109 protein-coding genes and 5 tRNA genes (2 of these 114 cut by a window edge) are annotated in these 115,343 nt (G+C 51.5%); 52 read left to right on the top strand and 62 right to left on the bottom strand.

Annotation, left to right across the window (positions count from 1 at the left end; all coding sequences use genetic code 11):
- Window positions 1-180: the final stretch of an L-alanine exporter AlaE gene (gene alaE, locus LG384_RS22815; RefSeq protein WP_045446551.1), read on the top strand. The gene continues 270 nt to the left of window position 1, outside the view; the window shows 180 of its 450 coding nt (coding positions 271-450); its start codon lies beyond the left edge, outside the window; it ends in the stop codon at window positions 178-180.
- Between the two features lie 38 nt (window positions 181-218).
- Here the strand turns inward: alaE and LG384_RS22810 are convergent, their stop codons facing one another.
- On the bottom strand, window positions 219-569 hold the full coding sequence (locus LG384_RS22810; RefSeq protein ID WP_045446554.1) for a DUF2002 family protein: 351 nt from the start codon (window positions 567-569) through the stop codon (window positions 219-221).
- Window positions 570-692: 123 nt separating this feature from the next.
- On the bottom strand, window positions 693-2,027 hold the full coding sequence (locus LG384_RS22805) for a PLP-dependent aminotransferase family protein (RefSeq protein WP_200012339.1): 1,335 nt from the start codon (window positions 2,025-2,027) through the stop codon (window positions 693-695).
- A gap of 90 nt (window positions 2,028-2,117) precedes the next feature.
- On the opposite strand from LG384_RS22805, the gene LG384_RS22800 reads away from it, so the two are divergent.
- The 14 genes from LG384_RS22800 (at window position 2,118) to emrB (ending at window position 16,352) form a co-directional block, all read left to right on the top strand.
- Window positions 2,118-2,549 (top strand): carboxymuconolactone decarboxylase family protein, encoded by a 432-nt coding sequence (locus LG384_RS22800; protein WP_048220704.1) that lies wholly within the window; start codon window positions 2,118-2,120, stop codon window positions 2,547-2,549.
- A 264-nt stretch (window positions 2,550-2,813) separates the two neighbouring features.
- A complete protein-coding gene (gene nrdH, locus LG384_RS22795; protein ID WP_048220703.1) occupies window positions 2,814-3,059 on the top strand; it encodes a glutaredoxin-like protein NrdH in 246 nt (81 codons plus the stop codon).
- Window positions 3,056-3,466, top strand: coding sequence for a class Ib ribonucleoside-diphosphate reductase assembly flavoprotein NrdI (gene nrdI, locus LG384_RS22790; protein ID WP_045446567.1), 411 nt, complete (start codon window positions 3,056-3,058; stop codon window positions 3,464-3,466). Before nrdH ends, nrdI begins: the two co-directional genes overlap by 4 nt.
- On the top strand, window positions 3,439-5,583 hold the full coding sequence (gene nrdE / locus LG384_RS22785; protein WP_225761559.1) for a class 1b ribonucleoside-diphosphate reductase subunit alpha: 2,145 nt from the start codon (window positions 3,439-3,441) through the stop codon (window positions 5,581-5,583). Before nrdI ends, nrdE begins: the two co-directional genes overlap by 28 nt.
- Window positions 5,584-5,593: 10 nt before the next feature.
- Window positions 5,594-6,553 (top strand): class 1b ribonucleoside-diphosphate reductase subunit beta, encoded by a 960-nt coding sequence (gene nrdF / locus LG384_RS22780; protein WP_225761558.1) that lies wholly within the window; start codon window positions 5,594-5,596, stop codon window positions 6,551-6,553.
- Between the two features lie 344 nt (window positions 6,554-6,897).
- Window positions 6,898-8,100: a glycine betaine/L-proline ABC transporter ATP-binding protein ProV gene (gene proV, locus LG384_RS22775; RefSeq protein WP_045446575.1), complete on the top strand. Its 1,203-nt coding sequence runs from the start codon at window positions 6,898-6,900 to the stop codon at window positions 8,098-8,100.
- Complete coding sequence (proW, locus tag LG384_RS22770; RefSeq protein ID WP_045446578.1) at window positions 8,093-9,157, top strand: glycine betaine/L-proline ABC transporter permease ProW; 1,065 nt, start codon at window positions 8,093-8,095, stop codon at window positions 9,155-9,157. The genes proV and proW overlap by 8 nt, the downstream gene beginning before the upstream one ends.
- 187 nt (window positions 9,158-9,344) lie before the next feature.
- Window positions 9,345-10,340 (top strand): glycine betaine/L-proline ABC transporter substrate-binding protein ProX, encoded by a 996-nt coding sequence (proX, locus tag LG384_RS22765; RefSeq protein ID WP_200012345.1) that lies wholly within the window; start codon window positions 9,345-9,347, stop codon window positions 10,338-10,340.
- 164 nt (window positions 10,341-10,504) lie between these two features.
- Complete coding sequence (locus LG384_RS22760) at window positions 10,505-11,689, top strand: MFS transporter (protein ID WP_045446584.1); 1,185 nt, start codon at window positions 10,505-10,507, stop codon at window positions 11,687-11,689.
- Window positions 11,690-11,811: 122 nt separating this feature from the next.
- Window positions 11,812-12,549 (top strand): AzlC family ABC transporter permease, encoded by a 738-nt coding sequence (locus tag LG384_RS22755; protein WP_225761557.1) that lies wholly within the window; start codon window positions 11,812-11,814, stop codon window positions 12,547-12,549.
- Window positions 12,539-12,874, top strand: a complete 336-nt coding sequence (ygaH, locus tag LG384_RS22750; protein WP_045446590.1) for an L-valine transporter subunit YgaH — start codon at window positions 12,539-12,541, stop codon at window positions 12,872-12,874. The genes LG384_RS22755 and ygaH overlap by 11 nt, the downstream gene beginning before the upstream one ends.
- 90 nt (window positions 12,875-12,964) lie before the next feature.
- Window positions 12,965-13,495, top strand: a complete 531-nt coding sequence (gene mprA, locus LG384_RS22745; protein WP_045446593.1) for a transcriptional repressor MprA — start codon at window positions 12,965-12,967, stop codon at window positions 13,493-13,495.
- Between the two features lie 129 nt (window positions 13,496-13,624).
- Entirely contained in the window at window positions 13,625-14,797 is a 1,173-nt protein-coding gene (gene emrA / locus LG384_RS22740) for a multidrug efflux MFS transporter periplasmic adaptor subunit EmrA (RefSeq protein WP_045446596.1), read from the top strand.
- A gap of 16 nt (window positions 14,798-14,813) precedes the next feature.
- On the top strand, window positions 14,814-16,352 hold the full coding sequence (gene emrB, locus LG384_RS22735; protein ID WP_045446599.1) for a multidrug efflux MFS transporter permease subunit EmrB: 1,539 nt from the start codon (window positions 14,814-14,816) through the stop codon (window positions 16,350-16,352).
- Between the two features lie 128 nt (window positions 16,353-16,480).
- On the opposite strand, the gene luxS is transcribed toward emrB, so the two are convergent.
- The 15 genes from luxS to mltB form a co-directional block, all read right to left on the bottom strand.
- Entirely contained in the window at window positions 16,481-16,996 is a 516-nt protein-coding gene (luxS, locus tag LG384_RS22730) for an S-ribosylhomocysteine lyase (protein WP_016154160.1), read from the bottom strand.
- A gap of 149 nt (window positions 16,997-17,145) precedes the next feature.
- On the bottom strand, window positions 17,146-18,702 hold the full coding sequence (gene gshA, locus LG384_RS22725; RefSeq protein WP_045446602.1) for a glutamate--cysteine ligase: 1,557 nt from the start codon (window positions 18,700-18,702) through the stop codon (window positions 17,146-17,148).
- 76 nt (window positions 18,703-18,778) lie between these two features.
- Window positions 18,779-19,207, bottom strand: a complete 429-nt coding sequence (locus tag LG384_RS22720; RefSeq protein ID WP_045446605.1) for a YqaA family protein — start codon at window positions 19,205-19,207, stop codon at window positions 18,779-18,781.
- The gene (gene yqaB / locus LG384_RS22715; RefSeq protein ID WP_045446607.1) at window positions 19,204-19,770 is read right to left on the bottom strand and encodes a fructose-1-phosphate/6-phosphogluconate phosphatase; all 567 of its coding nucleotides are present in this window, start codon (window positions 19,768-19,770) and stop codon (window positions 19,204-19,206) included. The genes LG384_RS22720 and yqaB overlap by 4 nt, the downstream gene beginning before the upstream one ends.
- Window positions 19,771-20,075: 305 nt before the next feature.
- Window positions 20,076-20,152, bottom strand: a tRNA-Arg gene (locus LG384_RS22710).
- 194 nt (window positions 20,153-20,346) lie between these two features.
- Window positions 20,347-20,423: transfer RNA gene (locus LG384_RS22705), tRNA-Arg, on the bottom strand.
- Between the two features lie 63 nt (window positions 20,424-20,486).
- Window positions 20,487-20,563: transfer RNA gene (locus tag LG384_RS22700), tRNA-Arg, on the bottom strand.
- 192 nt (window positions 20,564-20,755) lie between these two features.
- Window positions 20,756-20,832, bottom strand: a tRNA-Arg gene (locus LG384_RS22695).
- A gap of 3 nt (window positions 20,833-20,835) precedes the next feature.
- Window positions 20,836-20,928, bottom strand: a tRNA-Ser gene (locus tag LG384_RS22690).
- Between the two features lie 337 nt (window positions 20,929-21,265).
- Window positions 21,266-21,451: a carbon storage regulator CsrA gene (csrA, locus tag LG384_RS22685; protein WP_000906486.1), complete on the bottom strand. Its 186-nt coding sequence runs from the start codon at window positions 21,449-21,451 to the stop codon at window positions 21,266-21,268.
- Window positions 21,452-21,688: 237 nt separating this feature from the next.
- Window positions 21,689-24,316 carry an alanine--tRNA ligase gene (gene alaS / locus LG384_RS22680; protein ID WP_225761556.1) on the bottom strand — a complete coding sequence of 876 codons (2,628 nt, stop codon included), beginning with the start codon at window positions 24,314-24,316 and terminating at the stop codon, window positions 21,689-21,691.
- A gap of 128 nt (window positions 24,317-24,444) precedes the next feature.
- Window positions 24,445-24,945: a recombination regulator RecX gene (recX, locus tag LG384_RS22675; RefSeq protein WP_045446616.1), complete on the bottom strand. Its 501-nt coding sequence runs from the start codon at window positions 24,943-24,945 to the stop codon at window positions 24,445-24,447.
- 69 nt (window positions 24,946-25,014) lie between these two features.
- Window positions 25,015-26,079, bottom strand: a complete 1,065-nt coding sequence (gene recA, locus LG384_RS22670; RefSeq protein WP_016154166.1) for a recombinase RecA — start codon at window positions 26,077-26,079, stop codon at window positions 25,015-25,017.
- 92 nt (window positions 26,080-26,171) lie between these two features.
- A complete protein-coding gene (gene pncC / locus LG384_RS22665; RefSeq protein WP_045446621.1) occupies window positions 26,172-26,669 on the bottom strand; it encodes a nicotinamide-nucleotide amidase in 498 nt (165 codons plus the stop codon).
- Window positions 26,670-26,831: 162 nt separating this feature from the next.
- Entirely contained in the window at window positions 26,832-27,911 is a 1,080-nt protein-coding gene (gene mltB, locus LG384_RS22660; RefSeq protein WP_200012357.1) for a lytic murein transglycosylase B, read from the bottom strand.
- Between the two features lie 242 nt (window positions 27,912-28,153).
- Here mltB and srlA point away from each other — a divergent pair, with 242 nt between their 5' ends.
- From srlA to gutQ, 7 genes are all read left to right on the top strand, one after another.
- Window positions 28,154-28,717, top strand: coding sequence for a PTS glucitol/sorbitol transporter subunit IIC (gene srlA / locus LG384_RS22655; protein ID WP_045446627.1), 564 nt, complete (start codon window positions 28,154-28,156; stop codon window positions 28,715-28,717).
- Window positions 28,714-29,685, top strand: coding sequence for a PTS glucitol/sorbitol transporter subunit IIB (locus LG384_RS22650; protein ID WP_045446629.1), 972 nt, complete (start codon window positions 28,714-28,716; stop codon window positions 29,683-29,685). Before srlA ends, LG384_RS22650 begins: the two co-directional genes overlap by 4 nt.
- Before the next feature lie 12 nt (window positions 29,686-29,697).
- Window positions 29,698-30,060 carry a PTS glucitol/sorbitol transporter subunit IIA gene (gene srlB, locus LG384_RS22645; RefSeq protein WP_045446632.1) on the top strand — a complete coding sequence of 121 codons (363 nt, stop codon included), beginning with the start codon at window positions 29,698-29,700 and terminating at the stop codon, window positions 30,058-30,060.
- A 17-nt stretch (window positions 30,061-30,077) separates the two neighbouring features.
- Window positions 30,078-30,857 (top strand): sorbitol-6-phosphate dehydrogenase, encoded by a 780-nt coding sequence (srlD, locus tag LG384_RS22640; protein WP_045446635.1) that lies wholly within the window; start codon window positions 30,078-30,080, stop codon window positions 30,855-30,857.
- A 101-nt stretch (window positions 30,858-30,958) separates the two neighbouring features.
- A complete protein-coding gene (gene gutM / locus LG384_RS22635; RefSeq protein WP_200012363.1) occupies window positions 30,959-31,318 on the top strand; it encodes a transcriptional regulator GutM in 360 nt (119 codons plus the stop codon).
- Window positions 31,319-31,384: 66 nt separating this feature from the next.
- Complete coding sequence (srlR, locus tag LG384_RS22630; protein ID WP_045449764.1) at window positions 31,385-32,158, top strand: glucitol operon DNA-binding transcriptional repressor SrlR; 774 nt, start codon at window positions 31,385-31,387, stop codon at window positions 32,156-32,158.
- Window positions 32,151-33,116 carry an arabinose-5-phosphate isomerase GutQ gene (gene gutQ, locus LG384_RS22625; protein ID WP_045446641.1) on the top strand — a complete coding sequence of 322 codons (966 nt, stop codon included), beginning with the start codon at window positions 32,151-32,153 and terminating at the stop codon, window positions 33,114-33,116. The genes srlR and gutQ overlap by 8 nt, the downstream gene beginning before the upstream one ends.
- Here the strand turns inward: gutQ and norR are convergent.
- Window positions 33,113-34,630 (bottom strand): nitric oxide reductase transcriptional regulator NorR, encoded by a 1,518-nt coding sequence (gene norR, locus LG384_RS22620; protein ID WP_045446644.1) that lies wholly within the window; start codon window positions 34,628-34,630, stop codon window positions 33,113-33,115. The two genes, gutQ and norR, sit on opposite strands and share 4 nt — an antisense overlap.
- A gap of 186 nt (window positions 34,631-34,816) precedes the next feature.
- On the opposite strand from norR, the gene norV reads away from it, so the two are divergent.
- The 3 genes from norV (at window position 34,817) to LG384_RS22605 (ending at window position 38,824) form a co-directional block, all read left to right on the top strand.
- Window positions 34,817-36,265, top strand: coding sequence for an anaerobic nitric oxide reductase flavorubredoxin (gene norV / locus LG384_RS22615; protein WP_048222537.1), 1,449 nt, complete (start codon window positions 34,817-34,819; stop codon window positions 36,263-36,265).
- Window positions 36,262-37,395: an NADH:flavorubredoxin reductase NorW gene (gene norW / locus LG384_RS22610; RefSeq protein WP_225761555.1), complete on the top strand. Its 1,134-nt coding sequence runs from the start codon at window positions 36,262-36,264 to the stop codon at window positions 37,393-37,395. Before norV ends, norW begins: the two co-directional genes overlap by 4 nt.
- A gap of 173 nt (window positions 37,396-37,568) precedes the next feature.
- Window positions 37,569-38,824, top strand: a protein-coding gene (locus LG384_RS22605) for an IS3 family transposase (protein ID WP_225761398.1) whose coding sequence is annotated in 2 segments (ribosomal slippage) — window positions 37,569-37,920 and window positions 37,920-38,824 — 1,257 coding nt in all. Because the reading frame shifts where the segments join, the coding sequence is not laid out codon by codon here.
- Here LG384_RS22605 and hypF read toward each other — a convergent pair.
- The 3 genes from hypF to LG384_RS22590 form a co-directional block, all read right to left on the bottom strand.
- Window positions 38,825-41,062, bottom strand: a complete 2,238-nt coding sequence (gene hypF, locus LG384_RS22600) for a carbamoyltransferase HypF (RefSeq protein ID WP_225761554.1) — start codon at window positions 41,060-41,062, stop codon at window positions 38,825-38,827.
- 102 nt (window positions 41,063-41,164) lie between these two features.
- Window positions 41,165-41,710, bottom strand: coding sequence for an electron transport protein HydN (gene hydN, locus LG384_RS22595; protein WP_003037366.1), 546 nt, complete (start codon window positions 41,708-41,710; stop codon window positions 41,165-41,167).
- A 145-nt stretch (window positions 41,711-41,855) separates the two neighbouring features.
- Window positions 41,856-42,869, bottom strand: a complete 1,014-nt coding sequence (locus LG384_RS22590; protein WP_045446651.1) for a LacI family DNA-binding transcriptional regulator — start codon at window positions 42,867-42,869, stop codon at window positions 41,856-41,858.
- Between the two features lie 263 nt (window positions 42,870-43,132).
- On the opposite strand from LG384_RS22590, the gene ascF reads away from it, so the two are divergent.
- The 3 genes from ascF to LG384_RS22575 all read left to right on the top strand — a co-directional run bounded on the left by ascF (window position 43,133) and on the right by LG384_RS22575 (window position 46,446).
- Entirely contained in the window at window positions 43,133-44,587 is a 1,455-nt protein-coding gene (gene ascF, locus LG384_RS22585; protein WP_225761553.1) for a PTS cellobiose/arbutin/salicin transporter subunit IIBC, read from the top strand.
- Window positions 44,588-44,609: 22 nt separating this feature from the next.
- Window positions 44,610-46,034, top strand: coding sequence for a 6-phospho-beta-glucosidase (locus LG384_RS22580; RefSeq protein ID WP_200012380.1), 1,425 nt, complete (start codon window positions 44,610-44,612; stop codon window positions 46,032-46,034).
- A gap of 172 nt (window positions 46,035-46,206) precedes the next feature.
- The gene (locus tag LG384_RS22575; RefSeq protein ID WP_045446659.1) at window positions 46,207-46,446 is read left to right on the top strand and encodes a SymE family type I addiction module toxin; all 240 of its coding nucleotides are present in this window, start codon (window positions 46,207-46,209) and stop codon (window positions 46,444-46,446) included.
- A 59-nt stretch (window positions 46,447-46,505) separates the two neighbouring features.
- Here the strand turns inward: LG384_RS22575 and hycI are convergent, their stop codons facing one another.
- From hycI to hycA, 9 genes are all read right to left on the bottom strand, one after another.
- The gene (hycI, locus tag LG384_RS22570) at window positions 46,506-46,976 is read right to left on the bottom strand and encodes a hydrogenase maturation peptidase HycI (RefSeq protein WP_225761552.1); all 471 of its coding nucleotides are present in this window, start codon (window positions 46,974-46,976) and stop codon (window positions 46,506-46,508) included.
- Window positions 46,969-47,379, bottom strand: a complete 411-nt coding sequence (locus LG384_RS22565; protein WP_003037385.1) for a formate hydrogenlyase maturation HycH family protein — start codon at window positions 47,377-47,379, stop codon at window positions 46,969-46,971. Before LG384_RS22565 ends, hycI begins: the two co-directional genes overlap by 8 nt.
- The gene (hycG, locus tag LG384_RS22560; RefSeq protein ID WP_045446665.1) at window positions 47,376-48,143 is read right to left on the bottom strand and encodes a formate hydrogenlyase subunit HycG; all 768 of its coding nucleotides are present in this window, start codon (window positions 48,141-48,143) and stop codon (window positions 47,376-47,378) included. The genes LG384_RS22565 and hycG overlap by 4 nt, the downstream gene beginning before the upstream one ends.
- Complete coding sequence (hycF, locus tag LG384_RS22555; protein ID WP_045446668.1) at window positions 48,143-48,685, bottom strand: formate hydrogenlyase subunit HycF; 543 nt, start codon at window positions 48,683-48,685, stop codon at window positions 48,143-48,145. The genes hycG and hycF overlap by 1 nt, the downstream gene beginning before the upstream one ends.
- Before the next feature lie 9 nt (window positions 48,686-48,694).
- The gene (gene hycE / locus LG384_RS22550) at window positions 48,695-50,404 is read right to left on the bottom strand and encodes a formate hydrogenlyase subunit HycE (RefSeq protein ID WP_045446672.1); all 1,710 of its coding nucleotides are present in this window, start codon (window positions 50,402-50,404) and stop codon (window positions 48,695-48,697) included.
- Between the two features lie 17 nt (window positions 50,405-50,421).
- Window positions 50,422-51,345 carry a respiratory chain complex I subunit 1 family protein gene (locus tag LG384_RS22545; RefSeq protein ID WP_045446675.1) on the bottom strand — a complete coding sequence of 308 codons (924 nt, stop codon included), beginning with the start codon at window positions 51,343-51,345 and terminating at the stop codon, window positions 50,422-50,424.
- A 2-nt stretch (window positions 51,346-51,347) separates the two neighbouring features.
- Window positions 51,348-53,174: a formate hydrogenlyase subunit 3 gene (gene hycC, locus LG384_RS22540; protein ID WP_045446678.1), complete on the bottom strand. Its 1,827-nt coding sequence runs from the start codon at window positions 53,172-53,174 to the stop codon at window positions 51,348-51,350.
- A complete protein-coding gene (hycB, locus tag LG384_RS22535) occupies window positions 53,171-53,782 on the bottom strand; it encodes a formate hydrogenlyase subunit HycB (protein ID WP_045446680.1) in 612 nt (203 codons plus the stop codon). The genes hycC and hycB overlap by 4 nt, the downstream gene beginning before the upstream one ends.
- A gap of 145 nt (window positions 53,783-53,927) precedes the next feature.
- A complete protein-coding gene (hycA, locus tag LG384_RS22530; RefSeq protein ID WP_045446683.1) occupies window positions 53,928-54,386 on the bottom strand; it encodes a formate hydrogenlyase regulator HycA in 459 nt (152 codons plus the stop codon).
- 198 nt (window positions 54,387-54,584) lie between these two features.
- On the opposite strand from hycA, the gene hypA reads away from it, so the two are divergent.
- The 7 genes from hypA to LG384_RS22495 all read left to right on the top strand — a co-directional run bounded on the left by hypA (window position 54,585) and on the right by LG384_RS22495 (window position 61,032).
- Complete coding sequence (gene hypA / locus LG384_RS22525) at window positions 54,585-54,956, top strand: hydrogenase maturation nickel metallochaperone HypA (RefSeq protein WP_045446686.1); 372 nt, start codon at window positions 54,585-54,587, stop codon at window positions 54,954-54,956.
- Between the two features lie 103 nt (window positions 54,957-55,059).
- Complete coding sequence (gene hypB / locus LG384_RS22520) at window positions 55,060-55,932, top strand: hydrogenase nickel incorporation protein HypB (RefSeq protein WP_045446689.1); 873 nt, start codon at window positions 55,060-55,062, stop codon at window positions 55,930-55,932.
- The gene (hypC, locus tag LG384_RS22515; protein WP_045446692.1) at window positions 55,923-56,195 is read left to right on the top strand and encodes a hydrogenase 3 maturation protein HypC; all 273 of its coding nucleotides are present in this window, start codon (window positions 55,923-55,925) and stop codon (window positions 56,193-56,195) included. The genes hypB and hypC overlap by 10 nt, the downstream gene beginning before the upstream one ends.
- Window positions 56,195-57,316 (top strand): hydrogenase formation protein HypD, encoded by a 1,122-nt coding sequence (hypD, locus tag LG384_RS22510; RefSeq protein ID WP_045446696.1) that lies wholly within the window; start codon window positions 56,195-56,197, stop codon window positions 57,314-57,316. The genes hypC and hypD overlap by 1 nt, the downstream gene beginning before the upstream one ends.
- Window positions 57,313-58,323 (top strand): hydrogenase maturation carbamoyl dehydratase HypE, encoded by a 1,011-nt coding sequence (gene hypE, locus LG384_RS22505; RefSeq protein ID WP_225761551.1) that lies wholly within the window; start codon window positions 57,313-57,315, stop codon window positions 58,321-58,323. The genes hypD and hypE overlap by 4 nt, the downstream gene beginning before the upstream one ends.
- 157 nt (window positions 58,324-58,480) lie before the next feature.
- Complete coding sequence (gene flhA / locus LG384_RS22500) at window positions 58,481-60,559, top strand: formate hydrogenlyase transcriptional activator FlhA (RefSeq protein ID WP_045446702.1); 2,079 nt, start codon at window positions 58,481-58,483, stop codon at window positions 60,557-60,559.
- A gap of 44 nt (window positions 60,560-60,603) precedes the next feature.
- Window positions 60,604-61,032: a molybdopterin-binding protein gene (locus LG384_RS22495; protein WP_003037421.1), complete on the top strand. Its 429-nt coding sequence runs from the start codon at window positions 60,604-60,606 to the stop codon at window positions 61,030-61,032.
- A 62-nt stretch (window positions 61,033-61,094) separates the two neighbouring features.
- Here the strand turns inward: LG384_RS22495 and LG384_RS22490 are convergent, their stop codons facing one another.
- The gene (locus LG384_RS22490; protein WP_048220686.1) at window positions 61,095-61,439 is read right to left on the bottom strand and encodes a nitrous oxide-stimulated promoter family protein; all 345 of its coding nucleotides are present in this window, start codon (window positions 61,437-61,439) and stop codon (window positions 61,095-61,097) included.
- 187 nt (window positions 61,440-61,626) lie between these two features.
- Between LG384_RS22490 and sitA the strand changes: the two genes are divergently transcribed.
- From sitA to sitD, 4 genes are read left to right on the top strand one after another with little or no spacing between them, the layout of a single operon-like run.
- Window positions 61,627-62,544, top strand: a complete 918-nt coding sequence (gene sitA / locus LG384_RS22485; protein ID WP_200041872.1) for an iron/manganese ABC transporter substrate-binding protein SitA — start codon at window positions 61,627-61,629, stop codon at window positions 62,542-62,544.
- The gene (gene sitB / locus LG384_RS22480) at window positions 62,541-63,356 is read left to right on the top strand and encodes an iron/manganese ABC transporter ATP-binding protein SitB (RefSeq protein WP_045446710.1); all 816 of its coding nucleotides are present in this window, start codon (window positions 62,541-62,543) and stop codon (window positions 63,354-63,356) included. The genes sitA and sitB overlap by 4 nt, the downstream gene beginning before the upstream one ends.
- A 2-nt stretch (window positions 63,357-63,358) precedes the next feature.
- The gene (gene sitC / locus LG384_RS22475) at window positions 63,359-64,222 is read left to right on the top strand and encodes an iron/manganese ABC transporter permease subunit SitC (protein WP_045446713.1); all 864 of its coding nucleotides are present in this window, start codon (window positions 63,359-63,361) and stop codon (window positions 64,220-64,222) included.
- Window positions 64,213-65,064 carry an iron/manganese ABC transporter permease subunit SitD gene (gene sitD, locus LG384_RS22470; protein ID WP_225761550.1) on the top strand — a complete coding sequence of 284 codons (852 nt, stop codon included), beginning with the start codon at window positions 64,213-64,215 and terminating at the stop codon, window positions 65,062-65,064. The genes sitC and sitD overlap by 10 nt, the downstream gene beginning before the upstream one ends.
- A 49-nt stretch (window positions 65,065-65,113) precedes the next feature.
- Here the strand turns inward: sitD and LG384_RS22465 are convergent, their stop codons facing one another.
- The 12 genes from LG384_RS22465 to LG384_RS22410 form a co-directional block, all read right to left on the bottom strand.
- Window positions 65,114-66,226 (bottom strand): M20 family metallopeptidase, encoded by a 1,113-nt coding sequence (locus tag LG384_RS22465; RefSeq protein WP_200012407.1) that lies wholly within the window; start codon window positions 66,224-66,226, stop codon window positions 65,114-65,116.
- 12 nt (window positions 66,227-66,238) lie between these two features.
- A complete protein-coding gene (locus LG384_RS22460; RefSeq protein WP_045446722.1) occupies window positions 66,239-66,703 on the bottom strand; it encodes a YjiG family protein in 465 nt (154 codons plus the stop codon).
- Window positions 66,700-67,419 (bottom strand): nucleoside recognition domain-containing protein, encoded by a 720-nt coding sequence (locus tag LG384_RS22455; RefSeq protein ID WP_045446725.1) that lies wholly within the window; start codon window positions 67,417-67,419, stop codon window positions 66,700-66,702. Before LG384_RS22455 ends, LG384_RS22460 begins: the two co-directional genes overlap by 4 nt.
- A gap of 291 nt (window positions 67,420-67,710) precedes the next feature.
- The gene (locus tag LG384_RS22450) at window positions 67,711-68,070 is read right to left on the bottom strand and encodes a hypothetical protein (RefSeq protein WP_045446728.1); all 360 of its coding nucleotides are present in this window, start codon (window positions 68,068-68,070) and stop codon (window positions 67,711-67,713) included.
- Entirely contained in the window at window positions 68,054-68,578 is a 525-nt protein-coding gene (locus LG384_RS22445) for a chemotaxis protein CheW (protein ID WP_200012410.1), read from the bottom strand. The genes LG384_RS22450 and LG384_RS22445 overlap by 17 nt, the downstream gene beginning before the upstream one ends.
- On the bottom strand, window positions 68,575-70,266 hold the full coding sequence (locus tag LG384_RS22440; RefSeq protein ID WP_045446734.1) for a diguanylate cyclase: 1,692 nt from the start codon (window positions 70,264-70,266) through the stop codon (window positions 68,575-68,577). Before LG384_RS22440 ends, LG384_RS22445 begins: the two co-directional genes overlap by 4 nt.
- Before the next feature lie 14 nt (window positions 70,267-70,280).
- Window positions 70,281-70,643 (bottom strand): response regulator, encoded by a 363-nt coding sequence (locus LG384_RS22435; RefSeq protein WP_045446737.1) that lies wholly within the window; start codon window positions 70,641-70,643, stop codon window positions 70,281-70,283.
- 22 nt (window positions 70,644-70,665) lie between these two features.
- The gene (locus tag LG384_RS22430) at window positions 70,666-72,792 is read right to left on the bottom strand and encodes a response regulator (protein WP_225761549.1); all 2,127 of its coding nucleotides are present in this window, start codon (window positions 72,790-72,792) and stop codon (window positions 70,666-70,668) included.
- An 11-nt stretch (window positions 72,793-72,803) separates the two neighbouring features.
- Complete coding sequence (locus LG384_RS22425; protein WP_045446743.1) at window positions 72,804-74,216, bottom strand: protein-glutamate O-methyltransferase CheR; 1,413 nt, start codon at window positions 74,214-74,216, stop codon at window positions 72,804-72,806.
- Window positions 74,213-75,280: a chemotaxis protein CheB gene (locus tag LG384_RS22420; protein WP_045446745.1), complete on the bottom strand. Its 1,068-nt coding sequence runs from the start codon at window positions 75,278-75,280 to the stop codon at window positions 74,213-74,215. The genes LG384_RS22425 and LG384_RS22420 overlap by 4 nt, the downstream gene beginning before the upstream one ends.
- Complete coding sequence (locus LG384_RS22415; RefSeq protein ID WP_048220677.1) at window positions 75,277-77,367, bottom strand: Cache 3/Cache 2 fusion domain-containing protein; 2,091 nt, start codon at window positions 77,365-77,367, stop codon at window positions 75,277-75,279. The genes LG384_RS22420 and LG384_RS22415 overlap by 4 nt, the downstream gene beginning before the upstream one ends.
- A gap of 64 nt (window positions 77,368-77,431) precedes the next feature.
- Window positions 77,432-79,399, bottom strand: a complete 1,968-nt coding sequence (locus tag LG384_RS22410; protein ID WP_370637238.1) for an EAL domain-containing protein — start codon at window positions 79,397-79,399, stop codon at window positions 77,432-77,434.
- 1,026 nt (window positions 79,400-80,425) lie between these two features.
- Here LG384_RS22410 and LG384_RS22405 point away from each other — a divergent pair.
- Genes LG384_RS22405 through LG384_RS22385 form a run of 5 tightly spaced genes read left to right on the top strand, consistent with a single transcriptional unit; the run spans window position 80,426 to window position 87,059 of the window.
- Complete coding sequence (locus tag LG384_RS22405; protein WP_048220675.1) at window positions 80,426-82,618, top strand: bifunctional diguanylate cyclase/phosphodiesterase; 2,193 nt, start codon at window positions 80,426-80,428, stop codon at window positions 82,616-82,618.
- On the top strand, window positions 82,611-83,543 hold the full coding sequence (locus LG384_RS22400) for a transporter substrate-binding domain-containing protein (protein WP_225761547.1): 933 nt from the start codon (window positions 82,611-82,613) through the stop codon (window positions 83,541-83,543). The genes LG384_RS22405 and LG384_RS22400 overlap by 8 nt, the downstream gene beginning before the upstream one ends.
- The gene (locus tag LG384_RS22395) at window positions 83,527-84,420 is read left to right on the top strand and encodes a transporter substrate-binding domain-containing protein (RefSeq protein WP_045446760.1); all 894 of its coding nucleotides are present in this window, start codon (window positions 83,527-83,529) and stop codon (window positions 84,418-84,420) included. The genes LG384_RS22400 and LG384_RS22395 overlap by 17 nt, the downstream gene beginning before the upstream one ends.
- Window positions 84,417-85,115, top strand: a complete 699-nt coding sequence (gene lapG / locus LG384_RS22390) for a cysteine protease LapG (RefSeq protein WP_225761611.1) — start codon at window positions 84,417-84,419, stop codon at window positions 85,113-85,115. The genes LG384_RS22395 and lapG overlap by 4 nt, the downstream gene beginning before the upstream one ends.
- A gap of 9 nt (window positions 85,116-85,124) precedes the next feature.
- Window positions 85,125-87,059, top strand: coding sequence for an EAL domain-containing protein (locus LG384_RS22385; RefSeq protein ID WP_225761546.1), 1,935 nt, complete (start codon window positions 85,125-85,127; stop codon window positions 87,057-87,059).
- A 38-nt stretch (window positions 87,060-87,097) separates the two neighbouring features.
- On the opposite strand, the gene LG384_RS22380 is transcribed toward LG384_RS22385, so the two are convergent.
- Complete coding sequence (locus LG384_RS22380; RefSeq protein WP_225761545.1) at window positions 87,098-87,379, bottom strand: hypothetical protein; 282 nt, start codon at window positions 87,377-87,379, stop codon at window positions 87,098-87,100.
- A 478-nt stretch (window positions 87,380-87,857) separates the two neighbouring features.
- Between LG384_RS22380 and LG384_RS22375 the strand changes: the two genes are divergently transcribed.
- The 3 genes from LG384_RS22375 to LG384_RS22365 all read left to right on the top strand — a co-directional run bounded on the left by LG384_RS22375 (window position 87,858) and on the right by LG384_RS22365 (window position 92,840).
- The gene (locus tag LG384_RS22375; protein WP_225761544.1) at window positions 87,858-89,201 is read left to right on the top strand and encodes a TolC family outer membrane protein; all 1,344 of its coding nucleotides are present in this window, start codon (window positions 87,858-87,860) and stop codon (window positions 89,199-89,201) included.
- A gap of 86 nt (window positions 89,202-89,287) precedes the next feature.
- Window positions 89,288-91,480, top strand: coding sequence for a type I secretion system permease/ATPase (locus LG384_RS22370; protein WP_225761543.1), 2,193 nt, complete (start codon window positions 89,288-89,290; stop codon window positions 91,478-91,480).
- Entirely contained in the window at window positions 91,467-92,840 is a 1,374-nt protein-coding gene (locus tag LG384_RS22365; protein ID WP_048220669.1) for an HlyD family type I secretion periplasmic adaptor subunit, read from the top strand. The genes LG384_RS22370 and LG384_RS22365 overlap by 14 nt, the downstream gene beginning before the upstream one ends.
- Window positions 92,841-92,882: 42 nt before the next feature.
- Here LG384_RS22365 and LG384_RS22360 read toward each other — a convergent pair whose 3' ends face one another.
- Entirely contained in the window at window positions 92,883-93,488 is a 606-nt protein-coding gene (locus LG384_RS22360; RefSeq protein WP_045449769.1) for a helix-turn-helix domain-containing protein, read from the bottom strand.
- Between the two features lie 502 nt (window positions 93,489-93,990).
- Here LG384_RS22360 and LG384_RS22355 point away from each other — a divergent pair.
- The 3 genes from LG384_RS22355 to mutS all read left to right on the top strand — a co-directional run bounded on the left by LG384_RS22355 (window position 93,991) and on the right by mutS (window position 98,135).
- Window positions 93,991-94,776: a winged helix-turn-helix domain-containing protein gene (locus LG384_RS22355; protein WP_200009906.1), complete on the top strand. Its 786-nt coding sequence runs from the start codon at window positions 93,991-93,993 to the stop codon at window positions 94,774-94,776.
- Window positions 94,776-95,294, top strand: a complete 519-nt coding sequence (locus LG384_RS22350; RefSeq protein WP_045446774.1) for a hypothetical protein — start codon at window positions 94,776-94,778, stop codon at window positions 95,292-95,294. The genes LG384_RS22355 and LG384_RS22350 overlap by 1 nt, the downstream gene beginning before the upstream one ends.
- A 273-nt stretch (window positions 95,295-95,567) precedes the next feature.
- Complete coding sequence (gene mutS / locus LG384_RS22345) at window positions 95,568-98,135, top strand: DNA mismatch repair protein MutS (protein WP_045446776.1); 2,568 nt, start codon at window positions 95,568-95,570, stop codon at window positions 98,133-98,135.
- A 125-nt stretch (window positions 98,136-98,260) separates the two neighbouring features.
- Here the strand turns inward: mutS and rpoS are convergent, their stop codons facing one another.
- The 12 genes from rpoS to cysD all read right to left on the bottom strand — a co-directional run bounded on the left by rpoS (window position 98,261) and on the right by cysD (window position 108,052).
- On the bottom strand, window positions 98,261-99,253 hold the full coding sequence (gene rpoS / locus LG384_RS22340) for an RNA polymerase sigma factor RpoS (protein WP_000081498.1): 993 nt from the start codon (window positions 99,251-99,253) through the stop codon (window positions 98,261-98,263).
- A 61-nt stretch (window positions 99,254-99,314) separates the two neighbouring features.
- Complete coding sequence (gene nlpD / locus LG384_RS22335; protein WP_223307009.1) at window positions 99,315-100,397, bottom strand: murein hydrolase activator NlpD; 1,083 nt, start codon at window positions 100,395-100,397, stop codon at window positions 99,315-99,317.
- A gap of 185 nt (window positions 100,398-100,582) precedes the next feature.
- Window positions 100,583-101,209, bottom strand: a complete 627-nt coding sequence (pcm, locus tag LG384_RS22330) for a protein-L-isoaspartate O-methyltransferase (RefSeq protein ID WP_045446783.1) — start codon at window positions 101,207-101,209, stop codon at window positions 100,583-100,585.
- Window positions 101,203-101,964: a 5'/3'-nucleotidase SurE gene (gene surE / locus LG384_RS22325; RefSeq protein ID WP_045446786.1), complete on the bottom strand. Its 762-nt coding sequence runs from the start codon at window positions 101,962-101,964 to the stop codon at window positions 101,203-101,205. The genes pcm and surE overlap by 7 nt, the downstream gene beginning before the upstream one ends.
- Window positions 101,945-102,994 (bottom strand): tRNA pseudouridine(13) synthase TruD, encoded by a 1,050-nt coding sequence (truD, locus tag LG384_RS22320; RefSeq protein WP_045446790.1) that lies wholly within the window; start codon window positions 102,992-102,994, stop codon window positions 101,945-101,947. The genes surE and truD overlap by 20 nt, the downstream gene beginning before the upstream one ends.
- Window positions 102,991-103,470, bottom strand: a complete 480-nt coding sequence (gene ispF, locus LG384_RS22315; protein WP_003034167.1) for a 2-C-methyl-D-erythritol 2,4-cyclodiphosphate synthase — start codon at window positions 103,468-103,470, stop codon at window positions 102,991-102,993. The genes truD and ispF overlap by 4 nt, the downstream gene beginning before the upstream one ends.
- Entirely contained in the window at window positions 103,470-104,180 is a 711-nt protein-coding gene (ispD, locus tag LG384_RS22310; protein ID WP_200009908.1) for a 2-C-methyl-D-erythritol 4-phosphate cytidylyltransferase, read from the bottom strand. The genes ispF and ispD overlap by 1 nt, the downstream gene beginning before the upstream one ends.
- 18 nt (window positions 104,181-104,198) lie before the next feature.
- Window positions 104,199-104,510, bottom strand: a complete 312-nt coding sequence (gene ftsB, locus LG384_RS22305; RefSeq protein ID WP_003034163.1) for a cell division protein FtsB — start codon at window positions 104,508-104,510, stop codon at window positions 104,199-104,201.
- Window positions 104,511-104,728: 218 nt separating this feature from the next.
- Window positions 104,729-105,052: a DUF3561 family protein gene (locus LG384_RS22300; RefSeq protein ID WP_045446796.1), complete on the bottom strand. Its 324-nt coding sequence runs from the start codon at window positions 105,050-105,052 to the stop codon at window positions 104,729-104,731.
- Window positions 105,053-105,101: 49 nt separating this feature from the next.
- Complete coding sequence (gene cysC, locus LG384_RS22295; protein ID WP_045446799.1) at window positions 105,102-105,707, bottom strand: adenylyl-sulfate kinase; 606 nt, start codon at window positions 105,705-105,707, stop codon at window positions 105,102-105,104.
- Complete coding sequence (gene cysN / locus LG384_RS22290; protein WP_045446802.1) at window positions 105,707-107,134, bottom strand: sulfate adenylyltransferase subunit CysN; 1,428 nt, start codon at window positions 107,132-107,134, stop codon at window positions 105,707-105,709. Before cysN ends, cysC begins: the two co-directional genes overlap by 1 nt.
- A gap of 9 nt (window positions 107,135-107,143) precedes the next feature.
- Complete coding sequence (cysD, locus tag LG384_RS22285) at window positions 107,144-108,052, bottom strand: sulfate adenylyltransferase subunit CysD (protein WP_003034152.1); 909 nt, start codon at window positions 108,050-108,052, stop codon at window positions 107,144-107,146.
- Between the two features lie 254 nt (window positions 108,053-108,306).
- Between cysD and LG384_RS22280 the strand changes: the two genes are divergently transcribed.
- Window positions 108,307-109,344: an aminopeptidase gene (locus tag LG384_RS22280; RefSeq protein ID WP_045446805.1), complete on the top strand. Its 1,038-nt coding sequence runs from the start codon at window positions 108,307-108,309 to the stop codon at window positions 109,342-109,344.
- A 53-nt stretch (window positions 109,345-109,397) separates the two neighbouring features.
- Here LG384_RS22280 and cysH read toward each other — a convergent pair whose 3' ends face one another.
- The 3 genes from cysH to cysJ all read right to left on the bottom strand — a co-directional run bounded on the left by cysH (window position 109,398) and on the right by cysJ (window position 113,743).
- Window positions 109,398-110,132 (bottom strand): phosphoadenosine phosphosulfate reductase, encoded by a 735-nt coding sequence (cysH, locus tag LG384_RS22275; RefSeq protein ID WP_048220666.1) that lies wholly within the window; start codon window positions 110,130-110,132, stop codon window positions 109,398-109,400.
- A 99-nt stretch (window positions 110,133-110,231) separates the two neighbouring features.
- The gene (gene cysI, locus LG384_RS22270) at window positions 110,232-111,944 is read right to left on the bottom strand and encodes an assimilatory sulfite reductase (NADPH) hemoprotein subunit (RefSeq protein WP_048220665.1); all 1,713 of its coding nucleotides are present in this window, start codon (window positions 111,942-111,944) and stop codon (window positions 110,232-110,234) included.
- The gene (cysJ, locus tag LG384_RS22265) at window positions 111,944-113,743 is read right to left on the bottom strand and encodes an NADPH-dependent assimilatory sulfite reductase flavoprotein subunit (RefSeq protein ID WP_225761542.1); all 1,800 of its coding nucleotides are present in this window, start codon (window positions 113,741-113,743) and stop codon (window positions 111,944-111,946) included. Before cysJ ends, cysI begins: the two co-directional genes overlap by 1 nt.
- A 305-nt stretch (window positions 113,744-114,048) precedes the next feature.
- On the opposite strand from cysJ, the gene queD reads away from it, so the two are divergent.
- The gene (gene queD, locus LG384_RS22260; protein ID WP_045446818.1) at window positions 114,049-114,411 is read left to right on the top strand and encodes a 6-carboxytetrahydropterin synthase QueD; all 363 of its coding nucleotides are present in this window, start codon (window positions 114,049-114,051) and stop codon (window positions 114,409-114,411) included.
- Between the two features lie 86 nt (window positions 114,412-114,497).
- On the opposite strand, the gene queE is transcribed toward queD, so the two are convergent.
- Together queE and LG384_RS22250 are read right to left on the bottom strand one after the other, a co-directional pair.
- A complete protein-coding gene (gene queE, locus LG384_RS22255) occupies window positions 114,498-115,169 on the bottom strand; it encodes a 7-carboxy-7-deazaguanine synthase QueE (RefSeq protein ID WP_045446849.1) in 672 nt (223 codons plus the stop codon).
- Window positions 115,170-115,240: 71 nt separating this feature from the next.
- Window positions 115,241-115,343, bottom strand: the end of a protein-coding gene (locus LG384_RS22250; RefSeq protein WP_225761541.1) for an N-acetylmannosamine-6-phosphate 2-epimerase. Its footprint extends 587 nt past the window's final position; 103 of the gene's 690 nt are visible here — the last part of the coding sequence; the start codon falls outside the window, past its right edge; its stop codon occupies window positions 115,241-115,243.

Below are 115,343 nucleotides of genomic sequence, written 5' to 3'. Positions count from 1 at the left end.
TTCCAGTCTCCGGTATATGTCGTTATTCTGTTGACGGTTGGCGCTGACTGGCATCAGATTACAGCTGCAGTAAGTTCAAACATCGTGGTATCAATGCTGATGGGGGCTGTGTATGGCTACTTCCTTGATTATTGCCGCCGCCTGTTTAAAGTCAGCAGCTATCACCAGGCTAAAGCCTAAATACATCTTCTTCGCGACTGGCATCGCCAGTCGCGCCTTTAGTTCGAACTCACGTCACCAAACAACCCATTTAAATAACGCTCAAGCGCAACACGCGAGCTAAAGCCGTGCGGAATACCATAATGTTCATGGGTTTCTCCCGCTAAATAAAGCGGAAATTGCTGATAGTGATCGCAGGTTTTAATATCTGTTGCGGGATCAGCCAGCGATGAACTGCGCTCTTTTAGCGTGGGATGGATAACTAAAGCGGTACGTCCCATGCGTGCTTCCCGGTTAACGTACACATAATTTTCACCACGTCGATAACCGTAAGCTTTCTGTGTGACTACATCGACGGTAAAGCCCACTTTTTCAAGTACGCGCGCCACCTCATCTGGTCGTAAATACATATTATTTTCCTCGTTATCTTTTACTGCGGGCTTACCTTACCTGATTCAGCATTAGCAACGCTTTCAGAAAAGTCCATAAAGAAGTGAATATGACGGGATAAATATCTACAGAACGACTGACAATCAGGCCATTGCCAGCCGAAGTTGATATGCGGCCTGCTGCGCCATTTCCACAGATCTAATATTGGTAAATGACAGCAGTATTCCGCCCTTTCCTGTCGATGTTATTCGCCAATCAGTTAAAGCCTGAACTGCCAGACCCGCGAGGTTAGCTTTACGTACTAATACTGTGTCCTCTCCGCTAACCGACATCACCAGTTGGATCCCGCCGTCCTGAGGAACTACGGTAAATCCTTGCTCTGTCAGCGCAGTTTCCATCCATTGACGTCGTTGAGCGTAATGTTGTCGCATCTTCTTCAGATGCCGCCAGAAATACCCCCCGTGGATAAAATCAGCCAGCGTTTGTTGCCATAAAACCGGAACACTACAGGCCGTTAGCGCCGCTTGCTGGCGGAACCGCGACACCTGAGTCAGGGGGACCACCAGCCATGCCGTGCGCAGTGCAGGAAACAGCGATTTACTGAACGTTCCGGCATAAATAACCCGCTGTGGCGCATCCAGGCTTTTTAGCGGTGGCAACGGTTTTCCGTGGTAGCGAAATTCACTGTCGTAGTCATCTTCAATGATCCATGCCTGCGCACGGGCGGCCCACTCTAGCAACTGATGTCGACGGGCTAACGAAAGCGATACCCCCAGCGGACTTTGGTGAGCTGGCGTGAGGAGCGCAAAGCGCGCATGTGGATAGTCACGGATCCCGACGTACACATCCAGTCCCTCTTCATCGACCGGAACAGGCATCATTTCAACCCTTTCCTGCGCCACTACTGGCCTGATTAACGGAAAACCCGGATCCTCTACCCACATTCCCTCACCAGGTTTTGCCAGAGCGCGCAGGATTAATGTCATCGATGCCGCATATCCAGAAGTAATAAACACCTGCTCCGGCAGGCACTCAATGCTGCGTGAAACGCGCAGATAATCGACAATAGCCTGGCGTAACGTCAGTTCACCGCAAACATCTCCCAGCGCAAGGTCAAAACGCGTCTGTGTGCGCAAACGCCGCCCCATTACCCGCGCCCAGGTTTCCCGGGGGAAAAGATCGAGAGCGGGCAGCCCCATCTGAAACAACTGCGGCGTTGGACTTTCTCCGGCGTATACAACAGGGGCAGCAGACGTTGTATCCAGCCGCAGTTGTCCACTCACAAACGTTCCGGCCTGGCCACGTCGCACAAGCCAGCCCTGAGCCACCAGCTCAGCGTATGCATTTTCCACCGTCGAACGTGACACGCCCAGCTCCTGAGACCATGTACGGCTGGAGGGTAATCTTGCGCCAGGCTTAAGTTCACCTTTCTCAATAGCGGTTTTTAACTGGCGGGCGATTTGCTGGTAGCGTGGCATTTATGGTCTGCTTTTTTAGTGAAAATATGGCTCTCTTTTGCAGACCATTATAGTGCTACATTGCTGGTCATCCAAACGAGGAGAAATACCATGACTATGTTACGCCAGCCCTACTATGAACTCAGCCCTGAAGTCTATAACGCCCTGGTTCAGGCCAGCAAAGCGCTGGAAAACTGCGCTCTGGACACCACGCTGACGGAACTGATTTATCTGCGCATTTCACAAATTAACGGCTGTGCATTTTGTCTGGAAATGCACAGTAAAGCGCTGCGCAAATCTGGCGTTGAACAAACCAAGCTGGACGCACTGGCGGGATGGCGTGTAAGTCATCATTTCAGTGAGCAGGAACGTGCGGCACTGGCGTGGGCCGAGTCTGTCACACACATAGTCACAACTCATGCCGAAGATGATGTTTATCTGCCGCTGCTTGACCATTTTAGCGCCAAAGAGATTAGCGACCTGACATTCGCAATTAGCCTGATGAATTGCTTTAACCGCCTGGCGGTAAGCATGCGTATGTAATTGCGGGCTGCCCGATAAACCGCCTTATCGGGCCTCTCCATGCTTGTCAGTAAGCCCGAGAAGCGTAGGCATCGGGCAATTTATACGTCACTCATCCTCTTCCCCCGCTCCGCTCGTTACTCTGAACACTTTCAATCTAAAATTCCCATATCTTGTATGGTTGAATCTTTTTAAAACTACATCTAGTATCTTCTGTATCAAGACACACACAACCCGACGCCTGTTATCGCGCCGTTCTTTTATTTTTAGATGGAAATACGAATCATGCGCATTATTATTTACACTCGCAACAACTGTGTTCAGTGCCATGCCACTAAGCGGGCAATGGAAAACCGCGGATTTGATTTTGAAATGGTGAATGTCGATCTGATGCCTGACATGGCAGACACGCTGCGTGAACAAGGTTTTCGTCAGTTACCGGTGGTAGTCGCAGGTGAAACCAGCTGGTCAGGATTCCGCCCGGATATGATTAACCGCCTGCGCCCGCAACCCCATGTGGCCAGCGCATGAATACCCTCGTCTACTTCTCCAGCAGCTCCGAAAATACCCATCGCTTTATGCAGCGTCTGGAGATGCCCGCTATTCGTATCCCACTTAATGAGCGCGAACGAATCCGGGTAGACGAACCTTACATTTTAGTCGTGCCGTCTTACGGCGGCGGCGGTACGGCTGGTGCGGTCCCACGGCAGGTGATCCGCTTTTTAAACGATACGCACAACCGGGCATTAATACGCGGCGTGATCGCCTCCGGCAATCGCAATTTCGGCGAAGCCTATGGCCGCGCGGGTGAGGTTATCTCACAAAAATGCGGCGTGCCGTGGCTCTATCGCTTTGAGCTGATGGGAACGCAAAGCGATATCGACAATGTCCGAAAAGGAGTGAGTGAATTTTGGCAACGACAACCGCAGAACGCGTAATCCCGCAAACGCTGGACTACCACGCCCTTAACGCCATGCTGAATCTGTACGATAAAGCCGGGCGGATTCAATTCGATAAAGACCATCAGGCGGTGGACGCTTTTATTGCTTCCCACGTCCGGCCCAACTCGGTGGTGTTTGCCAGCCAGGATGAGCGTCTGAATACGCTGATCCGTGACGGTTATTACGACGAAAGCGTTTTAACTCGCTACGATCGCGCTTTCGTGGTGAGGCTTTTTGACCACGCCCACGCCAGAGGATTCCGCTTCCAGACCTTCCTCGGCGCATGGAAGTACTACACCAGCTATACGCTAAAAACCTTTGACGGTAAGCGCTACCTTGAAGATTTTGCGGATCGTGTGACCATGGTGGCGTTAACGCTGGCGCAGGGTGACGAAACGCTCGCCATGCAGCTTACCGATGAGATGCTCTCCGGGCGCTTTCAGCCTGCTACACCGACATTTTTGAACTGCGGTAAACAACAGCGCGGTGAACTGGTCTCCTGCTTCCTGTTGCGAATTGAAGACAACATGGAGTCAATTGGACGGGCGGTAAACTCCGCGTTGCAACTCTCCAAACGCGGCGGTGGCGTGGCGTTTTTGCTCTCTAACCTGCGGGAAGCTGGTGCACCTATTAAGCGCATTGAAAATCAGTCTTCCGGTGTGATCCCGGTAATGAAAATGCTGGAGGACGCATTTTCTTATGCTAATCAACTGGGTGCACGTCAGGGTGCGGGGGCCGTGTATTTGCATGCACATCACCCGGATATTCTGCGTTTTCTCGATACCAAACGCGAAAACGCCGATGAAAAAATTCGCATCAAAACGCTCTCTCTCGGCGTGGTGATCCCGGATGTCACCTTCCGTCTGGCCAAAGAAAATGCGCAGATGGCGCTGTTTTCCCCTTATGACGTGGAGCGCATTTACGGCAAACCGTTTGGTGATATCGCAGTCAGTGAACACTATGACGAACTGGTTGCTGATGTGCGCGTGCGCAAAAGCTACATTAATGCCCGCGATTTCTTCCAGCGGCTGGCGGAAATCCAGTTTGAGTCAGGCTACCCGTACATCATGTTTGAAGACACGGTGAATCGTGCCAATCCGATTGCCGGACGCATCAATATGAGCAACCTGTGCTCCGAGATTTTGCAGGTCAATAGTGCCTCGACGTACGACGAAAATCTTGACTATGTGCAGATCGGACACGATATCTCCTGCAACCTCGGCTCGCTCAACATCGCTCACACTATGGATTCACCGGACTTTGGTCGCACGGTTGAAACAGCGGTTCGCGGCTTAACCGCGGTCTCTGATATGAGCCATATCCGCAGCGTGCCGTCTGTTGAAGCCGGAAACAACGCCTCACATGCCATTGGCCTCGGACAGATGAACCTGCATGGTTATCTGGCGCGAGAAGGCATTGCCTACGGTTCACCTGAAGGGCTGGATTTTACTAATCTCTATTTTTACACCATCACCTGGCATGCGCTGAACACATCGATGAAACTAGCCCGCGAACGCGGTAAAACCTTTGCCGGATTCAAACAGTCCCGTTACGCCAGCGGCGAATACTTTACGCAATATCTGCAGGGCGACTGGCAACCGAAAACCGACAAAGTCCGCGCGTTATTTGCCCACAGCGGCATTACATTACCGACGCGCGAAATGTGGTCACAACTGCGTGACGATGTGATGCGCTACGGCATCTATAACCAGAATTTACAGGCCGTTCCACCGACCGGCTCTATCTCCTACATCAATCATGCGACCTCAAGTATCCACCCGATTGTGTCGAAGGTGGAGATCCGTAAAGAGGGTAAAACCGGGCGCGTTTACTACCCGGCCCCGTTTATGACCAACGACAATCTGGACATGTACCAGGATGCTTACGAAATCGGTCCGCAAAAAATCATTGATACCTACGCCGAAGCGACACGACATGTCGATCAAGGTCTTTCACTGACGCTATTTTTCCCTGATACCGCCACCACCCGCGATATCAATAAAGCGCAGATCTATGCCTGGAAAAAAGGGATCAAATCGCTGTACTACATCCGACTACGCCAGCTGGCGCTGGAAGGCACTGAAATCGAAGGCTGCGTGTCATGCGCACTGTAAGGAGAGCAGGATGAGATTAAATCGCATAAGTGCCATCAACTGGAATAAGATCCAGGATGATAAAGATCTCGAGGTATGGAACCGCCTGACCAGTAACTTCTGGCTGCCGGAAAAAGTCCCGCTGTCGAATGATATCCCTGCCTGGCAGACGCTGAATGCGGCCGAGCAGCAACTGACCATTCGCGTATTTACCGGGCTGACGCTACTCGACACCATTCAGAATATTGCGGGTGCGCCAACGTTAATGCAGGATGCACTAACCCCGCATGAAGAAGCCGTGTTGTCGAATATCAGCTTTATGGAGGCGGTACACGCCCGGTCATACAGCTCTATTTTCTCCACTTTATGCCAGACCCAGGATGTGGATGCAGCCTATGCCTGGAGTGAGGAAAACGCCCCTCTCCAGCGCAAAGCACAAATCATTCTTGAACATTACGCCAGCCATGATCCGCTGAAGAAGAAAATTGCCAGCGTATTTCTGGAATCTTTCCTGTTCTATTCCGGTTTCTGGTTACCAATGTATTTCTCCAGCCGTGGCAAGCTGACCAATACTGCTGATTTAATCCGTCTGATTATTCGTGACGAAGCGGTACATGGTTATTACATCGGTTATAAGTATCAAAAAGGTCTGGAGGCCATTACAGAATCGGCACGCGAAGAACTGAAGAATTTTGCGCTCGATCTGTTAATGGAGTTGTACGATAACGAAGCACGCTATACGGAAGAGCTCTACGCAGAAACGGGTTGGGTGGAGGACGTCAAAGCATTCCTTTGTTACAACGCCAATAAAGCGTTAATGAACCTGGGCTATGAGGCGTTATTCCCGGCTGAAATGGCGGATGTAAATCCGGCGATCCTCGCCGCACTGTCACCTAATGCCGACGAAAACCACGATTTCTTCTCCGGTTCGGGGTCGTCCTATGTAATGGGAAAAGCCGTCGAAACCGAAGACGACGACTGGAACTTTTAACACACATTATTGCGGAGAATATCCGACTGTTTTCCGCAATAATATTTTAACTGCATCACACAATTATGCATATGTGATCTACACTCAATCTTAGTCACATTATTCGTCTGCATTTCAACAATTCAGACGTCTTTTCGGTGTTCCTTACAAAAAATATCATCTTGCTGTTATCAGCGCTCAGCCCTTATATCATGGGAAATCCCGCCTCCTGGCCTTCGGCAATATTCATGCCATTAACAAATTCAGGGTTGTCTCAGATTCTCAGTATGTTAGGGTAGAAAAAGGTAACTATTTCCATCAGGTAATATATCGATATAAACAAATAACAGGAATCATTCTATTGCATGGCAATTAAATTAGAAGTTAAAAACCTCTATAAGATATTTGGCGAGCATCCACAGAGAGCGTTCAAATATATTGAAAAAGGACTTTCAAAAGAGCAAATTCTGGATAAAACAGGGCTATCGCTTGGCGTTAAAGACGCCAGTCTGGCCATTGAAGAAGGCGAGATATTTGTCATCATGGGATTATCCGGCTCGGGTAAATCCACAATGGTACGCCTTCTCAATCGCCTGATTGAACCCACCCGTGGACAGGTACTGATTGATGGCGTAGATATTGCCAAAATATCAGATGCCGAGCTTCGCGAGGTGCGCAGAAAAAAGATTGCGATGGTTTTCCAGTCCTTTGCATTGATGCCGCACATGACGGTACTGGACAATACAGCATTCGGTATGGAATTAGCCGGTATTGCCGCAGATGCTCGTCGTGAAAAAGCGCTGGATGCGCTACGCCAGGTCGGATTAGAGAATTACGCTCACGGTTATCCGGATGAGCTTTCCGGTGGTATGCGCCAGCGTGTTGGCCTTGCCCGTGCATTAGCCATTAACCCTGACATCTTATTAATGGATGAAGCTTTCTCAGCGCTCGATCCGTTAATTCGAACTGAGATGCAGGATGAACTGGTAAAACTGCAGGCGAAACATCAGCGTACCGTGGTCTTTATTTCCCATGATCTTGATGAAGCTATGCGCATTGGCGACAGAATTGCCATTATGCAAAATGGCGAGGTGGTACAGGTCGGTACACCGGATGAGATCCTGAATAATCCGGCAAATGATTATGTGCGCACTTTCTTCCGTGGTGTTGATATAAGCCAGGTATTCAGTGCGAAAGATATTTCACGCCGTAGCCCTGAGGGCTTAATTCGTAAAACACCAGGCGTAGGTCCACGATCGGCCCTGCAATTATTGCAGGATAAAGATCGTGAATATGGTTACGTAATTGAACGCGGTAATAAATTCATTGGCGTCGTCTCCATCGACTCATTAAAAGCAGCCTTAAGCCAGTCACAAGGTATTGAAGCAGCTTTAATTGACGAACCGTTAGCTGTAGATGCACAAACCCCTCTGAGCGAGTTGCTTTCTCATGTTGGTCAGGCGCCATGCGCCGTACCGGTTGTCGATGAGGAACAGCAGTATGTGGGCATTATTTCAAAACGCATGCTGTTACAGGCTTTAGATCGCGAGGGGGCAAACAATGGCTGATCAAACGAATCCGTGGGATACCACACCAGCGGCCGATAGCGCCGCACAATCCGCTGATGCCTGGAGTACGCCGTCTGGTGCGCCAGCCGACGGAGGCAGCGCAGACTGGCTGACCAGCGCACCCGCACCAGCGCCTGAACATTTCAACATTATGGATCCCTTCCATAAAACGCTGATCCCACTGGATAGCTGGGTTACCGAAGGGATTGACTGGGTAGTAACCCATTTCCGTCCTGTCTTCCAGGGCATTCGTGTTCCGGTAGATTACATCCTTAATGGCTTCCAGCAGCTGCTGCTGGGTATGCCTGCACCTGTAGCGATTGTTCTTTTTGCACTGATCGCATGGCAGATTTCCGGCGTCGGGATGGGTGTTGCCACCTTAATCTCATTGATTGCTATTGGCGCAATTGGCGCATGGTCGCAGGCGATGATAACCCTGGCACTGGTACTGACCGCGCTGCTGTTTTGCGTGGTGATCGGTCTGCCAATGGGAATATGGCTGGCGCGTAGTCCCCGAGCGGCAAAAATTGTTCGCCCCCTGCTGGATGCAATGCAAACCACGCCTGCGTTCGTCTATCTGGTGCCGATTGTTATGCTGTTCGGTATCGGCAACGTACCGGGGGTAGTCGTGACGATTATCTTCGCCCTGCCGCCAATCGTGCGTCTGACCATTCTGGGGATTAACCAGGTGCCAGCCGATCTGATTGAGGCCTCGCGCTCATTTGGCGCCAGTCCGCGTCAGATGCTGTTTAAAGTACAGCTGCCGCTGGCGATGCCGACCATCATGGCGGGGGTTAATCAGACACTGATGCTCGCCCTTTCCATGGTCGTTATCGCTTCGATGATAGCGGTCGGTGGGCTTGGTCAGATGGTCCTGCGTGGTATCGGTCGTCTGGATATGGGACTGGCTACCGTCGGTGGGGTCGGGATTGTTATCCTCGCCATTATTCTGGATCGTCTGACACAGGCTGTCGGTCGCGACTCGCGTAGCCGCGGTAACCGTCGCTGGTACACCACCGGACCTGTCGGGCTTTTCACCCGTCCTTTCATTAAGTAATTCACCCATTGCCCGGTGGCATTGCGCTCGCCGGGCCTGAAACTCATAAACTTTGCACAAAATCATTTAAGTTGCACCGCGGCAGCAAACGAATGTATCCCGGAAGCGTACAAACAGTATGTGACGAGTACATAAGTGCAGCCAACAAAGAGTCAGCTTGAAAGATGAAGTGTAATAAGGAACAACGATGCGACAGAATATAATCCTTGCCACAACGTTTGCCACCCTTGTCTCTACCAGCGCTTTCGCTGCCGACCTGCCGGGCAAAGGCATCACTGTACAACCTATCCAGAGCACCATCTCTGAAGAGTCCTTCCAGACGCAACTGGTCAGCCGCGCGCTGGAAAAACTGGGGTATACCGTCAACAAAGCGAGTGAAGTTGACTACAACGTCGGCTACACCTCCATTGCCTCTGGCGATGCGACTTTTACCGCCGTGAACTGGCAGCCGCTGCATGATGATATGTATGCCGCAGCAGGCGGAAATAAAAAGTTTTATCGCGAGGGGGTATTCGTAACAGGTGCGGCGCAAGGGTATCTGATCGACAAGAAAACCGCTGAGCAGTACAAAATCACCAATATCGCCCAACTGAAAGATCCGAAGATTGCCAAAATTTTTGATACCAATGGCGACGGTAAAGCCGACATGATGGGCTGTTCACCAGGCTGGGGCTGTGAAGCCGTTATCAACCACCAGAACAAAGCATTCGATCTGGAAAAAACGGTCGATGTCAGTCACGGTAACTACGCGGCGATGATGGCCGATACCATTACCCGCTTTAAGGAAGGCAAACCGATCCTCTACTACACCTGGACACCGTACTGGGTGAGCGACGTAATGAAGCCGGGCAAAGATGTGGTCTGGTTGCAGGTACCGTTCTCTTCCCTTCCGGGTGAGCAGAAAGATATTGATACCAAACTGCCAAACGGCGCTAACTACGGCTTCCCGGTAAACACTATGCATATCGTTGCTAACAAGGCGTGGGCCGAAAAAAACCCGGCGGCGGCAAAACTGTTCGCGCTGATGAAGCTGCCGCTGGCAGATATCAACGCGCAGAACGCGATGATGCATGACGGTAAATCTTCTGAAGCAGACGTACAGGGCCACGTTGATGGTTGGATTAAAGCCCACCAGCAGCAGTTTGACGGTTGGGTGAAAGAAGCGCTGGCCGCGCAGAAGTAATTCCCCTTTATGCCGGATGGCGGCGCGACGCCACCATCCGGCCTGGTAACCAGCGCACTTCTCTCCCTTCCCCATAACCGCACAATCTATCACCTAACAAATCTGCAACATGTAGCTGCTTCCGTTATGATTGTTTTCTGAAACCCATTATTCAGTTGAAAACAATGACTAAAACCACTCATGGACTTAGCCCGTCGCTGATCCTTTTAATGTCCATCGCAACCGGTCTGGCCGTTGCCAGTAACTACTACGCGCAACCGCTACTCGACACCATTGCGCGTAACTTTTCGTTGTCGGCCAGTACTGCGGGCTTTATCGTCACCGCCGCGCAGCTTGGTTATGCTGCAGGCCTGCTGTTTCTGGTGCCGCTTGGCGATATGTTTGAACGTCGGATGCTCATTGTCTCCATGACGCTATTAGCGGCTGGCGGCATGTTAATTACCGCCAGCAGTCAGTCATTGACAATGCTGATCCTCGGTACGGCGCTGACCGGACTCTTTTCCGTGGTGGCACAAATTTTGGTTCCGCTGGCGGCAACGCTCGCCACGCCGGACAAGCGCGGCAAAGTCGTTGGCACAATTATGAGTGGTCTGTTGCTGGGCATTCTGCTGGCGCGTACCGTCGCCGGATTACTGGCCAATCTGGGCGGCTGGCGCACTGTGTTTTGGGTGGCGTCGGTACTGATGGCGCTGATGGCTATCGCGCTGTGGCGCGGCCTGCCGAAGATGAAATCTGAAACCCATCTCAACTATCCGCAACTGTTAGGTTCCGTCTTCAGCCTGTTTATCCACGACAAGCTGCTGCGTACCCGTGCGATGTTGGGCTGCCTGACCTTTGCCAACTTCAGTATTCTCTGGACATCAATGGCCTTTTTGCTCGCCGCGCCGCCATTTAACTATTCAGAAGGCATGATCGGTCTGTTTGGTCTGGCAGGTGCTGCCGGTGCGTTAGGCGCTCGCCCGGCTGGGGGATTTGCCGATAAGGGCAAATCACATCTCACGACCACCATCGGTCTGTTATTACTGTTATTCTCCTGGCTGGCTATCTGGTTCGGGCATACATCAGTGCCAATGCTGATTATCGGAATCCTGGTGCTGGATCTCACCGTGCAGGGTGTTCATATCACCAACCAGACGGTTATTTATCGCATCCATCCGGATGCGCGTAATCGGCTGACTGCCGGATACATGACCAGCTATTTTATTGGCGGAGCGGCAGGTTCGCTGATTTCTGCTTCTGCCTGGCAGCATGCCGGCTGGGCTGGCGTTTGCCTGGCGGGTATGACCGTTGCCGTACTCAACCTGCTGGTCTGGTGGCGAGGTTTTCACCGCCAGGAAGCCGTAAATTAAGCGGATACAGCTCGTTTATCTCTGATTAAGCTCCTCAGGGTGTTAAGGAGCTCATCAGTCTGCTAAGGTTATAACTCATTGAGCCAGGTTATTTTAATTTCGGTAATGAAGCCTATAATCCTATGGAAAGCCCTGTTCCCCAGTCTGACCCCAGCCCGGCAACGTTAACGGAAGGGGTCAAAGACAGCCTGCCGATAGTCATCAGTTATATTCCGGTCGCATTTGCATTTGGTCTCAATGCAACTCGCCTGGGCTTTACTCCCGTTGAAAGCCTCTTTTTCTCCTGCATTATTTACGCGGGAGCCAGTCAGTTTGTCATCACCACCATGCTCGCCGCAGGAAGCTCACTGTGGATCGCCGCGCTTACCGTGATGGCAATGGATGTTCGCCACGTTCTGTATGGCCCTTCCCTGCGTAGCCGTATCGCCCGACGACTCAGCAAACCCAAAAGCGCGCTGTGGGCCTTTGGCCTCACCGATGAAGTGTTCGCTGCTGCAACGGCAAAGCTGGTACGGGATAACCGGCGCTGGAGTGAAAACTGGATGATCGGCATTGCGCTGTGCTCATGGATTTCCTGGGTATTCGGCACGATTATTGGCGCATTTTCTGGCAGTGGTTTACTGAAGGACTTTCCGGCGGTCGAAGCGGCTCTCGGATTTATGCTCCCGGCTCTGTTTATGAGCTTTCTGCTCGCCTCTTTCCAGCGTACACAGGCGCTATGCGTCACAGCGGCATTAGCCGGAGCGCTGACGGGGGTAATATTGTTTTCTATCCCCGTCGCGATCCTGGCAGGCATTGTCTGCGGATGCCTGACGGCGCTCATACAGTCATTCTGGCAAGGGGGTCCTGATGAGCTATGAGGTTCTGCTGCTCGGCCTGTTGGTCGGTGGCGTCAATTACTGTTTTCGCTATTTGCCACTCCGTCTGGGGATGGGAAATGTTCGCCCGACTAAACGCGGCGCGACAGGCATACTACTCGACACTATCGGCATTGCATCAATTTGCGCCCTGCTGGTGGTGTCTACCGCACCAGAAGTGATGCACGACGCCCGTCGGTTTGTGCCTACACTGGTGGGGTTTATTGTACTGGGCGCAAGTTTCTATAAAACCCGAAGCATCATCATTCCGACATTGTTGAGTGCTCTGTGCTATGGATTAGCATGGAAAATGCTGGTTGTTTTATAGATAAAAATAATCATTTTAATTAAATAATACATTTACTTTATTTGTCACTGTCGTTACTATATCGGCTGAAATTAATGAGGTTATACCCAAATGGATAGTTCGTTTACGCCCATTGAACAAATGCTAAAATTTCGCGCCAGCCGCTACGAAGAGTTCCCTTATCAGGAAGTTCTTCTCACTCGTCTTTGCATGCATATGCAGGGCAAGCTGCTGGAAAACCGCAATAAAATGCTGAAAGCTCAAGGGATTAACGAGACATTGTTTATGGCGTTGATTACGCTGGAGTCTCAGGAAAACCACAGTATTCAGCCTTCTGAACTGAGTTGCGCGCTTGGCTCGTCGCGGACTAACGCCACCCGCATCGCGGATGAGTTAGAAAAACGTGGCTGGATCGAACGTCGCGAAAGCGATAACGATCGCCGCTGTCTGCATCTGCAATTGACCGAGAAAGGCCATGCATTTTTGCAGGAAGTATTACCGCCTCAGCATAGCTGCCTGCATCAACTCTGGTCCTCTCTCAGCGCCACCGAAAAAGATCAGCTTGAGCAAATCACTCGTAAGCTTCTGACCCGTCTTGATCAGATGGAACAAGATGGCACGGTATTAGAAGCGCTGCGCTAATGCGCTGACTCGCTCAAAAATCCAGATTTATAAATGAAAAACCGACAGGCCAGCACGTCATACTGCTGGCCTTTCTGATAAACAGGTCGGCTCAGCCGATGTGAAAAAAATAAGATCGTGGAGAACAACATGAGCGCAAATGCGGAGACTCAAACCCCGCAGCAACCGGTCAATAAGAATGGCAAACGTAAAAGTGCGCTGCTCCTTCTGACCTTGCTCTTTATTATCATTGCCGTGGCATATGGGATTTATTGGTTTTTAGTACTGCGTCATATCGAAGAGACTGACGATGCCTACGTGGCAGGGAACCAGGTTCAAATCATGGCTCAGGTATCAGGCAGCGTGACGAAAGTCTGGGCTGATAACACTGACTATGTCAAACAAGGCGATGTGCTGGTCACACTCGACCAGACGGATGCTAAGCAGGCATTTGAAAAAGCCAAAACTGCGTTGGCCTCCAGCGTGCGCCAGACGCATCAGCTGATGATCAACAGCAAACAGCTACAGGCCAGCATTGAAGTGCAAAAAACGGCACTGGCCCAGGCCCAGAGCGACTTTAATCGCCGGGTTCCACTGGGTAATGCCAACCTGATTGGTCGCGAAGAGCTGCAACATGCCCGCGATGCCGTCGCCAGTGCTCAGGCTCAGCTTGATGTCGCAATCCAACAATATAATGCGAACCAGGCGATGATCCTCGGAAGCCGACTGGAAGATCAGCCTGCCGTACAACAGGCAGCCACCGAAGTGCGTAATGCCTGGTTGGCGCTTGAACGTACCAAAATCGTCAGCCCGATGACCGGTTATGTTTCCCGCCGTGCCGTGCAGCCTGGCGCGCAGATTAGCCCGACCACGCCGCTGATGGCGGTCGTACCAGCCACTAACCTGTGGGTGGATGCAAACTTTAAAGAAACGCAATTAGCCCATATGCGTATCGGCCAACCTGCTACGGTTATCAGTGATATTTACGGCGATGACGTTAAATACACTGGTAAAGTTGTCGGCCTGGATATGGGGACAGGCAGCGCCTTCTCCCTGTTACCTGCACAAAACGCGACCGGTAACTGGATCAAAGTGGTACAGCGCCTGCCGGTTCGCATCGAGCTGGATGCGCAGCAACTGGCGCAGCATCCACTGCGTATTGGTTTGTCTACGCTGGTTACGGTAGATACCTCAAATCGTGACGGACAGATTCTGGCAAGCCAGGTCCGTACGACACCGGTAGCTGAAAGTAATGCACGTGAAATCAACCTTGATCCGGTCAATAAGATGATCGAAGAGATCGTGCGGGCCAACGCGGGTTAATTCAAAGGTGCGTGTGATGCAACAGCAAAAACCGCTGGAAGGCGCGCAGCTCGTCATCATGACGATCGCGCTTTCCCTGGCGACATTCATGCAGGTGCTGGACTCCACCATTGCGAACGTGGCGATCCCCACTATCGCCGGGAACCTGGGCTCTTCGCTGAGCCAGGGGACCTGGGTGATCACCTCTTTCGGTGTGGCGAATGCTATCTCCATCCCGATCACCGGCTGGCTGGCAAAGCGCTTTGGCGAAGTCAGACTCTTCATGTGGTCTACCATTGCCTTCGTTATTGCGTCATGGGCATGTGGGATGTCCAACAGCCTGACCATGCTGATTTTCTTCCGTGTGATTCAGGGGATTGTCGCCGGCCCGTTAATTCCACTGTCACAAAGCCTGTTACTGAATAACTATCCTCCTGCCAAGCGGTCTATCGCCCTGGCACTTTGGTCGATGACGGTGATTGTCGCGCCTATTTGTGGCCCGATTCTCGGGGGCTACATCAGCGACAACTATCACTGGGGCTGGATATTCTTCATTAACGTGCCGATCGGCGTTGTGGTGGTGTTGATGACGCTGCAAACCCTGCGTGGTCGGGAAACTCGTACCGAACAACGGCGCATTGACGCGATTGGTCTGGCACTGCTGGTTATCGGTATCGGCAGTTTGCAGATCATGCTCGACCGCGGCAAAGAGCTGGACTGGTTTGCCTCGCAGGAGATTATCATCCTGACGGTAGTCGCCGTAGTGGCCATCAGCTTCCTGATTGTCTGGGAGCTCACCGACGATAACCCAATTGTCGACCTCTCCTTGTTTAAGTCGCGAAACTTTACCATCGGCTGTTTGTGTATCAGCCTGGCCTATATGCTCTACTTCGGTGCAATCGTCCTGTTGCCACAGCTGTTGCAGGAAGTCTACGGATATACTGCGACCTGGGCGGGCCTGGCATCCGCACCGGTTGGGGTGATTCCGGTGCTCCTGTCGCCGATTATTGGTCGCTTCGCGCACAAGCTGGATATGCGTCGACTGGTTACGTTCAGCTTTATTATGTACGCCGTCTGTTTTTACTGGCGTGCATGGACGTTCGAACCTGGTATGGATTTTGGCGCGTCAGCCTGGCCGCAGTTTATTCAAGGGTTCGCCGTGGCCTGCTTCTTTATGCCACTGACCACTATCACGCTGTCAGGTTTACCACCTGAGCGTCTGGCGGCGGCATCAAGCTTGTCTAACTTTACGCGAACACTGGCGGGTTCTATCGGAACGTCGATTACAACGACAATGTGGACTAACCGTGAATCGCTCCATCACGCGCAGTTGACGGAGTCAGTCAACCCATACAACCCTAACGCACAGGCTATGTATGACCAGTTGCAGGGGCTGGGGATGACCCAGCAGCAGGCTTCCGGCTGGCTGGCGCAGCAAATTACTAACCAGGGCCTGATTATTTCTGCTAACGAAATCTTCTGGATGTCGGCGGGGATTTTCCTGGTGCTGCTCGGGCTGGTCTGGTTTGCCAAACCGCCATTTGGCGCGGGCGGGGGGGGTGGCGGTGCGCACTAACAGAACGTAAAAAGGGCCCGTGTGGGCCCTTTTTTATTGCCCGGTAGTTCGTTGCTTACCGGGCCTGCACTCAGCACAATTCTGTAGGGCCAGATAAGGTGCGTAGGCACCATCCTCCGGCGCGATAACTAGATATGCAGTTCCTGCAGCTTCTCTTTCGGCAACGCCAGCTCTTCATTGCTGTTGACGCGCACATCATGCTCAAGAATATGGCGTGCAATATCCTGCGCCTCACTGAGGGAGTGCATCTGATACGTACCGCACTGGTACACGTTAAGTTCCGGGATCTGATTCTGATCCTGCACTTTCAGCACATCAGCCATCGCTGCTTTCCAGGCATCAGCCACGCGCTGCTCGTCAGGCGTACCAATCAGACTCATATAGAAACCGGTACGACATCCCATTGGAGAAATATCGATAATCTCGACACCATTACCGTTGAGGTGGTTACGCATAAAACCGGCAAACAGGTGTTCCAGAGTGTGGATACCTTTCTCAGGCATCACCTCTTTGTTTGGAATACAGAAACGCAGATCAAACACGGTGATTGCGTCGCCATGCGGGGTGTTCATCGTTTTTGCGACCCGGACTGCAGGAGCTTCCATCCGGGTATGATCGACAGTAAAACTATCTAACAACGGCATTTAGCCACCTCCGATAAATTTTTTAAAAATAATCTGAACTCTTTGTTCCGGGGCGAGTCTCAGTATATGAAAGACGCGCATTTGTTATCATCATCCCTGTTTTCAGAGATGAAATTTTGGCCACTCCCGAGTGGCCTTTTTCTTTTGTATCAGGCGTGCTTTTCCAGCCACACGTCAAACGACTCAGTATCGGCCGCTTCAATTTCCTGCTGACGACGCTTTGATGCCTCGGTTTCAGCAATAAACTCTTCTTCCTGCAACATTTCCAACGGCTCTTCACGCAGGAGATTACGGTAAGCCTCTCCCAGCGCTTTGCCAGTGCCGCCAATGCCTGTATCAATCATAGACCGCAGGATCCGGGCTGAAAATGTCAGTTCAGGATTGTCAAAGCACGCGACCAGTTCATCACAGACTTTTTGATATTCCTCTCCGCCGTGGATGCTGTCCAGCGTTTGTGCTACGCGCTTCAGATCACGGAACAGATCTTTGCCCACTTTAGGCAGAGGGAACTGGGCAGTTTCGCAGCCAATGCCTAACGTCAGGCCCGGCTTACGTCCTTCCAGAATCACACGGTTCCAGTTAGTACGAGTGCATAACAGCTCATCGCTACTCATCTCCGGCGCATCAGCCAGTACGCACCAAACCATAAACAGATCGAGGAAACGCACCTGCTGCTCATCCACGCCAATGGGTGAGAATGGGTTAATATCCAGCGAACGCACTTCAATGTACTCAATGCCGCCGCGCAGAAGCGCATCAGACGGCGATTCACCACTGCGAGTAACGCGTTTCGGGCGAATAGGTGCATACAATTCGTTTTCAATCTGCAGCACGTTGCTATTGATTTGCAGCCGCTTACCGTCTTTCTCCAGACCGATCGCCGCGTACTCCTCGGAAGGGGTTTTAATCGCGCGCTTCAATCCTGCCACATACTCATGCAGATCGTTAAACGTAATTCCGAGATTGCTTTGCGACTTATTGGTATAACCCAGGTCACTCAGGCGCAGAGACGTTGCATATGGCAGGTAATACATACCACAGTCGGTTTTTTCAAACGGCAGGGTCGTTGGTTTTCCTTGCAAGAAGGAGGAACAAATTGCCGGAGAGGCACCAAACAGATACGGGATCACCCAACCAAAACGGTAGTAATTACGGATCAGACGGAAGTAGCCTGCGGAGACTTTCTCTTTGGCGTCATCATCGCTCGTTACGCCGCACTTTGCCTGCCAGAATGCCATTGGCAGAGAAAAATTGTAATGTACGCCGGAGATCGTTTGCATCAACGCGCCGTAACGGTTCTTGAGGCCTTCACGGTAGAGCGTTTTCAGACGACCAATATTTGAAGTACCGTACTGCGCCAGTTCAATATCCTGACCTTCGGCAATATAACAAGGCATGCTCAACGGCCACATACGCTCATCGCCAAGGTTTCTGGCGGTATAGCGATGCAGATCGCGCATGAATGTGAGCATTTTCTGAATGTCGTCGCCAGGAGGAGTAATAAACTCCAGCAGCGTTTCGGCAAAATCGGTGGTTATCCATTTATGCGTAAGCGCTGAGCCTAATACATCAGGATGTCCCGTCGTTGCCAATGAGCCATCAGCATTAACGCGCAGCGTTTCACGCTCCAGCCCACGTTGAATCCCCTTTAACGCCTGGGGATTTTTTTCCAGCCAGGCCAGCGCCTGTGATACGTCCGGGATCAAATTGACCTCCCGCCTGTCAAAATCGTTTTAATTAGCATAATGGTATTGGTTACCCTACAGGCTATCCACAACACAATTAGTGCCACCACATAATGCCTTGCGTCGTAACCGCTGCCACCACAACGTAGCGCAGCGCTTTGCCAAGACATAAAAAAAACATCACCGGGCCCCACGAGATACGCATCCATCCCGCTAACAGGCACAGTAAATCACCCACAACTGGCATCCAGCTTAATAATAGTGTGACAGCGCCATAGCGCTTCAACCAGCCAGTGGCTTTCTCTTGCCAGCGTGATGTTTTACGCAACGGAAAGAAACGCCCAAGGATAACGTTAGTTAACCCTCCAAGGCTATTACCCATTGTTGCTGTTAAGACTAAGACCCAGGGATGACTTACCCCAGAGACCAGCAAAGCCACTAAAACAACTTCAGAATTACCAGGTAATAGCGTGGCGCTGAGAAAACTACTGGCAAACAGTGACAGGAGCGACAGTCCATCACTCACAATAACCGGACATCCACGGCATCCATTCCGGCAGCGTATGCCGCCTGCAGTCCAAAATCGGCATCTTCAAATACTACGCAGCGAGTTGGCTCCACCCCCATACGCTCGGCACACAGTAAGAACGTATCAGGAGCAGGCTTATGGCGTTGCACGTGGTCTGCAGCAACGACAGTATCAAAATAATGACGCAGCCCGAGATGAGCGAGCAGAGCTTCAGCAATCGCACTTTCGCTCCCGGTACCTACCGACATTGGCCGACGACCATGCCAGGCTTTCACCACATCGACTAACGGCAAAGGCTGGACACTGTCCAGCAGCATGCTTTTAACTTTATCGGTTTTTTCGCGAGCCAGTGCATGAGGATCCAGATCGGCCTGATTTAGTTCAATAACCGATTGGGCAATACGCCATGTTGGGGAGCCGTTGAGTGCAACCATGGCCTGCTCATCAAAACGTAGTCCATAGCGCCCTAATACTTCACGCCACGCTTTACGGTGCGTCGGTTCAGTATCCAGGATGGTGCCATCCATATCAAAAATCAAACCCGCATAACGTTCGTACATCGTCTTCTCACAAGCCGAATGACCAGACGTTATTTTATCGTAATTGATTGATTTTGTCGCTGACGGAGAATTGAGGATTGTTCAGATTGAAAGAAAATGACTAAGGAGGAAAATAGAAACTTGCGATTATCTTGCAGATGATGAAACAACAGAATCGCTGTTATCTCGGAGAAGATGGTGCATCCGGGAGGATGACTCACTGACGTTCGCCCTACGGGCCGTTGCTGAAGCAACGTTATCCTCCCTGGTTCTAGCGACTATCTCGCAGACCATGAAACAACAATCCAGCTGTTATTTGGAGAAGATGGTGCATCCGGGAGGATTCGAACCTCCGACCGCTCGGTTCGTAGCCGAGTACTCTATCCAGCTGAGCTACGGATGCATCAGGGAACTTATTTTACTGCTGATACTGAAATCGCTATAAAAACGGTTTCAAGTAATAGATGGTGCATCCGGGAGGATTACTCGGCTGCGCCTTGCCCTACGGGTCGTTGCTGAAGCAACGCTATCCTCCCTGGTGCTCGCGATTATTTCGCAGACCATGAAACAACAGCTTAGCTGTTATCTCGGAGAAGATGGTGCATCCGGGAGGATTCGAACCTCCGACCGCTCGGTTCGTAGCCGAGTACTCTATCCAGCTGAGCTACGGATGCATCAGGGAAACTTATTTTACTGCCGATACTGAAATCGCTATAAAAACGGTTTCAAGTAAGAGATGGTGCATCCGGGAGGATTCGAACCTCCGACCGCTCGGTTCGTAGCCGAGTACTCTATCCAGCTGAGCTACGGATGCATCAGGGAAACTTACTTTACTGCAGATTTGACATCGCTGCTAAAGCAACATCAGATAATATGGTGCATCCGGGAGGATTACTCGGCTGCGCCTTGCCCTACGGGTCGTTGCTGAAGCAACGCTATCCTCCCTGGCACTCGCGATTAACTCGCTGACCATGAAACAACAGCTTAGCTGTTATCTCGGAGAATATGGTGCATCCGGGAGGATTCGAACCTCCGACCGCTCGGTTCGTAGCCGAGTACTCTATCCAGCTGAGCTACGGATGCAAATGGCGGTGAGGCGGGGATTCGAACCCCGGATGCAGCTTTTGACCGCATACTCCCTTAGCAGGGGAGCGCCTTCAGCCTCTCGGCCACCTCACCAACAACGCCTCTTGCGAGTGCTTCGAAGAACTTGTTTCTGCTCATCGTCGCTGCGTGGCGCACATATTACTTTCTGGGACTTATAAGTCAAACAATTTTTCCAGTGCTTTTATCGTTTGCACATTTCACGCGCAATTAGTCTGCAAAAACGGCAAAAAGAGTGTTTTATCAACAGATAAATTGGCATTTTCTCCAGACGATGAACAAACAGAAAAATCGTAGAGAAAGGGAATAAGAGGATAGAAGTAGAGAAACAGGAGAGAAATGAACAACAGGAGAGAAAAAGAAACCAACTAAATCAGGTTGCGCCTCACCTGAAAGGTGAGACGCGAAAACCTTAGTAACTGGACTGCTGGGATTTTTCAGCCTGGATACGCTGGTAGATCTCTTCACGATGGACAGATACTTCTTTCGGGGCGTTGACGCCAATGCGCACCTGGTTGCCCTTCACCCCTAAAACTGTCACGGTGACCTCATCGCCTATCATGAGGGTCTCACCAACTCGACGAGTCAGAATCAGCATTCTTTGCTCCTTGAAAGATTAAAAGAGTCGGGTCTCTCTGTATCCCGGCATTATCCATCATATAACGCCAAAAAGTAAGCGATGACAAACACCTAAGTGTAAGCAGTCACGGCATCACATTCTGTTAAACCTAAGTTTAGCCGATATACACAACTTCAACCTGACTTTATCATTGTCGATAGCATTGATTCGCATGCCGTAACCCAGGGCTACAGCATGCGCTAATGCTTATAGTTATTACAGTTTCGCGCTGACCCAGCCTTTCACACTGGCTAACGCTGCAGGCAGAGCCGCGGCATCCGTACCACCGGCTTGCGCCATGTCCGGACGACCACCACCCTTGCCGCCTACCTGCTGAGCGACCATCCCAATCAGCTCCCCTGCTTTCACGCGGTCTGTCACATCCTTAGACACGCCCGCAATCAGAGAAACCTTACCTTCTACTACCGTTGCCAGAACGACAACCGTAGATCCCAGTTGATTTTTCAGATCATCAACCATAGTACGCAACATTTTAGGTTCAACGTCCGTCAGCTCACTAACCAGCAGCTTCACGCCGTTGATATCAATCGCTTTACTGGAGAGATTTGCACTTTCCTGCGCTGCGGCCTGTTCCTTCAATTGCTGCAATTCTTTCTCGAGTTGACGTGTACGTTCCAGTACCGAACGCACTTTGTCACCCAGATTCTGGCTATCACCTTTTAGCAGCTGTGCAATATCGCTTAAGCGATCGCTCTCAGCATGCACGGTATTGATAGCGCCTTCACCGGTTACGGCTTCGATACGACGAACGCCCGCAGCAGTGCCGGATTCAGACACAATACGGAACAGACCGATATCACCGGTACGACTGGCGTGAGTACCGCCACACAATTCGGTTGAGAAATCGCCCATGCTCAGAACGCGTACATGGTCATCATACTTCTCACCAAACAGCGCCATTGCTCCTTTGGCTTTTGCCGCCTCAAGATCCATGACATTCGTTTCAATCGGCAGGTTGCGACGAATTTGCGCATTCACCAGATCTTCAACAGCACGAATTTCCGCCGGTTTCATCGCTTCAGTGTGAGAGAAGTCAAAACGCAGAACTTTATCGTTAACCAGTGAGCCTTTCTGTGACACGTGCGTGCCCAGAATCTTGCGTAACGCCGCATGCATCAGGTGTGTTGCGGAGTGGTTCAGACGAATACGCGCACGACGCGCTTCATCCACATCAGCCTGTACCGCATCGCCCACTTTCAGTGAACCCGCTGACAGCTTGCCAATGTGACCAATTGCCTGGCCATACTTTTGCGTGTCGCCCACTGCGAACGTAAAGCCAGCGCCTTTCAGCTCGCCTTTATCGCCAACCTGGCCACCGGATTCCGCATAGAACGGCGTCTGGTCCAGAACAACGACGGCATCCTGACCTGCGTTAATCGCATCTACCGCTTTACCATCCACAAACAGGGCGGTCACTTTGCCGTTCAGTTCCAGATGATCGTAGCCTTTAAATTCAGATGCACCATCAACGCGAATCATCGCGTTGTAATCTGCACCAAAACCGCTGGCTTCACGTGCACGACGGCGCTGCTCTTCCATCGCGGCTTCAAAACCAGCTTCGTCAACTTTGATGTTGCGCTCACGGCAAACGTCCGCCGTCAGGTCAACCGGGAAGCCGTAGGTGTCATACAGGCGGAATGCGGTTTCACCATCCAGCGTATCACCAGACAGTTTAGCCAGTTCTTCATCCAGCAGTGCCAGACCACGCTCCAGCGTACGAGCAAACTGCTCTTCTTCCGTCTTCAGAACCTGCTCAACCAGCGCCTGCTGACGTTTCAGCTCTTCACCCGCAGAGCCCATCACCTCTACCAGCGGACCAACCAGCTTGTAGAAGAAGGTATCTTTCGCACCGAGCATGTTGCCATGGCGTACCGCGCGACGAATGATACGACGCAGCACATAACCACGGTTTTCATTCGACGGAACAACGCCATCGGCGATCAGGAATGCGCAGGAACGGATATGGTCGGCTATTACGCGCAGTGATTTGTTGCTCAGATCGGTTGCACCGGTCACTTTCGCCACGGACTCAATCAGCGAGCGGAACAGGTCAATCTCGTAGTTGGAGTTAACATGTTGCAGCACTGCCGCAATACGCTCCAGACCCATCCCCGTATCCACGGACGGTTTAGGCAGCGGTTCCATAGTACCGTCAGCCTGACGGTTGAACTGCATGAAGACGATGTTCCAGATCTCAATATAGCGATCGCCATCTTCTTCAGCACTTCCCGGAGGGCCACCCCAAATGTGGTCGCCGTGATCGTAGAAAATTTCGGTACACGGACCACACGGACCGGTGTCGCCCATCTGCCAGAAGTTATCGGAAGCATATGCCGCACCTTTGTTATCACCAATACGGATGATACGTTCGCGCGGAATCCCGACTTCTTTTTCCCAGATTTCATAGGCTTCATCGTCAGTTTCATAGACGGTTACCCACAGACGCTCTTTCGGCAGGGCAAACCAGTTTTCACCGGTCAGCAGTTCCCATGCATATTGAATAGCATCGTGTTTAAAGTAGTCGCCGAAGCTGAAGTTACCCAGCATTTCGAAGAAGGTATGGTGACGTGCAGTGTAACCGACGTTTTCCAGGTCATTGTGTTTACCGCCCGCGCGTACGCAACGCTGCGAGGTGGTTGCGCGGGAATAATTACGCTTATCGAGGCCAAGGAATACATCCTTGAACTGGTTCATCCCGGCGTTGGTAAACAACAAAGTAGGGTCATTGTTTGGTACCAGGGAGCTGCTGGCAACTACCTGATGTCCTTTACTATGGAAAAAATCGAGAAACGCCTGACGGATCTCAGCGGTGCTCTTGCTCATAATTATCCTGAAGAAATCAAGCTAACGAAATGTCATTACCAGCATCGGCACGCGATCTGCGCCTCTGGCAATCGAAAAGTGGGAATAAGATAAGTTTTCTTTACTGGGAAGTAAAATCCCGTATGCGCTCAATCGTCAAAATTTCGCCATATCGCCTGAATATCTTCCATCAGATAACCACGATAGAGCAAAAAACGCTGAACCTTTACCTTTTCTGAAAAAGCCACAGGCAAAGGCTCACCGTATTTTCTGATTGCCTGTTCTCGCGCAAGCTGCGCCCAGTCAATTTCACATTCACGCATTGCGCGCTCAATGGATTCACGTTGGATCCCTTTTTGCCCCAGCTCCTGGCGCACACGCGCGGGGCCATAGCCTTTGCGGCTGCGGCTGGCGATAAACTGCCGAACGAATCGGTCATCATCCAGGTAGCGACTTTCAATACACCAGGCAATAACCTTGTCGTAATCCTCAGGCGTAGCATCAATTTCTTCCGGTCCATTTTTCCCCATGACCGGAGCAGCCAGTTTTCGTCTTAGCTCCTGCTCACTGTGATCGCGCATGGCAAGAATACGAACAGCGCGGTCAAGTAGTCGGGACCAGGCGGAACGGCGAGGAGTTGAATCTGTCATAGTGAGCCTTCAGAAATGGAAAAGGGCTGCATGATATGCAGCCCTTCTATGTGCGATAACGTCAGATTATCAGAAATCTTCGTTCGTTTCTTTTACATCTTCACCGCTGTCATCAACAGAGAAGTCTGGTTTTGAATCCGGGTTATTGAGCAGTAACTCGCGTACTTTCTTCTCAATTTCCTTCGCAGTTGCCGGGTTTTCCTTCAGCCAGTTAGTGGCATTCGCTTTACCCTGACCAATTTTCTCACCGTTGTAGCTGTACCATGCACCGGCTTTTTCAATCAGCTTCTCTTTAACGCCCAGATCAACCAGTTCGCCGTAGAAGTTGATACCTTCACCGTACAGGATCTGGAATTCAGCTTGTTTAAATGGCGCTGCAATTTTGTTTTTCACGACCTTAACGCGGGTTTCACTACCCACCACGTTATCGCCCTCTTTTACCGCGCCAATACGACGGATATCCAGACGAACAGAGGCGTAGAATTTCAGTGCGTTACCACCGGTGGTAGTTTCCGGGTTACCGAACATGACGCCAATTTTCATACGGATCTGGTTGATAAAAATCAGCAGCGTATTGGACTGTTTCAGGTTACCTGCCAGCTTACGCATTGCCTGACTCATCATACGCGCCGCGAGGCCCATGTGAGAGTCACCGATCTCGCCTTCGATTTCAGCTTTTGGTGTCAGTGCAGCAACGGAATCGACAACGATAACATCGACTGCACCGGAACGCGCCAGCGCGTCACAGATCTCCAGCGCTTGTTCACCGGTATCCGGCTGAGAACAAAGCAGGTTATCGATATCAACGCCAAGTTTACGAGCATAGACAGGATCAAGCGCGTGCTCTGCATCGATGAACGCACAAGTTTTACCTTCACGCTGTGCGGCAGCAATAACCTGCAGTGTCAGGGTCGTTTTACCGGAGGATTCTGGCCCGTAGATTTCGACGATACGCCCCATCGGCAAACCGCCCGCACCCAATGCGATATCCAGAGAAAGCGAACCGGTGGAGATGGTTTCTACGTCCATAGAACGGTCTTCACCCAGGCGCATGATGGAGCCTTTACCGAATTGCTTTTCGATCTGGCCCAGCGCTGCCGCCAACGCTTTCTGTTTGTTTTCGTCGATAGCCATTAATTACTCCTGTCATGCCGCTTTCGGGTTAAACCGCGAAACGTGAAAGATGATGTTCTGTTGTCGCAATTATACTGTATGCTCATACAGTATCAAGTATTTTGTAGAAATTGTTGCCACAAGGTCTGTAACGCATAGGCGGTCGCCTGCCGACGTACTGCATCGCGGTTACCACTGAAGCATTCCCGACGGGTAACCCCCTCGCCGCTTGCGCTGGCAAAAGCAAACCACACGGTGCCGACGGGCTTATCTTCACTCCCGCCATCTGGCCCTGCAATACCGCTGATCGAGACAGCGAAATGCGCACGAGCAGCTTTCAGCGCACCAATCGCCATTTCGACGACTACCGGTTCACTCACCGCGCCATGCTGTACCAGCGTTTCTTCTCGCACACCGATCATCTGTGATTTAGCTTCATTACTGTAAGTCACAAACCCGCGTTCAAACCAGGCGGAGCTTCCGGCAATATCGGTAATGGCTTTCGCTACCCAACCGCCGGTACAGGATTCTGCGGTAGTCACCGTCGCACCGCGCGCTTTCAACGCCAGCCCAACCCGCTCACTTAACTGCATCAGTTCACTGTCAGTCATTTCAGCCTCTGTCAGTAAAAAAAATATGCCGGACAAGATAGCACTTTCATAACAAAGATGGGGATGAAGAGAGTAATTTACGAGGGGGATTCAGAAAATAGATAAGCTGACTTAAAAATAGAGCCGGATACGATGCCTGCACATCGTATCCGGCAAGAATGATTATTGCACCCGTGCCAGCGCCACCGCCTGACCTAGCTGCCAGACAGCCATCGCGTAATGCGTGCTGTGGTTATAGCGGGTAATGGTGTAGAAGTTCGGCAGTCCATACCAGTACTGATAACCGGTGCCGATATCCAGACGCAGCAAACTAGCCTGCTGGTGATTCCCTAACGGCTGCTGTGGCGTCAGACCTGCAGCAGCAAGCTGAGAAATGCTGTACTGGGTTTTAAAACCGTTCGCCAGCCCCGGTGCCTGGCCGTTTGCCGGGACAGCCACCATATCTCCTTTCACCCAGCCGTGGCCTTTGAAGTAATTCGCCACGCTACCGATGGCATCAACCGGATCCCACAGATTGATATGCCCATCGCCATTAAAATCGACAGCATATTCTTTGTAAGAGGACGGCATGAACTGCCCGTACCCCATTGCACCAGCGAAGGAACCTTTCAGATCCAGCGGGTCATCGCTTTCATCCCGTGCCATCAGCAGGAAAGTTTCCAGTTCACCGGAAAAGTATTCTGCCCGGCGCGGATAGTTAAATGACAGGGTCGCCAGCGCATCCAGAATACGCGTTTTACCCATCACGCGGCCCCAGCGAGTTTCCACCCCAATAATACCTACGATAATTTCCGGCGGCACGCCGTAAACCTGCCATGCACGCTTCAGAGCATCTTCATGCTGATTCCAGAATGCCACGCCGTTTTGCACGTTATCCGGGGTAATGAACTGCTTGCGATAGCGCAGCCAGGCTCCGTTAGGTCCGGCTGGCGGCTGGGTAGTCGGTGCCTGGCGGTCCATCAGACGCAGAACATAATCCAGACGCTTGGCCTGCGACAGGATCTCCTGCAACTGTTGACGGTCAAAACCGTGCTTGCTCACCATCTTCTCGATGAACTGCTGTGCGTTCGGATTATTGGCAAAGTCACCACCCGACAGCATGACATTGTGTTGCGGCTCAAGCAGGAAGCCGCCGGATGGCGTTCCCGTGGTCGTTTGAGTCTCTGAAGGTTTCGGTTTGCTGCTACAGGCAGCAAGCAACACACAAAGGGGAAGTAATGCTACATAACGACGCTTGAACATGGGACATCCATTAAACAGATTCAGCCTGGGAGAAGTATGGTAAAGCATCCCCCGCCAAACAAGGAAGCAGTCCTCACAGAATAAATACCATTCCCACTCATCTCATCAATCCCCTTCCCACAAACTTTCAAAATAAAATATTTATCTTTCATTTTGCGATCAAAATAACACTTTAAATTCTTTCATTGTGATTAAAATAAATCACCTTTTGGAAAGGTAACTAACCCCTACAGGAGAGAATAATGATCGAAACCATCACCCTGGGCGCAGAGTGGTTCATTGGGCTGTTCCAGAAAGGCGGAGAAGTATTCACCAGTATGGTGACCGGTATTCTTCCGCTCTTGATTAGTCTGCTGGTCATCATGAACGCGCTGATTAACTTCATTGGCCAGCAGCGCATTGAGCGATTTGCTCAGCGCTGTGCCGGAAATCCGTTATCCCGCTATCTGCTGCTACCTTGCATCGGTACTTTTGTATTTTGTAACCCTATGACCCTGAGCCTGGGTCGTTTTATGCCTGAAAGATACAAACCCAGCTACTACGCTGCAGCTTCTTATAGCTGCCACTCAATGAACGGATTATTCCCTCATATCAACCCCGGTGAGCTGTTTGTCTATCTGGGCATTGCCAGCGGCCTGACGACGCTTGGTCTCCCCCTCGGCCCGCTCGCGGTGAGCTATTTGCTGGTCGGTCTGGTCACGAACTTTTTCCGCGGCTGGGTAACCGACCTCACCACCTCCATCTTTGAGAAAAAAATGGGCATCCAACTTGAACAGAAAGTCCGTCTGTCTGGAGCGACATCATGATGCGTATTCGTATTGAAAAAGGCACTGGCGGTTGGGGTGGCCCGCTCGAACTGGAGGCGACGCCTGGGAAGAAAATTGTCTATATCACTGCCGGAACACGCCCCGCGATTGTCGACAAATTGGCACAGTTAACCGGCTGGCAGGCGGTAGATGGGTTTAAAGAAGGCGAGCCACCTGAAGAGGAAATTGGTGCCGCGATCATTGACTGCGGCGGCACACTGCGCTGCGGGATCTATCCGAAGCGGCGCATACCAACGCTGAACATTCATGCCACGGGTAAATCCGGTCCGCTGGCCCAGTACATTGTCGAAGATATCTATGTCTCTGGCGTAAAAGAAGAAAACATTACCGTTGTCGGTGAAACATCTGCCGCACCTCAGTCCACAAACACCACTGCGGGCCGCGATTACGACACCAGCAAAAAGATTACCGAGCAGAGCGATGGCCTGCTGGCGAAAGTGGGTATGGGGATGGGATCCGCCGTAGCAGTGCTGTTCCAGTCCGGACGAGACACGATTGATACCGTGTTGAAAACCATTCTGCCCTTTATGGCATTCGTCTCGGCGCTGATCGGCATCATCATGGCTTCCGGTCTGGGCGACTGGATAGCTCACGGCCTCGCACCGCTGGCCAGCCATCCGTTAGGGCTGGTAACGCTGGCGCTGATCTGTTCTTTCCCACTGTTGTCCCCTTTCCTCGGCCCTGGCGCCGTAATCGCCCAGGTTATCGGAGTACTGATAGGTGTACAGATTGGTCTGGGGAACATCCCGCCGCATCTGGCACTGCCTGCCTTATTCGCAATTAACGCCCAGGCGGCCTGCGACTTTATCCCGGTGGGTTTATCGCTGGCGGAAGCCCGTCAGGATACCGTGCGCGTTGGCGTGCCATCGGTGCTGGTGAGCCGCTTCCTGACCGGCGCACCAACCGTTCTCATTGCCTGGTTTGTTTCCGGCTTTATTTACCAATAAGAGGTTCCGAAGATGACCGTGATTTATCAGACCACCATCACCCGTATTGGCCAGAGCGCACCGGATGCACTTTGCGATCAAATGCTGATTACCTTTCGTGAAGGCGCACCTGCGGATATCGAAGAATTTTGCTTCATTCATTGCCATGGAGAGCTGAACGGCTCTCTGCAAGCCGGCGTCCAGTTCGAGCTGGGACAGCATCACTATCCGGTCACGGCCGTTGGCAGCGTTGCGGAACAAAACTTACGTGAGCTGGGGCATATCACCCTGCGTTTTGACGGACTGAGTGAAGCGGAATTCCCCGGCACTGTACACGTTGCGGGACCAGTACCAGACGGTATCGCACCGGGCTGTATTTTGAAGTTTGTTGCTTAAGATTGAAGGAGATAAAAATGAATCAAGTTGCCGTTGTCATTGGTGGAGGCCAGACTCTGGGTGCATTCCTTTGCCGTGGGCTTGCTACAGAAGGATACCGCGTTGCGGTGGTGGATATTCAAAGCGATAAAGCAGCGAATGTGGCACAAGAGATTAATGCGGAGTTTGGTGAGGGTACCGCTTACGGCTTTGGTGCCGACGCCACCAGCGAACAGAGCGTACTGGCGTTATCACGCGGAGTGGATGAAATATTCGGCCGCGCTGATCTGCTGGTTTACAGCGCGGGCATCGCCAAAGCAGCGTTCATCAGTGACTTTGAGCTTGGAGATTTTGATCGCTCTTTACAGGTGAACCTGGTCGGTTACTTCCTTTGTGCACGTGAATTCTCACGTCTGATGATCCGTGACGGCATTCAGGGCCGCATTATCCAGATCAACTCAAAATCAGGCAAAGTAGGCAGTAAACACAACTCCGGTTACAGCGCCGCTAAATTTGGCGGCGTGGGTTTAACCCAGTCGCTGGCGCTGGATCTGGCGGAATATGGTATTACCGTACATTCACTGATGCTTGGTAACTTGTTGAAATCACCGATGTTCCAGTCTTTATTACCGCAATATGCGACCAAACTCGGCCTCAAGCCGGATGAAGTGGAGCAGTATTACATTGATAAGGTTCCCCTCAAGCGCGGCTGCGATTATCAGGATGTGCTGAATATGCTGCTGTTTTATGCCAGCCCGAAAGCGTCTTACTGCACCGGGCAGTCCATTAATGTGACCGGTGGCCAGGTGATGTTTTAATGTTGAATTGCCGGATGGCGGTTCCACCTTATCCGGCCTACGCCCTCCCTGTAGGCCGGGTAAGCCCAGCGCCTCCCGGCACATAAGCAAGGAGCAATAACATGGTTTCTGCACTGATAACCGTAGCCGCCATCGCCTGGTGCCTGCAGCTGGTGCTAGGGGGTTGGCAAATATCCCGCTTTAATCGCGCGTTCGATAAGCTCTGTCAGCAGGGACGAGTCGGCGTAGGTCGTTCCGGCGGGCGCTTTAAACCGCGTGTAGTTGTCGCCATTGCGCTGGATGAGCAACAACGGGTAACCGATACTTTATTTATGAAAGGACTTACCGTATTCGCTAAGCCAATAAAAATTGCCACGATAATGGGTAAACATCTTGATGAATTACAGCCTGATGTGATCTTTCCCCATGATCCGCTCTCGCAGAATGCACTATCATTGGCGCTTAAACTGAAACATGGATAATTTCGTTGTGAATGCTAATAGCTTGCGAAATTATCATTTCGCAACCTATACAGGGTGATCATGCCTATGAAACCTCGTCAGCGTCAGGCTGCAATACTGGAGCATCTGCAAAAACAGGGGAAATGCTCGGTTGAAGAACTGGCACAATACTTTGACACTACCGGCACGACCATTCGCAAAGACCTGGTCATTCTGGAAAATGCCGGAACCGTCATTCGTACCTATGGCGGTGTAGTATTAAACAAAGACGAATCCGACCCGCCTATCGATCACAAAACGCTAATCAACACGCATAAGAAAGAGCAAATTGCCGAAGCCGCCGTACGATATATTCACGATGGCGACTCTATCATTCTTGATGCAGGCAGCACCGTTTTACAGATGGTGCCAATGCTCACCCGCTTTAGCAATATCACCGTCATGACCAACAGTCTGCACATTGTTAACGCCCTTTCGGAGCTGGACAATGAGCAAACCATCCTGATGCCAGGCGGTACGTTTCGCAAAAAATCTGCGTCATTTCACGGTCAGTTGGCAGAAAACGCCTTTGAGCAGTTCAGCTTTGATAAACTCTTCATGGGTACCGATGGCATTGACCTTAATGCCGGAGTGACCACCTTTAATGAGGTCTACACCGTCAGTAAAGCGATGTGCAATGCCGCTCGCGAAGTGATTCTGATGGCGGACTCATCAAAATTCGGGCGTAAAAGCCCCAATGTTGTGTGCAGTCTGGAAAGCGTCGACAAGCTGATTACCGATGCAGGCATCGATCCTGTATTTCGTCAGGCGCTGGAAGCAAAAGGGATTGAAGTGATCATAACCGGAGAAACCAATGAGTGATGCACTACTGAACGCGGGCCGTCAGACGTTAATGCTGGAACTACAGGAAGCCAGCCGACTGCCAGAACGTCTGGGCGATGATTTTGTCCGCGCCGCCAATACCATTATCCACTGCGAAGGCAAAGTCATTGTTTCCGGTATTGGCAAGTCTGGTCATATTGGCAAAAAAATCGCGGCGACTCTCGCCAGCACCGGCACCCCGGCCTTTTTTGTGCATCCTGCGGAAGCGCTGCACGGCGACTTAGGGATGATTGAAAGTCGCGATGTGATGCTGTTCATCTCTTACTCCGGTGGTGCAAAAGAGTTGGATCTCATTATTCCGCGCCTGGAGGACAAATCCGTCGCCCTGCTGGCGATGACAGGAAAACCGACCTCACCGTTGGGCCTGGCGGCAAAAGCCGTACTGGATATTTCGGTGGAGCGCGAAGCCTGCCCGATGCGCCTGGCGCCGACATCCAGCACCGTCAACACCCTGATGATGGGCGATGCGCTGGCAATTGCCGTGATGCAGGCGCGTGGTTTTAACGAAGAAGATTTTGCCCGTTCCCATCCGGCCGGTGCGTTGGGTGCACGTTTGTTAAATAAGGTGCACCACCTGATGCGTCGCGACGATGCCGTACCACAGGTCACGCTCACCACCAGCGTCATGGATGCCATGCTGGAACTGAGCCGTACCGGTCTGGGCCTGGTGGCGGTCTGCGACGAACAAGCGTTAGTGAAAGGCGTATTTACCGACGGTGACCTGCGCCGCTGGCTGGTCGGTGGCGGCGCGCTCACTACTCAGGTTAGCGAAGCGATGACCCCCAATGGCATTACGCTGCAGGCGCAAAGCCGCGCAATTGATGCCAAAGAGATCCTGATGAAGCGCAAAATTACCGCCGCACCGGTGGTGGACGAAAACGGCAAACTCACCGGCGCTATCAACCTGCAGGATTTCTACCAGGCAGGAATTATCTAATCCTTCAGTCCCAGACGTTTCGCCAACCGGTGCAGGTTGGCGACGTCGGTTTCCAGCGCTCGCGCGCTTGCCGCCCAGCTGTGGTTATTCTGCGCCAGTGCCCGGCGGATCATCTCCCGCTGAAATGATTCTGTTGCCTCACGCAGGTTATGAGCCTGCGGCATCTCTGCGATGACTTCGGCCTGCGGCGAAGGAACATCTTCCTGTAAAGCAAAATGCTGTGCTTCCAGTACCACTTCATCCCCTGCCCTTGTCGCCCTTGCCAGCACCACTGCACGATGAATAGCATGCTCGAGTTCACGGACGTTTCCGGGCCAGCCGTAGTTCAGCAGATGAGTTCGTGCCCCAGGGCTGAGCACCACACGAGAAAGCCCCAGTCTTAGCCGACACTGTTCGCAAAAATACCCTGCCAGCAACACGACATCGTCACCGCGCTCACGCAGCGGCGGTACGGAAAGCGGGAAGACGCTCAGGCGATGGAACAAATCGGCACGGAAATTTCCGGCCAGTACTTCTTCACGTAAATCACGGTTAGTGGCCGCCAGCACACGGACATCCACACGCAGACTGCGATCGTCCCCGACGCGTTGAATATCCCCATACTGCAACACGCGTAGCAGCTTGGCCTGTAGCGCCAGTGACAGCTCGCCAATCTCATCCAGAAACAGCGTGCCGTTGTCTGCCATTTCAAACTTGCCGCTACGATTGCTGATGGCTCCGGTAAATGCCCCCTTCACGTGACCAAACAGCTCGCTTTCCGCCACACTTTCCGGCAACGCGGCACAGTTCAGATACACCAGCGGATTCACCGCTCGCGGTGAGCCTTCATGGATGGCTTTCGCCACCAGCTCTTTGCCTGTCCCTGTTTCACCGCTGATAAGCACGTTGAGATCAGAGCCTGCCACAATCTCAATTTCTTTTTTCAACTGCATCATATTGGGTGACAGGCCAATCATCTGCGTTTCAGTGACCTGCTCAAAGGCAGTTGACGAACCCGGCAGCATATTCTGGCTTTCCAGTTGTTCAATCAACAATGCATTGCTCAGCGCGCCCGCCGCCAGAGCGGCAATCAGGCGTAGTTCTTCATCGCTGAACACATCGAACTGGTCAGGTTCCATACCATCAAGCGTCAGCGCGCCTATCAGATTTTGTCCGGCAAACAGCGGCAACCCGATGCAGGCATGAACCTTCAGGCTTTCCTGACCCGGAATCAGCCCGTCGTATGGGTCGGGTAAATCGCTGTCGGCAGGAAAGCGCACGACATCGCCTGCACGGGCGATCGCTTCCAGGCGCGGATGGCCCTCCAGCGTAAAACGCCTGCCGAGGACATCCTGTGCCAGCCCGTCAATTGCCAGGGGAATGAACTGTCGGGACTCGTAGCGCAGCAGCGCCGAAGCATCACACTCCAACACCTGGCGCAGGGTGGTAATCAGACGTTGAAAACGATCCTGATGCCCAATACCGCTTTGTAATTCAATGGCAATGCCCGCCAGGACATCAACTGAAAAGCTCATGACTACCTCATTGTCATTTTGACAATTCATATTGTCATATTGACAATAAATTAAATAGTCATTTTGACTACCATTTTTGGGGTATAAAAATTAAAACTTTATAAATCAAATAAATAAAAAACTGGCACGCAATCTGCAATAAGCAAAACATCTTTTTTGAAAAACGCTGAAATAATTGAGGTTGCTATGTCTATTCTGGTTAAAAATAACATTCATTGGGTTGGCCAACGTGACTGGGAAGTTCGTGATTTCCACGGAACCGAATACAAAACGCTGCGCGGCAGCAGCTACAACAGCTATCTCATCCGTGAAGAAAAAAATGTCCTGATTGATACAGTAGACCACAAGTTTAGCCGTGAATTCGTGCAAAATCTGCGCAGTGAAATTGACCTGGCGGATATTGACTACATCATCATTAACCATGCAGAAGAAGATCATGCCGGTGCGCTGACCGAACTGATGTCCTGCATTCCGGATACCCCGATTTACTGCACCAATAACGCCATTGATTCCATTACCGGACATCATCATCACCCGGAATGGAACTTCAACGTGGTTAAAACCGGTGACTCACTGGATATTGGTAACGGTAAGCAGTTGATCTTCGTAGAAACCCCGATGCTGCACTGGCCTGACAGCATGATGACCTACATGACCGGCGACGCCGTCCTGTTCAGTAACGACGCCTTCGGTCAGCATTACTGTGACGAACGTCTGTTTAACGACGAAGTGGACCAGACTGAACTGTTCGAACAGTGCCAACGCTACTATGCCAACATCCTGACGCCATTCAGCCGTCTGGTGACACCGAAAATCACCGAGATCCTCGGCTTTAATTTGCCGGTCGATATGATTGCCACCTCTCACGGTGTGGTATGGCGTGACAACCCAACACAGATCGTTGAACTGTATCTGAAATGGGCGGCAGATTATCAGGAAGATCGCATCACGATTTTCTACGACACCATGTCCAACAACACTCGCATGATGGCAGATGCTATTGCGCAAGGGATCAACGAAGTTGACCCAAATGTGGCGGTCAAAATCTTTAACGTCGCCCGTAGCGATAAGAACGAAATCCTGACCAACGTCTTCCGCTCCAAAGGCGTACTGGTCGGTACATCTACCATGAACAACGTGATGATGCCGAAAATCGCGGGTCTGGTTGAAGAGATGACAGGTCTGCGTTTTCGTAACAAACGCGCCAGCGCCTTTGGTTCACACGGCTGGAGCGGCGGCGCAGTAGACCGTCTGTCTACCCGTCTGCAGGACGCTGGTTTCGAAATGTCTCTGAGCCTGAAAGCGAAATGGCGTCCGGACCTGGATGCGCTGGAACTGTGCCGTCAGCACGGTCGTGAAATTGCACGTCAGTGGGCGCTTGCTCCGCTGCCGGAAGCCAATGTGAAAGCAACAACTAAAGAAGAAGAGTGCGCCTGTGCCGCCGCCGCTGCCGCCGATCTCGGACCTTGCATGCAGTGCAGCGTCTGCCAGTGGATCTACGATCCCGCTAAAGGCGAACCTTTACAAGATGTCGCACCGGGTACTCCGTGGAGCGACGTGCCGGATAACTTCCTGTGCCCGGAATGTTCATTAGGTAAAGATGTCTTCGACGTACTGGCAACGGAGGCAAAATGAGCCACGGAATTGTCATCATTGGTTCGGGCTTCGCCGCCCGCCAGTTAGTCAAAAATATCCGTAAACAGGATGCTACAGTCCCGCTGACGCTGATTGCCGCTGACAGCATGGACGAGTACAACAAACCCGATCTCAGCCACGTTATCAGCCAGGCACAACGTGCCGATGACCTCACCCGCCAGTCGGCGGGGGAGTTCGCCGAACAGTTTACATTACGCTTATTCCCGCACACCTGGGTTACCGATATTGATGCCGACGCCCACGTAGTGAAAAGCCAGGACAAACAGTGGCAGTATGACAAACTGGTGCTGGCAACCGGGGCGTCAGCCTTTGTACCTCCGGTTACCGGACGTGAGTTAATGCTTACTCTTAACAGCCAACAGGAGTATCGCGCCTGTGAAACACAACTTCGTGACGCCCGGCGTGTTCTGATTGTCGGCGGTGGCTTAATTGGCAGCGAACTGGCAATGGATTTCTGTCGCGCCGGTAAAGCGGTGACGCTTATCGATAACGCCGCCAGTATTCTGGCTTCGTTAATGCCGCCGGAAGTGAGCAGCCGCTTGCAGCATCGCCTGACCGACATGGGTGTGCATTTGCTGCTGAAATCGCAATTACTGGAGCTGGAGAAAACCAGCACCGGTATTCGCGCCACGCTCGATCGTCACCGTAGCGTAGAAGTTGATGCGGTGATTGCGGCAACAGGTTTACGTCCTGAAACGGCGCTGGCGCGACGTGCTGGATTAACCATCAACCGTGGTGTTTGCGTCGACAGCTACCTGCAAACCAGTCATCCGGATATTTACGCCCTTGGCGACTGTGCGGAAATCAATGGTCAGGTGTTGCCGTTCCTGCAACCCATTCAGCTTAGCGCGATGTATCTGGCGAAAAATCTGCTCGGCGGCAACTCCCCGCTGAAACTGCCAGCCATGTTGGTAAAAATCAAAACGCCGGAGCTGCCATTACATCTGGCAGGGGAAACCCAGCGCCGGGATCTGAACTGGCACATTGCAGCGGAAGCACAAGGTATGGTCGCCAGAGGAACGAACAGCGAAGGCCAGTTATGCGCCTTCGTGGTCAGTGAGGACAGAATGAAGGAGGCTTTCGCTCTGTTGAAAACGCTGCCCGTGTAAACAATGTAGTGCCATCGCTTGATTTATTAACCTCACGCACACGGATGTGCGCTGCCACTTGTCGGTATGCCCCGACCTGTTTTTCTTGCCCCGCCAGTCCCGGGGCTTTTTTTATTTTTGTGACCCATCCTGAATAGCGTTGACACGTTCCTGACTTAAATACGGAGAACGTGATGATGACTGAGTTCAAACGCACCCAACGCGATTACCCTCTATCCTTTAAAATAGCTGTTGTTGAGCAGGTTGAAAAAGGCGAGATGACCTATAAACAGGCCCAGCAGCGGTATGGTATTCAGGGGCGCTCCACCGTTCTTGTCTGGTTGCGTAAGTATGGCCGACTTGACTGGAGTCCCGGACTTCCTGACCTGGTGAAGAGGAAACTGCCTGTGGCTCAGACGATTATCCCGCTTACACCCGAGCAAAGAATCAGGGAACTTGAAGAACAGCTTGAGCTGGCGAACCAGAAAGCTGAGTTTTTTGAGTCGGTTATCAACGTCCTGAAAAATGATTACGGGGTGAGCGTTGTAAAAAAGCGGCCCGGCAAGTCCTCGCGCAAAGTCCGGCCACAAAAATAACTGTTACGCGTGCATGCCAGTTCCTGGGGCACAGCAGACAGGCGTGGTATCAGGACAACACAAGACGCATAAAAAGACAGGAACATCATGCTCAGGTTATTGAGTTTGTTGCCCGAGTCAGGTGTCGTCAGCCGCGAATCGGTACGCGTAAACTGCACTATCTGCTGAACACTCAGTCCGATAAAATGCTGAATATCGGACGAGACCATCTGTTTAACCTGCTGGATGAATACCGGCTCCTGGTGCCAGTGAAACGGGCATATCACAAAACCACTAACAGCCATCATCGCTTTTACCGGCATCCTAATCTGCTGAAACCCGGCCCTGAGCAGGTTACCCCCCTTGAGCCAGAGCAGGTCTGGGTCGCTGATATAACTTACCTTCCGCTGCGCAGCGGCACGGCTTATCTGAGTCTGGTCACCGATGCCTGCTCCAGAAAAATCGTGGGTTACCATGTCGGGGAAAACCTGCAGACAGAAAACGTGGTAAAGGCGTTCAGACAGGCTCTGAGGCGGAGAAAAACGACAGGTCCGCTGGTACATCACTCTGACAGAGGACTGCAATACTGTTCGGTACTTTATCAGTCAGTTCATGAGCGAAACGGAATAACCTGTTCAATGACCGATGGTTACGATTGCTACCAGAATGCGCTGGCTGAGAGAATAAACGGGATACTGAAAAATGAGTTTTTACTCTCGCGCCCGGAGGATCTTGCACAAGCCCGGATGATGGTAAAAGAGTCCGTGGCAATTTATAACCATGAACGGCCACATCTGGCCCTGAAATACAAAACGCCCGATGATGTTCATCAGGCGTTTTACAGACAAAAAACTGTCAACCTATATCAGGACTAGTCATTGTGTAAGCACCCGCGCCGCAGCAATTACGCCTTGTCCCAGCGATAATCCCCCATCTCCTGCCGGTAAACGCTGCGGAAACAGTAACGTAAAATCGGCCAGATAAAATGCCAGCCGCGACGACAGTAACCGGTTATGCATCACACCACCGCTGAATGCCAGCGTATTAATACCGCGAGAGACCGCCTGCTCGCGCATCAGCGTGGCAAACCCACGCGCCAGTGCATCATGGAAGGCCCAGGCGCGTTCCGGCGCTGTCGCCTGCCAGTTCAGCCACTGCTGCCAAAAAACAGCCAAATCGAGTTGATTAGCACTTACTGGAATCTTCACCGGATGCTCAACGCCCGCGCATTGTGAGGCCAGCGCCTCCAGCGTACAGGCGGCCTCACCTTCATAACTCAGCGATTCCGGCGCGCAATGGAGCGCTGCCGCAACGGCATCAAACAACCGCCCGCATGATGACGCCAGCGGAGCATTAATTCCCCGCTCAATGGCACGTGCCAGCACGCTCCAGTTTTGTTGTTGCAGTAACGCCGTTTCCGGGTAACGTTGCCAGTCAGGAACAAAACGCAGACACTGCGCCAACAGATTACGCCACGGCTGTTTAGCCGCGAGATCGCCACCAACCAGCGCTACGGGAGGCAAACCGCCGAGGTGTTCGCACTCACGATAATTAACCCGCAGACACTCGCCTCCCCACAACGCACCGTTTTCGCCCATACCGATACCATCCAGCGTCAGGGCAATAACATCCCCTCCATCCAGCGGCCAGCCGTGCTCGGCAAGACTTGCAGCGGCGTGAGCATGATGATGCAGTACCGTTTCGGTTGGCAGGTTCATCTCACTGGCCCACTGGCTGGAAACGTAGCCAGGGTGCGCATCGCAGACGATACGCTGTGGCGTGAAATCATAAATGTTCTGGATCAGGTGCAGCGCATCACGCCACTGGTTTTGAATGCCATCGTCGCTGAGATCTCCCAGATGCTGGCTGATAACCGCCTGTTCGCCTCGCACCAGGCAGAAGGTATTTTTCAGATCAGCGCCTAAGCACAGTATGGGTGGCACATCGCGAAAACCTGGCGGTAGCGCCACAGCATCCGGTACGTAACCCCTGGAACGGCGCAGCATTTCCCCGCTATCACGCACGACGGAATCATCCATACGCTGGACGATTTCACGGTTATGCAGCAGAAAACCATCGGCAATCTCGCGCAAATCTTCCAGCGCTTGCGCATTGGTAATCGCAGGTGGTCTGCCGCTGAGGTTGCCGGAGGTCATCACCAGCGGGCCATTCATTTCCTGTAAAAGCAAATGCTGTAGCGGGTTGGCTGGCAGCATAACGCCGACTTCCATCAGCCCTGGCGCAATCCCCTCGCACAGCGAAACCACATATTGCTTATTCACCAGCACTATTGGCGCTGCGGGGGTGGCCAGTAAACGACGCGCAGACTCTGGTAGTCCATCATCACCAGGCAGCATTACCGCCAGCGGTTTGGCCGGGCGGTGTTTGCGCGTCCTGAGCATCGCCACCGCCTTGTCGTTGCGCGCGTCGCAAACCAGATGGAATCCACCAATCCCTTTGACGGCCACAATGCCACCTGCTTTCAGCAGTGTCACTGCCGACTGCAACGCGTCTTCTTTTTCCGCCCGAAAGCCTGCGCTCAACCACTCAAGATGTGGACCGCACGCCGGACAGGCAACCGGCTGTGCATGGAAGCGGCGGTCATAGGGATCGCGGTATTCTTTATCGCACTGGAGACAAAGCGGAAATGACGCCATCACGGTAAATGGACGATCATATGGCATTGCACGAATAATCGTAAAACGCGGGCCGCAGTGGGTACAGTTGATAAAGGGGTAGCGATAGCGGCGTTCGCCGGGCGTATTCATTTCAACAAGACAGGCCGGACAAGTTGCGGCATCGGGCACGATTTGCGTATTCATCGTCCCGCCTGCGCTTTGACGTATCGAGAAATCAGCAGGCTGCTGCGGCCAGGCAAACGGCTCGCTCTCAACGCTGTCAATGCGAGCCAGCGGCGGGCAGTGTTGGTGCAGTTGGGCAATAAATACCGCCGGATCTTCCAGCATTCGCACCACCACACCATCACCGTCGTTACAGACGTCGCCATGCAATTCTAGCCGCTGCGCCAGTTGCCAGACAAAGGGACGAAATCCAACGCCCTGTACCTTACCGCGAATACGTAGCTGTACGCCGGAGTGGTGGTTTATTGTCATGATGAATTCCCGCGGTCATGTTTCCCTGAAATGCCCGTTTGCCGGATAAGCGAAACGCTATCCGGCAAAAATATCGCCTTATTTTACGCGGATTTTCGGGGATCAGAACAGCAAAGATGCGGTGGAATCCAGCGCCGCACGACGGCGTTTTTCTGCACTCAGTTGCTCAAGCTTATTGCGATCCACATAAATCAGGGCGTGAGTCGGGCAAACTTCCATACAGGCGGGGCCAGCTTCGCGATGGTGGCACAGGTCGCACTTGTTGGCTTCGGCTTTCTCTGCACGTACGTTCAGACCCGCGCCGCTGTTGCGAACAACGGGACGAACAACGACTTCCATTGCGCCGTAAGGACAGGCCACTACGCAAGTTTTGCAACCAATGCAGCGTTCCTGCATTACGTGGACAAAACCTTTATCGCGGCTGATTGCACCGTTCGGGCAGACGTTAGCGCACGGCGCATCTTCACACTGACGGCACAGCGTCGCAGTGGAGACGTTAACGCCTTTGATCACGTGAATACGCGGTAAAAAGGTTTCAGGGGTCAGCGATGCGCAGTCCTGGTTATCCTGATGGGATACCACGCAGGCCACTTCACAGGTACGGCAACCAATGCATTTATTGGCGTCTGCAATGATGAAACGGTTCATCAATTTCTCCAGCAATGACAGAATATCAGCCGAAGCATTCACAAATCGTGCCAGATTTTAATTCATTGTTATAAAAGGATTTTTATTTCCCAGTACGTGAAGGATATGTGTCATCGTCACTAGTGACGATGACTAACGACAGCGATCAACGCAAAACTGACGGCGCAACAGAGTCGCGAGGAATCAGCTCACCGGTGAAGGTTTTTGGTGGCGCAAAGTCCCCGCCGTCCAGCATAAAGATGAGGCGTCCAATCGTCTCCTGGATCATCTCAGTTACCGGTATTTTGACACTGGAAAGTGCCGGGATCGTGTATGGCGCAAGAGCGATATCATCAAAGCCGATAACCGACACCTGCGCAGGAACGTTAACACCCTGCTCGTGTAGTTGCTTCATGGCACCGATTGCCATGTCATCATTACTGGCCACCAGCGCGGTAAAATTCACGTTGCGTGAAAGCAAAGTATCTACCCCTGCAGCACCGCAAGCTGGAGTCCATTTTCCTTTAACAATCAGATCATTATTTAAGGAAATACCATGATGCGCCAGTGCGTCTTTGTAGCCTGAAAGACGCTCCACGCCGGTGGGAGAATCCATTGAACCAGTAATAAAACCAATTTCCTTATGCCCGGCGGCGATAAGCTGCGTTACGGCATTAAAGCTGGTTTGCTTTTGATCGCACCAGACACAGTGGCTGCTGTTTTTGCGCAGTCGTCGGTTAAGCACCATAATCGGCTGCGAGTGCGCATCAATAATATCGTCAATTTCATCGACGCTGAGAAAACGTGGGTAGATCATAATCGCATCACAACGCAGGTCGAGCAGGTACTGAATCGCCTGACGCTCTTCTTCAGCACTGTGTTTACCATCGGCAAGCAAAAGCTGGCGTCCCCTGTCCTCTGCCATCCGTGCGGTGTGGAACAACAATTCGCTAAAATAAACGCCATGATACAGGGTGTTGGTCACCACCAGCCCCAGCGTCTGAGTACTCTTCGCCGCCAGGTTTCGCGCCAGCAAATTGGGGCGATAACCGCTTTCTTCAATGGCCTGAAACACGCGATCTTTGGTCTCCTGGCTGACGTAGCCGTTCCCTGAAAGCACCCGGGAAACCGTCGCTTTCGACACGCCGGCACGCTTCGCCACCTCCAGCATCGTGGTCATATTACTCATCCCTTATCACTCAATGTGACGCAGTGTACTGCACCGTTTGGCTACTGTCCCCGCTGCTCAACCGCAGCACCCCATATCTGGTGATCGTAATCACATTTATAATAACCGATCAAAATTAAAGCTTGCTCATATTACAAAAAATAAACATGCTTTTATGAAACCGGTTTCCTAACACTGTTTCACCGACACAGAAATGAGACCAGAGTAAACGGCAAGACATAACGTACCCTACTGATAAAACAGGATTAAATTCGATGTCTAAGAATTATGCAGCGCTGGCGCGCTCCGTTGTGACGGCTCTGGGCGGCGTCGGGAATATCACCGCAGTGACGCACTGCATGACCCGATTACGTTTCGTTATCAAAGATGACTCACTGGTCGACAGCGCCACACTGAAAACACTCCCTGGCGTACTCGGTGTGGTGCGTAACGACAATCAATGTCAGGTGATCATTGGTAACACCGTTTCGCAAGCGTACCGTGAAGTCGTCAACCTGCTGCCTGGTGATATGCAACCTGCTGAGTCGGAAGTGAAACCTAAGCTGAGCCTGAAGCGTATTGGCGCGGGGATCCTCGATGCGCTGATCGGTACCATGTCGCCGCTGATCCCGGCGATTATTGGTGGATCGATGCTGAAATTGCTGGCGATGATCCTTGAGATGACCGGCATTCTGGAAAAAGGCTCCTCAACGCTGACCATCCTGACGGTGATAGGTGACGGCGCATTCTTCTTCCTGCCGCTGATGGTCGCTGCCTCGGCAGCCATTAAATTCAAAACCAATATGTCGCTGGCCATCGCCATTGCGGGCGTACTGGTGCATCCAAGCTTTATCGAGCTGATGGCTAAGGCCGCACAGGGTGAACACGTTGAGTTTGCGCTGATCCCTGTCACTGCGGTGAAATATACGTATACGGTGATCCCGGCGCTGGTCATGACCTGGTGCCTGTCGTATATCGAGCGTTGGGTGGATCGCATCACTCCGGCGGTGACGAAAAACTTCCTTAAACCGATGCTGATCGTTCTGATCGCCGCCCCACTCGCCATCGTACTCATTGGCCCGATCGGGATCTGGATCGGCAGCGCGATTTCGGCTCTGGTTTACACCATTCACGGTTATCTGGGCTGGCTCTCAGTCGCCATTATGGGTGCGCTGTGGCCGTTGCTGGTAATGACCGGCATGCATCGCGTCTTTACACCAACCATTATTCAGACCATCGCCGAGACCGGTAAAGAAGGCATGGTCATGCCATCTGAAATCGGCGCCAACCTGTCGCTTGGCGGCTCATCTTTAGCTGTGGCATGGAAAACCAAAAACCCTGAGCTGCGCCAGACGGCGCTGGCGGCGGCAGCCTCCGCGATTATGGCGGGCATTTCCGAACCCGCGCTGTACGGTGTGGCAGTACGCCTGAAACGTCCACTGATTGCGAGTCTTATCAGTGGCTTTATCTGTGGAGCCGTTGCCGGAATGGCCGGGCTGGCAAGCCACTCGATGGCAGCACCAGGGCTATTCACCAGTGTACAGTTTTTCGATCCGGCCAATCCAATGACTATCGTCTGGGTATTTGGCGTAATGGCGCTGGCAGTTGTGCTGTCCTTTGTATTAACGCTACTTCTCGGCTTTGAGGATATTCCCGTCGAAGATGCAGCCGCACAGGCCAGAAAAAACCAGGCTGCGCAACCGGGCAATATCAATGGAGCCAGCATCTGACTGGCCATAACTGAGGTTTACTATGTCTGTTTTTCCGCAAGGATTTTTATGGGGCGGCGCACTGGCCGCCAACCAGTCTGAAGGGGCATATCGGGAAGGCGGCAAAGGGCTGACTACCGTGGATATGATCCCACACGGCGCGCACCGGATGCCCGTCAAACTGGGTCAGGAAAAGCGCTTTCAGCTGCGGGATGACGAGTTTTATCCCAGCCATGATGCGATAGATTTCTATCATCGTTATCAGGAAGATATCGCCCTGATGGCGGAAATGGGATTTACGGTTTTTCGCACCTCAATTGCATGGAGCCGCCTCTACCCGAATGGGGACGAACTCACGCCGAATGAAGAAGGTATCGCTTTTTATCGCGCGGTATTCGCTGAATGCAAAAAATACGGTATTGAACCATTAGTTACCCTGTGTCACTTCGATGTACCAATGCACCTGGTGACCGAGTACGGCTCCTGGCGTAACCGCAAAATGGTGGAGTTCTTTACCCGTTACGCCCGTACCTGCTTCGAAGCCTTCGACGGTCTGGTGAAATACTGGCTGACGTTTAATGAAATCAACATCATGTTACACAGCCCTTTCTCAGGCGCGGGACTGGTGTTTGAAGACGGTGAAAATCAGGATCAGGTGAAATATCAGTCCGCGCACCACGAACTGATTGCCAGTGCACTGGCAACCAAAATTGCTCATGAAATCAACCCGCACAACCAGGTTGGTTGCATGCTGGCTGGCGGAAATTTTTATCCTTATTCATGCAAACCGGAAGATGTGTGGACCGCGCTGGAAAAAGACCGCGAAAACCTGTTTTTCATTGATGTCCAGGCGCGCGGGGCTTATCCCGCTTATTCAGCCCGGGTGTTTCGTGAAAAAGGCGTAGTGATAGAGAAAGCCCCGGAAGATGACGAGATCCTGAAAAATACCGTCGATTTTGTCTCTTTCAGCTATTACGCATCACGTTGCGCTTCGGCGGAAATGAATGCCGGCAATACCAGCGCCGCCAACGTAGTGAAATCGCTACGCAATCCCTACATTGAGGCCAGCGAATGGGGCTGGGGCATAGACCCGCTGGGTCTGCGTATCACCATGAACATGATGTATGACCGCTACCAGAAACCGCTATTTCTGGTGGAGAACGGGCTTGGGGCAAAAGATGAGATGGATGCCAGTGGCAACATCAATGATGACTATCGCATAAGCTATTTACGCGAACATATTCGCGCCATGTCTGACGCTATTGAAGATGGCGTACCGCTAATGGGTTATACCACCTGGGGGTGTATCGATCTGGTCTCCGCCTCAACCGGCGAGATGAGCAAACGCTACGGTTTTGTCTATGTGGACCGGGATGATGCAGGTAACGGGACGCTCGCACGGACACGTAAGAAGTCATTCTGGTGGTACAAAAAGGTCATAGCCAGCAATGGAGCAGACCTGGAGTAATCTACCTGCCGGAGGGTTCTGCCACCTTCCGGCATTGCTTTACATCTTCATTTCATTCATTGCATTTCAAATGTGGAATCACCCTTCCAGTTTCAGGTTTGCCCCCGCGCTTTTTTACTGTCATTTTATTCAGTAGTTTTTAATCTTAACCCTCCGCCACAAGGAATGGCTCATGTCTGATGAAAATGGCAAAACAGCAGTGGTTATCACCAAACCCGTACGTCGTTTAAAAGTAGGTTATGTCAGAAAGCGGTACGAGGATCGTCACACCGGGTTCACGCTACGTATCAGCAGGCATGCCTCATTAACGCTGAACGGTGACTGGCTTGAACAGGCAGGGTTCCCTACCGGCACAGCGGTGAATGTTTCGGTAATGCAGGGGAAATTAATTATTGAGCAGGCAACGGAGTAACAACCAGCGCAGGCGAGAAAAACAGGCCGGATGCGGCAAACATCCGGCACTGATACGGTTTACTCTTCAGGTGCTTCTAACTCCGAAAATCCACCATGGCCTTCCCACCCGGCTAATCGTTGATAGACGGTTTCAACCGCCTCTTTGATCGGCTGCGTCATCGGGTAATAAAAGCCAACGATGTCCGGCTGAATACCGAGGAAAATCACCTCGCCGACATCCTCTTTCAGTTGATCAACCAGGTAGCTCAGCGGCATGTTGTGCGTGGTCATCATGAACATCTCGGCAATATCATCAGGATCGATAATGCGGATTTCACCAGGATTCAGCCCCATATCGGTAGCATCGACAATCAGCAAACGCGCCGGGCGCAGCTCGCGGATTGCCACAATATCATTCTCCGGGGCACTGCCACCGTCGATAACCACCCAGTTACCTTTAGGTTCCGCAGCACACATTTCCGCCAGCAGCGGACCCGCGCCATCATCCCCCATCATGCTATTACCGACACACAATAAAACGTCAGTCACGGTGTCTCCTCACCATCAGATAGATGGCACTTTCCTGATGAATATCATGGAGCATACTGAGCATGAGCTTGCTCCATTCCTGCTGCTGTGGAGTTTGTACGGCGCGCGCGTCATCAAACGCACGCGCCAGCATCTGTACATGGTTAAAATCGATGACGATCTCGCCGTACTTCGGCACGCCTTCCATTTTGCGGCGGGCTTCGCTTCCTTCGGCAAGCGTCGCAATCCACGCCAGATACTCATCCCACGGACAGGTTAACGCCGCTTCCAGGCAATCGATGATGCCTAAGTGATGGCCAATCGCCAGGCTGTAATAGACAACCTGCTGCGCCTCGGCGGGCGTCGCATCGTTCTCATCAATAAACTTACGGCTCAGTTGACTGAACACCACCGTTTCACTCATCGGATACGCGCCTCTTCAACTACATGGTTAAGATGAGTAACGATCTCGGTCAGACGCGGATCGTTTTCCGCTTCCAGCCAGCGCGCCACCTGATTTTCGCCCTGCCCTAACTGCGTCATATAATCATCGGCAATCTGGCGACCATAGCGATAACCAGCCAGACGACGCGCTTCACGATCCACCTTCACACGCAGAGGCTGTATCATATCCGGGTGCAGAATTTCAGCTGGTTGTTCGTCCAGTTCACCCGGTGCACGCGCGTGAATTTTCTGCTCCAGCAGGCCCAGCGCCATCGCAAAGCCGTACAGCGTCGCCGCAGGCGTCGGCGGACAACCAGGGATGTAAACATCCACTGGTACGATTTTGTCGGTGCCGCCCCATACGCAGTATAAGTCGTGGAAGATGCCACCACTGTTACCGCAGGCTCCGTAAGAGATACAGATTTTCGGATCTGGCGCTGATTGCCAGGCACGCAGCGCCGGAGAGCGCATCGCGCGAGTTACCGCGCCGGTAAACAACAGGATATCCGCATGGCGCGGTGACGGAACAACTTTGATACCGAAACGTTCGGCATCAAACAGCGGGGACAAGGTAGCAAAAATTTCGATTTCGCAACCGTTGCAGCCACCGCAGTCAACACGATAGACGTAAGCAGAACGCTTGATGCTTTTCAGCAGCGACGCTTTCATGCTGGCGATAGATTCATCTACCGTCATCGGTACCGGAATACCGTTGGCATCACGTGGGCCTAATAAATTGCTCATCAGCTGGCCTCTTTCATATGGCGAGTCAGTTCAATACGGTCAGACGGCACCAGGCATTTCTGGCGTTTACAGTCCGGGCAGGTCTCAAAGCTTTCACGGTGATTTTCCGCACGGCTATCACCGTTATGCTTCAGCAGTGCAATGGCGTAATCAATCTCTTTTTGCACCGCAAAAGGACGGTTACATACGCGGCAATTGCACAGCGCAAAGCGAGACTGCTGCAGGAAATCTTCTTTCTTCCACACCGCCAGCTCATATTCCTGAGACAGTTTGATCGCCGCCGTCGGGCAGACTTCTTCACAACGGCCACAGAAGATGCAGCGACCGAGGTTGAATTGCCAGGCCAGTTCATTGGTGACCAGATCGGTTTCAACCGTCAGCGCGTTTGACGGGCACGCATTTACACAGGCTGCGCAGCCAATACACTGCTGCGGATTATGCTCCGGCTTACCACGGAAGTTTTTATCGACCGCGATCGGCTCCAGCGGATACGACGACGTCGGTGCACCGGTTTTGATGACTTTTTTGATAAAGGTAAACATGGCGATTCCTTATTTCAGCGGCGAGTTTTTACGCTCGATGCTGTAGCGCTCAAGTTCTTTGTACGGCACGACTTTGCTTTTCTTCTTACGCACATCAACCACGGTCATACGGTCAGTACAGGAGTAGCAAGGATCGAGGCTACCGATAATCAGCGGGGCGTCGGAAACAGTGTTACCACGCAGCATATAACGCAGCGTCGGCCAGTTAGCGTAGGTGGCCGCACGGCAACGCCAGCGGTACAGTTTCTGGTTGTCGCCGGTCATGCTCCAGTGGATATCATCCCCACGCGGCGCTTCCGCAAAGCCCAGCGCGAAACGGTGTGGAATATAGGTAAAACCTTCCACCATTAGCGGCCCGCCAGGCAGGTTATCCAGACCAAAGTCGATCATATTCAGCGCGGTATAGACTTCATTGATGCGGACTTTCAGACGAGAAATGACGTCACAGCCCTGCTCGCTGTGAACTTCCATCGGCAGCAGGCCGTAACCCACAAACGGGTGATCTGCGCGGGTATCACGCGCGTGACCGCTGGCGCGAACCATCGGGCCAACGTTACTGAAGTCACGGGCAATTTCCGGATCCAGACGGCCAATCCCGACGGTACGCTGTTCCATGTTCGGCGTACTCAACAGCATATCAACCAGTTCCTGCACGTCACGACGCATCTGTTGCGCCAGTTGACGAGTCTGGATCATGTCCTCTTTCAGCAGGTCGCGACGGATCCCTCCGATCAGGTTCAGACCGTAAGTTTTACGCGCACCGGTGAGGATCTCTGCCATTTTCATTGACGTTTCACGTACGCGGAAGAACTGCATAAAGCCGGAGTCGAAACCGGTGAAGTGGCACGCCAGCCCCAGGTTCAGCAGGTGAGAGTGCAGACGCTCAACTTCCAGCAGAATAGCGCGGATCATCTGCGCACGCTCCGGTACTACGATACCCATCGCATTCTCAACGGAGGTGGTGTACGCGGTGCTGTGGGCAAAACCACAGATGCCGCACACGCGATCCGACAGGAAAGTCACTTCGTTATAACCCATGCGGGTTTCTGCCAGTTTTTCCATGCCACGGTGGACATAGAACAAGCGGTAGTCGGCGTCGATAATGTTTTCGCCGTCAACGAACAGACGGAAGTGACCCGGTTCATCGGAGGTCACGTGCAGCGGGCCAATAGGCACTACATTATTTTTCTTGTCGCCCAGTTCGTTGATGAACTCATAGGTTTCAGCATCGGTAGTCGGCGCCGGACGTTGACGGTAATCCATGCTGTCTTTACGCAGCGGATAGAGTTCGTCCGGCCAGTCATCCGGTAGCACAAGACGACGTTCGTCCGGCAGCCCCACCGGGATCAAACCGTACATGTCACGCACTTCACGTTCGCCCCAGACGGCAGCCGGTACGCGTGGCGTGACAGACGGGAATTCCAGTTTATTGGCGTCAACTTCTACGCGAACGGTTATCCAGCATTTAGTGCCCTGCTCCATCGACAAGACATAATACACCGCGTAATGGCCGCACAGCTGGCGTTCGTCGTTACCAAACAACACGGACAACCATCCGCCCTGTTTGTAATAAAGGAACTCCACCACTTCCGGCAGGTAGTTTACCTTCACGGTGATGGTCAGCTGATCTTTGGTCTGCCAGGCTTCGTCCAGTACGACGCCAGGGAAAGCCTGGTGCAGTGCAGCAAGGTATTGTTGACCTAATTTTTCTTCAGACATGCTCAAACTCTCTTAAATCACGCCACCAGCAAGGAGACGAACGCTAAAAACGCAAACCCAAAACCGGCCCAGGTCACGCGTGAAGTGGCGCAAAAACGCAGACGCGCCATGCTGTTTTCAAACAGGGCGATGACCAGCACGCCGAGGATCAGCTTGACGACGGCTATCACCAGTGCCAGCAGCAGTCCACCCGCAGTAAAGGTTTCCATCTGTCCCCACGGCAGGAACACGCCGACAAACATTTGCAAAACGACCAGTTGTTTGAGGCTGATACCCCATTTCAGCACCGCAAAACCGCTGCCGCTGTATTCAGTCAGCGGACCTTCCTGTAACTCCTGCTCGGCTTCTGCCAGGTCGAACGGCAGTTTGCCCATTTCGATAAAGGTGGCGAAAGCACAGGCGCACAGCGCCAGAATCAGCGGGATGCTGCGCGCCGCAGGCCAGTGATAAACGGTGTCAGCGATATTGCTGATATGGGTTGAACCGGCAACCTGCGCTGCGACCCACAAACCCAGCAGCAGAATCGGCTCAACCAGTACGCCGAGCATCGCTTCACGGCTGGCGCCGATCGCGGTGAACGGGCTACCGGTATCCAGCCCCGCAATAGAGAAGAAGAAACGGGCGATGGCGAACAAGTAAATTAACGTGATCAAATCACCCAGTTGCGGCAGCGGAGAACCTACCGTCACTACCGGCAATGCGGTAGCGATAGTCAGCATGACGCCGACCATCACAAATGGTGTCAGGCGAAAGACCCAACTGGAATCCGCAGGCGCAATGCTCTGACGCCCCAGCAGTTTGATAATGTCACGGTACTCCTGCAAAACACCCGGACCACGGCGATTGTGCAAACGTGCACGCGCCACGCGGGTAATGCCGGACAGCAGCGGCGCAACGGCAAACAGCACCAGCGCCTGAATTAACGGATATAAAACACTCATTCTCAGGCTCCTCGTGAAACCACAATCACCACCAGCACCGCCAGCTCAATCAATGCCAGGCGACGGAACAGAACCGGTGCAGCCGCATTCTGCCAGCCCGGAACCAGTGACACCGGGTTAAGCCATTTACGCAGTTTCAGTACCGGAGCAAAGGCTTCTTTAACCGGCATAGCAAAGCCATGCGCGGTGATCACCATTGACTGCTCGTGATCGTAACCACATACCCAGGCGGAACCGCGCGAACGCGACGGCAGACGGTTGCCTTTGAAAATCGCCATGATAATGAACGGCAGCAGCGGACAGGCAATCAGCAACAGGGTGATCATTGGTTGGGAAACGGTCGTGTTCGCGGTTTCCAGCGGCAGTGGCACAGCTGAAGAGATAAGTGGCAGCAACCATGGTGCGGCAACGCCGCCAATCACACAGCAGACTGCCAGCGCAACCACGCTCACCCCCATCAGGATCGGTGCGCAACAGGCGTTTTCAGCTTCCTTCGTACGCGGTGCGCCAAGGAACGTTACGCCATAGACTTTCGCCATACACATCACAGCCAGCGCGCCGGTAATCGCCAGCCCGACCGCCAGCAACGGACCTAACAGACGGCCGATAAACGCTCCGCTGTTACCCAGCTTGAAGAAGGATTGATAGATGACCCATTCACCGGCAAACCCGTTCAGTGGCGGCAGCGCGGCCATCGCCATCAGACCAACCAGCATCGCCAGGGAAATCACCGGCATGCGCTTACCGATACCGCCCAGTTTTTCGATATCACGATGACCAGTACGGAACCAGATGCTGCCAGCCCCCAGGAACAGGACGCTTTTGAACAGACTGTGGTTCACCAGATGATACAAACCGCCGGTCAGACCAAGTGCAATCAGCGCCGGTTGATTAAGGGAAATGCCGGTCACGCCGGCACCCAGCCCCAGCAGAATAATGCCGATGTTTTCCAGCGTGTGGTACGCCAGCAGACGTTGAATGTTGTGCTCCATCAACGCATACAGACCGCCAACAAATGCGGTGATCATCCCCAGTACCAACAGGGTAATGCCCCACCACAGCGGTGCATTACCGCCCAGCAGCGACAGGGACAGAATGCCCAACAGGCCAACCTTCATTACCACGGTAGAGAACAGCGCCGCAGCAGGTGCGCTGGCATTGGCATGTGCCTGTGGCACCCAACCGTGCAGCGGGATAATCCCGGCCAGCAAACCAAAACCGGCAACGCCCAGCAGCCAGATGTCAGAGCCGAGCGGCAATTCCTGGGTGCGAAGGTCGAGCAGACGCAGTTCGAGCGTGCCGTAGCGTTGCCATACCAGATAGCAAGCGACCGCCAGCAGCAGCGTACCGATTCGGCCCAGAGCAAACCACAGTTTGCCCTCTTTACTGCAACCGGTCAGGAACACCGCACACAACGCCATGATTTCAGCCATCACCACCAGCGTACCGAGGTTGCTGGCAACCACTGCACACACGGCCGCAGCCATCAGCAGATTCACCAACAAACCGTTGGCTTTAACCTGTGGATGACGATGCCAGTCGATGTTGTACAGGCTGACAAACAGGCCGCACAGACCCAGTGTGATAAGCCAGATTGCGTTCAGTGGAGTTATTTGCATGCTGTGACCGATAAACGGTATCACGCTGCTGACCGCCAGCGCATTGGTCAGCACGGTGAAACCCGCTGCCGCCGTACACAGGCTGCCGACTGCTCCACCAACGCCGGCAATCCAGCCGCTTAGCGCTTTATGAAATGAAAACAGAAATGCCAGAACCGCCGCAGCCGTAAACCAGGCCACGCCGCTGTTAATCAGTGAAATTGCGCTCATTTTGCATCCCCACTCTGAGCCTGCTGAAACAAGGTGAGATCGCCGAAATCGGTATTAAAAGTCAGCTCACGCTTACGTTTGCTGGCGCGAGCGATATCTGTATTGCTCACCAGGTGCAGGGCTTTCGTCGGGCACATACGTACACAAGCCGGACCTTGTTCATCAAAGCTACACAGGTCGCATTTCACCGCAATGGCACGAATACCTGGAACCCAGTCCAGCAGCGTGCTGACGCGAGCCGGTGCTGGTGGAGCCGGAGGGGCTTTTGAGGTATTCGCGTTCGCCGGGATGTGCAGCGGACGACTGCCGGAAAACTCAATGGCGCCAAACGGACAGGCGATCCCACACAATTTGCAGCTTACGCACAGGCTTTCATTTAGCTGTACGGCGCCGTCGACACGGTTAATCGCATTGACCGGGCAAACGGTGGCACAAGGTGCATCTTCACAATGGTGGCAAAGCTGCGGTGCAGATTCTTTTTCATTTAGCATCACTTTCAGGCGCGGCATTGACTGCAGGCCATGCTGGCGATGCGTCTCTGAGCAGGCGGCTTCACAGGTGTGGCAGCCAATACAAAGAGTGGAGTCAGCAATTACAAAACGATTCACCAGGCATTCCTCAGGTGATAGTCATTTTTGACGAAAACATGTTTATCAAATGTCATTTTCGACATTTTTCGACATGTCCATTCCCTAAAATGTCGTGATACAGCGTAAAAATCTCATCACGACTCAAGCGAGCATCACCCGAGGCTTATGCCGGGTTATGTCCTTCTACCAGTTGGCTTAAATTTACCGGCATATTGTTTTCAACCGCGGTGTACAGGCTGTCGTAGACTCTGGCGATTTTTTCGAGATAGTGCTCCAGCACCTGCTCGCGATCGCGGTTGCTAATGCGGTCATCAACTTTGCCGTCAATGGTCAACTGTGCCTGTGCAATCAGTTGCTTATCATCACCGTCTTTGGTTTCAACGTAGTACTCGATGGTATGGCTGTTAAAGCCGTCCGCCAGCGTGACGTAGATAGTGAAGTGTTCAAAAAGGACAAAGCACAGATCTTTGTCCGGCGCACAGCTCATTGCATGATGCAAACGCGCTTTCGACAGGGTGATCCCCTGTACCAGCGAGTTGCAGTAAATACGCCACTGGTCCTGTAGGCGACGGTGCCGTTCAGCGATGTAATCGGCTTTTTCGCTTATTTCCCAAATAGTCATGTCAGGTTACCCGTTTAGCAGAGACTAACTGCCTTAAGCATATTTCATGCCAACATTAAAATTCTTTATTTTCATTAAGATACAAAAACAAGCATGCATGACGACATGTCATTTCGTCATCGTCGTCATTGTCACGAGAGGAAAAATTCAACCTGGCATGTTTATTGCTTTTGAAACGACAACAACATGGGAGGCGATATGCACGAAATAACCCTCTGCCAACGGGCACTGGAATTGATTGAACAACAGGCCGCACAGCATGGTGCTCACCGGGTAACTGGGGTCTGGCTCAAAATTGGCGCATTTTCTTGCGTAGAAACCAGCGCTCTCGCCTTTTGTTTTGATCTGGTATGCCGTGGCACCCTTGCAGAAGGTTGTAAACTCCACCTCGAAGAACAAGAAGCCGAATGTTGGTGCGAGTCCTGTCAGCAATACGTCACGTTACTGACACAACGCGTTCGTCGCTGTCCACAATGCAATAGCGACATGCTGAGAATTGTGGCCGATGACGGGTTACAGATTCGACGAATAGAAATAGACCAGACTCCAGCGCCGGATGGCGACGCTTAAGCCTCTTATCCAGTCTACAGAAAGAGCACGTTTGTAGGTCGGAAAAGGCGAAGATGCTGTCCGGCAACAGATTTACCGAAAGTGAAAAGATCAGGAGTGAGCGATGTGTACGACATGTGGTTGCGCGGAAGGCAACCTTTATATAGAGGGTGATGAACATAACCCCCACTCAGCGTTTCGCAGCGCGCCATTTGCTCCGGCGGCTCGTCCGGCGCTAAACATTACCGGTGTGAAGACCTCCAGTTTCACGCCGAGCCAGACCGCAGAAGGCGATTTACATTACGGTCACGGCGAAGCAGGTACCCATGCTCCAGGCATGAGCCAGCGCCGTATGCTGGAAGTGGAAATTGACGTGCTGGACAAAAACAACCGTCTGGCCGAGCGCAATCGCGCCCGCTTCGCTGCCCGCCAGCATCTGGTACTCAATCTCGTATCAAGTCCAGGTTCCGGTAAAACGACGCTGCTGACCGAAACACTGATGAAGCTGAAAGACAGCGTGCCGTGCGCGGTCATTGAAGGCGACCAGCAAACGGTCAACGATGCAGCGCGTATTCGCGCCACCGGAACACCAGCAATCCAGGTTAATACGGGTAAAGGCTGCCACCTTGATGCGCAAATGATTGCCGATGCAGCACCACGCCTGCCTTTAGCCGATAACGGTATTTTGTTTATCGAAAACGTCGGTAACCTGGTTTGCCCGGCAAGCTTCGACCTCGGCGAACGTCATAAAGTGGCGGTGCTTTCCGTCACCGAAGGCGAAGACAAGCCGCTGAAATATCCCCATATGTTTGCTGCTGCATCGCTGATGCTGCTCAACAAAGTGGATCTGCTGCCGTATCTCAATTTTGATGTTGAAAAGTGCATCGCCAGCGCCCGGGAAGTGAACCCGGAAATTGAGATAATCCTGATTTCCGCCACCAGCGGCGAAGGGATGGATCAATGGCTGTCGTGGCTGGAGAATCAGCGATGTGCATAGGTGTTCCGGGTCAAATCCGCACCATTGATGGTAACCAGGCTAAGGTCGATGTTTGCGGTATTCAGCGCGACGTCGACCTGACGCTGGTCGGTAGCTGTGATGAAAATGGTCAACCGCGTCTGGGCCAGTGGGTACTGGTCCACGTAGGTTTTGCCATGAGCATCATTAACGAAGCCGAAGCGCGCGACACACTCGAGGCGCTGCAAAATATGTTTGACGTTGAGCCGGATGTCGGCGCGTTACTGTATGGCGAGGAGAAATAATGCGTTTTGTTGACGAATATCGGGCACCGGAACAGGTGATGCAGTTGATAGACCACCTGTGTGAACGTGCCGCTCACCTCCCCTACACCGCTGAACGCCCACTGCGCATTATGGAAGTTTGTGGAGGCCACACCCACGCAATCTTCAAATTCGGCCTTGACCAGTTGCTGCCCGAAAACGTGGAGTTTATTCACGGTCCAGGCTGCCCGGTTTGCGTTCTGCCGATGGGCAGAATTGACAGTTGTGTGGAAATTGCCAGCCATCCGGAAGTGATTTTTTGTACCTTCGGCGACGCCATGCGCGTGCCAGGTAAACAGGGTTCACTGCTGCAAGCCAAAGCACGCGGCGCGGATATCCGCATTGTCTATTCTCCGATGGATGCGCTGAAGCTGGCGCAGGAAAATCCAACCCGTAAGGTCGTGTTCTTTGGTCTGGGTTTTGAAACCACCATGCCGACGACCGCCATCACTCTCCAGCAGGCAAAACAGCGCGATGTGCAGAATTTTTACTTTTTCTGCCAGCACATTACGCTTATCCCAACGCTGCGTAGCCTGTTAGAACAACCGGACAACGGTATCGACGCATTTTTGGCACCAGGCCATGTCAGTATGGTTATAGGCACCGATGCCTATAATTTTATCGCCTCTGATTTTCATCGCCCGCTGGTGGTCGCTGGTTTCGAACCGCTTGATCTACTGCAAGGCGTCGTGATGCTAATCGAGCAGAAAATAGCGGCCCACAGCCAGGTGGAGAACCAGTATCGCCGCGTAGTGCCGGATGCCGGTAACACACTGGCGCAACAGGCGATTGCCGACGTGTTCTGCGTCAATGGCGACAGTGAATGGCGCGGTCTGGGCGTTATCGAATCCTCCGGCGTTCACCTGACGCCTGAGTATCAGCGTTTTGATGCAGAAGCGCATTTCAAACCAGCGCCGCAGCAGGTGTATGACGATCCGCGCGCGCGCTGTGGAGAAGTACTGACCGGCAGATGTAAGCCGCATCAGTGCCCATTGTTTGGTAAAACCTGTAACCCGGAGACCGCATTTGGCGCCTTAATGGTCTCCTCCGAAGGCGCATGTGCCGCCTGGTATCAGTATCGTCAGCAGGAGTGTGAAGCATGAACAGCGTACAACTCGCCCACGGTAGCGGCGGTCAGGCTATGCAGCAGTTGATCAACAGTCTGTTTATGGAAGCTTTTGCTAATCCGTGGCTGGCAGAACAGGAAGATCAGGCCCGCCTGGACCTGGCGCAACTGGTCGCCGAAGGCGATCGTCTGGCGTTTTCGACCGACAGCTACGTTATCGATCCGCTGTTTTTCCCAGGCGGTAATATTGGCAAGCTGGCAATCTGCGGCACAGCCAACGACGTTGCGGTCAGTGGCGCTATCCCTCGCTACCTCTCCTGCGGTTTTATCCTCGAAGAGGGCCTGCCGATGGAAACGCTGAAAAGCGTCGTCAACAGCATGGCAGCAACAGCTCGCGAAGCGGGAATTGCTATCGTGACCGGCGACACCAAGGTTGTACAGCGTGGCGCAGCGGACAAACTGTTCATTAACCCCGCCGGAAGGGGCGCGACCCCCGCCAATATTCACTGGGGCGCACAGACTCTGGGCGTGGGCGATGTGCTGCTGGTTAGCGGTACGCTTGGCGATCACGGTGCAACCATCCTTAACCTGCGTGAGCAACTGGGACTGGACGGTGAACTGATCAGCGACTGCGCAGTGTTAACACCGCTGATCCAGACGCTACGCGACATTCCTGGCGTGAAGGCGCTGCGCGATGCCACCCGTGGCGGCGTGAATGCGGTGACGCATGAGTTCGCCGCGGCATGTGGCTATGGCATTGAGTTATCTGAAGCAGCCCTGCCTGTGAAGCCCGCAGTGCGTGGTGTCTGTGAACTTCTGGGTCTGGATGCGCTCAATTTTGCCAACGAAGGAAAACTGGTCATTGCCGTTGAACGTCAGGCCGCTGAAGCCGTACTCGCCGCACTGCGCGCACATCCGTTAGGGTGCGATGCAGCGCTGATTGGCGAAGTGGTCGAACGTAAAGGCGTTCGCCTTGCCGGACTTTACGGCGTGAAACGAACTCTTGATTTACCACACGCAGAGCCGCTGCCGCGGATATGCTGATATATTGCCCGGTACGCTACGCTTACCGGGCCTACAGTCAATGAATTACCCGTAGACCGGATAAGGTGAAACCGCCACCCGGCAATAATTTACAACTTATACCTATAATTCATTTACCGTTTTTGCACCGCGCTACGGTGCTTCCTGGAAAAGCAATATGTCGTATACACCGATGAGCGACCTCGGACAGCAAGGCCTGTTCGATATCACTCGTACATTATTACAGCAGCCCGATCTTCAGTCTCTCAGTGAGGCGCTTTCGCAGTTGGTCAAGCGTTCGGCGCTGGCCGATTGCGCGGCTATTGTGTTATGGCAGGCGCAGACGCAGCGTGCGCGTTATTTCGCGACACGTGAAAATGGTAAACCCATCGATTATGAAGACGAAACGGTGCTGGCTCACGGACCGGTGCGCCGCATTCTGTCTCGTCCCGATGCGCTGCACTGCAACTACCATGAGTTCACAGAAACCTGGCCGCAGTTAGCATCCGGTGCGCTGTACTCAGAATTTGGACATTACTGCCTGCTACCGCTGGCGGCTGATGGACGGATCTTTGGCGGCTGTGAATTTATCCGCAACGAAGACCGTCCCTGGAGTGAAAAAGAGTACAACCGCCTGCAGACCTTCACCCAGATAGTCGGCGTCGTCGCCGAGCAAATTCAGAGCCGGGTCAGCAATAATGTCGATTATGACCTCTTGTGTCGCGAGCGTGACAACTTCCGTATCCTTGTCGCCATCACCAATGCGGTGCTCTCCCGTCTGGATATTGATGAGCTGGTCAGCGAAGTCGCCAAAGAAATCCACCATTACTTCAATATCGATGACATCAGCATCGTACTGCGCAGCGATCGCAAAAATAAGCTGAGCATATACTCCACTCACTATCTGGATGAACACCATCCGGCGCACGAACAGAGTGAAGTGGATGAAGCAGGTACGCTCTCTGAACGGGTATTCAAAAGCAAAGAGATGCTGCTGATTAACCTGAACGAACGCGATGCCCTTGCACCTTATGAACGCATGCTGTTCGAGACCTGGGGCAACCAGATACAAACCCTGTGCCTGCTACCACTAATGTCAGGCAATACGATGCTTGGCGTCCTCAAGCTGGCGCAGTGTGAAGAGAAAGTCTTCACGACCGCAAACCTCAAACTGTTACGCCAGATTGCCGAGCGCGTGGCGATTGCTGTTGATAACGCTCTCGCCTATCAGGAAATCCACCGCCTGAAAGAACGTCTGGTCGATGAGAACCTGGCACTGACCGAACAGCTCAACAATGTGGACAGCGAGTTTGGTGAAATCATTGGCCGCAGTGAAGCAATGTACAGCGTACTCAAGCAGGTCGAGATGGTGGCGCAAAGCGACAGCACTGTTCTGATTCTGGGTGAGACAGGTACGGGCAAAGAGTTGATCGCCAGAGCGATTCATAATCTGAGTGGACGCAATGCCCGCCGGATGGTGAAGATGAACTGCGCGGCAATGCCTGCCGGGTTGCTGGAAAGCGATCTGTTTGGTCATGAACGCGGTGCGTTTACCGGAGCCAGCACACAGCGCATTGGTCGCTTCGAACTGGCAGACAAAAGCTCGTTATTCCTCGACGAAGTCGGCGACATGCCGCTGGAGCTACAGCCGAAACTGCTGCGCGTCCTCCAGGAGCAGGAGTTTGAACGCCTGGGCAGTAATAAGCTGATCCAGACCGATGTCCGCCTGATCGCCGCCACCAACCGCGATCTGAAAAAAATGGTGGCCGATCGCGAGTTCCGTAACGATCTGTACTATCGACTGAATGTCTTCCCGATCCATCTCCCCCCACTGCGCGAGCGTCCGGAAGATATTCCGCTGCTGGTCAAGGCCTTCACCTTTAAAATTGCCCGTCGGATGGGGCGCAATATTGACAGTATCCCCGCTGAGGCGCTGCGCACTCTGAGCAACATGGAGTGGCCGGGCAACGTGCGTGAGCTGGAAAACGTGGTCGAACGCGCGGTTCTGCTGACCCGGGGCAATGTACTGCAACTGTCCCTGCCAGATGTCACTACGCTGCCCCCTTCCACACCGCCAGTGGCGACAGAAGTTGCGCAGGATGGAGAAGATGAATATCAGCTGATTATGCGCGTACTGAAAGAGACTAACGGCGTCGTAGCCGGTCCTAAGGGAGCTGCGCAACGGCTGGGTCTGAAACGCACCACCTTGCTCTCACGTATGAAGCGTTTAGGCATTGATAAGGATGCGTTGGTTTAGCCATTGTGGCTATACTGGGTGATAACTCAACGAAAGGAGGCAGTATGGCGGTATCAGCACGTAATCAATTAACCGGTACAGTAAGTGCAGTTGCAACTGGCGCCGTGAATGATGAAGTTGAACTGACGCTGGCAGGCGGCGCAAAGCTGGTCGCTATTGTGACTCATAGCAGCCAGCAGGCGCTGGGGCTGGCGAAAGGAAAAGAAGCAATTGCCCTGATCAAAGCCCCTTGGGTCACGCTGGCGACAGAAGACTGCGGCCTGAAATTCTCCGCCCGCAACCAGTTTGCCGGTAGCGTTTCACAGGTAACCGAAGGCGCGGTCAACGCCACGGTGCATATCAAAACTGACGCTGGTTTTGACATAGTTGCCGTCGTGACTAACGAAAGTCAGCAAGAGATGAAGCTAAGCCAGGGAAGTCGTGTCATCGCGCTGATCAAGGCCTCAGCAATTCTGATTGCCACCAAAGCGTAATTTATTGCCCGACGGAGCTTTGCCTGTCGGGCCAGTATCGCCGCCGCTATCCGGCAAAAAATCTATTTCTTCCGCTGGTATTTTTCGGGTAATTCCGGGACCGGGCGTTTATCGTCAATCAGGTGGCGCACTGTCAGGATCGGATGACGCCAGAGCATTCTTGGTCCAGCCCAGCGCATGATTTGCTTCATCTCTTCACGCTTTGCGGGTTGATAACAGTGCACCGGACACTGTTTGCAAGCCGGTTTTTCCTCACCAAAGACGCACTTATCCAGCCGCTTTTGCGCATAGGCAAACAGCGCATCGTAATGCCCCTGTTCGTTCGAAGCCTGTGGACACTGGCTCTCGTACAGCGAGATCATTTTCTGGATCGTCATTTTTTCACGTGCAATACGCTTGCCGGACATAATGCCTCCGTATTTAAGGTGCATATATAATATACCTTAACCATACACAGGACTATTACCTGAAGGTGATACATCCTTAGCATCCTACGCAAATAAGAATTATTTTCATTTATCTATGCCATGTGCTATATAACATAGCAAAGGCTATATTCGACGATAAATTAACCACTTTCTTGTGAGGGATACTATGCCGCACCTGCCCCGTCTGAAGTCGTTTCTCCTTGCCAGCGTTCTTACGGCACTTACACTTTCGCCGGCCTGGGCAAAAGAGAAGTTTAAGGTGATTACCACCTTTACAGTTATTGCCGATATGGCGAGCAACGTGGCGGGTGACGCGGCGGAGGTCAGCTCAATAACTAAACCCGGCGCAGAAATTCATGAATACCAGCCCACTCCAGGGGATATTAAACGGGCGCAGGGCGCGCAGCTTATTCTCTCCAACGGCCTTAACCTGGAACTGTGGTTTGCCCGTTTCTACCAAAACTTATCCGGCGTACCTGAAATAATGGTCTCAGACGGAGTAAAACCGATGGGCATCAGCGAAGGCCCCTATAACGGAAAACCGAATCCACATGCCTGGATGTCGGCAGAGAACGCGCTTATCTACGTAGATAATATTCGCGATGCATTGAGCAAGTACGATCCGGACAATGCCGCCACCTACCAGAAAAACGCCGAGAGCTATAAAACGAAAATTCGTCAGACGCTCGATCCCCTGCGCGCGGCGCTGGCCAAAATCCCTGCTGATAAACGCTGGCTGGTCACCAGTGAAGGCGCCTTCTCCTATCTGGCTCGCGATAACGATCTGAAAGAACTGTATCTGTGGCCAATCAATGCCGATCAGCAGGGCACGCCGAAACAGGTGCGCAAAGTGATCGACGCGATAAGAGAACATCAGATCCCAACAGTATTCAGTGAAAGCACAGTTTCTGACAAACCTGCGCGTCAGGTGGCACGTGAGTCCGGCGCACATTACGGCGGTGTATTGTACGTCGATTCCCTGAGTGCAGCCGACGGGCCGGTACCAACCTACCTGGATCTGCTGCGCGTCACGACCGAAACCATCGTCAGCGGTATCAACGACGGTCTGAGGAGCCAAAAATGAGTCAATCTGCGATTACCGTGAATCAGGTTACGGTGACGTATCGCAACGGTCACACCGCTCTGCGGGATGCCACTTTTCAGATCCCCGGCGGCTCTATTGCCGCCCTGGTGGGGGTGAATGGTTCAGGAAAATCAACGCTCTTTAAAGCACTTATGGGTTTTGTCCGCCTGGCGCAGGGAGACATATCCATCCTGCAACAGCCAGTCAGCAAAGCGCTGAAGCAGAATCTGATTTCTTATGTTCCGCAATCGGAAGAGGTGGACTGGTCATTTCCGGTGCTGGTGGAAGATGTAGTGATGATGGGGCGCTATGGTCATATGGGCTGGCTGCGTCGGCCAAAAGCACGTGACTATGAATGCGTCGATGCGGCGCTGGCGCGGGTCGACATGCTGGAATACCGCCACCGTCAGATCGGCGAACTCTCCGGTGGACAGAAAAAACGTGTCTTTCTGGCAAGGGCTATCGCCCAGGACGGACAGGTCATTTTACTGGATGAACCCTTCACAGGCGTAGACGTAAAAACCGAGGCCCGCATCATCGACCTGCTGCGCGAACTGCGCGATGAGGGGCGAACCATGCTGGTCTCCACTCATAATCTGGGTTCAGTCACCGAGTTTTGTGATTACACCGTGATGATTAAAGGCACCGTACTGGCGAGCGGTCCGACCGAAACGACATTTACCGCGGAGAATCTCGAGCTGGCCTTCAGCGGCGTCTTGCGCCATGTCGCGCTAAGCGGCGGTGAGCAGCATGTTATTACCGACGATGAGCGCCCATTTATTTCGCGACGCACGGTTAACGAGGGGGAATAATCATGAACTGGCTGACAGAACCGTTTGGCTACCAGTACATGCTCAACGCCATGTGGGTCTCCGCGATGGTCGGCGGGCTGTGTGCGTTCCTCTCATGCTATTTGATGCTCAAAGGCTGGTCGTTAATTGGTGATGCGCTGTCGCACTCCATCGTGCCGGGCGTTGCCGGTGCCTGGATGTTAGGGCTTCCTTTCGCGCTCGGCGCATTTCTTTCCGGGGGGCTGGCTGCGGGCAGTATGCTGTTTCTTAACCAGCGTTCGCGCCTGAAAGAAGATGCGATCATTGGACTGATTTTTTCTTCTTTCTTCGGTATCGGGCTGTTTATGGTGTCGCTTAACCCGATGTCAGTAAACATTCAAACCATTATTCTCGGTAACGTACTGGCGATTGCCCCGGAAGATATTCTGCAACTGGCGATTATTGGTGTGATCTCGCTGACCATTTTGCTGCTGAAGTGGAAAGATCTGATGGTGGTGTTTTTCGATGAAAATCACGCGCGCTCGATTGGTCTGAATCCGGGCCGTCTGAAGCTACTGTTCTTCACACTGCTCTCGGTTTCCACAGTTGCAGCGCTACAAACCGTTGGCGCATTTTTGGTTATTTGCCTGGTAGTAACGCCTGGCGCTACCGCGTGGTTATTAACCGATCGCTTTCCCCGCCTGCTGACCATCGCCGTAGCCATCGGCAGCCTGACCAGCTTTTTTGGCGCCTGGCTAAGTTACTGGCTGGACGGTGCGACCGGCGGGATTATTGTCGTCCTGCAAACGCTGTTGTTCCTGCTGGCATTTGTCTTCGCTCCTAAGCACGGTCTGTTAGCGAATCGCCGCCGCGCCCGTCAGGTGAACAAGGAGTCCACATGCTCTTAACCACGTTGCTGGAACCCTTTCAGTTCAGCTTTATGGTCAATGCACTGACCATCTCCACTGTTGTCGCCGTACCCTGCGCGTTGCTGTCGGTGTTTTTGGTGCTTAAAGGCTGGGCGCTGATGGGCGACGCCATGAGTCATGCCGTGTTTCCGGGGATAGTACTGGCCTACATTGCGGGCATTCCTCTGGCGATTGGTGCGTTTGTCGCCGGGCTGTTCTGTGCGGTGGCAACCGGGTATCTCGATGATAACAGTCGTATCAAGCGCGACACCCTGATGGGCATTGTCTTCTCTGGGATGTTTGGCGCGGGGCTGGTGTTGTATGTTTCGATCCAGTCTGAAATCCATCTGGATCATATTTTGTTCGGTGACATGCTGGGCGTATCACCTGGCGATATCGCGCAGACGGCAGCGATTGCGCTGGGGATCGCGCTTATCATCGGGTTAAAGTGGAAAGATCTTCTGCTGCATGCGTTTGATCCGCATCAGGCAAAAGCCAGCGGGCTGAACACCACGCTATTGCACTACGGTCTGCTATGTATGATCGCCCTGACCATTGTGGCCACGCTAAAATCGGTAGGCATTATTTTGTCGATCTCACTCTTAATTGCCCCCGGCGCTATTGCGATATTAATTACGCGAAAGTTTTCCCATGCGTTGTTACTGGCTGTCGTCATGTCACTTGTGACCTCGTTTATGGGAGTGTACCTGTCATTTTTCATCGACAGTGCACCCGCGCCAACGATTGTTGTCTTATTTTCCTTGCTATTTGTTATCACTTTTATTTATTCAACGCTACGCGATCGCCGTTTAGAACGGCGACGTCAGCAATATGATATATAAGAGATACTAAATAATATAGCCTCGCACGCGAGGCTATATTAATTGATGATTACAACATGGTAATGATGCGTTTTAATAAACGAATCCGTGGTTCGATTGAGGCAATATCCAGCCATTCATCCGAACTGTGGAAGCCTGCGCCGATCGGACCCAATCCGTCCAGCGTAGGAATACCTAACGCTGCCGTATGGTTTGCGTCGCTTCCTCCTCCCACAGCCTGCCATGTCACCGTAATCCCCTCTTCCAGACCCGCGCGCTCGACCAGCGCCATCAGCCGTTGAGTCTCTTCGCTCGCCGCCATTGCAGGTTTATGGCTTACACGGGTGAGCGTGGTGGTCACACCATCCAGGAAACCTTGCTGGCAGAGCGACTCCAGCGCGTGATGAACACGTTCATATTCCTCGTTTTCCCAGAACCGTACATCCACTTCCGCGTGCAGCTTTGCCGCTACCACGTTCGCCGCACTTCCGCCCTGCACCACGCCGACATTAAGTGTGGTGCCGCGCGCCACGTCGGTTAACGCGTTAATCGCCAGTACGCTATTGGCAAATGCGGTAATAGCGGACCGCCCTTTTTCCGGCTCATTACCAGCATGTGCAGCAACACCGTCAAACGTCAGCTGATACCCGCCTACGCCTTTTCGCGCTTTTACCAGCGAGCCGTCAGCCCGGGCAGCCTCACATACCAGTACGTAGCGTGATTGCTTCGCCAGTTCCCCAATCCACTGGCTGGAGTGAACACTACCGGTCTCTTCATCCGGGTTCATTGCCACTGCGATAGATAAGCGATCCAGATGCTCCGCTGGCAATGTCCGCATTGCCCAGACAATATTCAGTAAGCCACTTTTCATATCGGAGACACCCGGTCCGTACAGACGACTGGCATCACGGCTCATCGGGCGTTCAGCCACCGTCCCCTGAGGAAATACCGTGTCCAGATGCCCAATCAGCAGCACATCGTAATGTGTCGCTGCGGGTTTATTGGTCGCCAGCAACGCCGGACCTACCGCACTGCCTAAATCGACCTGTTCCGTGTGCCAGCCTTCCTGCTGCCAGAGTTCGCGCATCACCTCAGCCACCCTGGCAACGCCATCTAACGTCTGCGTACCGCAATCCACGTTGACCAGCGTTTGCAGTTCATCAATATACTTTTCCAAATCCATGGTAATTCCTTATCAGAGAATAACGCGCATCAGCAGCATCGCTAAAAAAGCGTTCAGAACGGAGATAACAATCATCAGGGGAATACGTTTCGCACTGGTGCCAATAACCCCTAGAATGCGGCCAAGATACTGCACTTGAGAGCCCATCAGATAAATTGCCGGAGCGAGGATAGCCAGGTGCTCTCCCGTCAGGATGCCTTTGTCGAACAGGCCAATCGCCACGCCGATACCCCCACCCATCGACATCCAGCCGCCAATGAGTACTGCGGCAGCTTCGCCAGGCAAACCAAACAGCCCCATTAGCGGGGCAAATATCATGCCCAGCCCTTTCAGCGCACCGGTAATCTCCAGCGCTTTGATGATGACAAAAGCCATGACCACGTTTGGCAGAGTGCTGGTTGTCGCAATGTTCCAGCCTTTACGGGCACCTTCTACAAAGACATCGGTAATAACTGGATTAGAGGTTGGTGCGCTCATGATGCTTCTCCCGGTACAGTTGATTCGGCTTTTTTATTGGTAAAGGTCAGAATCAGGCGCATCACGTTGGCGCCAACAATTTTCATAATGAACATCACAGCAACGCATGCACCAATGGATGCAGGCACCGCCGGTGTGCCGTCAACCGCCATCAGGGTGAACAAGATTGCACCTGAGGAGAAGAAATTGGTGATCATAGCCCCAGCGGAAAACTGGAACATGGCAAAGATATCTTTCTCATTTTCAGTGATTTCGCCCTCATCAGCCAGGTTACGCGTCAGAGATGCGCCGACGTCTGTACTCTGCAAACTGCCGATGAGCGCAAGGCCGGTATTCCCCGGGATCCCCATCAGCGGACGCAGCAAAGGCGTTAACAAACGACGCGCCGCACGCAGGGCACCGTAGTGCTCCAGCACGTTAATCATTCCCAACGCAAACATAACCGCGGGAATCAACCCTAACGCGAAGAGGAAACCATCCATCGCCCCGTGACCACCGGTACCGCGAAACGCGCTGGTCGCCGTTGTCAGCGTATCGCCGTCAAGGCTTGCTTTACTGACTACTTTGCCAAAAGCACCATTCAGGGTGGTGAAATCAAATACGCCGTACCACTCTTTTCCCCCGAGTAATCCGGAGAAAAATACGGCGGCGAATGCCAGGGCAAAATAAGCCCCCGGCCCAACCTTATTATCCTGGGAAGGTAAACTCATATCCATTTCCTTGTTATCGTAGAGAGTCACCAAACCATTTTGAGTAAATAAAGAATAAATAAAGTGATTTAAATCATCCCAAAAGCGCTGACCATCCTGAAAAATTTAAAAATGTGACGTACCTGATATTACGACCGAAATAAAGTCATCATGTAGACATTTAAACTAATCATTATTTATGTAATGAACGGTAAATAAGACGCCAGGAAAGTGAGCGACTTTAAAAATAAAAAACAAAATGATTTACAGGTAAAATAAATCATGCACATGAAAACGTTCTTGCAACCATATATAAGATCAGCGCCAGCTTAACAATGGGCTAAACGTTTCGCTGCCTACCAATGCACGAAGCGCAGGCAGGCGACAACCGCGAGCCAGAAGTGGGGGAACCGCAAATATCGTATCACTGGATAGCATTACGTTTTCCAGTTGCCCCCATAAGTACCACCCGCACTCAACACCACTATCCGGGACAAACAGATGTAAATGGCTTCCCTCTTGCGGTTCATCTGCAATACCAAGCCACTGGCTAAAACGCGGGATCTCCGGCAAAACTTGCTCTACCCGCGCACAGCGCTTTACCTGGTTTGCCGGAATGTAAAAATCCTGCACGCCCAGCGTCACGCGCACCGCATCCAGATTAATGAGAGACTTCATAGCCGCTGGTCTCCTGATAGCGGCCAAAGACCAGATCCAGATCGAGCAGGGTGAACCAGGTTTCTGCCACGTTGACCACCCCTGCCGCGATGGTTTGTAGCACCGGAGGAAGAGAATCACCTGGCTGATGAATCTGACTTTCTGCCACTTCAAGAACATCAATCAGCTTATCGATCAGGATGCCACTTTGCATTTTCTCACCGCAGCCGATCAGGATCGTACGTTTTCCCGCCGGGTTAGCTACGGGTTTATCAATGAGACTATCCAGCCTCATCACCGACTCGACCCGCCCGCGATAGTTGATCACCCCTTCCAGCATTGGCGCACAGCACGGTACCCAGGAGATAGGACGTTCCGCGAGGATCTCTTTGATCTGAGCGCCATAGAACGCAAAATTATTCTCTGCCAGTTGAAATAACACCAGCGTACGCTGCGGCTCATCAACACTTTCGCACTCAGGCTTTTCACCATGATTCAGCGCGAGAATTTGCTCCAGTTGTTGGCTCATACTCTCTCTTTTTCTTCTGCAATACAGTAGGTATTGCGACCCTTTTGCTTCGCGGCATACAGCGCCTGATCGGAACGTTCGCGGAGTACTTCAATACGATCGCCAAATTGCCACTGCGCAATACCTGCGCTAAAGGTACTGTGAAAACGGGTGTCATTGACGGAGAAAACAACCTGCTCGTAATCCTTGCGTAATCGCTCCACCACCAGCGCGGCGGTTTCGCTTTTAGTATTAGGCATAATGATGGCGAACTCCTCTCCGCCATAGCGGCCCACAATATCTGTGCTGCGCAGGCGATGGGAAAACAGTTGCGAGATCCCCACAATGACCTGATCGCCGACTACATGACCGTAGGTATCGTTAATGCTTTTAAAGCGATCCAGATCGACCATCACCAGACAGAACGGTTTACCGCTGTAGTTTGCTTCAGCGATAGCGCTTTTAAGAAAATGGGTTGTCGTCGAGTGGTTATATAAACCGCTCAGGCTGTCCTGCGACATGCGGGCGCGCAAGGCGCGCATTCTTTCCGCCCGGATAGATACCGCGTGAATGAGCTCCTGAGGATCTGCCTGCTTGAGAATAAAATCCTCCGCACCGATGCGCATTGCGCCAAGCTGCGCCGTCTTGTTGGTCTCGCTGGAGAGATAGGCAATCGGCAGACCAATATGCTGCGGTATTTGGCGGATCAGCTTAGTCAGTTCCTCACCGCTAAACTCGGGCATATGGTAGTCCATCAGGACAAGGTCGACAGGATGGGAATTCAGAACATGCAGTAAATACTGGGGTTTCTCCAGAACATGCACCTCCATTCCCGCCATACGCAGCATTTCCGCATTGTATTCCGCGACCGCTGGCTCATCATCAATCAGCAACACCTGATAGGGCTTTTTCAGCGACGGCTGGGTCAAACGATGGAGCTCCTGCACTAAGTCAGTAATGGAAGCCGGTTTGACATAATAGCCGTCACAACCTGATTTAATGGCGTTAATCCGCGCCTTAAAGTCGCTATGGCACGAGAGGAACAGTACCGGAAAAGCCGTTCCAACCTTATTCTTCAGATCTGACATGGTCAGCGGACCGCCGTAGGCGTTATCCGGAAAACTGACATCCATGATCACCACCGAAGGCGGCTGCGACAGCACGGCCTGAGTAAAATCATCTGTGTTGGCGAAAACATGGCAGGTAAAACCAAAACAGCGCAACTGAGTAGCAAGCAGTTCAACCTGGTCGACATCATCATCACACAGATAGATCGGTTTGCTGGTCCGACGGACGAATCCTTCATTTGTGCGTGATGAGGCGATCGGTAATTTGAAATCCGTATCGCTGATACGATGTTCAAGATTGAGTTGCTCTTGCGTCAGGGTATACAGCCACCTGATTATTCGACGTAGCTCGTCGGAATGCAGTTTGCTTTGCTCCAGCACCGGATCTGCAAGTAAACGCTCACCTTCAGCAGAGGCATTCGCCAGAGGGGTAAAACCAAACGAGCCAGCCGAACCATGGATACTGTGTAGTAGAATGTGCAACTGTTTCCGACAACCTTCACTGGGTTCTTCGACCAGTTGAATCAATAACCTTTCCGCTTGAGCCAGCATGTCGGGGATACGGCGCAAAAACCCCTGCCGCAGACGCGATATCTTTTCCTGTGCAGCCGCCATGGCAATGTGCTTATTATCTTGTTTCATCGTAAGGTTATGGCTTATTCAGTAACAGCAGCAGGCTGCAGTAACGCATTAACCGCAGCGCCCAGATTTTCCGCCAGGTTTTCATCTTTCTTCACCCAACGGTCATACGGTACGTCACTTCCAGTGACTTCATTTGCACTCAGCAAAATGAAGGGTTTAGGCCAATCCTGAGCGCGCAGAAGCGCCAGCAGATCCAGTCCGCTAATTTCAGGCATATGCAGATCGCTAATGACCAGATCGATATTTTTTTCTGAATCAAGACACGCTAAGGCGGAGATTGCACTTTCCACAATCACCACATCGTAGCCGTCCATTTCCAGGAAAACAGACGCCAGTTCAGCCGCAAAGAGATCATCATCAACTAATAAAATTCGCATCTTCTCTCTCGATTTTGCGCCATCAGCACAAAAGCATTTTTAATGTTTTTATCAGGCTGTCCTGCTCAAAATCGCCCTTCGCGATGTAAGCATCCGCCCCCACCTGAATTCCCCGACGACGGTCTTCTTCCTTCGCACGGGAGGTCACGATAATGATCGGTGTGTGTTGGTAGTTCTTCTCCCCACGCAACGATTTCGTGAAGGTAAAACCGTCCATAAACGGCATTTCAACATCGGTAAGCACGGCATCAAACTGGGTCAGCTTTGCTTTTTGCAACCCGGACAACCCATCCTCCGCCAGCGTGACCTGATAACCGTGAGCTTCCAGCACATTTTTCTCTATCTCTCGGGTATTCAGTGAGTCATCGACCACCAGCACATGCCATGCATTTTGTACGGCGTTAACCGGCTGAACGACCGGGCTGGTTTGTCGCGATTGTTGCGCCATCGCCATCAGAGCGGGGACTTGCAGAATGCTGACCAGTTGGTTATCCGGCGTCTGAACCATTCCGGACACCAGCGACTGCTGTTGCATATGTTTTGGTAACGGTTTGATCATCATCTTGCGTTCATCGAGCAGCTTATCTACCCGCAGCGCCATCTTGCTGTACTGGTTCTGCACGATGATTAAACGTTGCCCTGTCGATGGCAAACTCCCCTGGCGCTCCTGAATCCTCAGCAGAGCACCTGCGCAGACCACCGGAATAAACTCGTTATGCAAAATAATGGCCGGGCGTCCGGCAATATCGCTAATACCCTCGGGAGTACACTCCACCACCTCAACCACATACTGAGCCGCCAACCCGAACAGATGGCCTTGCTCTTCAAATTGCAGGATACGCATCATCGTCAGTGAGACCGGTAAACGCAGAGTGAAGCTCGTTCCTACCCCCTGTCGGCTATAAACCTGCAGATCCCCCTGCAGATCGGTGACCACTGTTTTACGCACGACATCAAGACCTACACCGCGACCTGAAAGCTCAGAAACAATCTGGCTGGTAGAAAATCCGGGATGAAAAATAAGCTCGTTACACTCCTGTTCCGAGAGCTGTCCGGCCATGGAGGCAGGCACCAATCCTTTACTCACCGCTTTTGCGCTGATTGCCGGGTAATTCAGACCACGACCATCATCCTCCACGCGCAATAATATTCCGCTGCCATCTTGCTGCGTGGTAATGGTAATCGTGCCGCGAGTGGATTTACCGAGCGCCAGTCGCTCATCGATTTCCCCAATGCCGTGATCGACCGCATTACGCAGTAAATGCGTCAGTGACTCTGACAGTCGGTCAATTAGCTGACGGTCAATTTCCACTTCTCCCCCGACAAAGCGGCAAACCACCTGCTTGTTCAGGGTGGAGGCCAGTTCACTGACCTGGAGGGAGATCGGCTCAAATAAGGTTGAAAGCGGGAGCATACGGATCCGTGCCGCCACGTCGTACAGTTCGAACATTTGCAAATGCTGGACCTGAACGCTCTCCTTCAACTGGGCACTGAAATCGCGGATTTGCTGACGAAGCTGCTCTGCGCTCAGTCCTAACAGTCGCGGAACAAGCTGACTCAGGTTTTGTATCTGCTGTTCGAGGCGGTCATGGCCAGCGACAACTTCCCCCAGAATATCTATCAGACTGTCCAGTTTATTCAGTTTTACACGAACAAAATCAGCTTGTTTAATGCCGCCGTCCACAGCGATCGAGCCCGTCGAAGCCGCATTTTTTTCTGATTGCCCGCTTGCTTCCACCACCAACGAGACACTTTCTCCGCGGCTCGCACAGGCAAGTCGTTCACACAACCCCGAATCTGCTGGCGGCAGTTGGTTATCCCCCTCACTGACAAAGAGCTGGGTCAGTTGGTTTGAAAGATACTCCACGGACTCATGAATCAGGTTGCCAAGCCCCCTGTCAGGCGTCAGTTTTTTATCCCGCAGCTCGCTCAGAACGTCCTCAAGATGATGGGTGACATCTGCGATGCTCTGCAGTTTCAACATCCGTGCGCCCCCCTTCAGGGTATGCGCGGCCCGAAACATCTCACCGATTAAAGCATCGGTATGTTCATCAGCAGAGAGCAGAAATGCCCCCTCACTGATCGTCTGCAAATGACCTCTCCCTTCATCAATAAAACGCAGCACGAATTTTTTCAGATCGATAGCCATAATCGTTCTTGTTACCCGCTTTGATGGGCGAATTGCGCCAGTTGATGTTCGCAAAGAAAACGAAACGTATTGCCAGGAAAGACCATAGGTAAACGCAGACGACAAACCGTAGAAGGATTCTTCATTTCATCGTTGAGCAATTGCATCACCACGCGATACGTGCGCTGTGCGGGTTGCCGCAGCTCGCTTTGTCGATACATTTCGGCCAGATAATAGTGGGCGGGCCAATATCCAGGCTCCTGATAGACGACCTGTTTGAACCATGCGATTGCCTGCTGTGTCTGGTGCTGCCACATCATTGCCAGGCCGAGCAGCATTTTGGCTTCCGCTGACCACTCATCCTGCGCGAGGATCTGTTGCGCATTACCAGCGGTCTGAGAAAACTCGCACTGTTCGAGGGCAATCACCCCCTGAATAATCAGCGCATCCTGATTACATGGATCATTACGCAATACGCAGGCAATACATTCCTCAGCCTCAGAAAAGCATTTTTCATCGAGGCAGACACGTGCCTTTTTCAGCCAGTCATCAGACTTAAGAGCCGTTGGAGCAGGTGGTTCGATAACAACAGGAGGTGCTGTAAGTGGCGTTCGTACCGCAACCCTGGGCGTGGGTACGACCCGGAGAGATTCGCTATGGTGGCAAAAATAGAAGATACCGTCTTCTTGCTCCAGCTTAAGGATATCGAAATTGTTGGCCAGCGTTTCCGCATTACCAAAGAACAACGCTCCCCGTGGCTGCAGCATCTTCAGCAAATTACCGTGCAGTTCGCGGCGTGTTGGCGTGTCGAAGTAGATAGACACATTGCGCAGCAAAATGATGTCAATCTCTGGCAGGAATTGCTCTTTTATAATGTTAGCGCGGTGAAACGTGACTTTTTCACGGATCGCATCATGCAGACGATACTGATTGCCTGTACGGGTAAAGTAGCGCTGCTGGATAAGCGGTTCGACGCCACGAAACGAGTAGCTGGAATAATTGCCATTTCTGGCTTTGGCCAGGATCGCCGGGTCAATGTCACAACCGTAGATTTCGACCCGCCCCGCCATGTCATCGTGGTATTTTTCATGCAACTTGATCGCCAGCGAGTAAGCTTCTTCCCCTGATGAACATCCTGCGCTCAGGATGCGTACCGGTCCGCTACGTTGCTGCAGGAGACGAGGCACCCATTTGTCACAGATTAAATCCAGCGTATCGCTTTCGCGAAAAAAATAGGTTTCGTTAATCGTAATCAGCGTAATGAAACTATCGAACTCATCCTGAGAAAGGCGGAGTTGCTCATAGTATTCATAATAATTACTGATAGCCCGCTCAGCCATTCGTCGACTCAGCGCCGATTTCAGCAGTGCTTCCATCGCATTATCAAAGTGCAAACCAACCCGGTCCTTTATCAACCGGGCATAATCAGGGAGATTGGGTATCATGGCAATTGGCTCTCGAAATGCCCGTGAAAAGCCATCGACAGCAGGACCTTTGCGAGACCATCCAGCGGGATCGTGCGATGTATCAGTTGCTTGTCGATAGCGTTCTTGTTCATACCAAAAACAACAGAACTTTCTTCATCCTGCGCCAGCGTTCTGCCTCCACGCTGGAAAATGAGTTCAATGCCACGACAGCCGTCGCTCCCCATCCCGGTCATAATCAACCCGACAGCTTTTTCACCGAACACTTCTGCGACCGACTCCAGTAGCAGATTACAGCTCGGGTGATAAACATCACTGTCCTGTCGCGGGATCGCTGCCAGACGTTGATCGCTTTTAACAATCAAATGTTGCTCAGGCGGTAATACATACACATACCCCGCTTCCACCCGATCATCTTCCTGCGCCAGTCGCACCTTCAGATCGGTCACGCTGTCCAGCCAGTGCACCATATTTTTCGCAAAACCATCGGCAATATGTTGGGCAATGAGTACCGGACAGGGGAACGTACCGGGTAAATCCTGCAGTAGCTTGCTTAGCGCCTGCGGCCCTCCGGTCGAGCAGGCTATCGCCAGCACAAAGGGCCAGTCTGCTGTAGTCTTTATCGCATCCATCACCGGGTGAATGACCGGGATTATCGGCTCTGTAGGATGGCGTAATCCCTTGATATGACGGATCACTTTCACCCCCACCAGCAGTTCCACTTTGCGATGTAGCGCATTTGTCGATAAAGGCGCATCGCTGCGTTGGTGCAATACCGCCAGCGCCCCGCGGGAAATGTAATCCTCATCCCCGTTATTTTCAGCCCCAAAGCGCATGACCAGTATGGGAATAGCTCTGGTCGCCATAATGGTCTCAACAACCTCGACGTTATCGGCGGTCGAGTTTTCCAGCGTCAGGATCAGCAGGTCAGGCATCAGTTGTTGCAACAGTCGAATCGCCTGTCGGCGATGGGCGGATTGCCCCACGACCTTAATATGCGGGTGATCTTCCAGTTGCTTAACCAGGTCATTGCGCGAGACGCTGCCCAGGTCGAGGATCAGTACCCGAATGTTGTCGCTGTTCATGCATCCATATCCGTCAGGGTAAATGACGTCGAGGCCTCTTTCAGCGCCTTCGACAACTGCGTCATATCCTGACTTACGATCAGAATGTCTTTGATGGACTGCGAGGTATAGTTACTGGCGACGACAATTTCGCGTAGCGCCATCACCACTTGATTACTTGCCGTTTTCTGCTGCTGTGTTGACAGTGAAATTTGTAGCGCAGCCGTAGACGTTTGTTCTGCGGTAACAACGATATCGTTCAGATGTTCAGCGCTCACTTTACAGGCTCGGGCTCCTGCTTTGATGCTCTCACCGCCTTTTTCCGCATTCAGCACCAGGCGGTTGATCGCATTTTGTATTTCGCTGATCTTATTCTCGATCTCAACTGTCGACTCGGTTACCGAATCGGCCAGGCGACGGATCTCAGCCGCCACAACAGAAAAACGTTTTCCAGCTTCTCCGGCACTGGCCGCTTCCAGCGCCGCATTGAAGGCAATCAGTTTAGTTTGATCCGCGACGCTATTAATAATCACCATTACGCGACTGATTTCCGTCGACTTGTTGCCGAGCATCATGATTTCTCGCATGTTTTGCTGATTATCGTTGTCGATATCCGTCATACGCATCAGCAATTGCGACATGGAATCTGAGCCTTTGTTGCAATCTTCCAGCGTCTGATTTGCAATATCGACGACCGCGCGCGAATGCTCGGCTATCTGGGTGGAGGAGGCTGACAGCTCCTCCATCGTAGAGGTGATTTCCGCTACCGAAGATGACGTCTCCACGCTGGTTGATGCCTGTCCATCTACCGCTTCAGTTATATGCAGCGATGCCTGATGTACCGAATTGGCGTGAGAGACCATATCCCCCACCAGCGAGTGCAGGCGCTGACGCATCATTTCTACCGCGCCCAGCAGTTCGCCAATCTCGTCATGGTGGTCAACCTGGACATCAACTGTTAAATCACCTTCCGCGATGGTCTGGGCAATTCTCAGCACCCGATTTAAACGGCGTGAAATAAGGAAACGGCTGGCCACGGCAATAAGCAGTAAAATGACTGGCAACAGCAGAGCGGTAAACAGCAATAAACCATTGCGAACAAGGTTGCTGCTCCTGGCAACATCATCCACATAGCTGGTCGTGGCAATGATCCAATTGATCCCTTCAATATATTCATAGACAGCGACTTTGGTCTTGGGAGCAGCACCATAACCGCTCACCCAGTTGTAATAGGTGATCCCATTTTTATGTTCGAGGATATCGGCGAAGAGCTTATAACCATTGGCGTCAGTAATATTGATAGCCTGTTGGTTACTTAGCGAAGGATGCGCCAGCATAAGTCCCGGTTCGAATCCGGCATCCAGCACGTAGGCGTAACCATTTTTACCAATATGCACATCCAGCAGTTGCCTGATAATCGGTTGCAGGGTTTGTTTGACATCAAAACCCACCGCAACAGCGCCAACAACCTGACCGTATTTATCGGCAATTGGCTCATAGTGGCTAATAAACTGCTTTCCAAATAGCGTGACAACGCCAGAAAAAGGTTTGTTTTTCAGCAAGAGCGGTAATGCAGGGTTATCGTGTCCCAATGCTGTCGCCGTCGCCGTGTTACCAGAACTCGCCAGTAACGTACTGCTAACACGAACAAACTGCTCACCTTGCAAAACAAAAGTACTGGCGAATACGCTGGTTAACTCGGTGAAATGCGCGTTGGTATTTGGGTTGCTCAGAACCGCTTTTAATTCAGCTGCATCCATATAGCGCAGCGGTTTTCCTGCGACGTTTTGGTAGTTGTTAATATAAACATTGCTGTAATGCTCAGCATCTCTGGTGACCCTCTGAAACTCATTAGAAATACTATTATGGAAAATGCGCGTATTGGTCTTAATCATTTCCAGCGCATTGACCTGCAATTCTTTGGACAGATAAGACGATAAAATAAAAGAGGCACCAATCAATAGCGTGGCGATGCACACAACCAGAATCATTCCGAGCTTCATCGCAACACCAGGATGAATATCGCGCAATGAGGATAATAAGCGTGTCCCCGGCCCACCTCGTGATACGGTAACCGAACGTTCTTTTACTTTAATAATGTCACTCATAATTTTTGTTCTCTACCTGAGAAGAAACTGCTCTTTTTTGAGTCATAATTGCGTTAGCGCTACGCTATTCCAGCGTGAGCAGCGGCGTCGGCTTGCCGATGTGATATCCCTGTAACCACCCCACATTCATTTTTTCCAGGCATGCCTGAATATTGGCGTTTTCAACAAACTCAGCCACCACCTGCATATTCTTCATTTCGGCGACGCGGCAGAATGACTCAACGATGTAGTAGCTGATTTCACTTTCAGTGATCCGTCGAATAAATGAGCCATCTATTTTCAAAATATCTGCTTCGATATTCATCAGACGTGCATGACTGGCGAACCCGGTACCGAAATCATCAATCGCTACGCGGCATCCCAGCTTGCGAATTAAACATAGCGTTTCAACGGTTTGTTCTTTATCTGACAGCGTATCGGCTTCGGTTATCTCAAAAATAACCCGCTGGGGATCCACCGCGTAATCCTGTAAGAGTTTTGTGATCTGCGAGACAATGTTTGAACGGCATACCGTCACCGGGGCCAGATTAATAGAGAAACAACGTTTGGGGTGGCTCGACATCGCTTTCAGAGTATTTTCTATTACCCATAAGTCGATTTCTGGTGCCAATCCAGCCTCATGCGCAACCGGCAGAAAACTATTTGGTGGAATAAATTCCCCCTTATCATTCAGCATGCGGATCAATATTTCATGATACGGATCTTCACCATTGGTACTGACTATTGGCTGAGCCATCAGTACAAATGCATTGTTATCCAGTGCATTTTGTAATGCCGTGCGAATATCCGTTTTATCGACAATGTGGTTACCGAGGATCCGACTATGCTGCGCTTCAAGATTTTCAGGTCGGCCATTGGTCAGCGATAAACCCGCAGCCATGCCCAGTTTGCCAACCAATTGATAGATGTCATCGCTAATATCATTAATCAGGCAATAACCCAGGCCACTACGAAACCCCAGCCGCTGGTTGTTATGAAAGAGGCGAAAACTGTTGGCGGCCTGATACAAATCGCATAATCGCTCGTACGTACAATTTTCAAGCCTGATCAGCAGATCATAACCGGCGTGATAATAAACTTTCTCACTTTCAACTAAATATCGCTGCAGATGTTCAGCCAGAATCTTCTGGTAGCGCGCGCGAAAATGAAAACCATAGCGGCGGGAAAAGAGTTCCAGCTCAGGCAACTGAATCAGGCAGACCGTTGCGTGATCGGTAGTAAATAACTCTGTCTTCAGCGCCCGTAAATTCGCCATTCCCGTCATCGGGTCAGTCAGCCCCAACAACAAGGCCTGGCTAAACCGCTGACGGGTAAATTTAGCCAATGCTCCCATGACAACAATAGTGAGAGAAAAGACAATGATAAGCGTCGAAACCAGCGCCTGATGCAGCATAAAACTTTCGTCGCTGGCGATATAAGTGTCGGTATGCTTACCTAAAATAATTAACACGATTGTCCACACCAGCATGGTAAACGAGTGGCCAATCTTTATGGCTCCCCACAGCATTAACGGAAACAGTAGAATCAGGCAATAGAACGAGAAAAAAATATTCGTAATATTCGGTGATGTTAAACATAACATCAGACAAACCAGCAGCGTCCACCATGTAATAACACCGTATGCGCTGACATCACTTTTACCCTGATAGCCAGGGGACTTCTTAAATGTAAACAGATACGACGGGCGACGCAGGATCCGAAAGACTTTGTAGAAAAAGGGAATTCCCGTCAGACAACCGCTGGTGATCCCCTGGATGCGCACCAGCATTTCCAGACTTAATACATGTAAATTAGCCACATCCGGGCGCAGGTTGTGAGGAAAAAATACGGCCAATATTTTACTTAAAACCAGGTACAGTAAAATATTGAAGCCACATAACCAGACTATGCGATTTAGGCTGATTTTGATGCGACCAAAGCTGGCGCGGCTACGCTTGCCCGTTATTTTGCGGTAAATTGCATAGCTCAATGTTGATGCCATCGTCAGGCATAGCGCATCCACCCGTCCATCTTGTGGACCAACCAGAAACATTACCGTCAAAAACAGAATAAATCCTGGTAGTACCCGAAAACCAAAAAGTACCAACGCGGCGGAAAAAACGGCCAACTTGAGATCGTAAACTGTTAAAATATTATTATTGAAAATACAGTAACCGTTAAGATATTGTGCCAGCAGATAAAAAAGTCCAGGCAAGGCTAGTGGCAGGCACCATTCCTGAATACTTTTGACAGAATTTGTCTTTATTATTGCGTCCAAATCAATTTATCCGCTATACACCATGCTCTGGGTAATTCGAGTTGCAGGGCAAGAGTGGCTGCCGACGAGCTTACTGTAGTAAGTGATTCGGATGAATAAACGCAGCCAATGCTTATACAACTTAAAGTATGACGAGCATATACCAACAGGACTTTAATCCCGGCTTTAATGTTACAAACAAATCCATTTGGCTCAGTAGATTAACTATCGTGAAGTTTTTAACATTGAACGCGCACTGAGAAAATAAAGTAAGGTTCTGTAATGAAGAAACTATCTTATTCAGTTCGAATCAGAAAATAAACCATCAGTTATAGATAAAAATGGACATTGCACGAGAGAAGAAATGCTCTTTAGCCTCATAAAAAGGCGCCTAATTCATTGACGCGCCTCAAGTTATAAGTTTCACGCCCACTGATTCTCGGCACATCTTACCAGTGCGCGCAAATTTAATTCCCATACAGTATTAATGTCAACTTTAATATAATGAAGGAATGATGATAGAAAATGTATTTTAATGTACAGTTTTGCCTGTTGACGAAATGGACAGCGTTACCTATATTCGTAACCCGTTATTTTTTCATTACCCTATCTGATCACCTGTAAATCACTTGTGGTGACAGAGGGATTTCATACCTTTCATCTATTGTAAACGGTTGAATACGGTTAGCGCGTAACAACCGGAGCACACATGTAGCGCTGCGCAGTTTCAATATAGTAAGCGAAATAGCCTAATGAGACAGGCTCTAAGCAGTAAAAAGTCTATTCAGCATATATTAGTATTATCAGGAATTAACGAAATCCGTGGCAAAGTCTCTGTTTTCCCTTAAAGCAGTTAAGGGGTGGCAACATTCAATCACCGGCAAAATAACTCAGTTTTTGCTGGCGGGGATCATCATCGCTTTTAGCGCGGGGGCCTTTACCAGTTGGAGTTTGATAGACAACTTTTCCTATCAGCAGTGGGTGCAGAGAGCTGAGGCGAATGCCCAGATCATGACCTACATTATTCGCAGCGTATATACCAACGTTTCAGTTGAAACCAGCGACGCAGGGCAGATATCCCGTATCGTATCGGACAGGCAACTTGGTGATACTGACTCTATTCTCCAGACCGGTTATAACCCTGTAGATGTTCTGGCTCTGGCATCAGTACAAACACATAACCCTACCTGGCTGTTCCTCTATACGCCAGATAAGGGATTTGTAGGCATCAACAATAAATCAGAAGAGGGAGACGGGATAATCTCCTTCGCCGATCGTCGCCCCCATGACGTACTGGTCAATTACTATATCGGGTTCGCCCAAATTAACGGCGAAGAGTGCTTCATCAGTGCTGTGCCTATTCTGACGCCGTCAGGTGAAATCCTCGGTAGTCTGATCAGCAGCATCGGTAAGAAAAGCGATCTGTACGCTGCCTACGATGCGATGCTGAAAAAAAGCGGTGTCATTTTCGTATTAATTTTACTGGTGACGCTGGCGCTGGTAACAATGTTCATGCGTCGCTTATTCCGCCCGGTTCCGCTACTGATTAACTCCCTTACCCGCATTGCCAGGGAAGAAACCGACTGCGTAACCCCTTATCTCGATCAGGACGATGAGATTGGGCATCTGGCAGGCGCTATTGAAAAATTACGGGTTGCCATGAAAGAACGCGGCTATCTGCAGCGCATGCATGAAATGTCGCAAAAGATGGAACATATGGCCCATCATGACTCGCTGACTGGCTTACCAAACCGTGTCTCTTTTGGTCTGGCGCTGGATAAGCGTGTCAGTGAAATCCATCAGGAAGGAAAGCAGTTCAACCTGCTGTTGATTGACCTCGACAACTTCAAGCCAGTGAATGATACCTTCGGCCACAAAGCGGGCGATGAAGTGTTAGTCAGCGTTGCCCAGCGTCTGCAGTTACTGCTGGGACCGGATGATATGGCGGCCCGTCTGGGCGGCGATGAATTTGCTATTTTGCAACAGGTCAGCGATAACGCCGTCAAAGAAGCTAATCGCCTGTCAAAGCGCATCATCCGTGCGCTGAGCACACCATTTAGCTCAAGCTCCCACACCTTTTCTATTAGTTGCAGCATTGGCATCACCACCGCACCTTATCAGGGCAATAACACCTCGACATTGATGATCAACGCTGACCTTGCCATGTATGCGTCTAAACATCATGGCCGCGGTTGCTTCCATTTCTTCGAAGATGGCATGGTCATGAAACAAACACACAGCCTGTTCATTAACCAGGAAATTATTGATGGAATTGATAACGAGGAGTTCGAACTGCACTATCAGCCCATCGTTAATCTGGAAGATGAAAGTATCTGCGGATATGAATCACTGATTCGCTGGAATCACCCGACCAAGGGACTGATTTATCCTGATTATTTTATCAATATTGCCGAAAGCTCTGGTCTGATTGTGCGTTTAGGCGAATGGATTATTCGCCAGTCCTGCGAAGCGGCAGCCAAATGGCCGGAACGAATCCGCATTGCTGTCAACGTATCAGCCTACCAGTTGCACAGCCCCGGGCTGGTCGACGTCATCAAAGATGCATTACGCACCAGCCATCTTTCGGCTGACCGCCTTGAAATAGAGATCACCGAATCCGAAAAACTGGATAAATCTATTGCGCTACCCGTTCTGCAAGAGATTCGCTCAATGGGGATCGACATCGCGATGGACGATCTGGGGACAGGATATGCGGCACTGGATTATTTGCTGATCTACCCTTTCACGCGGATCAAGATTGCCCGAACGCTTATCGATAAGCTCGAGCAGGATAATGCCAGTCAGTATTTGATTGTGATGCTGATCCAGTTTGCTCACAAATACAATATCTCAGTCACTGCGGAAGGCGTGGAAACACCGCTCCAGCGCGACATCCTGCGTGATATAAAGTGCAAAAATGTTCAGGGGTACTTCTTTAGCTATCCGCTTCGCGAACGCGAGGTACTGTCTGCTTTTGCCGATGTCCTTATCGAAGAAGAGCCAGCCCATGCCTGAGATATTACGTTTGACGAAGCAAATGCTGCTCGTCGTTTCTTTGTTAATCTCTCTCTCAGCGCACTGCGCAACGAGCCTTCCGCAGGGGGTGAACACACTTGAGCAGATTGCCAGTAAGAATACGATCAGCCTCGGTTACCAGGATGATGCGTTTCCGTTCTCTTATCTGGAGGGGAAATCTCCCACTGGCTATTCCATTGATATTTGCAAAAATATCGTCAGCGCACTCAAAACCAAGCTCCAGCTTAAAAATCTGAGAATTGAGTGGTTAAAAGCAAATTCGGCATCACAGTTTGTGCTGATTAAAAAACACATGGCAGATATCATGTGCATTCCTGCTTTTTATTCAAAAAGTCGACACAACCTCAGTGAGTTCTCACTGCCGTTTTACTTTTCCAGTACCCGCTATATGATGCGGAAAAATGAATACAACAACGCTCTGGAAGAACTTTCCGGACACAGCGTCCTGGTAAAAAGCGGAACGGTATACGTAGACCAATTACAAAAAATCAATGCGGCAAATGCCCTGAATATTAACATTGAACTTGATACCAACAACACTATCGCCTTCCATGAGATCCAGAGCGGTGAATATTCTGCGCTTATTTCCAGCACCGTATTACTTAAAGGTATGATTGCACTAGCTGAAAACCCTGAGGACTATAAGTTATCCAATATTGCGCTCAGCGATCCTCTTCCCGCAGGGCTACTAATCCCTTTACACGATAAAGAATTTAAAGAGTTTGTTGATAGCACATTATCCTCACTGATAACCAGCAATGAGTTCACCGTCCTCTACACTAAATGGTTTCAGTCTCCGATACCACCAAAAGCCATCAATTTAAACATCCCCATGTCAGACAATCTGAAAGCATTAACGGCGGCTAAAAAGAAGATCAGTTTTGATTATGAAAAGTATAATTAATAATGAGATGACAATGGTGAAACGCGCCATGCACTGGTTGATCTTACTGGTTGGCATTATCGTGTCCCCTGTACTGATGGCACAGCAGGATGCCTCGACGCTTGAGCATATTCAGAACAACAGCGTACTGAACGTCGGTTATCGTCAGCTCCCTCCCTTCTCCTTTACCGACCACAACGGTAAAGTTACAGGTTATACTATTGCGGTATGTAACATCATTGCGGATAAATTACGCCTGTATTTGAAGCTCGATACCTTGACCATTCATTATATTCCGGTGAATTTTGCTGAGCGATTTTCAGCGTTAAAAAATCGTAAAATAGATATGGACTGTAGTGTAAATGCTAATGCGCCAGAACGTATTTCCAGTGTTTCATTTTCTGTCGATTACTATATCGCAAAAATGCGCATCATCTCTTTACGTAGAAATAATATACATACGATTGAAGATCTAAAAGGAAGAACGGTAAGTCTGCCAGGCAGCTCGAAAGATTTACTGGAATTCAATAAGACCAACAGAGAGAGACATCTCAATATTTCAACGATGACTTCCACAACGATAAACGGTGCATTTAATAAAATGGCGCAGAATGAATCCGCGGCATTCTTTATTGATGATATCCTGGCCTATCCTTTGATTAATCATAGTGAACATCCTGAAATATTCAGTATATCCGCAGAAACAATCGGCACTGATATGCACTATGCGATTATGATGAGGAAAAACGACCCACGGTTTGTGGCGTTTGTAGACAGTACCCTGAAGACTATCTTTGCCTCACAGACAGACGTACAGTTGCGCAAAAAATGGCTGATGCCCTATTCCTGCCAAAATATGAAAAATCAGCCACCAATCGGTTGTCCACAGCGCAATTGAACATTATCAGCGTCTGTTCACTCCCTCGATTATTGCGCCTCTGGAAGCTTCCCGGGGCGCTATTACTGCTATTAGCGGTCAATTCGTTACGTGCAGCATGGGATTTCGCCACGATCATGCAGAAGACCGATGCACTCTATGGACCAGCCAATGCAGTCGCTCAACAGCGTATCAACGCCTGGCAACAGCTTTTAATTCAATTACGTAATGCAGACGAAAAAACGCAATTACGCGAGGTAAACCGGTTTTTTAATATTCAATTACGCTACGCCGAAGATAGCGACATCTGGCATAGCGTGGACTATTGGGCAACACCCGTGGAGTCCCTGCGCAAAGGTGAAGCGGACTGTGAAGACTACGCCATCGCGAAGTATTTCACTCTCCGACAGTTGGGCGTTGCTGACGATAAACTGCGCATCACCTACGTTAAAGCCCTGCGCTATAACAGGGCGCACATGGTGTTGACCTGGTATGCCACACCTGGCGCCATTCCTCTGGTACTCGATAGCCTGACAAACACCCTTTCACCTGCCACGCAGCGTATGGATTTATTACCTGTTTACTCCTTTAACGAGAGTGGTCTCTGGCTGCCTGGCAATCAGAACAATAAACGTATTGGGGACAGCAAGAGACTTTCTCGCTGGCAGCAAGTATTCACAAAAATGCGGGAAGAAGGCTTCCCAATGGATAAATAGGAATCGTCAGTGTCTCTTTTTAAACAGTTACTATTGGCAATCTCTCTCTTTATGATGATTGTGTTCAGCGGCAGCTTTATCGTAACGCTGGAGAGTTCTCGCAATCAGTACAGCAACCAGCTTCTTGCACATGCCCAGGACGCGGCAACGGCTCTGGGCGTTTCGCTCACACCAAACATCGACGATCCGGCAATGATTGAGCTGATGGTAAGCTCAATTTTTGATAGCGGCTATTACCAAAAAATCCGCATTGTTGATCTGACAAACGGAACAACGATGCTTGAGCGGCACGCTGCGGCGTCAATACCGAATGTTCCCGGCTGGTTTGTTGATCTGGTGGATGTGGCACCACAAACAGGCCACGCGACAATCATGCGGGGCTGGCAACAAGGCGCACGCGTAGACGTCACCAGCGATCCTATCTTTGCGGTTCAGCGTCTGTGGAGCAGCACATTAGGTAATCTTATCTGGATGCTTTCCTGCAGCCTCGCCTGCCTGCTCGCAGGCATTCTGCTGTTGCGTAAACTGCTGCGCCCGCTCAATTATCTGGCGAAACAATCGGAAGCCATTACACGTCGCGAATTTTTGACGTTGCAAGAACTGCCTAAAACACCGGAACTACGGCGCGTCGTCGGAGCCATGAATTTGATGGCCACTAAACTCAAATCATTATTTGAAGAACAAGCCATCAACAGCGAGCGCCTGCACAATGAAGCTTATCTCGACAGCCAGACCGGTATTGCAAATCGTCGGGCGTTCGATATGCAGTTACAGGCGCGCCTGAGTGATACCGATACCGCACCAGGATATTTGATGTTGATCCGCGTTCAGGATTTAGGGGGGCTGAACCAGCGGTTTGGTGGGCCACATACCGATAAACTTTTGCTCAACATTGCCAACCTGCTGAATACGCATAAAGCAAAGTATGCTCCCCTCGACAGCACACTCGCCCGTATTCGTGGTGGCGAGTTCGCCCTGATCTGCCCAGGTGTCACACAGGGTGAAATGCTGGAACTGCGCCATTCACTCACGCAAAAGCTGACCTCATTTTATGCCACTGGAATGTCAGACCAGCAGCCGGTCGCCTACTCAAGCATGGTGCCATTCAGCGCTGGAGATAACGCGCAATCGCTGCTGATTCAGGCCGACCGCCAGTTGGTGGAAGCAGAAACGCACACCGACCATCAGGGCGTTACCGCCATCGGGGTGGCAACGGTGAACGAAGATCAGCATTTGTGGTTTGTTCGCCTGGAACAGGCGCTGGAGAACCAGCAATTTCAGTTGGTTTATCAGCCCGTTGTGGATTGTCATCAGCCGGATAAGATCCTGCATTACAAGGTACTGTCGCGCATTGTTGATGGACAGGGTAATACCATTAATGCGGGTCGATTCCTGCCGTGGATCCACCGCTTTGGCTGGAGTCATCGCCTTGACAAGGTAATGTTAAAACTGACCTTAAATCAGCTAAAAATCGCCCCCGGAATGTTAGCATTGAGTATTTCTGGCAGCTCGCTAGCCAGTGCCAGCGCTATTTCCGAGCTCTTAAATCCACTGAGATACTCCCCTAAGCTTGCCAGTCAGTTGATCCTTGAACTGGATGAAAGCCAGTTGCCAGGGCCGGGCCAGATGGCGATGTTTGTTAAAGCAGTGAGTCAGCTTCGCTGCTCGCTGGGCCTGCAACACTTCGGTAGCCGCTTCGATATGATTGGGCATCTTTCGCAATGGGGACTTGCCTGGCTGAAAATCGACAGCAGTTACATCCGCAATATCGATAAAGAAAAAGATAAGCAGTTGTTTATTGAAGTGTTGTGCAACGCCACACGCAGTATTGATTTACCGCTGATTGCTGAGCGTGTTGAAACAGAAGGTGAACTAAAAGTACTACAGGCATTGGGGGTTGACGGTGCAATGGGGCAGCTTTTGGGTGAACCCGCTCCACGTTGAAAAAACAGGCAGGCTGCGTAGTAGTCTGCCTGTTGAGATTAAAAAATGCGATCATCGCCGCCAAGCAATTGCTCTAACCCGCCAAGTTCCTGACGGGCATTCGCACGATTCATCAGTTTAACCTGCGCCTTCGGCGGGAGATCCGTAATGGCAATAACACCTTTACGGATCAACAGGTAAATCAGATCGTCCAGCACGCGTACCATTTCCAGGTCACTCTTTTGCAGCATGGCGAGGAACTGTTGGTTATCAATTTCAGCGCTTTTGCTGTCGTTTTCTCTCGCGGACTGCATGTTTGTATCAGGTGGTAGCGAATTCATGTTATTGCCTTATATGTGATGTGACGCGGCTGCCCTGTCCCATAGAGAAGTAATTATTGTTTGGTGAATATGTTTTTTTGGCTATCGGTGAAAACGGCGTACCGTGAACAGCACTCGGCGTTAAGCACCTCGAGTAATTTCCTGACCATAACCTTACTCAACTCTCATCATTATTTTTATAACCCTATTAATAAACTCACAAACAAATATCACATTAAATTAATGTAAACATTAAACACTCAATATGGAAAAATACACATTTTTAAAAACGTATTTATATGAGACTTGACTGACAAATGAATATAATAAAAAATAACTAAAATTAAAACACGATATGACAGAACATGTTTCTGAATAGCCGCATGCAATATTCGATCTGGATAATTCATGTTTGTTAATTAATATCACGCATTTGTAAAAATAGATGATGGTGAAGACATATGGATGTCATAACCGTGAGATACAGGGCATTCATGTTATGAAGATATTTTTAGTTTTTCTGCTTTCGTTGTTTTCAATAAATTCAGCCTCTGCAGAAGACTTACGCAACACCGTTAAAGATGCATTAGCTAATCATCCAGAAGTTAATGCGGCGATAAATAGTCGTTACTCTTCAGAACAAGATCTTCGTGCCGCACAAGGTGGGTATTTACCGTCGCTGAATTTGAATGCGGAGGCTGGACGCAAAAATATTGATGATGCAACAACCCGCGCCGCTGGCAGCGCTAACGGTATGACCCAGTCTCCCAATGAGGCAACGCTTAGCCTGGAGCAAAATGTGTTTAATGGTTTTGCAACCACCAGCGAAGTCGCCCGGCAAAAAGCCACCGTTGACTCACGCGCTTACAGCGTTATGAACACCAGCGAAAACACTGCATTCTCTGTGATTCAGGCCTACTTTGATGTGCTGCAACGTGAAGAATTTGTCCGCCTTGCCGAGGACGATCTGGCAAACCATGAACGCATTTACGATCAAATAAAACTTCGTACCGATCAGGGCGTTGGCCGTTCAGGCGACTTTATGCAAGCTGAAGCTCGCCTGGCGCAAGCACGTAACAATTTGCTGACCGAGCAAACCAATCTTGAAGATGCGAAAACCACTTTTTTCAGCGTAACAGGTATGGATCCGGAAGGTTTAAGCCAGCCGGAAAGCATCGATACACAGCTCCCGACCTCGCTTGAAGACGCCAAAAGTAGGATGGAGAAAAACAGTCCATTACTGAAGTCTGCCAATGCGGATATTGAAGCCGCACACCAGCAGTACGAAGCGACAAAATCAACCTTCTATCCACGTGTTGACGTTGAACTGTCACGCGGGATCAGCAACAACACGGATACCACCAGTGCGCACGCGGAACAGTGGGAGGCGATGGTAAAACTGCATTACAACCTGTACCAGGGCGGCAGCGACAAAGCGACTATGGATTCTCGCGCCTACCTGCATAAGCAGGCTCAGGATATGCGCAATAACACATTACGACAGATGAATCAGGAATTGCGTCTGGCCTGGACTGCATTACAAAACGCACGTGCCCAGCTACCATCGGCAGAAGAATATGCCGACCGTAGCGTAAAAGTACGTACCGCTTATCAGGATCAATTCAGTCTTGGCGAACGTACACTACTGGATTTACTTGATAGTGAAAATGAAGTTTTCTCATCAAAACGTCGGCTTGTTGAATTGCGATATCTGGCTGTAACCAGTGGATATCGTATTAGCGAAAGAACGGGTGAATTAATGAATGTTCTAAAAATCACCCCGCCTCCATCAGGGCAACCAGTGGATTCTGAAGAAGAAACCAACTTGCCCGAACTGCATTAATAATAAATTAAAATAAATCTCTGACTCCGCGCACTTATCATTAGCTTGCTATTATTTTAAGTGTGCGTTCAGAAATGGTTGCTAAAATGAGTGCACAAGCCGAATTATTAAATGATGTCCCCGAGAATACTTATCGCAGCTCGTCTCAACAGCACGATCCTCGTAGCCATAATGATGACCCGCTATTAGATAGTTTGCTTATTCTCTGCTCTCTGCATGGTAAGCAGGTCAGCCGTTCAACATTAAGCAGCGGCCTGCCATTAGAAAACAATCAACTCACGCTGAATATTTTTCCACGTGCTGCGGCACGAGCTGGTTTAAAAGCGCGAGTGGTAACACGCTCACTCGATAAGATCCCAGCGATGTCTTTGCCTGCCATCCTGATACTGCGTTCCGGCGGAACAGGTGTGTTGCTGGCATGGAACGACGATGGCAGTGCCCGTTTTATGCCCAGTGAAAGTGAAGGCGGGGAAATATGTGTCGATTTAACAACGCTTGAACACAACTATGGCGGAAAGGCTATTTTTGCTCACCCGCGCCACGAATTCGATTTGCAGACAGAAGCTTTTCTGCCTCGTACTAAATCCTGGTTTAAAGACACGCTCAGGCTATCACGCTTTCTGTATCTGGATGCTGTGCTGGCCAGCCTACTGATCAACCTGATCGCTCTCGGCACGCCGCTTTTTACCATGAACGTCTATGACCGCGTTGTACCGAATCAGGCTACGGTCACGTTGTGGGTGCTGGCAGTGGGAATCTGTCTGGCTTTTATATTTGATCTGATTTTGAAAATGCTGCGCGGCATCTGCCTTGATATTGCTGGCAAAAAGAGCGATCTCATTATTTCATCGACCTTGTTCGAACGCATTGTCGGCATGGAAATGAAAGAGCGCCCACCCCGGGTGGGTAGCTTCGCGCAAAACATCCATGAGTTTCAGTCTCTGCGTGACTTTCTCTCGTCACTCACATTGACGACGATTATTGACCTGCCTTTTACCCTGCTATTACTGATTGTCATTGGCATCATCGGCGGCGCACTGGCATGGATCCCCGTACTCACGCTACCCATTGCCCTGCTGTGCAGTTGGGCACTGCAAAACCCCGTCAATGCTGCGGTGGCAAAAACCATGAGCCTGGCCAGCGAACGCCAGGCGCTGCTCATTGAGACACTCAGCAGTCTGGACGCCATAAAAGTGAATAATGCGCAGAGCGAACGCCAGTTTCAATGGGAACAAACGTTGGGTAGCCTTAGCCGCCTGGAACTCCGGGTAAAAACTTTATCCAGCCTGGCGAGCAACCTGACTGGCTGGTTCCAGCAAATTTCAGGCGTCGTGATGATCGTCGTCGGCGTGTACATGATTATCGGCGGTAAACTGAGTATGGGGGGGTTGATCGCCTGCTATATGCTTAACGGCCGCGCATTAATGCCGATGGGTCAGCTTACCGGCCTCATTGCCCGTTATCAGCAGGCAAAGCTGACCATCAAAAATACTGACAAGATGATGTCGCTGGCACAGGAACGTCGTGCAGATGAAAGCCCGCTCAATCGGGAACAGTTACAGGGCAGCATTGAATTTCGCGATGTAGATTTCAGTTACCCGGAACAAAAGAACCTGACACTGCACAAAATAAATCTGACCATTCAGCCAGGTGAACGTATCGGTATTATCGGGCGTAGCGGTTCAGGTAAAAGCTCTCTCAGTAAACTTCTCGTCAATCTTTATCAGCCCTGCGCCGGAAACATTCTGATAGACGGTATCGATGCCCGCCAGTTAGACGTTAACGATCTGCGTCACAGCATCGGCTACGTGCCACAGGATATCCAGTTATTCAACGGAACACTGCGGGACAACCTGCTGTGCGGAGCACGATATGTTGATGATGAAACCATGCTGCGTGCAGCGGAACTGGCAGGGGTCAACGATTTTGCGCGCCTGCATCCTGATGGCTATAACCTGCAGGTCGGCGAACGCGGCTCCCAACTGTCCGGCGGGCAGCGCCAGGCGGTCGCATTAGCCCGCGCGCTGTTACTTGCTCCCCCTATTCTACTGCTTGATGAACCCACCAGCTCAATGGATAACACCAGCGAGGAGAGGCTTAAACATGCTCTTGCACCTTGTATCGCGGGTAAAACATTATTACTGGTCACCCATCGCGCCTCTATGCTGTCGCTGGTTGAGCGCCTGATTATTGTTGATAAGGGACGTATCATCGCAGATGGTCCAAAAGCGGTGGTGATGGATGCGTTAAAAAAGGGGCAGATAAATGCTTCTCACTGAGATCCTGACTCGTGCTCGCCACTATATGCAGCGCTACTTTCGCGGCCGCGATGAAAATCAAACCGACAGTATCAATGAAGTCAGTTTGGCCATTATTGATGACGCCCCCAGGGTTATTCGGCTCACGCTGTGGGTGATCCTCACGTTGGTTGTCCTGTCTTTCGTGTGGGCTGGTTTTGCAAAAATTGATGAAGTGACGCGCGGTGAAGGCAAAGCCATCCCCTCATCCAAACTACAAAAAATACAGAATCTGGAAGGTGGGATCGTGACCCGGCTTTATGTCCACGAAGGGCAAATCGTCAATGCGGGTACCCCGTTACTGCATCTTGATGACACGCGCTTTGCCTCAAACGTTGGTGAAACAGAGGCCGATAAACTCGGTTTACGGGCGAAGGTAGAACGGCTGACAGCGGAAGTGGAGAACCGGGATTTTATTATCTCGCAAGACATTGCGGCTCAAGCGCCTGACGTCGCCAGGGGGGAAACCGAGCTGTATAACAGCCGTCGGGAACAGTTTCGCAACGAAATATCCGGGCTTGAAGAACAGCTGGTACAGAAAAAACAGGAGCTACGAGACGTTGAATCGAAGCAAGATCAGTTTAAGCACAGCCTGGACTTAATCCGCCAGGAGATCAAAATGTCGGAGCCTCTGCTCGCTTCAGGCGCAATTTCTAAAGTCGAGCTGCTGCGCCTGCGCCGCACTGAAGTGGAAACCGCCGGGCAGTTAAATTCGACGAACCTAACGCTTCCCAAAGCCTCGTCAGAGATTAAAGAGATTGAGAATAAAATCGGCGAAAACCGCGGTCGTTTTCAAAGCGATGCGCTCGCACAGTTGAACGAAGCCCGCACCAATCTGAGTAAAGCCCAGGCCAGCGTAAAAGCCCTCGAAGACAGAGTTAACCGAACCATGGTCACGTCACCGGTGCGTGGTATCGTCCAGCAGGTGATGGTGAATACAATCGGCGGAGTTATTCAGCCGGGAAGCGACCTGGTTGAAATCGTCCCACTGGATGACAAGCTCCTCATCGAAGCCAAAATACAGCCTCGTGATATCGCCTTCCTTCATCCAGGACAGCATGCAATGGTGAAATTTACCGCCTACGACTACACCATCTATGGCGGTCTGAAAGGTGAAGTGGTCCAGATAAGTCCTGACACTGTTACAGATAAACAAGGCCGAAGCTTCTACGTTGTTCGCCTGCAAACGGACAAAAACTACCTGGGGACAAAAGAGCATCCAATGTTGATCATTCCAGGCATGGTCGCGACTGTCGATATTCTAACCGGCAAGAAAACGATTTTAAGCTATCTGCTGAAACCGATTCTTCGGGCGCGCGCAGAAGCGCTCAGAGAGCGTTAATCACTTACTGCGCCCCTTTCATTAAGTCAGGGGCGCGCATATTCAGGAAGGGGTATAGGAAGAGAGTTTCCCGCGATTCAGGATGATTTTTCCGTCACTCACCAACTCCTGTAACACCTTATGGATCGCGCTTCGGGAAATATGGTTTCGCGTCAAAATGAAGGTATACACAGATGTTTTTTCGCGCACATCCGGAGCCATCGCCCAAATGAACTTTACATGTTCGATAATCAGTTCGCGGATAGTGCGGTGAGACTGCAACGTTTCGCGCTGGAAATAGCGTTGCAGATGGTGCGTTAAAATATCAAACGCCTGCTTCCACAGATTTTTAGCGGTGAACAGCAGATCGGCATTCTGCACGCTCATTGCCCACATTTCGCAATCTGTATCGCAGCGTAAATAGTGTCCAGCTACCTCCGTTCGCATTTGCGGTAGCCCCAGAATCGCTGGTGCGGAAATACTCACTGTCACTAGATCATTTTCTACACGATAAACAGAGACCGTCCCTTTCTCCAGAAACAAGATATTTCCATCGACTTTCAGATCAATACGCTGGCGTTTTTTCCGTAAGGATAACCAGGCACTGTCTGATTTTTTGATTTCTTCACCGATAAGCACTACAGACTTTTCTATTTCGTTCTGGAACATGGGGCTCTCTAACGCAGTTTTATGTTTTACAAAAAAACAGAAATAAAAATAAATGTCAGCCTGAAAATATGCTGACATTTATTTCCATTTACATTAATCGTGTTAATCCGTATACATCGCACTACAGATACTGCAACAACTTAACTATTATAGTTTAACCACCATGCTTTCCCTGGTGCAGTGGCGCGTTAACGGCGTAAGCCATATTCTCGCGTGGTGGTGCCAAACAGTATATTGCGCTGTCCATAGAGAATTAATGCTTATCACCTTTGTAGCCATTATTTCTTCTTTCTCTTCTTTACGCAATAGCCAAAAAGATACAATTCATTGATTTTAATATGTTTTATTTTCATTAAAAAATTATCGTTGTTGTTATATTATGATACTAAAATGAAACACTTCGTGGCTCTTGCTGCAAAACTGGCAGGCATTGATGCCCTTTAGCCTCGAGTGTTTTCAATACTGACCAACCATTGGATGAATCATCAAGAGTAGAGACACCATGTCCGAGACTGGTACCGTCAGTTATCTGATTGAAAGAAAAATAATCTTTACACCAGCCACACAATACCTGGCGAGAGTGGACCAACCTGAGCAACAGATAAAGCTCAAGCAAACAGCATCTTTATGTCTTTTATTACTTATTGAAAATCAAGGAAAGGTTGTCTCACAGAACGAACTGCTGGAATTTGGCTGGGGTGAAAATCATCGTCAGGCGAGCTTCAATGCCTTCTACCAGAGCATTCTCTCGCTGCGTAAAAGTTTTCTTCAGTTAGAACTGGATCCGTCCTTTATCACAACAATAAAACGCAAGGGACTGATTATTAATGAAGAGATTAGGATTGAGGAGATAGAAACTCCGCAAATTCTCGCTTCAGTAGCAGAGGAATCATGCGTACTAAACGCTGACCTGACTGAATTCTCTGATGAGACACCGCATAAGCCGCTGATAACCAAAACAGAAACGATGCTCATCGCACTCACTATTATCATCTGTGGTTTGATACTGTACCCACGAACTGCCAGCGATGATTATTTTTCAGGCTATATCACCGCACAAAATAACCCTACTGATTGTCAGTATTATTTTAACCATGATGCCAGCAATGTCACCCGGCATACCTCTTTTATCGACAGAAACCCTGGGTTATGTCAGAGCAATAAATATATTTATATAACAACCTATCCTGAATCCAAAAAGTTGTCGGTGATCCTTTGCCGCTCCCCAATGCAGAGAGAGCAGAAAAATACTTGTCAGTCTATCTATTACCCACGGTACGATAGTTAATGAATATAAATATTCGCACTCCCCGACTCCGAATACAAACAGGTATTATCCTGCTACTTTGTGTCGTGGTTATTATTCTCACTGCGTTTTATCAGCACGGTAAAAATCATAATCATCTGCATAATCTTGCCTGCCGGGCAACTATTGAAATAGTACGCAATACCGCCTCATTTCGTGGGGTCATTGATATCAAAACCGGGGATAGTAAAGGCATTGTGAATATTGATGGCATTATCAAAGATGCAACGAATAATGATCAAACCGTGCAACGAATGGTGCTCTTTACACACTCCAGTTATGGTTCAAGTCCGGTCTGGGTATCACAGGAAATCCATATCTCAAACCGTGAAACAGCTCCCACTAGTATTATTCAGGAGCTCCTCCCCGATTTATTCCTGACCAACACAAGCATCTCCAATGTCGATCTATTCGCCATGAATAGTGAAACATATCTAATTACTAAAGAAGGGATCCCTTATCTTTACTGCCAGAATTACGCGTTGCCAGGAAATGAATAATGGCTCAGTTTTCTGGCGCCAGCTCCCCGGATATCGGTTTTATCGTCCGGTTCACGATGACCGGTTGACTCATCCTCGCATTGCGCTAAATCCCACGGATGAATCTCTGGGGTGGTCGGTGATAAGATACCCCATTCAGGCTGAGCCTAAGCTCGCCGTTACTGCCTTCAGGCTGCTTTCGATATAAAAATTTATGGGTTTATGTGAGTTTACAGGGGTTCACATGAAACGACCCAGGTACCCAAAAAGATTAAAAAAACGAGCTGAATCAATATGAAAGAGTCACTTGATACGGACTTCACCAATCACACCCCCATGATGCAGCAGTATCTCAAGCTGAAGGCTCAGCACCCGGAGATACTGCTGTTTTACCGCATGGGCGACTTTTACGAGCTGTTCTACGACGATGCAAAACGTGCGTCGCAACTGCTTGATATCTCGCTGACAAAACGCGGTGCGTCTGCAGGCGAGCCGATCCCGATGGCGGGTATTCCTCATCACGCGGTGGAAAACTACCTCGCCAAGCTGGTCAATCAGGGCGAGTCAGTCGCCATTTGCGAACAGATTGGTGATCCGGCCACCAGTAAAGGGCCGGTTGAACGCAAAGTTGTACGCATCGTAACGCCTGGCACTATCAGCGATGAAGCGCTGTTGCAGGAACGTCAGGACAACCTGCTGGCCGCCATCTGGCAGGACAGTAAAGGCTACGGCTACGCCACGCTGGACATTAGTTCTGGTCGTTTTCGCGTCAGTGAACCCGCCGACCGCGAGACCATGGCAGCTGAACTGCAACGAACCAACCCGGCGGAACTGCTGTATGCCGAAGATTTTGCAGAAACATCACTGATCGAAGGTCGTCGCGGACTGCGTCGCCGTCCACTGTGGGAATTTGAGATAGACACCGCCCGCCAGCAGCTTAACTTGCAGTTTGGCACGCGGGATCTGATTGGCTTTGGCGTCGAGAACGCTCCGCGCGGGCTATGTGCCGCAGGCTGCCTGCTGCAATATGTAAAAGATACGCAGCGTACTTCTCTGCCGCATATTCGCTCCATCACCATGGAACGCCAGCAGGACAGCATCATTATGGATGCTGCTACTCGCCGTAATCTGGAGATTACCCAGAATCTGGCGGGAGGCGTAGAAAACACTCTGGCCTCAGTGCTCGACTGCACCGTCACCCCCATGGGCAGCCGTATGCTTAAACGCTGGCTGCATATGCCGGTACGCGACACTAACGTCCTGACTGAACGCCAGCAGACTATCGGTGCGCTCCAGGATGCCACAGCAGAGCTACAGCCAGTGCTGCGTCAGGTTGGTGACCTGGAACGTATTCTGGCCCGCCTGGCACTGCGCACCGCGCGTCCACGCGATCTCGCCCGTATGCGTCACGCCTTTCAACAATTACCGGAACTGCGCGCACAACTGGAGAGCGTTGATAGCGCTCCGGTACAGATGCTGCGCGAGAAAATGGGCGAATTCACCGAGCTGCGTGAACTGCTGGAACGCGCCGTGGTTGATGCACCGCCAGTGCTGGTCCGCGATGGCGGTGTCATCGCGCCAGGCTATAACGAAGAGCTGGACGAGTGGCGCGCACTGGCTGATGGGGCAACTGACTATCTGGACAGACTGGAGATCCGCGAGCGCGAACGAACCGGCCTGGACACGCTGAAGGTTGGATTTAATGCCGTACACGGTTACTACATTCAGATTAGCCGTGGGCAGAGCCATCTGGCCCCCATAAACTACGTGCGCCGCCAGACTCTGAAAAACGCCGAACGCTACATTATTCCTGAGCTCAAAGAGTATGAAGACAAAGTACTGACCTCAAAAGGCAAAGCACTGGCGCTGGAAAAACAGTTGTACGATGAACTGTTCGACATGCTGTTACCACATCTGGCTGATTTGCAGCAGAGCGCCAGCGCGCTGGCAGAGCTGGATGTTCTGGTCAACCTGGCCGAGCGTGCATATACGCTGAACTACACCTGCCCGACTTTCACCGATAAACCCGGAATTCGTATTACCGAAGGTCGTCATCCGGTGGTGGAACAGGTGCTGACAGAGCCGTTTATTGCCAACCCGTTAAGCCTTTCGCCTCAGCGTCGGATGTTGATCATCACCGGCCCGAATATGGGGGGTAAAAGTACCTATATGCGCCAGACTGCGCTGATTGCGTTGCTGGCCTATATCGGCAGCTATGTTCCGGCACAAAAGGTGGAGATCGGCCCAATCGACCGCATCTTTACCCGCGTGGGTGCTGCAGATGACCTGGCTTCCGGCCGTTCAACCTTTATGGTCGAGATGACTGAAACTGCCAACATCCTGCATAACGCCACCGAGAACAGCCTGGTTCTGATGGACGAGATTGGACGCGGTACGTCAACTTACGACGGCCTGTCGCTGGCATGGGCATGTGCAGAAAATCTCGCTAATAAAATCAAAGCATTAACGTTATTCGCAACGCACTACTTCGAGCTGACACAATTACCGGAGAAAATGGAAGGCGTTGCCAACGTGCATCTGGACGCGTTAGAACACGGTGATACCATCGCCTTTATGCATAGCGTACAGGATGGTGCAGCAAGTAAGAGCTACGGCCTGGCAGTGGCTGCACTGGCAGGTGTACCGAAAGACGTTATCAAACGTGCGCGACAAAAACTTCGCGAGCTGGAAAGTATTACACCAAATGCAGCCGCTACTCAGGTAGATGGTACGCAAATGTCGCTGCTTTCCGCTCCTGAAGAAACCTCTCCAGCCATCGAAGCTCTGGAAAATCTCGACCCGGATTCCCTGACGCCACGCCAGGCGCTGGAGTGGATCTATCGGTTGAAAAGCCTGGTTTAACAGGACGATGCCCTTATCAACCGGATGAGGCATTTACTCCTCCATCCGGTAATTGAGACTTCATACCTGCGCAGGTAAAAGAAAAAGGCCAGTCTCTCGACTGGCCTTTCTTGATAGAACTTTGCTTACTCGCGGAACAGCGCTTCGATATTCAGCCCCTGAGTCTGCAGGATTTCACGCAGACGACGCAGGCCTTCAACCTGAATCTGGCGAACACGTTCACGGGTGAGACCAATTTCACGGCCCACATCTTCCAGTGTCGCAGCTTCATATCCCAGCAAACCGAAACGACGTGCCAGCACTTCACGCTGTTTGGCGTTCAGTTCGAACAGCCATTTGACGATGCTCTGTTTCATATCATCGTCTTGCGTGGTGTCTTCCGGACCGTTTTCCTTTTCATCGGCCAGAATATCCAGCAACGCTTTTTCGGAATCGCCACCCAGCGGGGTGTCTACCGAGGTAATGCGCTCGTTGAGTCGGAGCATACGGCTAACGTCATCAACCGGTTTATCCAGTTGTTCTGCAATCTCTTCTGCGCTCGGTTCGTGGTCCAGTTTATGCGACAACTCACGCGCGGTACGCAGATAGACGTTCAGCTCTTTTACAATGTGGATCGGCAGTCGGATAGTACGGGTTTGGTTCATAATCGCCCGTTCTATCGTCTGGCGGATCCACCAGGTTGCGTATGTTGAGAAGCGGAACCCGCGTTCCGGGTCAAACTTCTCGACGGCACGGATAAGCCCCAGATTGCCCTCTTCAATCAGATCCAGCAATGCCAGACCACGATTGCCATAACGACGGGCAATTTTAACCACCAGACGCAGGTTACTTTCAATCATGCGACGGCGAGAGGCAACATCTCCACGCAGTGCGCGACGCGCAAAATAAACTTCTTCTTCGGCTGTTAACAGTGGTGAATACCCAATCTCACCAAGGTAAAGCTGAGTCGCGTCCAACACACGCTGTGTGGCCCCTTGCGATAACAGCTCCTCTTCAGCCAGGTCGTTATCACTGGGTTCCTCTTCACTCAAGGCTTTTTCATCAAAAGCCTCTACTCCGTTCTCATCAAATTCCGCATCTTCATTTAAATCATGAACTTTCAGCGTATTCTGACTCATAAGGTGGCTCCTACCCGTGATCCCTAACGGAACTAGCAAGTGAAAGCCTGGTTCCGCCGAATTATCGCTGCGGTAAATAACGCAGCGGGTTTACGGATTTCCCCTTGTAACGAATTTCAAAATGCAATCGTGTTGAACTGGTTCCGGTACTACCCATGGTAGCTATTTTCTGCCCCGCCTTGATTTCTTGTTGTTCCCGGACCAGCATCGTATCGTTATGGGCGTAGGCGCTCAGGTAATCATCGTTATGTTTGATGATAATAAGATTACCGTAACCACGCAGTGCGTTACCGGCATATACGACGCGCCCATCTGCGGTCGCGACAATAGCCTGTCCCTTACTGCCTGCAATGTCGATCCCTTTATTGCCACCCTCGGTAGCCGCGAAGTTTTCGATCACTTTGCCGTCAGTCGGCCAGCGCCAGGTAGAGATTGGCGCGCTGGTAGATGTTGAGCTTGCAGTCGATTCGGTTGTGCTAACTGCTGGAGCCGTTACTGGCGCTGTGACAACTGTCCCAGCAGGCTTGTTGTTCGGCAACATTTTGTTAGCACTTTGTTCACCTGAATCCTCAGAATACGTAATTGTTGGTTTCGAAGCAACAGCAACGGTGGAATTTTGTGCAGGGTTGGTCACAACTCCTTGCTGTGCTGCATCCGCCTGAGTGATTGCATTACCACCGGTAATCGGTGCACCCGACGCGTTGCCCACTTGCAGAGTCTGCCCCACATTCAGGCCATACGGGGCCGGAACGTTATTTCGTTGTGCGAGGTCACGGAAATCGTTCCCGGTAATCCAGGCAATATAGAAAAGCGTGTCACCTTTCTTAACCGTATAGGTACTGCCGCCGGTATAACTACCTTTCGGAATGTTCCCATACTTACGATTGTACACAATACGACCGTTTTCCATCTGGACCGGTTGTTCCGCAACGGGTTGGATCTGTCCGGACTGAGTGACCGGACGCTGCACCGGTTGGATCTGTGGCGTTTGCTGTGCTGTCGCCGTTGTGCCCATTTTTGGTGGAGGCGTAATTAGCATGCCGGAGCTGGTGTTCGTTGAGCCGCCACCGCCAACAGAACTGACCGGCGCTGGTGGATTCGAGGTGTTAGAACAACCTGCCAGCCATAACGAAACCAGTGACAATGCCGCAATGCGGCGAACGGTAAATTTGTGGCTTCCCGCGCTCATTTATCCCCCAGGAAAATTTGGTTAAAACCCGTGACGTAATCACCGTGCAAAGCATCGGGCTGGACACTGGAAAACGTGACCACGATACGCTTACTAATTCCAGAATATCCAGGAAAACTCCAGGTATTCAGAACCTGTATCTACGCTAATTCCCCTTTCACTAAGGGAACAAAACGTACGGCCTCCACGGTGTCGATAATAAATTCGCCCCCCCGACGACGCACCCTTTTCAAAAACTGGTGCTCATCACCCACGGGTAGGACGAGAATGCCGCCTTCATCCAACTGCGTCATTAATGCTGTTGGGATCTCCGGCGGAGCTGCCGTCACAATAATAGCGTCAAATGGGGCTCGCGCTTGCCAGCCTTGCCATCCATCACCATGACGAGTCGAAACATTGTGTAAATCGAGCTGCTTCAGACGACGTCGCGCCTGCCATTGCAAACCTTTGATCCGCTCAACGGAACAAACATGCTGCACCAGATGCGCCAGAATTGCCGTCTGGTAACCAGAACCGGTACCAATTTCCAGCACCCGCGATTGTGGCGTTAACTCAAGAAGCTCGGTCATGCGGGCAACCATATAGGGCTGCGAAATCGTCTGCCCCTGGCCAATCGGCAGGGCGATGTTTTCCCAGGCCTTATGCTCAAACGCCTCATCAATGAATTTTTCACGCGGCACGGCAGCGAGCGCATCAAGGACATGCTCATCTCTGATGCCCTGCGCACGTAATTGTTCAAGAAGAGTGTGTACGCGTCTGCTTACCATTGCGTGTTAACTCCCACGCTGTCTAACCAGTCAGAAACGACCTCATGCGCACCGTAAGCGGTTAAATCGACATGCAGCGGAGTGACCGAGACATAGCCTTCATCTACGGCAGCAAAGTCCGTATCCGGCCCGGCATCGCATTTTTCTCCCGGCGGTCCAATCCAGTACAGCGTGTTACCACGCGGATCCTGCTGTGGAATCACTTGATCCGCCGGATGACGACTACCACAGCGAGTGACGCGAATGCCTTTAATCTGATCCAGCGGCAAATCCGGTACATTAATATTCAGAATGCGCCCGGTTCGCAGCGGTTCACGGCTCAGCGCCCGCAAAATACGACAAGTTACCGCCGCGGCAGTATCGTAATGTTTATGACCGTCAAGGGAGACGGCCAGCGCAGGGAATCCCAGGTGTCGCCCTTCCATTGCCGCAGCGACAGTCCCTGAATAGATAACATCATCGCCCAGATTAGGGCCTGCGTTAATCCCGGAAACCACAATATCCGGGCGCGGACGCATTAACGCATTTACGCCCAGATATACGCAGTCAGTAGGTGTACCCATTTGCACAGCGATATCGCCGTTATCAAAGGTAAAGGTGCGAAGCGAGGATTCCAGCGTCAGCGAGTTAGACGCGCCACTGCGGTTACGATCCGGGGCAACTACCTGTACATCAGCAAACTCACGCAGCGCTTTCGCCAGCGTTTGTATACCGGGTGCATGAACCCCATCATCGTTACTCAGCAATATACGCATAATCACCCATTGTGTTAATAAGTTCCCTTACAACACTGGTGGCGAAGCTACCTGCCGGTAGCCAGAAGCGCAACTCAACGGTTACATCATCCCACCAGTTCCAGCTTAATTGTTGCGGATACAGCAGCATAGCGCGACGCGATGCTTCAACTTTTTCACGTAATAACAAAGACTGCAGCGTAGTTTCATCAGCAATAGCAGCCTCTTCAAACGCCAGCGCATCGCGCTGAGTTCCCCACTCACCGCTGCCCGGTAATGCTGCTGTAATCATTAATTCTTTTTCATCGACACGACGCTGTAATTCAGCCTGTTCTTCCGCTGTCGCGACAAACCAACTTCCTCGTCCCGACAATTGTAGCGCATCGCCGTCAACAACTTGATTAAAGTCTGTTTTTTTCAACCGTTCGTTGACTATCTGATTAAACAACGCGCTGCGGGCTGCCGACAACCAAAAACTGCGTTTATTGCGATCGCGCACCGGAGCATCACTTTGTGCCCAGCGTAGCGCCCCTTGCAGGTTACTGCCGCCAATGCCAAAACGCTGCGCGCCAAAATAGTTCGGCACGCCGCGCTCGCTAATTGCCTGCAAACGCGCTTCAACGTCATCACGTGCGCTGACTTCGCGCAGAACCAACGTAAATGCGTTACCTTTCAAAGCGCCTAAACGCAGCTTACGCTTGTGGCGGGAGTACTCCAGCACTTTACAGCCTTCAAGCTCAAATTTGCTTAAATCAGGCATCGTATTGCCCGGCACGCGCGCGCACAGCCACTGTTCCGTGACTGCATGCTTATCTTTCTGCCCGGCAAAGCTCACTTCACGGGCATGGATTTTCAGGAATTTAGCCAGCGCGTCAGCCACAAAACGCGTGTTACAACCATTTTTCAGGATGCGAACCAGAACGTGCTCCCCTTCACCGTCCGGTTCGAAGCCTAAATCTTCGACGACTACAAAGTCTTCCGGATTTGCTTTCAGCACGCCACTGCCTTGTGGTTTACCGTGGAGATACGTCAGAGCGTCAAATTCAGTCATTTCGTTGCCTTTATGAGTAAGGCCACCGCTTCACAGGCAATCCCTTCCCCACGTCCGGTAAATCCGAGTTTTTCCGTGGTGGTCGCTTTCACGTTAACATCATCCATATGGCAGCCGAGATCTTCGGCAATAAATACACGCATTTGCGGAATGTGCGGCAGCATCTTCGGCGCCTGAGCAATAATAGTCACATCCACATTACCAAGGGTATATCCTTTGGCCTGAATACGGCGCCAGGCTTCACGCAATAATTCGCGGCTATCCGCCCCTTTAAAGGCCGGATCGGTATCCGGAAAGAGTTTACCAATATCACCTAACGCCGCTGCCCCTAAAAGGGCATCGGTCAGTGCATGGAGTGCAACATCCCCATCAGAATGCGCCAGCAACCCCTTTTCATACGGGATGCGCACACCACCAATGATAATTGGGCCGACGCCTCCAAAGGCGTGTACGTCAAAACCGTGTCCAATTCGCATTATGCATTCTCCAGATGGGTTGTTCGGGTCAGATAAAATTCGGCAAGCGCCAGATCTTCCGGGCGGGTGACTTTAATATTGTCAGCGCGTCCTTCGACCAGTTGCGGATGAAAACCACAATATTCCAGCGCCGAGGCCTCATCTGTAATGGTCGCGCCTTCATTTAGCGCCCGGATAAGGCAGTCGTGTAACAGCTCACGAGGAAAAAACTGCGGCGTCAACGCATGCCATAAATCAGTGCGATCTACTGTATGGGCGATGTCTGTTTTGCCCGGCTCCGCACGTTTCATCGTATCTCGCACCGGTGCGGCAAGGATACCGCCAGTACGGCTGGTTTCACTTATCGCCAGCAAACGGGATAAATCGTCCTGATGCAGACACGGCCTGGCAGCATCATGCACCAGTACCCATCGGGCTTCCCCGGCGGCTTGCAAACCGGCAAGAACCGAATCGGCGCGTTCATTACCGCCATCGACAACGGTGATTTGCGGATGTTGGGCCAGAGGAAGTTGGGCAAAGCGGCTGTCGCCAGGGCTGATGGCAATGACGACTCGCGTCACCCGGGGATGCGCGAGTAGCGCATGAACCGAGTGCTCAAGAATGGTTTTATTACCAATTGAAAGGTACTGCTTAGGACACTCTGTTTGCATTCGGCGGCCAAACCCGGCAGCCGGCACCACGGCGCAAACGTCCAATAAAGTGGCTGCCATGTTAGATCCCTGGATGGTTTATCGATTGTTTTGTCCTGCAGTCTGCGCGCGTTTAGACGCGTCAGGCACCAGACGATAAAACGTTTCGCCCGGCTTAGTCATACTGAGTTCGTTGCGTGCGCGCTCTTCAATCGCTTCCTGACCGCCATTGAGATCGTCAATTTCGGCAAAGAGCTGATCGTTACGCGCCTTAAGTTTCGCGTTTGTAGCTTGTTGCGCAGCCACATCATCGTTGACGCGGCTATAGTCATGTATGCCGTTCTTACCGAACCACAGCGAATACTGCAGCCAGACTAATAAAGCCAGCAACAGCAGCGTTAGTTTACCCATCCTGCCCCCTGAAAAACGGCATCAACATCCCATAATATCCGCAGACGACTTTACGTCCGCAGGTGGGAACGCCGCGACAACGCGGGCAAATGTACCACATTTGCCCGTTGTTACGTATACCCCGTGTAAGGAGAACATAATCTCATTGTTGGTTACGGTTTGAATTATGACCAGTCCGGCATATAGCCCCGGACGTCATTAAAAAGAAGGGAACCAGCCTAACCCAGTAGCCACATGAACAGCGCTCCGAACATCAGCCCAACCGCCAGCAGCGTAAAAGTGATGCTCAGCAGCAGTTTGCCCTTCACTAAAGAGTGTAGGGCAATACCCGCCACAATCGCGACGGGCAGTAGCGCCAGGAAAAAAGGCCAGGTATAAATAAAGAAAAACAGCGTGTTAGGACCATAAATTAGACAAGGGATCCCCAGAGCCATCATCCATGCCACAAAACCAACCACGGCCCCCGGTAATGACCAGGTGGTCTCGTCGTCGGTTTTGAAGGTATCTGACTCTGTAAAAGTAATGTTATGGCTATTACGCATATCTAATCCTGTGACCTTGACTGCCCGGGCATACAAGTCCGGTGGTGTCTCAGGATCTGATAATATCTTGCTGCTTCAGCAGGTCTAATAATTGAGAGACCAAATTTGTTACCAATTGTTCACCATCCAGATGAATTTCAGGCGATTCAGGCGCTTCGTACACCGAGTCAATTCCGGTGAAATTGTGTAACTCCCCTGCACGCGCTTTTTTATACAGTCCTTTTGGATCGCGTAATTCACATATTTCCAGTGGCGTATCGACGAATACTTCAATAAAACGCCCATCGCCCACACGTTCACGCACCATGTGTCGCTCAGCACGGTGTGGGGAAATAAATGCGGTCAGCACCACCAGACCGGCGTCCACCATCAGATTAGCCACTTCCCCAACCCGGCGAATGTTTTCCTTACGATCGGCATCGCTAAAACCGAGATCGCTGCACAGACCGTGACGTACGTTATCGCCATCCAACAAATACGTGCTGACGCCTTGTTTATGCAAAGCCTCTTCCAGCGCCCCCGCCACCGTCGATTTACCGGAACCAGAGAGTCCGGTAAACCACAGCACAACACCACGATGTCCGTGGCGTTGCTCCCGCTGTTGCGGCGTAACAGGATGGGCATGCCAGACGACGTTTTCGTCATGCAGCGCCATTAGTTGCCTCCCAGCAAATCGCGCGCACCCCAGTGTGGGAAGTGACGGCGTACCAGTGCATTAAGTTCCAGTTCAAAGGCGCTAAACTGGGATGCAGTGACATGCTCCTGTTCGACAGGCTCACGTACCAGCCCGGCCCCAACGGTGACGTTGGTCAGACGGTCAATGATAATCAGGCCACCCGTAACCGGATTCTGCTGATAGGTATCCAGCACCAGCGGTTCATCAAAGGTCAGATCAACCAGACCAATGCCGTTGAGCGGTAACGCATCAACTTCACGTTGAGTCAGATTGTTGATGTCGACCTGATACTGCACGTTATCAACACGCGCACGCGTCTTTTTGCCCGCAACTTTGATGTCATAGCTCTGCCCAGGCGACAGCGGTTGTTCCGCCATCCACACGACATCCACAGCCGCACTTTGCACTGCCGGCAATGTTTCGCTGGCATCAAGCAGCAGATCGCCACGACTGATGTCGATCTCATCTTTCAGCACCAGAGTGATCGCTTCACCCGCATGAGCTTCCTGTAAGTCTCCATCGAACGTGACTATCCGCGCCACACTCGACTCAACGCCAGACGGCAGCACTTTAATCCGTTGTCCAACTTTTACGCTACCAGAGGCCAGCGTTCCGGCGTAGCCACGAAAATCGAGATTCGGTCGATTCACATACTGCACCGGGAAGCGCATCGGCTGGGTATCGACCACACGCTGGATTTCAACCGTTTCCAGAACTTCCAGCAACGTTGGGCCGCTGTACCATGGCATGCTGGCACTTTGCGAAGCCACGTTATCGCCTTCAAGCGCGGAAAGCGGCACGAAGCGGATATCCAGATTGCCCGGTAGCTGTTCAGCAAAAGTCAGATAGTCTTCGCGAATCCGGTTAAATGTCTCTTCGCGAAAGCCCACCAGATCCATTTTGTTGATTGCCACGACCAGATGCTTAATGCCAAGCAGCGTGGAGATAAAGCTGTGACGGCGAGTCTGATCCAGCACGCCTTTGCGCGCATCAATCAGCAAGATCGCCAGATCACAGGTAGACGCACCGGTCGCCATGTTGCGAGTGTATTGTTCGTGACCAGGGGTATCGGCAATGATAAATTTGCGCTTCTCGGTAGAAAAATAGCGGTAGGCCACATCGATAGTGATCCCCTGCTCACGCTCGGCTTGTAGGCCATCGACCAGCAGCGCCAGATCGAGCTTCTCGCCCTGAGTGCCATGACGTTTGCTGTCATTATGCAGCGACGAAAGCTGATCTTCGTAAATCTGACGCGTGTCATGTAGCAGACGCCCGATCAACGTACTTTTCCCATCATCCACGCTACCGCAGGTTAAAAAACGCAACAGACTTTTGTGTTGTTGGGCGACCATCCAGGCTTCAACGCCGCCTTCATTGGCAATTTGTTGTGCAAGTGTAGTGTTCATGGCGGCTCCTTAGAAATACCCCTGACGTTTCTTCAGCTCCATGGAGCCCGCCTGGTCACGATCTATTACGCGCCCCTGACGTTCACTGGTGGTTGAGACCAGCATCTCTTCAATAATTTCCGGCAGCGTTTGCGCATTCGACTCCACGGCACCGGTTAGCGGCCAGCAGCCGAGCGTGCGAAAACGCACCATACGTTTTTTGATAACTTCGCCCGGCTGCAAATCGATCCTGTCGTCGTCAATCATCATCAGCATACCGTCACGTTCAAGGACCGGACGCTCCGCTGCCAGGTACAGCGGAACAATGTCGATATTCTCCAGCCAGATGTACTGCCAGATATCCTGCTCGGTCCAGTTAGAGAGCGGAAATACGCGAATACTTTCGCCTTTGTTTATCTGCCCGTTGTAGTTGTGCCACAGTTCCGGACGCTGGTTTTTTGGGTCCCAGCGATGAAAACGGTCACGAAAGGAGTAAATACGCTCTTTAGCGCGCGATTTCTCTTCATCACGACGAGCACCACCGAACGCGGCATCAAAGCCGTATTTATTCAGAGCTTGCTTCAGCCCTTCGGTTTTCATGATGTCAGTATGCTTGGCGCTACCATGGACAAACGGGTTGATCCCCATTGCCACCCCTTCCGGGTTTTTATGCACCAGCAGTTCGCAACCATAAGCTTTCGCCGTACGGTCACGAAATTCATACATCTCGCTAAATTTCCAGCCGGTATCAACGTGAAGCAAAGGGAATGGCAGCGTGCCTGGATAAAACGCTTTGCGCGCCAGATGCAGCATTACGCTGGAGTCTTTGCCGATGGAATACATCATCACCGGATTAGAAAACTCGGCGGCCACCTCACGAATGATATGGATGCTTTCCGCTTCCAGTTGCCGCAGGTGGGTAAGTCGTTTTTGATCCATAACCGTTCCTATGTAATGCCGCTATTTTGCTAACGATACTCAGATAACTCGACTATAGGGAGCGCAGGGGAGCGAATGAAATTACGAATTGGAATGAGTAGTTCCTCAAAGGAATAACGATCTGGAAAAGCAAATATCAAAAAGTGCTTAAGCTACCGAATTTCGGGCATTTAGGAGCAAATGAAATTGTTTTACCGCGATCACGGTTTCATACTAGCGGTTAAAAATTTATGCTTGGTATTTAAGGACTCATTATGTTTTCCGCATTGCGCCACCTTCCTGCTGCCCTGGCGCTCGGCGTATGCTTTATCCTTCCCGCACAGGCAACATCCGAGAAACCCGGAGTTATCGCTAATACTCAGGCTCGATATATAGCAACGTTCTTTCCTGGGCGCATGACTGGTTCTCCCGCCGAAATGTTGTCCGCTGATTATTTGCGTCAGCAATTTGAACAGATGGGATACCGCAGTGATATTCGGACATTTAATAGCCGCTATGTTTATACCGCCAAAAATAATCGTAAAAACTGGCATAACATAACGGGAAGCACCGTAATAGCAGCGCATGAAGGCAAAGCGCCACAGCAGATTATTATTATGGCGCACCTCGATACCTATGCCCCACAAAGCGATGCCGATTCCGATGCCAATCTGGGTGGTTTAACCTTGCAGGGAATCGACGACAACGCCGCAGGTCTGGGCGTCATGCTGGAGCTGGCAGAAAAACTAAAAAATGTACCGACGCAATACGGCATTCGCTTTATCGCCACCAGCGGTGAGGAAGAAGGCAAGCTCGGTGCGGAGAACGTGCTCAAACGCATGAGCGCAGCAGAAAAGAAAAATACGCTGTTGGTCATTAACCTCGATAACCTTATCGTCGGCGATAAGCTCTATTTCAACAGTGGACAAAAAACCCCCGAAGCGGTACGAAAACTCACACGCGATCGGGCGCTGGCTATCGCCCATAGCCGCGGCATTACCGCCAGCACCAATCCGGGTATGAACAAGGACTATCCGAAGGGAACAGGATGTTGTAACGATGCGGAGGTTTTCGACAAAGCGGGAATTTCCGTGCTCTCCGTTGAAGCAACAAACTGGAATCTGGGCAAAAAAGACGGCTATCAGCAGCGGGCCAAAAGCGCCTCATTCCCCGCCGGCAACAGCTGGCATGATATACGGCTGGATAACCAACAGCATATCGATAAAGTGCTACCTGGCCGTATTGAACACCGTAGCCGCGACGTAGTACGCATTATGTTGCCGTTGGTGAAAGAACTGGCGAAAGCGGGTTAATACACAAAATTAATGCCCGGTAGCGGATAGAGCTTACCGGGCCTTTTACCACTTCAACCTTCGTGCAGGCCACACTCGCGTTTAAGCCCGAAGAAGCGAGTCTCTTCTTCTGCCATGCCCGGTTCCCATTTACGGGTAGTATGGGTATCGCCCACCGAGAGGTAGCCCTGATCCCACAACGGATGATATTTTAGCCCGTGTTGCTGCAGGTACTGGTACACCGTCCGGTTGTCCCAGTCGATAATCGGTAGCAGTTTAAATACCCCGCGCTGAATGGCCAGCACCGGTAAATGCGCGCGGCTCCCGGACTGTTCACGACGCAGACCTGCAAACCAGGTTTGCGCATTCAGCTCTTTCAGCGCACGGTTCATCGGTTCAACTTTGTTGATGTCATTGTATTTCTCAATGCCCTCAACGCCCTGCTCCCACAGTTTGCCGTAGCGCGCCTCCTGCCAGGCAGCGCTCTCCTTAGCCCGATAGACCTGCAAATTAAGCTTGAGCTTGTCTGTTAACTCGTCAATGAATTGATAGGTTTCCGGGAACAGATAACCGGTATCGGTGAGGATCACCGGAATATCCGGACGGATCTGATTCACCAGATGCAAGCTGACCGCCGCCTGAATACCAAAGCTTGATGAAAGCACATACTCGCCAGGCAGGTTTTCGAGCGCCCACGCCACTCGCTCTTGCGCGCTTAGTTTTTCCAGTTGGCTGTTAGTTTCCGCCAACGCCATGACACGCTCAACTTTTGGTAGCGCGTTCAATGCGTTTAGATCGAGTTCAGACATCGTTACCTCACTTATTGCCTGATGGTGCTGCGCATCTCAGGCCTACAATCGTGCAGCAGGCCAGATAAGACATTCATGCCGCCATCCGGCAATTTCACATTATTCCCAGAGATCCCGAGCGGGATCGAGCACCGGGCGAATAATGCCCGCACGCACTGTAAAGTCTCCGAAGCCTTCACCTGCTTCGCGTTCTTTCACCCAGCGCCCAATCAGTTCATCCATCAATGCCAGAATTTCCGGCTCGGTGATATTCTCTTTGAACATGCGTGGAATGCGCGTACCGATACGGTTTCCGCCCAGATGCAGGTTGTAACGCCCAGGCGCTTTCCCCACCAGCCCAACTTCCGCCAGCATCGCGCGTCCGCAACCGTTCGGGCAGCCTGTTACACGCATTACAATATGTTCATCACTCACGCCATGCTTCGCCATCAGCGTGTCGATGTTATCAATAAACGTCGGCAGGAAGCGTTCAGCTTCAGCCATCGCCAGCGGGCAGGTCGGGAACGACACGCAAGCCATCGAGTTTTCACGTTGCGGGGTAACAGCATTCATCAGGCCGCTGTCACGCGCTATCTTTTCAATCTTCGCTTTCTGATTGTCCGGCACACCGGCAATGATCAGGTTCTGGTTCGCCGTAATACGGAACTCACCTTTGTGGATCTTCGAGATTTCCAGCAGTCCCGTTTTCAGCGGACGTCCAGGATAATCCAGAATACGACCATTCTCGATAAACAGCGTCAGGTGCCATTTATTATCGATACCCTTCACCCATCCAATACGATCGCCGCGCCCCGTAAATTCATACGGGCGAATCGGTTCGAATTTGATACCTGCACGACGCTCGACTTCCGCTTTGAAGGTCTCCACGCCCACGCGTTCCAGCGTGTATTTCGTTTTGGCATTTTTACGGTCGGTACGGTTGCCCCAGTCGCGCTGAGTCGTGACCACCGCTTCCGCCACCGCTAAAGTATGTTCCAGCGGCAGATAGCCAAATTCACTGGCTGTACGCGCATAGGTTTTCTTGTTGCCGTGCTCAATAGAAAGCCCGCCACCGACCAGAAGGTTAAAGCCCACCAGTTTGCCGTTTTCTGCGACCGCCACAAAGTTCATATCGTTAGCATGCAGATCGATATCGTTTTGCGGTGGGATCACCACCGTGGTTTTGAACTTACGCGGCAGATAGGTTTGCCCCAAAATCGGCTCTTCATCGGTCGTTGCGACTTTTTCCTGATCGAGCCAGATCTCCGCATAAGCGCGAGTGCGCGGTAGCAAATGTTCAGAGATCTTTTTCGCCCACTCGTAAGCTTCCGCGTGTAGCTCAGACTCATACGGGTTGGAGGTGCACAACACGTTACGGTTCATGTCGTTGGCGGTCGCCAGTGCGTCCAGCCCGACCGAATGCAGCATCTGATGCACCGGTTTGACATTCTTTTTCAGAATACCGTGGAACTGGAAGGTCTGGCGGTTAGTCAGACGAATGCTGCCGTAAATGGTGTTGTCGTGGGCAAACTTATCGATCGCCTGCCACTGTTTGGTGGTGATAACACCGCCCGGCAGGCGGCAGCGCAGCAGCATCGCGTGACGCGGCTCCAGCTTCTGCTCGGCGCGTTCGGCGCGAATATCGCGGTCATCCTGCTGGTACATCCCGTGAAAACGGATCAGCAGAAAGTTATCACCTTTGAAACCACCGGTGAGACCGTCATTTAAATCTTCGGCAATGGTGCCACGCAGATAGTTGCTTTCCAGCTTCATACGTTCAGCGTCGGACAGCTTACCTTCGACCACCAGTGGTCCTGGATGTTTTTCACTCATTAGTAGACATCTCGCTGATAACGGCGCTCAACGCGCAGCTCACTTAAAAATTCATCCGCCGCTTCGGTATCCATACCACCGAATTCGGCAATCACTTCCAGCAAAGCCTGCTCAACATCTTTCGCCATGCGATTGGCGTCGCCGCAGACATAAATGTGCGCACCGTCATTAATCCAGCGCCACAGTTCCGCACCTTGTTGGCGCAGTTTATCTTGTACGTAGACTTTTTCTTTTTGGTCACGAGACCAGGCGAGATCGATACGGCTCAGCACACCCTCTTTGACGTAGCGCTGCCATTCCACCTGATACAGGAAATCTTCAGTAAAGTGCGGGTTGCCAAAGAACAACCAGTTTTTGCCCGACGCTTCATCAGCAGCGCGTTGCTGCATAAAAGCGCGGAACGGCGCAATGCCAGTGCCAGGACCAATCATAATCACCGGCGTTTCAGGGTTAGCTGGCAGACGGAAGTTGTCGTTATGTTCAATGAACACACGCACTTCACCTTCTTCTTCAACGCGATCGGCGAGGAAGCTGGAAGCACCACCAGCACGCGCGCGGCCTTCAACTTCAAAACGCACAGCACCAACGGTGACATGCACTTCGCTTTCCACCTCTGCCTGTGAGGACGCAATGGAGTACAACCGAGGTGTCAGCGGACGCAACAGACCCGTTAACGCGTTAGCGTCCAGTTGTGCCGGAGAGAAGCGCAGCATATCGACAATCGGAGTCGTCGCCGCGTAATGTTGTAATTGCGCTTTATCGCCTACCAGCGGCAGTAATGTTTCACTGCGCGTTAAGCCGGCGTAATTCTCCACGATATTGGCTGTGTTAACCGTCAGTTCGAAATGCCACTGTAAGGCTTCAGTGAGCGGTATTAATTTCCCATCAACCGTGACAGGTTCATCACCTTTCAGCCATAACAGTTCTACGATCTCTTTCACTAAGGCTGGATCGTTTTGATACCAGACTCCTAAGGCATCGCCCGGCTGATAACGCAGACCCGAATCGCCAAGATCGATTTCAATATGGCGTACATCTTTTTCAGAGTCACGTCCGGTAATTTTCTGGTTCACAGAAAGGGAAGCACTGAGCGGCGCCTCTTTGGTATACGGACTGGTATGCACCTCGTTCACGGCACCACTTGCTGCGGTCTGGACAGAAGATGCAGCGGGGGCACGAGCCTTCAGCACATCAACCAGACGAGCACGCCATTCTGCCGCCGCGGTCTGGTATTCAACATCCGCATCCACACGATCGAGCAAACGTTCACCGCCAAGCTCCGCCAGTTTGCTATCGAAGTCTTTTCCAGACTGGCAGAAAAACTCGTAAGAGGTATCTCCGAGACCAAAAACAGCAAAGGCGGTGTTTTCAAGCTTCGGCGCTTTTTTAGAGAACAGGAACTTATGCAGCGCCACCGCTTCTTCCGCTGGTTCACCTTCCCCCTGAGTCGATGCCACCACAACCAGCAATTTTTCGTTAGCGATTTGTTTGAACTTATAGTCGCCGGCATTGATCAGGGTGACATTGAGTTTCGCGGCGAGCAGATCGTCGCGCAGAGCTTCCGCCACACGGCGGGCATTGCCGGTCTGTGAAGCGGAAATAAGCGTGATCCCCGGAACGTCAGCGACAGGCGCAGGTGAAGCAACATTTGCGCCCGGCTGCTGATTCAGCACGCCCCAGAAATAGCCAGAAACCCACGCAAGCTGCGAGGGCGAGAGATCGTTCGTGGCCGCCTGAAGGCGTGCCAGTTGCTCCGGGTTTAGCGGAAGCAAAGCAGAAGGTGGGGCCTGTGTCGTCATGCGTTGTCATGTTCCAGTAAGCAAAGCGGATTTCAGCAATAAAACCCAAACTGAAGATAAGGTTAACGGTGGTGATAGTCACAACTAAAGAAGTGATGGAAATAACAAATAACCAAATGGACTAACTTGTTTTAGCTATAGTTATTAACAGCAAAAACGATTATCTAATCACATGAAATTAAAGAAAATAAAAAAGTTAACATCGATAAATAGCGCAATCAGGTGCTGAACGCCGTTTTAGTTAATGATAAAAAACGTACTTTCCGGTACCCTACGGCGGTTTTTCGTATCATTGAGAGCTAATCATGACCACCACCCTGTTTAAAGATTTCACCTTCGAAGCCGCCCACCGCCTGCCGCATGTACCGGAAGGACATAAATGTGGCCGCCTGCATGGTCACTCATTTATGGTGCGTCTTGAAATTACCGGTGAAGTCGATCCGCATACCGGTTGGATCATGGATTTTTCTGAGCTGAAAGCAGCGTTTAAGCCGACATACGATCGCCTGGATCACTACTACCTGAACGATATTCCGGGTCTGTCCAATCCTACCAGCGAAGTGCTGGCAAAATGGATTTGGGATGAGGTAAAACCTGTCGTCCCTCTGCTGAGCGCAGTGATGGTGAAAGAGACCTGCACGGCGGGTTGCGTCTATCGCGGCGAGTGATTCAAGACACTTGCCGGAAGGCGACGCATATTGTCTTACCCGGCCTACGAATGCGCACTATGTAGTGCCGGATAAAGACAATATATCTAGGCAATATTCAAATACTTGTGCGTTTGCATCGACAAACGCCAGTTGCGTGCAATACAGGTATCAATACACAGGCGCGTGGCATCTTCCTTCTGACTGATTGGCTGTAAGGCAATGATTCGCGGTTTATCATCAGTCAACGTTGCCAACAGTTCATCCAACGCTTCAATATCGCGAACACGGCCAACCGGGTGCTTGATTTCATTGGCACGTTCCAGCGCCTGTGACAGCACGTCGTAGCCACCGCGCATATTCACCTTCGGCGATACTGTCACCCAGGTATTCGGCGTGCAGCGCACTTCATGTGTGCCACTGGTCTCAATCTGGCAACTGAAACCGTTCTTTTCCAGCAAATCAGTAAGTGGCATCAGGTCATGGATACAAGGTTCACCGCCGGTAATCACCACATGACGGGCGGTATAGCCCTGACGCTGAATCACCGTCAGCAGATCTTCGCTGCTTGCCGCCCCCCACTTGTCACTTTCTTTAGTTTTCGCAAGGATGCTGTATAAGGAGACTTCCCGATCCTCAAGCTTATCCCAGGTGTGTTTGGTATCGCACCAGGCACAGCCAACCGGGCATCCCTGTAAACGAATGAAAATGGCGGGGACGCCGGTAAAGTAACCCTCACCTTGCAGGGTCTGGAACATCTCGTTAATCGGGTACTGCATAGTCTTCTCAATATGGGGATAAACGATAATTATCGCAGATCCCCACCAAAGTATCATGCCCGATCGTTGCTTTACGACGCGATTGCCGTGACAAAGCGTGCCGTTATTTGCTGTGGACGGGTGATAGCGCCCCCCACCACCACGGTGTATGCGCCCAATGCCAGGCATTGTGCG

The organism is Citrobacter sp. Marseille-Q3906, assembly GCF_916618775.1.
Lineage (GTDB): Bacteria > Pseudomonadota > Gammaproteobacteria > Enterobacterales > Enterobacteriaceae > Citrobacter > Citrobacter murliniae.
The sequence above is the reverse complement of the archived record's forward strand: the minus strand, read 5'-3'. Positions and strand labels throughout refer to the sequence as shown.

What these genes read in the sequence shown, in the direction of transcription:
- hycE (WP_045446672.1), bottom strand. Translation starts at nt 50,404, where the DNA reads ATGTCTGAAGAAAAATTAGGTCAACAATACCTTGCTGCACTGCACCAG.
- LG384_RS22580 (WP_200012380.1), top strand. Translation starts at nt 44,610, where the DNA reads ATGTCTGTTTTTCCGCAAGGATTTTTATGGGGCGGCGCACTGGCCGCC.
- LG384_RS22370 (WP_225761543.1), top strand. Translation starts at nt 89,288, where the DNA reads ATGAGTGCACAAGCCGAATTATTAAATGATGTCCCCGAGAATACTTAT.
- LG384_RS22495 (WP_003037421.1), top strand. Translation starts at nt 60,604, where the DNA reads ATGGCGGTATCAGCACGTAATCAATTAACCGGTACAGTAAGTGCAGTT.
- hycC (WP_045446678.1), bottom strand. Translation starts at nt 53,174, where the DNA reads ATGAGCGCAATTTCACTGATTAACAGCGGCGTGGCCTGGTTTACGGCT.
- proW (WP_045446578.1), top strand. Translation starts at nt 8,093, where the DNA reads ATGGCTGATCAAACGAATCCGTGGGATACCACACCAGCGGCCGATAGC.
- LG384_RS22355 (WP_200009906.1), top strand. Translation starts at nt 93,991, where the DNA reads ATGTCCGAGACTGGTACCGTCAGTTATCTGATTGAAAGAAAAATAATC.
- hypE (WP_225761551.1), top strand. Translation starts at nt 57,313, where the DNA reads ATGAACAGCGTACAACTCGCCCACGGTAGCGGCGGTCAGGCTATGCAG.
- ftsB (WP_003034163.1), bottom strand. Translation starts at nt 104,510, where the DNA reads ATGGGTAAACTAACGCTGCTGTTGCTGGCTTTATTAGTCTGGCTGCAG.
- LG384_RS22420 (WP_045446745.1), bottom strand. Translation starts at nt 75,280, where the DNA reads ATGAACAGCGACAACATTCGGGTACTGATCCTCGACCTGGGCAGCGTC.
- LG384_RS22575 (WP_045446659.1), top strand. Translation starts at nt 46,207, where the DNA reads ATGTCTGATGAAAATGGCAAAACAGCAGTGGTTATCACCAAACCCGTA.
- srlA (WP_045446627.1), top strand. Translation starts at nt 28,154, where the DNA reads ATGATCGAAACCATCACCCTGGGCGCAGAGTGGTTCATTGGGCTGTTC.
- LG384_RS22400 (WP_225761547.1), top strand. Translation starts at nt 82,611, where the DNA reads ATGCCTGAGATATTACGTTTGACGAAGCAAATGCTGCTCGTCGTTTCT.
- sitB (WP_045446710.1), top strand. Translation starts at nt 62,541, where the DNA reads ATGAGTCAATCTGCGATTACCGTGAATCAGGTTACGGTGACGTATCGC.
- LG384_RS22375 (WP_225761544.1), top strand. Translation starts at nt 87,858, where the DNA reads ATGAAGATATTTTTAGTTTTTCTGCTTTCGTTGTTTTCAATAAATTCA.
- LG384_RS22460 (WP_045446722.1), bottom strand. Translation starts at nt 66,703, where the DNA reads ATGAGCGCACCAACCTCTAATCCAGTTATTACCGATGTCTTTGTAGAA.
- LG384_RS22430 (WP_225761549.1), bottom strand. Translation starts at nt 72,792, where the DNA reads ATGGCTATCGATCTGAAAAAATTCGTGCTGCGTTTTATTGATGAAGGG.
- cysN (WP_045446802.1), bottom strand. Translation starts at nt 107,134, where the DNA reads ATGAACACTACACTTGCACAACAAATTGCCAATGAAGGCGGCGTTGAA.
- alaS (WP_225761556.1), bottom strand. Translation starts at nt 24,316, where the DNA reads ATGAGCAAGAGCACCGCTGAGATCCGTCAGGCGTTTCTCGATTTTTTC.
- LG384_RS22450 (WP_045446728.1), bottom strand. Translation starts at nt 68,070, where the DNA reads ATGAAGTCTCTCATTAATCTGGATGCGGTGCGCGTGACGCTGGGCGTG.
- hycG (WP_045446665.1), bottom strand. Translation starts at nt 48,143, where the DNA reads ATGAGCAATTTATTAGGCCCACGTGATGCCAACGGTATTCCGGTACCG.
- hydN (WP_003037366.1), bottom strand. Translation starts at nt 41,710, where the DNA reads ATGAACCGTTTCATCATTGCAGACGCCAATAAATGCATTGGTTGCCGT.
- hypC (WP_045446692.1), top strand. Translation starts at nt 55,923, where the DNA reads ATGTGCATAGGTGTTCCGGGTCAAATCCGCACCATTGATGGTAACCAG.
- recA (WP_016154166.1), bottom strand. Translation starts at nt 26,079, where the DNA reads ATGGCTATCGACGAAAACAAACAGAAAGCGTTGGCGGCAGCGCTGGGC.
- mltB (WP_200012357.1), bottom strand. Translation starts at nt 27,911, where the DNA reads ATGTTCAAGCGTCGTTATGTAGCATTACTTCCCCTTTGTGTGTTGCTT.
- pcm (WP_045446783.1), bottom strand. Translation starts at nt 101,209, where the DNA reads ATGGTAAGCAGACGCGTACACACTCTTCTTGAACAATTACGTGCGCAG.
- LG384_RS22440 (WP_045446734.1), bottom strand. Translation starts at nt 70,266, where the DNA reads ATGAAACAAGATAATAAGCACATTGCCATGGCGGCTGCACAGGAAAAG.
- norW (WP_225761555.1), top strand. Translation starts at nt 36,262, where the DNA reads ATGAGCCACGGAATTGTCATCATTGGTTCGGGCTTCGCCGCCCGCCAG.
- cysD (WP_003034152.1), bottom strand. Translation starts at nt 108,052, where the DNA reads ATGGATCAAAAACGACTTACCCACCTGCGGCAACTGGAAGCGGAAAGC.
- emrA (WP_045446596.1), top strand. Translation starts at nt 13,625, where the DNA reads ATGAGCGCAAATGCGGAGACTCAAACCCCGCAGCAACCGGTCAATAAG.
- LG384_RS22445 (WP_200012410.1), bottom strand. Translation starts at nt 68,578, where the DNA reads ATGAGCCAACAACTGGAGCAAATTCTCGCGCTGAATCATGGTGAAAAG.
- cysH (WP_048220666.1), bottom strand. Translation starts at nt 110,132, where the DNA reads ATGTCTGAACTCGATCTAAACGCATTGAACGCGCTACCAAAAGTTGAG.
- LG384_RS22350 (WP_045446774.1), top strand. Translation starts at nt 94,776, where the DNA reads ATGAATATAAATATTCGCACTCCCCGACTCCGAATACAAACAGGTATT.
- LG384_RS22760 (WP_045446584.1), top strand. Translation starts at nt 10,505, where the DNA reads ATGACTAAAACCACTCATGGACTTAGCCCGTCGCTGATCCTTTTAATG.
- rpoS (WP_000081498.1), bottom strand. Translation starts at nt 99,253, where the DNA reads ATGAGTCAGAATACGCTGAAAGTTCATGATTTAAATGAAGATGCGGAA.
- emrB (WP_045446599.1), top strand. Translation starts at nt 14,814, where the DNA reads ATGCAACAGCAAAAACCGCTGGAAGGCGCGCAGCTCGTCATCATGACG.
- gutQ (WP_045446641.1), top strand. Translation starts at nt 32,151, where the DNA reads ATGAGTGATGCACTACTGAACGCGGGCCGTCAGACGTTAATGCTGGAA.
- srlD (WP_045446635.1), top strand. Translation starts at nt 30,078, where the DNA reads ATGAATCAAGTTGCCGTTGTCATTGGTGGAGGCCAGACTCTGGGTGCA.
- LG384_RS22800 (WP_048220704.1), top strand. Translation starts at nt 2,118, where the DNA reads ATGACTATGTTACGCCAGCCCTACTATGAACTCAGCCCTGAAGTCTAT.
- ispD (WP_200009908.1), bottom strand. Translation starts at nt 104,180, where the DNA reads ATGGCAGCCACTTTATTGGACGTTTGCGCCGTGGTGCCGGCTGCCGGG.
- LG384_RS22435 (WP_045446737.1), bottom strand. Translation starts at nt 70,643, where the DNA reads ATGCGAATTTTATTAGTTGATGATGATCTCTTTGCGGCTGAACTGGCG.
- hypF (WP_225761554.1), bottom strand. Translation starts at nt 41,062, where the DNA reads ATGACAATAAACCACCACTCCGGCGTACAGCTACGTATTCGCGGTAAG.
- yqaB (WP_045446607.1), bottom strand. Translation starts at nt 19,770, where the DNA reads ATGTACGAACGTTATGCGGGTTTGATTTTTGATATGGATGGCACCATC.
- csrA (WP_000906486.1), bottom strand. Translation starts at nt 21,451, where the DNA reads ATGCTGATTCTGACTCGTCGAGTTGGTGAGACCCTCATGATAGGCGAT.
- sitD (WP_225761550.1), top strand. Translation starts at nt 64,213, where the DNA reads ATGCTCTTAACCACGTTGCTGGAACCCTTTCAGTTCAGCTTTATGGTC.
- nrdI (WP_045446567.1), top strand. Translation starts at nt 3,056, where the DNA reads ATGAATACCCTCGTCTACTTCTCCAGCAGCTCCGAAAATACCCATCGC.
- nrdH (WP_048220703.1), top strand. Translation starts at nt 2,814, where the DNA reads ATGCGCATTATTATTTACACTCGCAACAACTGTGTTCAGTGCCATGCC.
- LG384_RS22395 (WP_045446760.1), top strand. Translation starts at nt 83,527, where the DNA reads ATGAAAAGTATAATTAATAATGAGATGACAATGGTGAAACGCGCCATG.
- truD (WP_045446790.1), bottom strand. Translation starts at nt 102,994, where the DNA reads ATGACTGAATTTGACGCTCTGACGTATCTCCACGGTAAACCACAAGGC.
- hypB (WP_045446689.1), top strand. Translation starts at nt 55,060, where the DNA reads ATGTGTACGACATGTGGTTGCGCGGAAGGCAACCTTTATATAGAGGGT.
- LG384_RS22455 (WP_045446725.1), bottom strand. Translation starts at nt 67,419, where the DNA reads ATGGATATGAGTTTACCTTCCCAGGATAATAAGGTTGGGCCGGGGGCT.
- LG384_RS22360 (WP_045449769.1), bottom strand. Translation starts at nt 93,488, where the DNA reads ATGTTCCAGAACGAAATAGAAAAGTCTGTAGTGCTTATCGGTGAAGAA.
- LG384_RS22410 (WP_370637238.1), bottom strand. Translation starts at nt 79,399, where the DNA reads ATGTTTCTGGTTGGTCCACAAGATGGACGGGTGGATGCGCTATGCCTG.
- queE (WP_045446849.1), bottom strand. Translation starts at nt 115,169, where the DNA reads ATGCAGTACCCGATTAACGAGATGTTCCAGACCCTGCAAGGTGAGGGT.
- hypD (WP_045446696.1), top strand. Translation starts at nt 56,195, where the DNA reads ATGCGTTTTGTTGACGAATATCGGGCACCGGAACAGGTGATGCAGTTG.
- cysI (WP_048220665.1), bottom strand. Translation starts at nt 111,944, where the DNA reads ATGAGTGAAAAACATCCAGGACCACTGGTGGTCGAAGGTAAGCTGTCC.
- LG384_RS22590 (WP_045446651.1), bottom strand. Translation starts at nt 42,869, where the DNA reads ATGACCACGATGCTGGAGGTGGCGAAGCGTGCCGGCGTGTCGAAAGCG.
- LG384_RS22490 (WP_048220686.1), bottom strand. Translation starts at nt 61,439, where the DNA reads ATGTCCGGCAAGCGTATTGCACGTGAAAAAATGACGATCCAGAAAATG.
- proV (WP_045446575.1), top strand. Translation starts at nt 6,898, where the DNA reads ATGGCAATTAAATTAGAAGTTAAAAACCTCTATAAGATATTTGGCGAG.
- LG384_RS22365 (WP_048220669.1), top strand. Translation starts at nt 91,467, where the DNA reads ATGCTTCTCACTGAGATCCTGACTCGTGCTCGCCACTATATGCAGCGC.
- LG384_RS22545 (WP_045446675.1), bottom strand. Translation starts at nt 51,345, where the DNA reads ATGAGTGTTTTATATCCGTTAATTCAGGCGCTGGTGCTGTTTGCCGTT.
- LG384_RS22425 (WP_045446743.1), bottom strand. Translation starts at nt 74,216, where the DNA reads ATGATACCCAATCTCCCTGATTATGCCCGGTTGATAAAGGACCGGGTT.
- ygaH (WP_045446590.1), top strand. Translation starts at nt 12,539, where the DNA reads ATGAGCTATGAGGTTCTGCTGCTCGGCCTGTTGGTCGGTGGCGTCAAT.
- recX (WP_045446616.1), bottom strand. Translation starts at nt 24,945, where the DNA reads ATGACAGATTCAACTCCTCGCCGTTCCGCCTGGTCCCGACTACTTGAC.
- LG384_RS22300 (WP_045446796.1), bottom strand. Translation starts at nt 105,052, where the DNA reads ATGCGTAATAGCCATAACATTACTTTTACAGAGTCAGATACCTTCAAA.
- surE (WP_045446786.1), bottom strand. Translation starts at nt 101,964, where the DNA reads ATGCGTATATTGCTGAGTAACGATGATGGGGTTCATGCACCCGGTATA.
- LG384_RS22415 (WP_048220677.1), bottom strand. Translation starts at nt 77,367, where the DNA reads ATGAGTGACATTATTAAAGTAAAAGAACGTTCGGTTACCGTATCACGA.
- LG384_RS22465 (WP_200012407.1), bottom strand. Translation starts at nt 66,226, where the DNA reads ATGGATTTGGAAAAGTATATTGATGAACTGCAAACGCTGGTCAACGTG.
- hycA (WP_045446683.1), bottom strand. Translation starts at nt 54,386, where the DNA reads ATGACTATTTGGGAAATAAGCGAAAAAGCCGATTACATCGCTGAACGG.
- gutM (WP_200012363.1), top strand. Translation starts at nt 30,959, where the DNA reads ATGGTTTCTGCACTGATAACCGTAGCCGCCATCGCCTGGTGCCTGCAG.
- norV (WP_048222537.1), top strand. Translation starts at nt 34,817, where the DNA reads ATGTCTATTCTGGTTAAAAATAACATTCATTGGGTTGGCCAACGTGAC.
- ascF (WP_225761553.1), top strand. Translation starts at nt 43,133, where the DNA reads ATGTCTAAGAATTATGCAGCGCTGGCGCGCTCCGTTGTGACGGCTCTG.
- srlB (WP_045446632.1), top strand. Translation starts at nt 29,698, where the DNA reads ATGACCGTGATTTATCAGACCACCATCACCCGTATTGGCCAGAGCGCA.
- LG384_RS22810 (WP_045446554.1), bottom strand. Translation starts at nt 569, where the DNA reads ATGTATTTACGACCAGATGAGGTGGCGCGCGTACTTGAAAAAGTGGGC.
- ispF (WP_003034167.1), bottom strand. Translation starts at nt 103,470, where the DNA reads ATGCGAATTGGACACGGTTTTGACGTACACGCCTTTGGAGGCGTCGGC.
- cysC (WP_045446799.1), bottom strand. Translation starts at nt 105,707, where the DNA reads ATGGCGCTGCATGACGAAAACGTCGTCTGGCATGCCCATCCTGTTACG.
- sitA (WP_200041872.1), top strand. Translation starts at nt 61,627, where the DNA reads ATGCCGCACCTGCCCCGTCTGAAGTCGTTTCTCCTTGCCAGCGTTCTT.
- mutS (WP_045446776.1), top strand. Translation starts at nt 95,568, where the DNA reads ATGAAAGAGTCACTTGATACGGACTTCACCAATCACACCCCCATGATG.
- LG384_RS22805 (WP_200012339.1), bottom strand. Translation starts at nt 2,027, where the DNA reads ATGCCACGCTACCAGCAAATCGCCCGCCAGTTAAAAACCGCTATTGAG.
- nrdF (WP_225761558.1), top strand. Translation starts at nt 5,594, where the DNA reads ATGAGATTAAATCGCATAAGTGCCATCAACTGGAATAAGATCCAGGAT.
- LG384_RS22755 (WP_225761557.1), top strand. Translation starts at nt 11,812, where the DNA reads ATGGAAAGCCCTGTTCCCCAGTCTGACCCCAGCCCGGCAACGTTAACG.
- srlR (WP_045449764.1), top strand. Translation starts at nt 31,385, where the DNA reads ATGAAACCTCGTCAGCGTCAGGCTGCAATACTGGAGCATCTGCAAAAA.
- LG384_RS22650 (WP_045446629.1), top strand. Translation starts at nt 28,714, where the DNA reads ATGATGCGTATTCGTATTGAAAAAGGCACTGGCGGTTGGGGTGGCCCG.
- luxS (WP_016154160.1), bottom strand. Translation starts at nt 16,996, where the DNA reads ATGCCGTTGTTAGATAGTTTTACTGTCGATCATACCCGGATGGAAGCT.
- queD (WP_045446818.1), top strand. Translation starts at nt 114,049, where the DNA reads ATGACCACCACCCTGTTTAAAGATTTCACCTTCGAAGCCGCCCACCGC.
- pncC (WP_045446621.1), bottom strand. Translation starts at nt 26,669, where the DNA reads ATGACTGACAGTGAACTGATGCAGTTAAGTGAGCGGGTTGGGCTGGCG.
- mprA (WP_045446593.1), top strand. Translation starts at nt 12,965, where the DNA reads ATGGATAGTTCGTTTACGCCCATTGAACAAATGCTAAAATTTCGCGCC.
- sitC (WP_045446713.1), top strand. Translation starts at nt 63,359, where the DNA reads ATGAACTGGCTGACAGAACCGTTTGGCTACCAGTACATGCTCAACGCC.
- LG384_RS22565 (WP_003037385.1), bottom strand. Translation starts at nt 47,379, where the DNA reads ATGAGTGAAACGGTGGTGTTCAGTCAACTGAGCCGTAAGTTTATTGAT.
- proX (WP_200012345.1), top strand. Translation starts at nt 9,345, where the DNA reads ATGCGACAGAATATAATCCTTGCCACAACGTTTGCCACCCTTGTCTCT.
- hypA (WP_045446686.1), top strand. Translation starts at nt 54,585, where the DNA reads ATGCACGAAATAACCCTCTGCCAACGGGCACTGGAATTGATTGAACAA.
- norR (WP_045446644.1), bottom strand. Translation starts at nt 34,630, where the DNA reads ATGAGCTTTTCAGTTGATGTCCTGGCGGGCATTGCCATTGAATTACAA.
- LG384_RS22380 (WP_225761545.1), bottom strand. Translation starts at nt 87,379, where the DNA reads ATGAATTCGCTACCACCTGATACAAACATGCAGTCCGCGAGAGAAAAC.
- flhA (WP_045446702.1), top strand. Translation starts at nt 58,481, where the DNA reads ATGTCGTATACACCGATGAGCGACCTCGGACAGCAAGGCCTGTTCGAT.
- hycF (WP_045446668.1), bottom strand. Translation starts at nt 48,685, where the DNA reads ATGTTTACCTTTATCAAAAAAGTCATCAAAACCGGTGCACCGACGTCG.
- cysJ (WP_225761542.1), bottom strand. Translation starts at nt 113,743, where the DNA reads ATGACGACACAGGCCCCACCTTCTGCTTTGCTTCCGCTAAACCCGGAG.
- LG384_RS22280 (WP_045446805.1), top strand. Translation starts at nt 108,307, where the DNA reads ATGTTTTCCGCATTGCGCCACCTTCCTGCTGCCCTGGCGCTCGGCGTA.